The sequence below is a fragment of the Mumia quercus genome, from assembly GCF_025506335.1.
Classification (GTDB): Bacteria; Actinomycetota; Actinomycetes; order Propionibacteriales; family Nocardioidaceae; genus Mumia; species Mumia quercus.
This window is the reverse complement of sequence record NZ_JANZYO010000004.1, coordinates 277,985-389,380: the sequence shown is the minus strand read 5'-3', so window position 1 is coordinate 389,380 and position 111,396 is coordinate 277,985. Positions and strand designations below refer to the sequence as shown.

At 71.0% G+C, this 111,396-nt stretch carries 116 protein-coding genes (2 of these 116 only partly in view); 55 read left to right on the top strand and 61 right to left on the bottom strand.

Going from position 1 to position 111,396, the window contains the following annotated elements; all coding sequences use genetic code 11:
* The 4 genes from recF to dnaA form a co-directional block, all read right to left on the bottom strand.
* On the bottom strand, positions 1–44 hold the 5' portion of the coding sequence (gene recF / locus NYZ95_RS11230; RefSeq protein ID WP_262851359.1) for a DNA replication/repair protein RecF. Its footprint begins 1,099 nt before the window's first position; only the first 44 of its 1,143 coding nucleotides appear in the window; it begins with the start codon at positions 42–44; its stop codon lies beyond the left edge, outside the window.
* 8 nt (positions 45–52) lie between these two features.
* Positions 53–928, bottom strand: a complete 876-nt coding sequence (gnd, locus tag NYZ95_RS11225) for a phosphogluconate dehydrogenase (NAD(+)-dependent, decarboxylating) (RefSeq protein ID WP_262851358.1) — start codon at positions 926–928, stop codon at positions 53–55.
* 51 nt (positions 929–979) lie between these two features.
* A complete protein-coding gene (dnaN, locus tag NYZ95_RS11220; RefSeq protein ID WP_262851357.1) occupies positions 980–2,122 on the bottom strand; it encodes a DNA polymerase III subunit beta in 1,143 nt (380 codons plus the stop codon).
* A 448-nt stretch (positions 2,123–2,570) separates the two neighbouring features.
* Positions 2,571–4,118, bottom strand: coding sequence for a chromosomal replication initiator protein DnaA (gene dnaA, locus NYZ95_RS11215; protein ID WP_262851356.1), 1,548 nt, complete (start codon positions 4,116–4,118; stop codon positions 2,571–2,573).
* Between the two features lie 463 nt (positions 4,119–4,581).
* Between dnaA and rpmH the strand changes: the two genes are divergently transcribed.
* From rpmH to NYZ95_RS11175, 8 genes are all read left to right on the top strand, one after another.
* Positions 4,582–4,719, top strand: coding sequence for a 50S ribosomal protein L34 (rpmH, locus tag NYZ95_RS11210; RefSeq protein WP_182397207.1), 138 nt, complete (start codon positions 4,582–4,584; stop codon positions 4,717–4,719).
* A gap of 17 nt (positions 4,720–4,736) precedes the next feature.
* Entirely contained in the window at positions 4,737–5,093 is a 357-nt protein-coding gene (gene rnpA, locus NYZ95_RS11205; protein ID WP_262851355.1) for a ribonuclease P protein component, read from the top strand.
* A gap of 1 nt (position 5,094) precedes the next feature.
* Positions 5,095–5,352: a membrane protein insertion efficiency factor YidD gene (gene yidD / locus NYZ95_RS11200; protein ID WP_262851354.1), complete on the top strand. Its 258-nt coding sequence runs from the start codon at positions 5,095–5,097 to the stop codon at positions 5,350–5,352.
* Positions 5,352–6,380 carry a membrane protein insertase YidC gene (gene yidC, locus NYZ95_RS11195; protein ID WP_262851353.1) on the top strand — a complete coding sequence of 343 codons (1,029 nt, stop codon included), beginning with the start codon at positions 5,352–5,354 and terminating at the stop codon, positions 6,378–6,380. Before yidD ends, yidC begins: the two co-directional genes overlap by 1 nt.
* Positions 6,373–6,948 (top strand): Jag family protein, encoded by a 576-nt coding sequence (locus NYZ95_RS11190; RefSeq protein WP_443677478.1) that lies wholly within the window; start codon positions 6,373–6,375, stop codon positions 6,946–6,948. Before yidC ends, NYZ95_RS11190 begins: the two co-directional genes overlap by 8 nt.
* Positions 6,949–6,957: 9 nt before the next feature.
* Positions 6,958–7,590 (top strand): 16S rRNA (guanine(527)-N(7))-methyltransferase RsmG, encoded by a 633-nt coding sequence (gene rsmG / locus NYZ95_RS11185; protein ID WP_262851352.1) that lies wholly within the window; start codon positions 6,958–6,960, stop codon positions 7,588–7,590.
* 149 nt (positions 7,591–7,739) lie between these two features.
* On the top strand, positions 7,740–8,708 hold the full coding sequence (locus NYZ95_RS11180; protein ID WP_308212235.1) for a ParA family protein: 969 nt from the start codon (positions 7,740–7,742) through the stop codon (positions 8,706–8,708).
* Entirely contained in the window at positions 8,705–9,751 is a 1,047-nt protein-coding gene (locus tag NYZ95_RS11175) for a ParB/RepB/Spo0J family partition protein (RefSeq protein ID WP_262851351.1), read from the top strand. Before NYZ95_RS11180 ends, NYZ95_RS11175 begins: the two co-directional genes overlap by 4 nt.
* Positions 9,752–9,907: 156 nt before the next feature.
* Here the strand turns inward: NYZ95_RS11175 and trxA are convergent, their stop codons facing one another.
* The 5 genes from trxA to NYZ95_RS11150 form a co-directional block, all read right to left on the bottom strand.
* The gene (trxA, locus tag NYZ95_RS11170; RefSeq protein ID WP_308212234.1) at positions 9,908–10,234 is read right to left on the bottom strand and encodes a thioredoxin; all 327 of its coding nucleotides are present in this window, start codon (positions 10,232–10,234) and stop codon (positions 9,908–9,910) included.
* A 90-nt stretch (positions 10,235–10,324) separates the two neighbouring features.
* Complete coding sequence (gene trxB / locus NYZ95_RS11165; protein WP_262851350.1) at positions 10,325–11,278, bottom strand: thioredoxin-disulfide reductase; 954 nt, start codon at positions 11,276–11,278, stop codon at positions 10,325–10,327.
* Positions 11,279–11,372: 94 nt separating this feature from the next.
* Positions 11,373–12,953, bottom strand: a complete 1,581-nt coding sequence (locus NYZ95_RS11160) for a protein kinase family protein (RefSeq protein ID WP_262851349.1) — start codon at positions 12,951–12,953, stop codon at positions 11,373–11,375.
* A gap of 46 nt (positions 12,954–12,999) precedes the next feature.
* Positions 13,000–14,799: a murein biosynthesis integral membrane protein MurJ gene (gene murJ, locus NYZ95_RS11155; RefSeq protein WP_262851348.1), complete on the bottom strand. Its 1,800-nt coding sequence runs from the start codon at positions 14,797–14,799 to the stop codon at positions 13,000–13,002.
* Entirely contained in the window at positions 14,796–17,051 is a 2,256-nt protein-coding gene (locus NYZ95_RS11150; protein ID WP_262851347.1) for a DUF6049 family protein, read from the bottom strand. The genes murJ and NYZ95_RS11150 overlap by 4 nt, the downstream gene beginning before the upstream one ends.
* A gap of 75 nt (positions 17,052–17,126) precedes the next feature.
* Between NYZ95_RS11150 and NYZ95_RS11145 the strand changes: the two genes are divergently transcribed.
* Positions 17,127–18,578, top strand: coding sequence for a CCA tRNA nucleotidyltransferase (locus NYZ95_RS11145; protein WP_262851346.1), 1,452 nt, complete (start codon positions 17,127–17,129; stop codon positions 18,576–18,578).
* A 3-nt stretch (positions 18,579–18,581) separates the two neighbouring features.
* Here NYZ95_RS11145 and NYZ95_RS11140 read toward each other — a convergent pair whose 3' ends face one another.
* A complete protein-coding gene (locus NYZ95_RS11140) occupies positions 18,582–19,199 on the bottom strand; it encodes a putative glycolipid-binding domain-containing protein (protein WP_262851345.1) in 618 nt (205 codons plus the stop codon).
* Positions 19,200–19,286: 87 nt separating this feature from the next.
* Here NYZ95_RS11140 and NYZ95_RS20415 point away from each other — a divergent pair, with 87 nt between their 5' ends.
* Positions 19,287–20,093, top strand: a complete 807-nt coding sequence (locus NYZ95_RS20415; protein ID WP_262851344.1) for a M15 family metallopeptidase — start codon at positions 19,287–19,289, stop codon at positions 20,091–20,093.
* Positions 20,094–20,099: 6 nt separating this feature from the next.
* On the opposite strand, the gene NYZ95_RS11130 is transcribed toward NYZ95_RS20415, so the two are convergent.
* From NYZ95_RS11130 to NYZ95_RS11120, 3 genes are all read right to left on the bottom strand, one after another.
* A complete protein-coding gene (locus tag NYZ95_RS11130; protein WP_262851343.1) occupies positions 20,100–21,230 on the bottom strand; it encodes an MFS transporter in 1,131 nt (376 codons plus the stop codon).
* 87 nt (positions 21,231–21,317) lie between these two features.
* Positions 21,318–22,409 carry an inositol-3-phosphate synthase gene (locus NYZ95_RS11125; RefSeq protein WP_262851342.1) on the bottom strand — a complete coding sequence of 364 codons (1,092 nt, stop codon included), beginning with the start codon at positions 22,407–22,409 and terminating at the stop codon, positions 21,318–21,320.
* A gap of 72 nt (positions 22,410–22,481) precedes the next feature.
* A complete protein-coding gene (locus NYZ95_RS11120; protein WP_262851341.1) occupies positions 22,482–23,060 on the bottom strand; it encodes a PadR family transcriptional regulator in 579 nt (192 codons plus the stop codon).
* A gap of 239 nt (positions 23,061–23,299) precedes the next feature.
* Here NYZ95_RS11120 and NYZ95_RS11115 point away from each other — a divergent pair, with 239 nt between their 5' ends.
* Entirely contained in the window at positions 23,300–25,597 is a 2,298-nt protein-coding gene (locus tag NYZ95_RS11115) for a transglycosylase domain-containing protein (RefSeq protein ID WP_262851340.1), read from the top strand.
* Between the two features lie 2 nt (positions 25,598–25,599).
* Complete coding sequence (locus tag NYZ95_RS11110; protein WP_262851339.1) at positions 25,600–26,979, top strand: glycosyltransferase family protein; 1,380 nt, start codon at positions 25,600–25,602, stop codon at positions 26,977–26,979.
* Here NYZ95_RS11110 and NYZ95_RS11105 read toward each other — a convergent pair.
* Positions 26,914–27,864 carry a helix-turn-helix transcriptional regulator gene (locus tag NYZ95_RS11105; RefSeq protein ID WP_262851338.1) on the bottom strand — a complete coding sequence of 317 codons (951 nt, stop codon included), beginning with the start codon at positions 27,862–27,864 and terminating at the stop codon, positions 26,914–26,916. The two genes, NYZ95_RS11110 and NYZ95_RS11105, sit on opposite strands and share 66 nt — an antisense overlap.
* Positions 27,865–27,925: 61 nt before the next feature.
* Here NYZ95_RS11105 and NYZ95_RS11100 point away from each other — a divergent pair, with 61 nt between their 5' ends.
* Positions 27,926–29,062, top strand: coding sequence for an epoxide hydrolase family protein (locus NYZ95_RS11100; RefSeq protein ID WP_262851337.1), 1,137 nt, complete (start codon positions 27,926–27,928; stop codon positions 29,060–29,062).
* Between the two features lie 159 nt (positions 29,063–29,221).
* Here NYZ95_RS11100 and NYZ95_RS11095 read toward each other — a convergent pair whose 3' ends face one another.
* From NYZ95_RS11095 to NYZ95_RS11080, 4 genes are all read right to left on the bottom strand, one after another.
* Positions 29,222–30,286 (bottom strand): alanine racemase, encoded by a 1,065-nt coding sequence (locus NYZ95_RS11095; RefSeq protein WP_262851336.1) that lies wholly within the window; start codon positions 30,284–30,286, stop codon positions 29,222–29,224.
* A gap of 26 nt (positions 30,287–30,312) precedes the next feature.
* Complete coding sequence (locus tag NYZ95_RS11090; protein ID WP_262851335.1) at positions 30,313–31,455, bottom strand: lipid II:glycine glycyltransferase FemX; 1,143 nt, start codon at positions 31,453–31,455, stop codon at positions 30,313–30,315.
* Positions 31,456–31,519: 64 nt separating this feature from the next.
* Entirely contained in the window at positions 31,520–32,017 is a 498-nt protein-coding gene (locus NYZ95_RS11085) for an HNH endonuclease (protein WP_279307653.1), read from the bottom strand.
* 96 nt (positions 32,018–32,113) lie between these two features.
* Positions 32,114–33,097, bottom strand: a complete 984-nt coding sequence (locus NYZ95_RS11080; protein ID WP_262851333.1) for a pirin family protein — start codon at positions 33,095–33,097, stop codon at positions 32,114–32,116.
* Between the two features lie 122 nt (positions 33,098–33,219).
* Between NYZ95_RS11080 and NYZ95_RS11075 the strand changes: the two genes are divergently transcribed.
* A complete protein-coding gene (locus NYZ95_RS11075) occupies positions 33,220–34,008 on the top strand; it encodes an ABC transporter ATP-binding protein (RefSeq protein ID WP_262851332.1) in 789 nt (262 codons plus the stop codon).
* Positions 34,008–36,539 carry an ABC transporter permease gene (locus tag NYZ95_RS11070; protein WP_262851331.1) on the top strand — a complete coding sequence of 844 codons (2,532 nt, stop codon included), beginning with the start codon at positions 34,008–34,010 and terminating at the stop codon, positions 36,537–36,539. The genes NYZ95_RS11075 and NYZ95_RS11070 overlap by 1 nt, the downstream gene beginning before the upstream one ends.
* Positions 36,540–36,831: 292 nt before the next feature.
* Here NYZ95_RS11070 and NYZ95_RS11065 read toward each other — a convergent pair whose 3' ends face one another.
* Positions 36,832–37,905: a type IV toxin-antitoxin system AbiEi family antitoxin domain-containing protein gene (locus NYZ95_RS11065; RefSeq protein WP_262851330.1), complete on the bottom strand. Its 1,074-nt coding sequence runs from the start codon at positions 37,903–37,905 to the stop codon at positions 36,832–36,834.
* 227 nt (positions 37,906–38,132) lie between these two features.
* The gene (locus tag NYZ95_RS11060) at positions 38,133–38,840 is read right to left on the bottom strand and encodes a ZIP family metal transporter (RefSeq protein ID WP_262851329.1); all 708 of its coding nucleotides are present in this window, start codon (positions 38,838–38,840) and stop codon (positions 38,133–38,135) included.
* A 186-nt stretch (positions 38,841–39,026) separates the two neighbouring features.
* Between NYZ95_RS11060 and rpsF the strand changes: the two genes are divergently transcribed.
* From rpsF to NYZ95_RS11030, 6 genes are all read left to right on the top strand, one after another.
* The gene (rpsF, locus tag NYZ95_RS11055; RefSeq protein ID WP_262851328.1) at positions 39,027–39,314 is read left to right on the top strand and encodes a 30S ribosomal protein S6; all 288 of its coding nucleotides are present in this window, start codon (positions 39,027–39,029) and stop codon (positions 39,312–39,314) included.
* 132 nt (positions 39,315–39,446) lie between these two features.
* Positions 39,447–39,989, top strand: a complete 543-nt coding sequence (locus tag NYZ95_RS11050; protein WP_262851327.1) for a single-stranded DNA-binding protein — start codon at positions 39,447–39,449, stop codon at positions 39,987–39,989.
* A gap of 95 nt (positions 39,990–40,084) precedes the next feature.
* Complete coding sequence (gene rpsR, locus NYZ95_RS11045) at positions 40,085–40,324, top strand: 30S ribosomal protein S18 (RefSeq protein WP_139085704.1); 240 nt, start codon at positions 40,085–40,087, stop codon at positions 40,322–40,324.
* Between the two features lie 21 nt (positions 40,325–40,345).
* The gene (gene rplI / locus NYZ95_RS11040) at positions 40,346–40,789 is read left to right on the top strand and encodes a 50S ribosomal protein L9 (protein ID WP_262851326.1); all 444 of its coding nucleotides are present in this window, start codon (positions 40,346–40,348) and stop codon (positions 40,787–40,789) included.
* A gap of 129 nt (positions 40,790–40,918) precedes the next feature.
* Positions 40,919–42,538: a sensor histidine kinase gene (locus tag NYZ95_RS11035; RefSeq protein WP_262851325.1), complete on the top strand. Its 1,620-nt coding sequence runs from the start codon at positions 40,919–40,921 to the stop codon at positions 42,536–42,538.
* Complete coding sequence (locus NYZ95_RS11030) at positions 42,535–43,197, top strand: response regulator (RefSeq protein WP_262851324.1); 663 nt, start codon at positions 42,535–42,537, stop codon at positions 43,195–43,197. Before NYZ95_RS11035 ends, NYZ95_RS11030 begins: the two co-directional genes overlap by 4 nt.
* Positions 43,198–43,204: 7 nt before the next feature.
* Here the strand turns inward: NYZ95_RS11030 and NYZ95_RS11025 are convergent, their stop codons facing one another.
* The gene (locus tag NYZ95_RS11025) at positions 43,205–44,098 is read right to left on the bottom strand and encodes a universal stress protein (RefSeq protein ID WP_262851323.1); all 894 of its coding nucleotides are present in this window, start codon (positions 44,096–44,098) and stop codon (positions 43,205–43,207) included.
* A 5-nt stretch (positions 44,099–44,103) separates the two neighbouring features.
* Positions 44,104–44,562 (bottom strand): pyridoxamine 5'-phosphate oxidase family protein, encoded by a 459-nt coding sequence (locus NYZ95_RS11020; RefSeq protein WP_262851322.1) that lies wholly within the window; start codon positions 44,560–44,562, stop codon positions 44,104–44,106.
* Between the two features lie 165 nt (positions 44,563–44,727).
* Here NYZ95_RS11020 and NYZ95_RS11015 point away from each other — a divergent pair, with 165 nt between their 5' ends.
* Positions 44,728–45,291, top strand: coding sequence for a DoxX family membrane protein (locus NYZ95_RS11015; RefSeq protein ID WP_262851321.1), 564 nt, complete (start codon positions 44,728–44,730; stop codon positions 45,289–45,291).
* 56 nt (positions 45,292–45,347) lie between these two features.
* Here NYZ95_RS11015 and NYZ95_RS11010 read toward each other — a convergent pair whose 3' ends face one another.
* Entirely contained in the window at positions 45,348–46,430 is a 1,083-nt protein-coding gene (locus NYZ95_RS11010; protein ID WP_262851320.1) for a carboxylate-amine ligase, read from the bottom strand.
* Positions 46,427–47,413 (bottom strand): TIGR03557 family F420-dependent LLM class oxidoreductase, encoded by a 987-nt coding sequence (locus NYZ95_RS11005; RefSeq protein ID WP_262851319.1) that lies wholly within the window; start codon positions 47,411–47,413, stop codon positions 46,427–46,429. The genes NYZ95_RS11010 and NYZ95_RS11005 overlap by 4 nt, the downstream gene beginning before the upstream one ends.
* Positions 47,414–47,515: 102 nt before the next feature.
* Between NYZ95_RS11005 and ku the strand changes: the two genes are divergently transcribed.
* Complete coding sequence (gene ku / locus NYZ95_RS11000; RefSeq protein WP_262851318.1) at positions 47,516–48,448, top strand: non-homologous end joining protein Ku; 933 nt, start codon at positions 47,516–47,518, stop codon at positions 48,446–48,448.
* 3 nt (positions 48,449–48,451) lie between these two features.
* On the opposite strand, the gene NYZ95_RS10995 is transcribed toward ku, so the two are convergent.
* Positions 48,452–48,829 (bottom strand): hypothetical protein, encoded by a 378-nt coding sequence (locus NYZ95_RS10995; RefSeq protein ID WP_262851317.1) that lies wholly within the window; start codon positions 48,827–48,829, stop codon positions 48,452–48,454.
* 175 nt (positions 48,830–49,004) lie between these two features.
* Between NYZ95_RS10995 and NYZ95_RS10990 the strand changes: the two genes are divergently transcribed.
* A complete protein-coding gene (locus NYZ95_RS10990) occupies positions 49,005–49,211 on the top strand; it encodes a hypothetical protein (protein ID WP_262851316.1) in 207 nt (68 codons plus the stop codon).
* A 60-nt stretch (positions 49,212–49,271) separates the two neighbouring features.
* On the opposite strand, the gene NYZ95_RS10985 is transcribed toward NYZ95_RS10990, so the two are convergent.
* From NYZ95_RS10985 to NYZ95_RS10965, 5 genes are read right to left on the bottom strand one after another with little or no spacing between them, the layout of a single operon-like run.
* Complete coding sequence (locus NYZ95_RS10985) at positions 49,272–50,585, bottom strand: MATE family efflux transporter (protein ID WP_262851315.1); 1,314 nt, start codon at positions 50,583–50,585, stop codon at positions 49,272–49,274.
* Entirely contained in the window at positions 50,582–51,856 is a 1,275-nt protein-coding gene (locus NYZ95_RS10980) for an MFS transporter (protein ID WP_262851314.1), read from the bottom strand. The genes NYZ95_RS10985 and NYZ95_RS10980 overlap by 4 nt, the downstream gene beginning before the upstream one ends.
* 10 nt (positions 51,857–51,866) lie before the next feature.
* Entirely contained in the window at positions 51,867–52,352 is a 486-nt protein-coding gene (locus tag NYZ95_RS10975; RefSeq protein WP_262851313.1) for a MarR family winged helix-turn-helix transcriptional regulator, read from the bottom strand.
* A 14-nt stretch (positions 52,353–52,366) separates the two neighbouring features.
* Positions 52,367–53,956, bottom strand: coding sequence for an ABC transporter permease (locus NYZ95_RS10970; protein ID WP_262851312.1), 1,590 nt, complete (start codon positions 53,954–53,956; stop codon positions 52,367–52,369).
* Positions 53,953–54,882: an ABC transporter ATP-binding protein gene (locus tag NYZ95_RS10965; protein WP_262851311.1), complete on the bottom strand. Its 930-nt coding sequence runs from the start codon at positions 54,880–54,882 to the stop codon at positions 53,953–53,955. Before NYZ95_RS10965 ends, NYZ95_RS10970 begins: the two co-directional genes overlap by 4 nt.
* Before the next feature lie 82 nt (positions 54,883–54,964).
* On the opposite strand from NYZ95_RS10965, the gene NYZ95_RS10960 reads away from it, so the two are divergent.
* Together NYZ95_RS10960 and dnaB are read left to right on the top strand one after the other, a co-directional pair.
* Entirely contained in the window at positions 54,965–55,441 is a 477-nt protein-coding gene (locus tag NYZ95_RS10960; RefSeq protein ID WP_262851310.1) for a GbsR/MarR family transcriptional regulator, read from the top strand.
* A 441-nt stretch (positions 55,442–55,882) separates the two neighbouring features.
* A complete protein-coding gene (gene dnaB, locus NYZ95_RS10955; protein ID WP_279307649.1) occupies positions 55,883–57,256 on the top strand; it encodes a replicative DNA helicase in 1,374 nt (457 codons plus the stop codon).
* A 105-nt stretch (positions 57,257–57,361) separates the two neighbouring features.
* Here the strand turns inward: dnaB and NYZ95_RS10950 are convergent, their stop codons facing one another.
* From NYZ95_RS10950 to NYZ95_RS10935, 4 genes are all read right to left on the bottom strand, one after another.
* On the bottom strand, positions 57,362–57,688 hold the full coding sequence (locus tag NYZ95_RS10950; RefSeq protein ID WP_262851309.1) for a hypothetical protein: 327 nt from the start codon (positions 57,686–57,688) through the stop codon (positions 57,362–57,364).
* A gap of 24 nt (positions 57,689–57,712) precedes the next feature.
* Complete coding sequence (locus NYZ95_RS10945) at positions 57,713–57,985, bottom strand: hypothetical protein (protein WP_262851308.1); 273 nt, start codon at positions 57,983–57,985, stop codon at positions 57,713–57,715.
* A gap of 86 nt (positions 57,986–58,071) precedes the next feature.
* Positions 58,072–58,476, bottom strand: a complete 405-nt coding sequence (gene arr / locus NYZ95_RS10940; protein ID WP_262851307.1) for an NAD(+)--rifampin ADP-ribosyltransferase — start codon at positions 58,474–58,476, stop codon at positions 58,072–58,074.
* A complete protein-coding gene (locus tag NYZ95_RS10935) occupies positions 58,476–59,381 on the bottom strand; it encodes a sigma-70 family RNA polymerase sigma factor (RefSeq protein WP_262851306.1) in 906 nt (301 codons plus the stop codon). The genes arr and NYZ95_RS10935 overlap by 1 nt, the downstream gene beginning before the upstream one ends.
* Before the next feature lie 84 nt (positions 59,382–59,465).
* Between NYZ95_RS10935 and NYZ95_RS10930 the strand changes: the two genes are divergently transcribed.
* Entirely contained in the window at positions 59,466–59,846 is a 381-nt protein-coding gene (locus NYZ95_RS10930; protein WP_262851305.1) for a DoxX family protein, read from the top strand.
* Positions 59,847–59,850: 4 nt separating this feature from the next.
* Here NYZ95_RS10930 and NYZ95_RS10925 read toward each other — a convergent pair whose 3' ends face one another.
* Positions 59,851–60,702 carry a DUF4437 domain-containing protein gene (locus NYZ95_RS10925; RefSeq protein WP_262851304.1) on the bottom strand — a complete coding sequence of 284 codons (852 nt, stop codon included), beginning with the start codon at positions 60,700–60,702 and terminating at the stop codon, positions 59,851–59,853.
* 99 nt (positions 60,703–60,801) lie between these two features.
* On the opposite strand from NYZ95_RS10925, the gene NYZ95_RS10920 reads away from it, so the two are divergent.
* The 5 genes from NYZ95_RS10920 to NYZ95_RS10900 all read left to right on the top strand — a co-directional run bounded on the left by NYZ95_RS10920 (position 60,802) and on the right by NYZ95_RS10900 (position 63,947).
* Positions 60,802–61,350, top strand: a complete 549-nt coding sequence (locus tag NYZ95_RS10920; RefSeq protein WP_262851303.1) for a TetR/AcrR family transcriptional regulator — start codon at positions 60,802–60,804, stop codon at positions 61,348–61,350.
* A gap of 84 nt (positions 61,351–61,434) precedes the next feature.
* Complete coding sequence (locus NYZ95_RS10915; RefSeq protein ID WP_262851302.1) at positions 61,435–61,890, top strand: iron chaperone; 456 nt, start codon at positions 61,435–61,437, stop codon at positions 61,888–61,890.
* A gap of 61 nt (positions 61,891–61,951) precedes the next feature.
* The gene (locus tag NYZ95_RS10910; RefSeq protein ID WP_262851301.1) at positions 61,952–62,413 is read left to right on the top strand and encodes a VOC family protein; all 462 of its coding nucleotides are present in this window, start codon (positions 61,952–61,954) and stop codon (positions 62,411–62,413) included.
* A 21-nt stretch (positions 62,414–62,434) separates the two neighbouring features.
* Positions 62,435–62,806 carry a hypothetical protein gene (locus NYZ95_RS10905; protein ID WP_262851300.1) on the top strand — a complete coding sequence of 124 codons (372 nt, stop codon included), beginning with the start codon at positions 62,435–62,437 and terminating at the stop codon, positions 62,804–62,806.
* A gap of 19 nt (positions 62,807–62,825) precedes the next feature.
* On the top strand, positions 62,826–63,947 hold the full coding sequence (locus tag NYZ95_RS10900; protein WP_262851299.1) for an alanine racemase: 1,122 nt from the start codon (positions 62,826–62,828) through the stop codon (positions 63,945–63,947).
* On the opposite strand, the gene NYZ95_RS10895 is transcribed toward NYZ95_RS10900, so the two are convergent.
* Entirely contained in the window at positions 63,944–64,957 is a 1,014-nt protein-coding gene (locus NYZ95_RS10895) for a DUF389 domain-containing protein (RefSeq protein WP_262851298.1), read from the bottom strand. The genes NYZ95_RS10900 and NYZ95_RS10895 overlap by 4 nt on opposite strands.
* On the opposite strand from NYZ95_RS10895, the gene NYZ95_RS10890 reads away from it, so the two are divergent.
* The gene (locus tag NYZ95_RS10890; RefSeq protein ID WP_262851297.1) at positions 64,956–65,810 is read left to right on the top strand and encodes a CHAD domain-containing protein; all 855 of its coding nucleotides are present in this window, start codon (positions 64,956–64,958) and stop codon (positions 65,808–65,810) included. The genes NYZ95_RS10895 and NYZ95_RS10890 overlap by 2 nt on opposite strands.
* Here NYZ95_RS10890 and NYZ95_RS10885 read toward each other — a convergent pair.
* Positions 65,798–67,210 (bottom strand): MFS transporter, encoded by a 1,413-nt coding sequence (locus NYZ95_RS10885; protein WP_262851296.1) that lies wholly within the window; start codon positions 67,208–67,210, stop codon positions 65,798–65,800. The two genes, NYZ95_RS10890 and NYZ95_RS10885, sit on opposite strands and share 13 nt — an antisense overlap.
* A gap of 133 nt (positions 67,211–67,343) precedes the next feature.
* Here NYZ95_RS10885 and NYZ95_RS10880 point away from each other — a divergent pair, with 133 nt between their 5' ends.
* Positions 67,344–67,739, top strand: a complete 396-nt coding sequence (locus NYZ95_RS10880; protein WP_262851295.1) for a winged helix-turn-helix transcriptional regulator — start codon at positions 67,344–67,346, stop codon at positions 67,737–67,739.
* Between the two features lie 119 nt (positions 67,740–67,858).
* A complete protein-coding gene (locus NYZ95_RS10875) occupies positions 67,859–69,469 on the top strand; it encodes a carboxylesterase/lipase family protein (RefSeq protein WP_262851294.1) in 1,611 nt (536 codons plus the stop codon).
* Here NYZ95_RS10875 and NYZ95_RS10870 read toward each other — a convergent pair.
* A complete protein-coding gene (locus NYZ95_RS10870) occupies positions 69,462–70,040 on the bottom strand; it encodes a QsdR family transcriptional regulator (protein ID WP_262851293.1) in 579 nt (192 codons plus the stop codon). The genes NYZ95_RS10875 and NYZ95_RS10870 overlap by 8 nt on opposite strands.
* Before the next feature lie 79 nt (positions 70,041–70,119).
* Here NYZ95_RS10870 and NYZ95_RS10865 point away from each other — a divergent pair, with 79 nt between their 5' ends.
* Both NYZ95_RS10865 and NYZ95_RS10860 read left to right on the top strand, forming a co-directional pair.
* Positions 70,120–70,908 carry a TspO-related membrane protein gene (locus NYZ95_RS10865; protein WP_262851292.1) on the top strand — a complete coding sequence of 263 codons (789 nt, stop codon included), beginning with the start codon at positions 70,120–70,122 and terminating at the stop codon, positions 70,906–70,908.
* A 9-nt stretch (positions 70,909–70,917) separates the two neighbouring features.
* A complete protein-coding gene (locus NYZ95_RS10860; protein WP_262851291.1) occupies positions 70,918–71,505 on the top strand; it encodes a TetR/AcrR family transcriptional regulator in 588 nt (195 codons plus the stop codon).
* 12 nt (positions 71,506–71,517) lie between these two features.
* Here NYZ95_RS10860 and NYZ95_RS10855 read toward each other — a convergent pair whose 3' ends face one another.
* On the bottom strand, positions 71,518–71,985 hold the full coding sequence (locus NYZ95_RS10855) for an acyl-CoA thioesterase (RefSeq protein WP_262851290.1): 468 nt from the start codon (positions 71,983–71,985) through the stop codon (positions 71,518–71,520).
* A gap of 222 nt (positions 71,986–72,207) precedes the next feature.
* On the opposite strand from NYZ95_RS10855, the gene NYZ95_RS10850 reads away from it, so the two are divergent.
* Complete coding sequence (locus NYZ95_RS10850) at positions 72,208–72,879, top strand: 4a-hydroxytetrahydrobiopterin dehydratase (protein WP_262851289.1); 672 nt, start codon at positions 72,208–72,210, stop codon at positions 72,877–72,879.
* 19 nt (positions 72,880–72,898) lie between these two features.
* Complete coding sequence (locus tag NYZ95_RS10845) at positions 72,899–73,261, top strand: DUF4180 domain-containing protein (protein ID WP_262851288.1); 363 nt, start codon at positions 72,899–72,901, stop codon at positions 73,259–73,261.
* Positions 73,262–73,280: 19 nt separating this feature from the next.
* Here the strand turns inward: NYZ95_RS10845 and NYZ95_RS10840 are convergent, their stop codons facing one another.
* Positions 73,281–74,126, bottom strand: coding sequence for an alpha/beta hydrolase (locus NYZ95_RS10840; RefSeq protein ID WP_262851287.1), 846 nt, complete (start codon positions 74,124–74,126; stop codon positions 73,281–73,283).
* Between the two features lie 250 nt (positions 74,127–74,376).
* Between NYZ95_RS10840 and NYZ95_RS10835 the strand changes: the two genes are divergently transcribed.
* The 3 genes from NYZ95_RS10835 to NYZ95_RS10825 all read left to right on the top strand — a co-directional run bounded on the left by NYZ95_RS10835 (position 74,377) and on the right by NYZ95_RS10825 (position 77,657).
* Positions 74,377–75,015, top strand: coding sequence for a TetR/AcrR family transcriptional regulator (locus tag NYZ95_RS10835; protein ID WP_262851286.1), 639 nt, complete (start codon positions 74,377–74,379; stop codon positions 75,013–75,015).
* Positions 75,016–75,024: 9 nt separating this feature from the next.
* Complete coding sequence (locus NYZ95_RS10830; protein WP_262851285.1) at positions 75,025–75,456, top strand: DoxX family protein; 432 nt, start codon at positions 75,025–75,027, stop codon at positions 75,454–75,456.
* A 71-nt stretch (positions 75,457–75,527) separates the two neighbouring features.
* On the top strand, positions 75,528–77,657 hold the full coding sequence (locus NYZ95_RS10825; RefSeq protein ID WP_262851284.1) for a M1 family metallopeptidase: 2,130 nt from the start codon (positions 75,528–75,530) through the stop codon (positions 77,655–77,657).
* Here the strand turns inward: NYZ95_RS10825 and NYZ95_RS10820 are convergent.
* Complete coding sequence (locus tag NYZ95_RS10820) at positions 77,636–78,118, bottom strand: YqeB family protein (protein WP_262851283.1); 483 nt, start codon at positions 78,116–78,118, stop codon at positions 77,636–77,638. The two genes, NYZ95_RS10825 and NYZ95_RS10820, sit on opposite strands and share 22 nt — an antisense overlap.
* A 92-nt stretch (positions 78,119–78,210) precedes the next feature.
* On the opposite strand from NYZ95_RS10820, the gene NYZ95_RS10815 reads away from it, so the two are divergent.
* The gene (locus NYZ95_RS10815) at positions 78,211–79,089 is read left to right on the top strand and encodes a M15 family metallopeptidase (protein WP_262851282.1); all 879 of its coding nucleotides are present in this window, start codon (positions 78,211–78,213) and stop codon (positions 79,087–79,089) included.
* Between the two features lie 33 nt (positions 79,090–79,122).
* On the opposite strand, the gene NYZ95_RS10810 is transcribed toward NYZ95_RS10815, so the two are convergent.
* Both NYZ95_RS10810 and NYZ95_RS10805 read right to left on the bottom strand, forming a co-directional pair.
* Positions 79,123–80,385, bottom strand: a complete 1,263-nt coding sequence (locus tag NYZ95_RS10810; RefSeq protein WP_262851281.1) for a fibronectin type III domain-containing protein — start codon at positions 80,383–80,385, stop codon at positions 79,123–79,125.
* An 82-nt stretch (positions 80,386–80,467) separates the two neighbouring features.
* On the bottom strand, positions 80,468–81,559 hold the full coding sequence (locus NYZ95_RS10805; protein WP_262851280.1) for an ATP-binding protein: 1,092 nt from the start codon (positions 81,557–81,559) through the stop codon (positions 80,468–80,470).
* Positions 81,560–81,617: 58 nt separating this feature from the next.
* Here NYZ95_RS10805 and NYZ95_RS10800 point away from each other — a divergent pair, with 58 nt between their 5' ends.
* Entirely contained in the window at positions 81,618–82,127 is a 510-nt protein-coding gene (locus tag NYZ95_RS10800) for an SRPBCC domain-containing protein (RefSeq protein WP_262851279.1), read from the top strand.
* Between the two features lie 9 nt (positions 82,128–82,136).
* Here NYZ95_RS10800 and NYZ95_RS10795 read toward each other — a convergent pair whose 3' ends face one another.
* Positions 82,137–82,883 (bottom strand): metallophosphoesterase family protein, encoded by a 747-nt coding sequence (locus NYZ95_RS10795; protein ID WP_262851278.1) that lies wholly within the window; start codon positions 82,881–82,883, stop codon positions 82,137–82,139.
* 28 nt (positions 82,884–82,911) lie between these two features.
* Here NYZ95_RS10795 and NYZ95_RS10790 point away from each other — a divergent pair, with 28 nt between their 5' ends.
* Positions 82,912–83,817 (top strand): CAP domain-containing protein, encoded by a 906-nt coding sequence (locus NYZ95_RS10790; RefSeq protein WP_262851277.1) that lies wholly within the window; start codon positions 82,912–82,914, stop codon positions 83,815–83,817.
* 17 nt (positions 83,818–83,834) lie between these two features.
* Here NYZ95_RS10790 and NYZ95_RS10785 read toward each other — a convergent pair whose 3' ends face one another.
* Entirely contained in the window at positions 83,835–84,416 is a 582-nt protein-coding gene (locus NYZ95_RS10785; protein ID WP_262851276.1) for a TetR/AcrR family transcriptional regulator, read from the bottom strand.
* A 78-nt stretch (positions 84,417–84,494) separates the two neighbouring features.
* Between NYZ95_RS10785 and NYZ95_RS10780 the strand changes: the two genes are divergently transcribed.
* Positions 84,495–85,070 carry a dihydrofolate reductase family protein gene (locus tag NYZ95_RS10780; protein ID WP_262851275.1) on the top strand — a complete coding sequence of 192 codons (576 nt, stop codon included), beginning with the start codon at positions 84,495–84,497 and terminating at the stop codon, positions 85,068–85,070.
* Here the strand turns inward: NYZ95_RS10780 and NYZ95_RS10775 are convergent.
* Entirely contained in the window at positions 85,051–85,686 is a 636-nt protein-coding gene (locus tag NYZ95_RS10775; RefSeq protein ID WP_262851274.1) for a sigma-70 family RNA polymerase sigma factor, read from the bottom strand. The genes NYZ95_RS10780 and NYZ95_RS10775 overlap by 20 nt on opposite strands.
* A complete protein-coding gene (locus tag NYZ95_RS10770) occupies positions 85,683–86,072 on the bottom strand; it encodes a cupin domain-containing protein (protein WP_262851273.1) in 390 nt (129 codons plus the stop codon). Before NYZ95_RS10770 ends, NYZ95_RS10775 begins: the two co-directional genes overlap by 4 nt.
* Before the next feature lie 140 nt (positions 86,073–86,212).
* Between NYZ95_RS10770 and NYZ95_RS10765 the strand changes: the two genes are divergently transcribed.
* On the top strand, positions 86,213–88,930 hold the full coding sequence (locus NYZ95_RS10765) for an ATP-binding protein (protein ID WP_262851272.1): 2,718 nt from the start codon (positions 86,213–86,215) through the stop codon (positions 88,928–88,930).
* 4 nt (positions 88,931–88,934) lie between these two features.
* On the opposite strand, the gene NYZ95_RS10760 is transcribed toward NYZ95_RS10765, so the two are convergent.
* Positions 88,935–90,140: a thiolase family protein gene (locus tag NYZ95_RS10760; protein ID WP_262851271.1), complete on the bottom strand. Its 1,206-nt coding sequence runs from the start codon at positions 90,138–90,140 to the stop codon at positions 88,935–88,937.
* A gap of 98 nt (positions 90,141–90,238) precedes the next feature.
* Here NYZ95_RS10760 and NYZ95_RS10755 point away from each other — a divergent pair, with 98 nt between their 5' ends.
* A complete protein-coding gene (locus tag NYZ95_RS10755) occupies positions 90,239–90,712 on the top strand; it encodes a winged helix-turn-helix transcriptional regulator (protein WP_262851270.1) in 474 nt (157 codons plus the stop codon).
* Between the two features lie 9 nt (positions 90,713–90,721).
* Entirely contained in the window at positions 90,722–91,486 is a 765-nt protein-coding gene (locus tag NYZ95_RS10750; protein WP_262851269.1) for a VOC family protein, read from the top strand.
* Positions 91,487–91,567: 81 nt separating this feature from the next.
* Here the strand turns inward: NYZ95_RS10750 and NYZ95_RS10745 are convergent, their stop codons facing one another.
* On the bottom strand, positions 91,568–92,674 hold the full coding sequence (locus NYZ95_RS10745; RefSeq protein ID WP_262851268.1) for a fatty acid desaturase family protein: 1,107 nt from the start codon (positions 92,672–92,674) through the stop codon (positions 91,568–91,570).
* Between the two features lie 239 nt (positions 92,675–92,913).
* Complete coding sequence (locus NYZ95_RS10740) at positions 92,914–93,447, bottom strand: GNAT family N-acetyltransferase (protein WP_262851267.1); 534 nt, start codon at positions 93,445–93,447, stop codon at positions 92,914–92,916.
* Between the two features lie 59 nt (positions 93,448–93,506).
* On the opposite strand from NYZ95_RS10740, the gene NYZ95_RS10735 reads away from it, so the two are divergent.
* Both NYZ95_RS10735 and NYZ95_RS10730 read left to right on the top strand, forming a co-directional pair.
* On the top strand, positions 93,507–94,196 hold the full coding sequence (locus NYZ95_RS10735; protein WP_262851266.1) for an alpha/beta fold hydrolase: 690 nt from the start codon (positions 93,507–93,509) through the stop codon (positions 94,194–94,196).
* 17 nt (positions 94,197–94,213) lie between these two features.
* A complete protein-coding gene (locus tag NYZ95_RS10730; protein WP_262851265.1) occupies positions 94,214–95,452 on the top strand; it encodes a putative protein N(5)-glutamine methyltransferase in 1,239 nt (412 codons plus the stop codon).
* On the opposite strand, the gene NYZ95_RS10725 is transcribed toward NYZ95_RS10730, so the two are convergent.
* Positions 95,437–96,033: a DUF1707 SHOCT-like domain-containing protein gene (locus NYZ95_RS10725; RefSeq protein WP_262851264.1), complete on the bottom strand. Its 597-nt coding sequence runs from the start codon at positions 96,031–96,033 to the stop codon at positions 95,437–95,439. The genes NYZ95_RS10730 and NYZ95_RS10725 overlap by 16 nt on opposite strands.
* A gap of 39 nt (positions 96,034–96,072) precedes the next feature.
* On the opposite strand from NYZ95_RS10725, the gene NYZ95_RS10720 reads away from it, so the two are divergent.
* A complete protein-coding gene (locus NYZ95_RS10720; RefSeq protein ID WP_262851263.1) occupies positions 96,073–96,582 on the top strand; it encodes an NUDIX hydrolase in 510 nt (169 codons plus the stop codon).
* A gap of 15 nt (positions 96,583–96,597) precedes the next feature.
* Here NYZ95_RS10720 and NYZ95_RS10715 read toward each other — a convergent pair whose 3' ends face one another.
* Positions 96,598–97,539: an AraC family transcriptional regulator gene (locus tag NYZ95_RS10715; protein ID WP_262851262.1), complete on the bottom strand. Its 942-nt coding sequence runs from the start codon at positions 97,537–97,539 to the stop codon at positions 96,598–96,600.
* A 121-nt stretch (positions 97,540–97,660) separates the two neighbouring features.
* Here NYZ95_RS10715 and NYZ95_RS10710 point away from each other — a divergent pair, with 121 nt between their 5' ends.
* Positions 97,661–98,491: an SDR family oxidoreductase gene (locus NYZ95_RS10710; protein WP_262851261.1), complete on the top strand. Its 831-nt coding sequence runs from the start codon at positions 97,661–97,663 to the stop codon at positions 98,489–98,491.
* 90 nt (positions 98,492–98,581) lie between these two features.
* Here NYZ95_RS10710 and NYZ95_RS10705 read toward each other — a convergent pair whose 3' ends face one another.
* The 6 genes from NYZ95_RS10705 to NYZ95_RS10680 form a co-directional block, all read right to left on the bottom strand.
* Positions 98,582–101,683 carry a M14 family metallopeptidase gene (locus NYZ95_RS10705; RefSeq protein WP_262851260.1) on the bottom strand — a complete coding sequence of 1,034 codons (3,102 nt, stop codon included), beginning with the start codon at positions 101,681–101,683 and terminating at the stop codon, positions 98,582–98,584.
* Between the two features lie 93 nt (positions 101,684–101,776).
* Positions 101,777–102,433: a response regulator transcription factor gene (locus NYZ95_RS10700; RefSeq protein ID WP_262851259.1), complete on the bottom strand. Its 657-nt coding sequence runs from the start codon at positions 102,431–102,433 to the stop codon at positions 101,777–101,779.
* On the bottom strand, positions 102,430–103,572 hold the full coding sequence (locus NYZ95_RS10695) for a sensor histidine kinase (RefSeq protein ID WP_262851258.1): 1,143 nt from the start codon (positions 103,570–103,572) through the stop codon (positions 102,430–102,432). Before NYZ95_RS10695 ends, NYZ95_RS10700 begins: the two co-directional genes overlap by 4 nt.
* Positions 103,569–104,729: a hypothetical protein gene (locus tag NYZ95_RS10690; protein ID WP_262851257.1), complete on the bottom strand. Its 1,161-nt coding sequence runs from the start codon at positions 104,727–104,729 to the stop codon at positions 103,569–103,571. Before NYZ95_RS10690 ends, NYZ95_RS10695 begins: the two co-directional genes overlap by 4 nt.
* A gap of 103 nt (positions 104,730–104,832) precedes the next feature.
* Complete coding sequence (locus NYZ95_RS10685) at positions 104,833–106,188, bottom strand: FtsX-like permease family protein (protein WP_262851256.1); 1,356 nt, start codon at positions 106,186–106,188, stop codon at positions 104,833–104,835.
* A complete protein-coding gene (locus NYZ95_RS10680) occupies positions 106,185–106,883 on the bottom strand; it encodes an ABC transporter ATP-binding protein (protein ID WP_262851255.1) in 699 nt (232 codons plus the stop codon). Before NYZ95_RS10680 ends, NYZ95_RS10685 begins: the two co-directional genes overlap by 4 nt.
* Positions 106,884–106,987: 104 nt before the next feature.
* On the opposite strand from NYZ95_RS10680, the gene NYZ95_RS10675 reads away from it, so the two are divergent.
* Positions 106,988–107,653, top strand: coding sequence for a hypothetical protein (locus tag NYZ95_RS10675; RefSeq protein WP_262851254.1), 666 nt, complete (start codon positions 106,988–106,990; stop codon positions 107,651–107,653).
* 13 nt (positions 107,654–107,666) lie between these two features.
* Here the strand turns inward: NYZ95_RS10675 and NYZ95_RS10670 are convergent, their stop codons facing one another.
* The 3 genes from NYZ95_RS10670 to NYZ95_RS10660 all read right to left on the bottom strand — a co-directional run bounded on the left by NYZ95_RS10670 (position 107,667) and on the right by NYZ95_RS10660 (position 110,828).
* Positions 107,667–109,334: an ABC-F family ATP-binding cassette domain-containing protein gene (locus tag NYZ95_RS10670; RefSeq protein WP_262851253.1), complete on the bottom strand. Its 1,668-nt coding sequence runs from the start codon at positions 109,332–109,334 to the stop codon at positions 107,667–107,669.
* 130 nt (positions 109,335–109,464) lie between these two features.
* Complete coding sequence (locus tag NYZ95_RS10665) at positions 109,465–110,088, bottom strand: DUF1707 SHOCT-like domain-containing protein (RefSeq protein WP_262851252.1); 624 nt, start codon at positions 110,086–110,088, stop codon at positions 109,465–109,467.
* 35 nt (positions 110,089–110,123) lie between these two features.
* Complete coding sequence (locus tag NYZ95_RS10660) at positions 110,124–110,828, bottom strand: GAP family protein (RefSeq protein ID WP_262851251.1); 705 nt, start codon at positions 110,826–110,828, stop codon at positions 110,124–110,126.
* 126 nt (positions 110,829–110,954) lie between these two features.
* Here NYZ95_RS10660 and NYZ95_RS10655 point away from each other — a divergent pair, with 126 nt between their 5' ends.
* Positions 110,955–111,396, top strand: the 5' portion of a protein-coding gene (locus NYZ95_RS10655) for a hypothetical protein (RefSeq protein WP_262851250.1). Its footprint extends 278 nt past the window's final position; only the first 442 of its 720 coding nucleotides appear in the window; its start codon is at positions 110,955–110,957; its stop codon lies off the right edge, out of view.

The following is a 111,396-nucleotide window of genomic DNA, read 5'->3' as shown; positions in this document are numbered from 1 at the left end:
GCGTACGAACGGAAGTCGTGCAGGGAGAGATGGGTGACGTGCACGCCTGCGGCTACTCCGGCTTCACCGCGTGGCCGCCGAACTGGTTGCGCATCGCCGCGATCGCCTTCATCGCCGGGGAGTCCTCCTGGCGCGAGACGAACCGGGCGAACAGCGACGCGGAGATCGCCGGGACCGGGACCGCGTTGTCGATCGCCGCCTCGACCGTCCACCGGCCCTCGCCGGAGTCCTCGGCGTAGCCGCGGATGCGCGACAGACCCGGGTCCTCCTGGAGCGCCTTGACCATGAGGTCGAGGAGCCACGAGCGGACGACCGTCCCCTCGCGCCACGACGCGAACACCTCGGTCACGTCGTCGACGAGGTCGACCTTGTCGAGGAGCTCGTAGCCCTCGGCGTAGGCCTGCATCATCGCGTACTCGATGCCGTTGTGGACCATCTTGGAGAAGTGCCCTGCGCCCACGCCACCGGCACGGACGTAGCCGCTGTCGGGACCGGGACGCAGCGCGTCGAACGCGGGCGTCACCTTGGCGATGTCGTCGGGGGCGCCGCCAACCATCAAGGCGTACCCCTCCTCGAGGCCCCAGACTCCGCCGCTGACACCGCAGTCGACGAAGCCGATGCCCTTCTCCGCCAGCTCGCCGGCGTGCCGGAGGTCGTCGGTCCACCGCGAGTTGCCGCCGTCGACCACGACGTCGCCCGGCGACAGCAGGTCGCGCAGCTGGGCGACCGTCTCGTGCGTCGGCGCACCGGCGGGCACCATGACCCACACCACGCGGGGCACGGGGAGCGCCTCGACCAGGGCCCCGAGCGACGAGACGTCGGCGAGCTCGGGGTTGCGGTCGTAGCCGACGACGTTGATGCCGGCGCGACGCAGGCGCTCGCGCATGTTGCCGCCCATCTTGCCGAGGCCGATCAGTCCGATGTCCATGGCACTCCTTGGAGTCGTGGGGGCAGGAACGGGAGCAGGCGTGAACCCGGGTCAGCCCGGGAGGCGCATCGGCATGATGAGGTAGCGGAACGACGTGTCGGGCTCGCCGCCGAGCTCCTGCACCCCTGCCAGGGTCGCGGGCCGGCTCGCCTGCGTGAAGGACAGGTGGACGACCGGGTCGGTCATGACCTGGAGGCCTTCGAGGAGGAACGTCGGGTTGAACCCCACGACGATCTCGTCGCCCTCGACCTGGGCCTGCAGGGTCTCCTGTGCCTGAGCGTCGTCACCGCTGCCCGACTCGAGGAGCACCTGGCCGTCGGAGAACGTCAGCCGCACCGGCGTGTTGCGCTCGGCGACCAGCGAGACGCGGCGGACCGCGTCGATCAGCTCCTGGCGGCCGACGAACGCCACGGTCTGCGCGTTGGCGGCGAACAGCTGCCGGACCTTCGGGAACTCGCCCTCGAGCATGCGGGTCGTCGTACGCCGGGTGCCGCTGCTCGTGGATCCCTCGAAGCCGATGAGGCCGGGGCCCTGGTCGCCGGTGGCGATCGCCATGGTGAGCTCGCCGCCGGACGTGAACGACTTCGCGATCTCCGAGAGCGAGCGCGCAGGCACCACGGCCGTCGCCGACGTGTCGGGGTTCTCGGGGAACCACGAGAGCTCGCGCAGGCTCGCCCGGAAGCGGTCCGTGGCGAGGAGCGAGATGGTGGAGCCGTCGAGCTCGATGCGGACGCCGGTGAGGAGCTGCAGCACGTCGTCGCGGCCGGCCGCGGCGACCGCCTGGGCGACCGCGGTCGCGAAGGCGTCCGAGCTCACCGTCCCTGAGGCGGTCGGCATCGCCGGGAGCTGCGGGTAGTCCTCGACGGGCATGGTCTGGAGGCTGAACCGGCTGCTGCCGCACACCAGCGACACCTTGGTGCCGTCGACGGAGACGTCGACGGGCCGAGACGGGAGGGACTTGCAGATGTCGGCGAGGAGCCTGCCCGAGACGAGCGCGCGACCCTCGTCGGCGACGTCGGCGTCGACGGTCGAACGCGCCGAGGTCTCGTAGTCGAAGCCCGACAGGGCGATGCCGCCGTCGGTGCTCTCGACCATGAGGCCGGCGAGCACGGGGACGGTCGGACGCGTCGGCAGGCTCCGGGCCGTCCAGGCGACTGCGTCGGCCAAGGCGTCGCGGTCGATGCGGAACTTCACAGCGATGTGCCTCCGGACGGGTGGGGCCGGCCACGACTGGGGCCGGTGAATGACATGTTTCCTGGAATCCTGCCACGGCTTCGGCCGGAGCGACCAGTCAGGGAGGTTGTCATTCGTCGTCCCCAGGTTTGGCCTGTGGACGACTTCGGACGAACGAGTGGATCTTGTAGTTCTCACCTCAGTAGTAGGGGCTGTTGATTCGGTGGACAACTTTGGTTGTTGCAGGTCAGAGCGCAAATCACCATGTTCACGCGGTGTGGATGGAGCCCTTGTGGTCTGTGCGGGGCAGTGGAGGAACGCCACTTCCTCCACCGGTCGTGCACGAAGCTCACGGGGTCCTGTGGATGAACTGGGGCTGTTATCCCCAGGGGTTTCCCCAGATGTGGGTAGTCAGGAATCACAAGAAAGGGGCGGTACGACGGATGTCGTACCGCCCCTCGGAGCGTGTTCAGCCGACCTGACGGGCCTGCTGCTTGATCCTGTTGGTGAGCTCCGTGACGTGGTTGTAGACCGTGCGCCGCTCCGCCATGAGGGTCCGGATCTTGCGGTCGGCGTGCATCACGGTGGTGTGGTCGCGGCCGCCGAAGTGCTGCCCGATCTTGGGGAGCGAGAGCTCGGTGAGCTCGCGGCAGAGGTACATCGCGATCTGGCGGGCCTGCACCAGACCTCGCGAGCGGCTGGCGCCGCAGATCTCCTCGATGGAGTACTCGAGGTAGGACGCGGTCTGGGCGATGATCAGGCCGGCCGTGATCTCCGGCTCCCCGCCCTCGGGGATGAGGTCCTTCAGGACGATCTCGGCGAGCGGGAGGTCGACCGCCTGGTGGTTGAGGCTGGCGAAGGCGGTGGCGCGGATGAGCGCACCCTCGAGCTCGCGGATGTTGGTCTGGATCCGGCTGGCGATGAACTCGAGGACCTCGGGCGGCACGGTGAGCTTCTCGATCTCGGCCTTCTTGCTGAGGATCGCGATCCGTGTCTCGAGGTCGGGCGGCTGGACGTCGGTCGTCAGTCCCCACTCGAACCGGCTACGAAGCCTGTCCTCGAGGGACTCGAGCCCGCGCGGTGGCCGGTCGGAGGTGATGACGATCTGCTTGTTGGAGCCGTGGAGCGTGTTGAAGGTGTGGAAGAACTCTTCTTGCGTCTGGATCTTGCCCTCGAGGAACTGGATGTCGTCGATGAGCAGGACGTCGGTGTCACGGTAGCGCCGCTGCAGGGCCGGCATCCGGTCGTCGCGGATCGCGTTGATGAAGTCGTTCGTGAACTCCTCGGTGCTCACGTAGCGCACCCGCGCGTTGGCGTACAGGCTGCGCACGTAGTGACCGATCGCGTGCAAGAGGTGCGTCTTGCCGAGGCCTGACTCGCCGTAGATCATCAGCGGGTTGTACGCGCGACCCGGCGCCTCGGCCACGGCGACGGCCGCGGCGTGCGCGAACCGGTTGGACGAGCCGATGACGAAGTTCTCGAAGTGGTAGCGCGGGTTGAGGCGGGTCTCGGCGGCGCGGACGTGGTGCGGCGGCCGGGCGCGGCTCGTGGTGGGCACGAACGCAGGCGACGCGTCGAAGCTCACGGGCGCGCTGTCGTCCTGGTAGGCGGCGGTGGTCGCGGGATCAGCGGGCTCCGAGGGGAGAGACGCAGAGTCGTTCGTCGACTGAGCCACTTCTCGATTTGTCGACAAATCGATGTCTTCCTGGGCCTGCGGTTCCTGGCTCGACGCAGGCAGGACGTTCGGGTCGACCGTCACGGCGATGCGGATCGGCCGGCCGAAGGAGTCCGAGAGCGCCTGCTCGAGCTGGGGCCGGAGGCGGACCTCCATCTGCGTCCGCGTGAAGTCGTTCGGCACCCCCACGAGGAGGGTGCTCTCGTGCAGCGTGATCGGCACGGAGCTCGTCACCCACGCTCGGGTGGTGACCGGGAGGATCTCGGTGATGGCGTTCCACCGCCGGTGGAGCGTTGCGCTGTCGATCACCTCCGAGGAAGGCATCGGCTGGTCGTCGCTCATGTTGGCCCCAATCTCCGGCTCCCTGTGCGGAAGGCACGTCCACATCGTTATCCACAATCTGTGGACTTACCGCTCCCCGTGACGAGATCCCCGCGATATCAGTGATCGTGCGACCTCGCGCACGACGGGCTCGGCCTGTGGATATCGTGGTATCCCGGGGACGCTAACAGTACAAATGGTCAGCGGCAACCGATTGTCCACAGGCCTCGGAGCCGTCCGCAACCTGGGGCTCGCGGCGTGGGCTCTGGACGTGTGAGGCGTCACGGGTGTAAGGCCGGTTTGACCACCTGAGGAGCGACCACGTACCGTTGAGAGGTCGAGGGTTCTCGACACCTGCCGCATGCCTACGTACGGGCCGCTTTCGCGCGCGTACGCAGGCGGGCGGTGGCCGTCGAGCCAGAGACCGCCCAGTACCCGATGACCGTGATCCTTTGCGGTCCGAGACACGATGGGGAGCACTCCCGTGACGAAGCGCACCTTCCAGCCGAACAACCGCCGCCGCGCCCGCAAGCACGGCTTCCGCCTGCGTATGCGCACCCGCGCCGGCCGCGCGATCCTCGGCGATCGTCGTCGCAAGGGCCGCGCACGCCTGTCGGCCTGAGCCGTGCTGGCCGTGCGGTGCTGAGCGCAGCCCATCGCCTGCGCACGAGCGACGACATCCGGACCACCATCAGGCGGGGACGCCGTGCGGGATCCCGCACCGTCCTCGCCCATGGTCGTTTGAGGGCCCGTTCGTCGGAAGACGCGACTCGGGTGGCGTTCGTCGTGGGCAAGCAGGTCGGGAACGCCGTCACGCGCAACACGGTCAAGCGGCGCCTGCGGGCCTTGATGGCCTCACGTCTGAGCGCGCTGCCTGGTGGATCCGACGTCGTGCTGCGCGCGCTCCCGCCCGCGGCACGGCGTTCGAGTGTCGAGCTCGGGCACGATCTCGACCTGGTCCTCGAGCGTCTGAGTCAGACGAGGACTCCTTCCTGACATGAAGTTCCTCCTCATCGCCCTCCTGAAGGCGTACCGGTTTGCGATCAGCCCGTTGTACGGGCAGGTGTGCCGCTACTACCCCTCGTGCTCGGCCTACGCGCTCGGCGCGGTCGAGGAGCACGGAGCGCTCCGAGGAAGCTGGATGGCAGTACGACGTATCGGCCGGTGCCACCCGTGGGCCGCCGGCGGCTACGACCCCGTTCCCCCCCGATCCGCAGCAGGCGGATCCTCCCCGACTCCACCGCGAGGGGTTTGATGTTCGACGCGATCGGCAACTTCTTCGACACCATCATGCAGCCGCTGTACTACGTGGTCTCGGCGATCATGGTGGCGTGGCACTGGGTGTTCACCAAGCTGGGGCTCGACCCTGACTCCGGCTGGACGTGGGCGCTCTCGATCATCGGTCTGACGATCACGATCCGGATGCTGCTCATCCCGCTCTTCGTCAAGCAGATCAAAGCCAGCCGCAACATGCAGCTGCTGCAGCCCAAGATCCGCGAGCTCCAGAAGAAGTACGGGCACGACCGCGAGCGCATGGCCCAGGAGCAGATGAAGCTGTTCCGCGAGGCGAACACCAACCCGTTCGCGTCGTGCCTGCCGCTGATCTTGCAGATGCCGATCTTCTTCGCGCTCTTCCGGGTGATCGATCACGCCGCCCGGGGCAACGCGTACGGCGTGCTCACCGACGCGCAGGCGGAGTCGATCCAGAACGCCACCTTCCTCGGCGTCCAGATCGCGAGCCGGTTCACCGACGACAACATGCACGTCAAGGTCGTGACGGCGATCCTCGTCATCTTGATGACGGCCACGACGTTCCTCACGCAGCGCCAGCTGATGATGAAGAACATGCCGAAGGACGCCCTGTCCGGCCCGTACGCGCAGCAGCAGAAGCTCCTCCTCTACGTGCTCCCGTTCGTCTTCGCCATCGGCGGTATCGCGTTCCCCGTCGGCGTCCTGCTGTACTGGACGACGTCGAACGCGTGGACCATGGGGCAGCAGTTCTACGTCATCCGCAACAACCCGGCACCGGGAACCCCGGCGTTCGAGGCGAAGCGCGAGCGTGACAAGAAGCGCGGCAAGCTGAAGGAGGAGCCGGCGCCCGAGGTCACCGAGACCCCCACGCCCACTCCTCGCCGCCAGCAGCCGAAGAAGCAGACGCGGGAGCAGCGCAAGAAGGGTTCCGCTCCCCGCGGGCAGCAGAACCAGTCCGCAGGCCCTGACTCATCGACGAACGACAACTCCTCGGACTCCGCGTCCGGAGAGGGAGGTGGAAGCGGTGACTGAGACGTCACACGACACGAACGCCCCGGCCTCGGACCCGGACGGCGACGCGACTGTCGACGCCCTGAGTGAGGCGGAGACGAGCAACGAGAGCGCGGCCTCGCGCAGCAAGCGCATCGAGCGCCTCGAGAACGAGGGTGACATCGCCGCGGACTTCCTCGAGGAGCTCCTCGACATCGCCGACCTCGACGGCGACCTGGACATGGACGTCGAGGGCAACCGCGCCGCGGTGTCTCTCGTCGGTGGCGACCTGGGGATGCTGGTCGGCCGCGACGGTGAGGTCCTCGAGGCGCTCCAAGAGCTCACTCGTCTCGCTGTCTACCGCGAGACTGGTGAGCGCAGCCGCTTGATGCTGGACGTCGACGGCTTCCGTGCACGCCGGCGGGACGTCCTCACCCGGCTCGCTGAGGAGAGCATCGCGAAGGTCCGCGAGTCTGGCGAAGAGCTTCGCCTCGACCCGATGTCGCCGTTCGAGCGCAAGGTCGTTCACGACGCTGTCGCGGCGGCCGGGCTCACGAGCGAGTCCGAGGGCCAGGAGCCTCACCGCCGCGTCGTCATCCTTCCTGACTGATCCCTGCTGATGGATGTTTCACGTGAAACATCGCCCCCACCCGAGGCGGCCGCCATCTTCGGCGGCCGCCTCGATGTGGCTCGGCGGTATGCAGATCTTCTGGCGACAGAAGGGGTGGTCCGAGGGCTGATCGGCCCGCGCGAGGTCCCGCGGATCTGGACGCGTCACCTCATCAACTGCGCTCTCCCCGCAGCTGGCCTGCCGACCGGCATCTCGGTCGCAGATGTGGGAAGCGGCGCGGGTCTGCCGGGCTTGGTCTGGGCGATCGCGCGGCCGGACGTCCGTCTGACCCTCATCGAACCCTTGCTCCGCCGCACCACGTTCCTGTCGGAGGCGGTCGACCAGCTCGGACTGTCCAACGTGGAGGTCGCGAGAGGCCGTGCGGAGGAGGTTGCAGGGGAGTACGACGTCGTGACCTCGCGCGCGGTGGCCTCCCTCGGCAAGCTCGCCCGGTGGTCGCTGCCGCTGGTGCGCAGCGGCGGACAGATGTGGGCGATCAAAGGATCGTCCGCTGAAGAGGAGATTGCTGAGTCACTCGCCGCTATCCGCGCGGCGGGTGGGACAAACCCACGCGTGGCGTCGTACGGTGAGGGAGTCGTCGAGACGCCTACGACCATCGTCATCATCGACAAGGCGGGTTGAATGCCAGTCCTCCACATTGCCCACGGTCTTGGCTATCCGTGGCTTTCCCCCAAGACGGATCCGCTCCCCGAGGATGTCGTGAAGACACCGGTCGGGTGGCAGCGACCGCCGGTTTCACGTGAAACAAAGACCCCTGAGGAGATGGCTGCGTGAGCGAGCCCTTCGTACCCCCGACAGTTCCGCGTGCTTCCGACCTCGCGCACTCCGGAGACGTCCTCGCCGACACGCCACTCGCGCGCGAGGTGGCCGACTCCCTCCAGCGTCAGCAGAACGTGGAGTCGGCCGAGCCGATGCCGCGTCCGGCGAGCACCCGCGTGATGATCGTGGCGAACCAGAAGGGCGGGGTGGGCAAGACGACGACCACCGTCAACATCGCCGCGGCAATGGCGACGCACGGCCTGCGGGTGCTGGTGATCGATCTGGATCCGCAGGGCAACGCCTCCACGGCACTCAACGTCGAGCACAGCGCTGACACGCCGGGCGTCTACGAGGTCCTCGTCGACGGTCAGAAGATCGACGAGCTGGTCCAGCCTTGCCCGGACGTGGAGAACCTCGACGTACTGCCGGCCTCCATCGCGCTCGCGGGCGCGGAGATCGAGCTGGTGCCGATGGTGGCTCGTGAGACGCGTCTACGCCGGGCCCTTGACGAGTTCCTGGAGCGGAACGCCCAGGCGGATCGGCCTTACGACTACGTGTTCGTCGACTGCCCGCCGTCGTTGGGACTGCTCACGGTGAACGCGCTCGCCGCAGCGCGCGAGGTGATGATCCCGATCCAGTGCGAGTACTACGCGCTCGAGGGTCTGTCGCAGCTCATCAAGACCGTGGACATGGTCCAGGACCAGCTCAACCCGTCGTTGAACCTGAGCACGATCCTCCTGACGATGTACGACGCCCGGACGCGCCTGAGCGCGGGGGTCGCGGACGAGGTCCGGTCGTACTTCTCCGACCGGGTGCTCAAGACGGCGATCCCGCGGTCGGTGCGCATCTCGGAGGCGCCGAGCTACCAGCAGACCGTCATCACCTACGACGCCAGCTCGCCGGGCTCGTTGTCCTACCTCGAGGCAGCACGTGAGATCGCCGAAGCGGCGACGATGAAGGAGACGGAGAGTCAGTCATGAGCCAGCGTCGTGGACTCGGCCGCGGTCTGGGTGCCTTGATCCCCACCGCGCCCGCGGAGGTTTCACGTGAAACCGCGAAGGTCGAGCAGGGGAGCGAGGGCAAGGAGGCACCGGCGCAGCCCGCAGTGCAGCCCGCAGCACAGGCGAACGCGGGAGGCGTGACGACGGAGCCCACGACCTCCGCCACCGACGACGGACTCCGGCCCGTCGAGGGAGCACGGTTCGCCGAGATCCCCGTAGGCCAGGTCTCCCCGAACCCACGCCAGCCGCGCGAGGTCTTCGACGAGGAGGCGATGGCCGAGCTGGTCCACTCCATTCGCGAGGTGGGGCTGCTCCAGCCGATCGTCGTACGCACCGTGGGCAAGGATGCCTACGAGCTCGTCATGGGCGAACGCCGGTGGCGCGCCTCCAAGGAGGCAGGCCTCGAGACGATCCCGTCGATCGTCCGCGACACCTCAGACGAGGACCTCCTTCGGGACGCCCTCCTCGAAAACCTGCACCGGTCGCAGCTGAACCCGCTCGAAGAGGCGGCGGCATACCAACAGCTCCTTGACGACTTCGGTTGCACCCACGACGAGCTCGCGACCCGCATCGGGCGTTCGCGGCCGCAGATCAGCAACACGCTTCGTCTGCTCCGCCTGACGCCGGCGGTCCAGCGTCGCGTGGCCGCGGGCGTGCTGAGCGCGGGGCACGCGCGCGCCCTGGTCTCGGTCGTCGACAGCGCGCGTCAGGACCAGCTCGCTCAGCGTGTGGTGGCCGAAGGCCTGTCCGTCCGTGCGCTCGAGGAGATCGTCGCGATGGGTGACGACCTGGCGGAGAAGCCGGAGCGTCGTCAGCGCCCCCGCCGAATCGTCGCCCCTCGCCTGACCGACCTTGCTGACCGTCTCGCCGATCGCTTCGACACCAGGGTGAAGGTCGACCTGGGGAAGACCAAGGGCAAGATCACCGTCGAGTTCGCCTCGATCGACGACCTCGAGCGCATCGTGACCTTGATGGATCCGGCGAAGCAGCAGGCAGCCGAGGACGAAGACCGCTCCGCCTAGACGATGGACATAGCGACAAATCAATTTGTCGACAAATCGTTTAACCGCTGAATCGCAGGATCGAGGACAAAGCCGAAGGGCCCGACACCGGTATGGATGGTGTCGGGCCCTTCGGCTTCTGCGAGGTCGTCGGTCGAGCCGACGAGGGGTGCCGGCTCAGCCGACGAACGCGTCGAGCTCCTTGAGCAGGACGCTCTTGGGCTTGGCGCCGACGATCGACTGGACGATCTCGCCGTTCTGGTAGACGTTCAGCGTGGGGATGGACGTCACGCGGTACGACGCAGGCGTCTGCGGGTTCTCGTCGACGTTCATCTTGACGATCGTGATCTTGTCGCCGTGCTCAGCGGCGATCTCCTCGAGGATCGGGGAGACCTGGCGGCACGGACCGCACCACTCCGCCCAGAAGTCGACGAGCACGGGCTTCTCGGAGCCCAGCACGGTGGTCGGGAACTCGGCGTCGGTGACGGCCTGGATGTTTCCCACGGTTGCTTCCCTTCGGGTTGTCGGACGGCGGGTCGATACGTGTGTGGGGTGGAACGCCCCCAGGATCGAGTCGATTCCCGGGGGCGTGTCTCACGCGGTCGCGAGCGCCGCGTGCTCAAGATCGGCGATGTAGCGCTCGGCGTCGAGAGCAGCGGAGCAGCCGGTCCCGGCCGCCGTGATCGCCTGCCGGTACGTGTGGTCGACGAGGTCGCCGGAGGCGAAGACGCCGGGGACGTTCGTCCGCGTCGATCCTGGCTGGACGAGCACGTAGCCCTCGGCGTCGAGCTCGACCTGGCCGGTCAGCAGCTCCGAGCGGGGATCGTGGCCGATCGCGATGAACAGTCCGGTCGCCGGGACGAAGCGCTCCTCGCCGGTCACCGTGTCCTCGAGGACGACGCCCTCGAGCGACAGCTCGCCTCGGATCTCCTTGACGGCAGAGTTCCAGGCGAACTCGATCTTGTCGTTCTTGAAGGCGCGCTCCTGCATGATCTTGCTGGCGCGCAGCTCGTCACGGCGGTGGACCAGCGTGACCTTGTCCGCGAAGCGGGTGAGGAAGGTCGCCTCCTCGACGGCGGAGTCGCCGCCACCGACGACGATGATCTCCTGCTTGCGGAAGAAGAAGCCGTCACAGGTCGCGCACCAGCTGACGCCGCGACCGGAGAGCCGGTCCTCGCCGTCGATGCCGAGCTTGCGGTAGCCGGAACCCATCGCGAGGATCACCGTGCGGGCGTGGTGCTCGCCGGTAGCCGTACGGACGATCTTCACGTCACCCGTCAGGTCCACCTCGACGACGTCGTCGGCGACCAGCTCCGCGCCGAAGCGCTCGGCCTGCTGGCGCATGTTGTCCATGAGCGCGGGACCCTCGATGCCCTCGGGGAAACCGGGGAAGTTCTCGACGTCGGTCGTGTTCATCAGGGCGCCACCAGCGGTGACGGACCCCTCGAAGACGAGCGGGGCGAGGTTCGCGCGAGCCGTGTACACCGCCGCGGTGTAGCCCGCGGGGCCCGACCCGATGATGATCACGTTGCGTACGTCAGTGGACATGCTCCGCCTATCGGTCTGCTGTTCGTGCGGCGTCGACCGCACTCCACACAACGCATCCTAGGCCGGGGGCATTCCGGGTCCGCGACGGACGTGCTCACTCCAGGCCACGCACCGTGACCTCGGACACCACGCCCTGGAAGATGTCGTTCTCGCGCTCGGGGAGGCGTGTCAGCCAGAGCAGCAGGTAGCGGGTCTTCACGGGTTGGGAGAACGACACGGAGGCGCCCGTCGGGGCGTCGGCGTACCCGCCGACGCGTTCCATCTGGCTGACCTCGGTCGGAGGCTGGTTGCGACCCGGCGCGGCGTACACGCGGAACGAGGTCGGGGCGGCCCCGAACAGCACCTGCATCGCGGTCACGTCCCGCGGGCGCCCCAGGTCGAGGAGGAGCCCGACGCCGTCCTTGAGCCCGCCGAGGTCGTTGCGGCGGTAGTACTCCATCGTGATCCACGACGTCGAGGGATCGCCGTCGGTCGCGAACTCGACCGTATTCGGGCTCTCCTGCCCGTCGCCGTCCGGCGGGGGATCGAAGGCCTCGACGCTCTTGATGCCGAGGTCGACGACCGCGCGGCTCGCCTCCGCCGGAGGCTCCGTGGCCCGGGTTGTCGGGTCGCTCGGGGCAGAGACGCGCCCGAGGATGAAGGTGAGCACCGCCGCGAGGACGACGATCACCGCGAGGGCGATCCAGATCAGACCACGCTCACCCTTCGTGGAACGGACGACCTTCGAGATGCCGCGCTCGATCGGCGTCGGAGGCGGTGGGGCCAGCGCGGCGGGCCGCGGCTTCGGCGGGTTGACGGCCGGGGGCGGCTCGCCCGCGCCCGTACGGACGGGGTCGTGCCGGAAGAGGTCGGGCGACGAACCGGGGGTCACGTCCGGGTCGAGAGGCTCCTCCTCGCCGGTGATCGCCAGCTCGAGGGCGACGTCGCGCGCCGTACGGAGCGGGGGCCGGTGGTGGCGGGGAGGGCGCCCGAGGATCCGGTCGCAGATCGTGTCGACGTCGTGGGAGACACCGGCCCTGACCTGCCGAGGACGGAGGATGCGTCCGTGCTCGCGCGGGGCCGGAGCGAGCAGCTCGTCGCCACCGGGGTAGCGACCGGTGAGGCAGGCGTACAGGATCTTGCCCAGTGCCTCGACGTCGAGCTGCTCGGCGTAGCCGACGTCTGCGTCGTCGACGTCGTGGTGGGCCGACCGCAGCGCGTGGTCCGTGGCGAGCCCGATGATGCGGATGCCGCCGTTCTCCTTGAGCAGCACCGTCGCCGGCCGCAGGTGGCGGTGGTAGACGCCCGCGTCGTGGGCGTGCGCGAACGCGTCGGCGAGCTCGAGCGCGACGGTCGTCGAGCGCGCGTTGGTCAGCGTGGACGGACCGAGGACGTGGTCGAGGGAGACGGCACGCGCCCACTCGCGTACGAGGTAGGTGTGCCCGTGGTCGTCCTCGACGATGTCGAGGACCCGCAGGAACCGCGGGTCGGAGACTGCGGTCGACCGCCCGGCGGCCAGCACGAACGCGGTCGCGCGACGGTCGTCGGCACGCAGCGCCTGGATGCCGACGTTACGGTCGAGGACGGTGTCGTAGGCCTTCCAGGTGACGGCACCGCCCGACTCCTTGATCAGGTCGTCGAGGCGGTAGCGACCCGAGAGCAGGGTCCCGGAGCTCAGTGCCGCAGTCTGGTCCACGCTTCATGCTATCGAGGTCCGCGGCGGCGCCGGCACCACCGCGCGCTCAACGACGCAGAACCGTCTTCACGACCGACGTCACCTCGCCGATCCGCAGCAGCCAGGCGGCGACGAGATAGGTCGCCGCGCCGAGTCCGCCGAACAGGACGAGGGCCAGCAGGGCGTCGAGCTTGCCGTCGCCGTCGATCCCGAGGGGGCCGGCGAGCAGTGCGGCCGACCCGAGGATCGCCCCGCCCGCCAGCAGGCACGCGAAGACCAGGCGCAGCAGGAACCCGATGGCGCTCCAGTCGACGACGGTGCCGATCCGACGCGACAGGACGGTGATCGCCAGCAGCGAGCCGACGAGGTACGCGGCGCCGTAGGCCAGGGCGAGCACCGACGAGATCGCGTTCGGCTCGACCTGGGAGGCGAGGGTGATCGCCAGGCCGATGTTGACGGTGGCCAGGACGATCTGCAGGAAGAACGGTGTCCGGGTGTCCTCGAGGGCGTAGAACCCGCGCAGGCTCATGTAGTGCAGCGAGAAGAAGATGATCGCCGGCGCGAACGCCGCGATCGTCACCGAGACGGTCTCTGTCCGGCCCGCCATGGCGCCCCACGACGCCACGACGGTGCCGAGCGGCCCCGACAACGCGAAGACCGCGACCGCGATCGGGGCGATCAGCGCGAGGACGAGCCGGATGTTGTTGCGGATCTCCGCGCGCATCCGGGCGAAGTCGCCCTCCGCGGCCAGCCGCGAGATCAACGGCATGGTCGCGGTGACCAGAGAGACGGTGATGACACCGTGCGGGACCTGGGTGATGAGGAACGCGCTGGCGTACACCGTCGTCCCGGCCGGATCCGGGTCGCCGTTGGCGACCGCGAGCAGACCCGCGCTCGTCCCGATGCGGGTGATGACGACGAACATCACCTGGTTGACGAGGATGAAGGCAAGCGTCCACGCGCCGAGCTTGAGCGTGTGGCCGAGCCCGACGCCTCGGAAGTCGAACCGCGGGCGGTAGCGGAATCCGGCTGCCCTCAGGTACGGCACGAGGATCAGCGCCTGGACGGCGATGCCGACGGTCGAACCGACGCCGAGGAGCAGCTCCTGACCGCCGGTGAACCCGTCGGAGCCGTTGCTGCCGCCGTAGACGACCAGGTACGTGCCGAGGACGGCGCACGAGATCACGTTGTTGGCGATCGGCGCCCACATCATCGGCCCGAACCGACCGCGCGAGTTGAGGATCTGGCCGACGAGCACGAAGGCGCCGTAGAAGAAGATCTGCGGCAGGCAGTAGCGCATCAGCGCGTACGCCGACGAGAGCGCGTCCTCGTTGCCGGGGTCGAAGAGCCTGCTGTCGAAGACGAGCCTGACCAGCAGCGGTGCGAGCACGACCAGGACGACGGTGGCGATCCCGAGGACGAGGAGTCCCAGCGTGACGATGCGTTGCGCGTACGCCTCGCCGCCGTCCGCGTCGTACTTCATCGCGCGGACCAGCTGAGGGACGAGGACGACGTTGAAGATGCCGCCGGCCAGCAGGATGTAGAGCGCGTTGGGGATCGTGTTCGCGCCCGTGAAGATGTCGGCGTTCAGGCTGCTGCCGATGGCCGCGAAGATCAGCGCTGAGCGGACAAAACCCGACAGACGAGACACGATCGTGCCGGCCGCCATGAGGACGCTCGCCGAGAGCAGTCCCGTCGACGTCCGCCGCTCGGCCTCAGCGACGGCTTCGCTGGTCTGCGTCACCTCCTCGACCGCGTCGGCCTCCGTGGCGAGGAAGGGAGCCTCTTCCGCGGTCGCCGCCTCCGCGGGGGCGGGGCCGGGCTGGGCCGAACGGCGTTCGCGCCGGGAGAGCCGGTGCTTGCTCATGCGCCCGCCTCGCCGGACTCGACGGCTTCGCGCGCACGGGCTTCGTCGTTCACGTCGTCGTTCTCTTCTTCCTCGTCGTGGAGCGTCTCGACCTTGCGGCCCGTGATCACCCGGCGGACCACGGCGAACACGACGAGCAGCAGCGTGAGTCCCAGGAAGAGCCAGATCACGCGACCCACCACGCTCGAGCGGACGGTGAAGCGTGCCGGCTCGCTGAGCTCGCTGCCGCTCACGGTGACGAGCGCGGCCGTGAACGTCGTCGTCGTCGCCTGACCCACGTCGGCCGAGACGGTGATCGTGACGCTCTGTCGTGCCGAGATCTGCTGCGGCTCGATGTCGGCGATGCGTGAGCTCGAGTCGTCCGCGGTGAACCGGACGCCGACCGTGACCGGGGTCGACAGGCTGTTGGTGATCGTGATCGGGAACCGGCCCGACGAGCCGGAGAGCGTGACGAAAGACGAGGCCGACACGCTCACCCGGTCGAGGATCCGTTCGACCGCGTCCGCCTGCGCCTCGGCGTGCTGGACGCCTCGGGTGCGCGCGGCACGCCACTCCTGCGACGCCGCCAGCGACGCGCTCTGCGCGTAGAAGATGTCGCGCCCCTCGTCGTCGCCGAGCAGCTCGCTGACGACGCGCCCGCCGTCGACGATCCGTGCTGCCGCCTCGACCTGCTCGGCCGTGATCGGGCGCTGGTTAGCCCGCGGGGGCAGCGCGATGCGGCCGGTCCAGCGGCGCGCCTTCGCGAGGACGGCGTCGGCGGTCACCGGGCGTACCCAGGGGGCGTCGAACACGTCGTGGAACTGGGCGCGAGCCCACTCGTTGCCCGGGTCGAACGTGGCCGACGGGAGCACCACGATCCTGCGCGCGCCACCCCCGGTGAGGCCGAGCGCCGCGCGCGAGGCGATGCGCTGGCGCAGGGCGAGCGCCGGGCTCGTGGCCGACGAGTCCGCCTGGAGCCCGGGGTCGACGACCACGACGTCCATCGGGGCGCCGCGGACCTCGGCGCGCAGCCCTGTCCCGTCGGCGGGGGTCCACTCGGGCAGCACCTCGGGGGACAGGACCGCGATCTCGGTCCCGAGCTGGCGCGAGCCTGCGAGCCTGCCGGCGTTGGTGATCCCGTTGGGGGGCCACAGGACCGTCCGTGCGCTCAGCCCGAACTGCGCGAGCGTCGCCTCGGTCGCCGTCTTGGCCGCCTCGACCACGGTTGCGCCGGCCTCTCCGGCGCTGCGTCGGGTGATCGCGAACGCGTCGGGTCGCCCGTACGGCACGGCCCACACCGGATGGGTCTTGGCGTAGGCCACGAGGTCGGTGAGGAACGTCGCGACGCGTGCGCGCGCATCGCTGGGCTCGGTCGGCGCCTCGTCGGGGTCGGCCTCGTCGGGGTCGGCAGGCGCCGGCGTCGGCTCACCCTCGGGGACGAAGGTGGCGGTGCCCCCGGGTCCGCCCTGGCGGTTGGGGCCGTAGGAGTCGGCAGCGATGTCACGCAGCGCGTCGAGCAGGGCCGGGTCGAGCAGCACCGTGGACGGCGACGACTCGTCAGAACGGGCGAGGTCGAGCAGGCGCCTGAGGCGACCGCCGGGCGACACGGACTGGACGAGGCCCGTGGTGTCGGCGTAGCGGTTGCGGTCGTCGCGCTGCACCGGTGCGATGAACGGCCAGACGATCGACACCTGCGCGGTCTTGGAGGGTTTCTTCCCGACGAAGGGGATGCTCGTGTAGCCACGCCCCACGGCGTCCGGCGAGCGGTTGCCGTCGGGCCCGGTGGCCAGCACGTGGACGCCGACGGGATAGACGCCCTCGGTCGTCACCCGCAGCTGGGAGAACGGCACCTGGAGCTGGAAGGTCGTCGTGTCGCCAGGGGCCAGGTCACCGGCAGCCACCACGGCGCCACCCGTGGTGAACCGGGTCCCGGTGACCTCCGCGGAGGGGTTCGCGAGTGCCTCGTCCAGAGCGGCGGCGTCGCCGAGCGGTACGGCCGGCATCACGAGGTGGACGCGCAGGCGGCTCCATGCCTGGGACGACGGGTTGGTGACGCGGCCGCTGATCGTCAGCGTGTCACCCTTGCTCAGCGTCGCCGGTGACAACGCGTCGATCGCGACGGCAAGGCGGTCGGCGTCCGCGGCGCGGGCGGGCGCGACGGACGGGGGCGCCGCCAGCAGCGCCGCCATCAGGGCGACCAGCGCGGTCGCCAGCAGCCCCCGTACGGCGCCGCGGTGCGCGGGACGGGAGGAGCGGACTTCGGCGCGTGTCATCGGGGCAATGCTAGAGCGAGCGGTCGAATCGGCGGACCCAGCCACGGTCGAGGCCGCCCCGTAGAGTGGTGGGTCATGGCCACCGCGTCCCCTTCCCCCGCCCTGCACGATCCCGGGGCAGCACTCGCCGACCGACTCGACGCGGCGCCCGAGGTGCTCGAGCTCGCCCGTCGTTTCGGTGACGCCGGCCACACGCTGGCCCTCGTCGGCGGCCCTGTGCGCGACGCCGTCCTCGGCCGACCGACCCACGACTGGGACGTGACCACGTCCGCCCGTCCCGACGACAGCGAGCGCATCCTCGACGCCTGGGCCGACGCGACGTGGGACGTCGGCCGCGACTACGGCACCATCGCCGCACGCAAGGGCGACCTGCAGATCGAGGTCACCACCTATCGCAGCGAGGAGTACGACGCGTCCTCGCGCAAGCCGCAGGTCTCGTACGGCGACTCGCTCGAGGGTGACCTCTCTCGCCGCGACTTCACGGTGAACGCCATGGCGTACCTCCTGGACTCGGCGACCTTCGTCGACCCTTTCGGAGGGCTCGCCGACCTCGACGCAGGCCTTCTCCGGACGCCGGTGTCGCCGACCCAGTCGTTCGACGACGACCCGCTGCGGATGATGCGGGCGGCCCGCTTCGTCGCGCAGCTGGGCTTCACCCCGGTGGAGGAGGTCGTCGCCGCCATGACCGCCATGGCCGAGCGCATCACCATCGTGTCGGCCGAGCGCGTCCGCGACGAGCTCGACAAGACCCTGCTCGCCGACCACCCGCGCGCGGGTCTCACGCTGCTGGTCGACACCGGGATCGCGGCGTACGTGCTTCCTGAGCTCCCCGCGCTGCGCCTCGAGCGCGACGAGCACCACCGCCACAAGGACGTGTACGACCACTCGCTCACCGTCCTCGAGCAGGCGATCGCGCTCGAGGACCGCCTCCCCGACGGTGGGCCCGACCTGGTCATCCGTCTCGCGGCGCTGCTGCACGACATCGGCAAGCCGAAGACGCGCCGCTTCGCCGACGACGGGACGGTCACGTTCCACCACCACGACGTCGTCGGGGCCAAGCTCGCCCGCAAGCGGCTGCGCGCGCTGCGCTACTCCAACGACGTCGTCGACGAGGTCACCAAGCTCGTCGAGCTGCACCTGCGCTTCCACGGGTACGGCACCGGCGAGTGGACCGACTCGGCCGTACGCCGCTACGTCCGCGACGCCGGCGACCAGCTCGCGCGGCTGCACGTCCTCACCCGTGCGGACTCCACGACCCGCAACCGGCGCAAGGCCGAGCGCCTCCAACGGACGTACGACGACCTCGAGCGACGCATCGCGGTCCTGGCCGAGGCCGAGGAGCTGGAGAAGATCCGCCCCGACCTCGACGGCAACGCGATCATGAGCATCCTGGGCATCGGACCCGGCAAGGTGGTCGGAGAGGCGTACCGGTTCCTCATGGACCTGCGCCTCGACCGCGGTCCGCTCGGTGAGGACGCGGCGCGCGAGGCGCTTCTCGCCTGGTGGGCCGCGCGCGACGACGGGTAGGCGTCAGCCGAGCGTGGCCCGGTACGCCAGCTCCGGGTAGTCGATGACGACGCCGTCCCGGTCGACCGTCAGCTCACCGACGAAGTCGCGGCTCGCGCTCGCGTACCGGACGACGGCGTGCCCGGCGTCGTCGGAGTACGGCGCGACCGCCTGGTAGAGCTGGTCGCTGCGGATCACCTGCAGCGACGGCACGTCCACCCAGGCCATCACGTGCGGGATCGGCGGGCCGGGCGGCGAGGTCACCAGGTCGTGACGCAGGATCGGCATCGTGTTCGTGACCGGGCACAGCGCGATGTCGCAGTCCAGCGCCTCCGCGACAGACTCGGGGTCGACGAGGCCGGGGGCTCCGGCAGGTCCACCTTCTCCGTGCCCCGCGGCGAACGCCGCCCATCCGTCGTCCTCGCGGACGAGGGCGAGGGTGCGCGACCATCCGGCGCCGAGCACGCTCACATCGAGTCGGCGCGTCACCCAGTCGTCGCCGGTGGTCAACGACCACGCGGCCACGTAGGACGGGGCCCGGGAGGTCCCGTGGGCGCTGAGTCGGCGCCCTTCCCGCACGAGTGTCGCCGCCTCGACCCGCTCGGGGTCGTCGGCGGCTCCGGTCCAGGTCACGTTCCTCACGGTTCGACCGTCCACGTCAAGACCATGGCACTTCCAGGTGGCGCCTCGCTAGTCTGACGTGCGCGGGGGACGCGTGAAAGGACCACGGTGGCCGGACGGCATGCTGCTCCGAGCCGTGCCGAGCCTGCGACCCCGCACGCCGGCACGGACGTCGCCGTGCCTACGACACCGGCGAGGGGGCGCCGCGCCGAGCGGCGTACGAGACCACCGCGCCGCAAGGCGTTCCGTCGGGTACGCCGCCTAGGTGTGCTGGTGCTCGCCGTCGCGGTCGCTGTGCCGGCCGTGCGTCACGTGCTCGACGAGCGCGAGCGCGCCGCGCACGAGGCTGCGGTGGCCCGTACGATCGCTGCCGAGGTCGACAAGCGCACCACTCACGAGCAGACGGTGGTCCGCACGAGCCGCGGGATGTCCCAGGCCGGTCGTGCGGTCGCCGACCGGATGCTGATCTTGTCGTCGTGCGCGTCGACCGGAGCGCAGCCTTCGGGTCCCAACGGACGGCTCCCGTCCTCCGCGTTGTGCACGGTGCCTCCGTCCAGCGTCCAGCTGCGTGCCGATGCCGCCGAGGCTTGGGCGAGTCTGCAGGAGGCGTTCAAGGAGGCGCTCGGACGGTACCCGTGCGTCAACAACGGCTATCGCAGCTACGCGCAGCAGGCCAAGATGCACGCCGGCAACCCCGGGATGGTCGCACCACCCGGCACCAGCAACCACGGGCTGGGGCTTGCGCTCGACCTGTGCACGAACAGCGACGGGCGCGCCGGCACGAGTGCGTGGGCGTGGATGGACGCGCACGCCTCGGACTACGGGTGGGACATCCCGTACTGGGCGCGGCCGGGCGGCTCGCGACCGGAGCCCTGGCACTGGGAGTACGTGGCCTCCGGCGACCGCGTGTCCTGAGCGCCCTCACGTCAGGAGCAGAGCCGCCACGGCCGCGCCGGCGACGTACGTGACGTTGTTGAGGACGTCGTACAGGAGGAAGACCCTGCCGAGGTACGCCTCGTCGACGCCGCGCTGCACGATGGTGTCCGTACGTACCTTCCAGACCTGGTGGACGACGCCGAACGCGAAGGCCGCGACGAACCACGCCGTCACCGGGGCGTCGATCCCGAGCGCGGCCGCCACGACGAGGACCAGCCCGCACCCTCCCACCACCGCGGCCCACCGGTCGAGCCCGAGCGTCCGCGCGAGCAACGGTGTGCTGACGGCGCCCAGCGCGAAGCCCGCGGCGACACCGACGGCGGTCACGGCTGCCTCCGCGTCGTCGCCACGGCCGGCGGTCGCGGCGAACGCCAGCAGGGTGAACGCCCCGTAGGCGACCCGCAGCGTGCCGAAGGTGAGCAGGGCGCTGCTCGCTGCGACGTGCCGGCGCAGGTGGTCGAGGGCGTCGCCGAGGTCGTGCAGGACGTCGCGGGGGTACGGGGGGCGGGTGCCCACGTCGGGGCCGAGCTGCGGTGAGGTGAACCCACGCGCGACGAGGGAGGCTGTGACGCTGAGGAGCATGGCGGCGGCCAGCACGACGGGGGAGCCGAGGCCGGAGGCCAGCAGGAGCGCGCCCGCGCCGAGCCCGCCGGCATGCGCCGTCGCCCCGAGGGTCGGGCCCGCGGTGTTGGCGTCCACGAGCCGGTCGGCCGGCACCACGTACGGGACGCTCGCCGACAGGCACGCGAGCAGCAGCCGGGCGAAGCCCAGCGCCACGAGGACCAGGACGTACACGGGCCATCCGGCGCGCTCGGCCGACAGCCACGCGTCGACGGCGACGGTGGCCATGACCCCCGCCCGTACGGCCTGGGCCGTGACGAGGACGTTGCGGCGCAGCCACCGGTCGAGCACGAGGGCGACGAACGGGGCGAGCACGCTGAACGGCAGCAGCACGAGAGCGAGCACGAGCACGAAGCGGCCCGGCGAGCGCTGCGCCTCCGGCGAGAGCAGCACGAGCCACGCCAGGCCCGCCTGGAAGAGCCCGTCGGCTGCCTGGCTCGCGACGCGGACGAGGAGGAGCCTCGCGAAAGCGGGGTTTCTCAGGCGGGTGCGCACGGCGGTCACTCTCGGAGCAGGGTCGGGTCTGGACACGCCGAACGGCGCGGACCCCGACCAGGGGGTCCGCGCCGTTCGTGGCGTGGGTCAGCGCTCTTCGGTGCCCTGGATGAAGGCCTCGAGCTTCGCGCGACCGAGGTCGTCGGGGCGCTGCACCGGCGGGGACTTCATCAGGTACGACGACGCCGAGATCAGCGCGCCGCCGATGCCGCGGTCCTTGGCGATCTTGGCCGCCCGGATCGCGTCGATGATGATGCCGGCGGAGTTCGGGGAGTCCCAGACCTCGAGCTTGTACTCCAGGCTGAGGGGGACGTCGCCGAACGCGCGGCCCTCGAGGCGCACGTACGCCCACTTGCGGTCGTCGAGCCACTGGACGTAGTCCGAAGGGCCGATGTGGACGTTCTTGTCCTCGATCTTGCCGGCGAGCGGGCCGTTGAGGTTCGAGGTCACGGCCTGCGTCTTGGAGACCTTCTTGGACTCCAGACGGTCACGCTCGAGCATGTTCTTGAAGTCCATGTTGCCGCCGACGTTGAGCTGGTACGTGCGGTCCAGCGTCACACCGCGGTCCTCGAACAGCTTGGCCATCACGCGGTGGGTGATGGTCGCGCCGACCTGGCTCTTGATGTCGTCACCGATGATCGGGACGCCGGCGTCCTCGAACTTCTTCGCCCACTCGGGGTCGGAGGCGATGAAGACCGGCAGGGCGTTGACGAAGGCGACGCCCGCGTCGATCGCGCACTGCGCGTAGAACTTGTCGGCCTCCTCCGAGCCCACGGGGAGGTACGAGACCAGCACGTCGGCCTGCGTGTCCTTGAGGACCTGGACGACGTCGACCGGGTCGGCGTCGGACTGGTCGATGGTCTCGAGGTAGTACTTGCCGAGCCCGTCGAGGGTGTGGCCCCGCTGGACGGTCACGCCGGTCGGCGGGATGTCGCAGATCTTGATGGTGTTGTTCTCGCTGGCGCGGGTGGCCTCGGCGAGGTCGAACCCGACCTTCTTGGCATCGACGTCGAACGCGGCGACGAACTCGATGTCCTTGACGTGGTAGTCACCGAACTGCACGTGCATGAGGCCAGGAACGGTGCCCTCTGGATCAGCGTCCTTGTAGTACTCGACGCCCTGGATCAGCGACGTGGCGCAGTTGCCGACGCCCACGATCGCTACGCGTACCGAACCCATGGGGTCCTCCTCCTTGGGGGCCGGTGGCCCCCGCTCGTCCTAGCCACCGTTGTCCGGCGGCGATGTCTTCGATCACGCCTGGTCGCGCGGCTCGCCCGGCTTCTGGCCGGAGCGCTCCGCATCGATCAGACCCGTCAGCCAGCGCACCTCGCGCTCGACTGACTCGAGGCCGTGGCGCTGCAGCTCCAACGTGTAGGCGTCTAGCCGTTCACGGTTGCGTTGTGCCGTGCTGCGTACGCGTTCGAGCCGCTCCTCGAGGCGACTCCTTCGTCCCTCGAGGATGCGCACACGAGTGCGGGAATCGGTGCGCGAGAAGAACGCGAAGTGGATGCCGAAGCTCTCGTCCTCCCACGACGACGGGCCCGGCGCCGACAGCAGCTCGCTGAAGTGCTCCTTGCCCTCCGCCGTGAGGCGGTAGACGATCTTGCCTCTGCGCCCGCGTGCCGTCACAGCCGTCTCGGCAGGGTCGTCGGCCACGATGTAGCCCTTCTTGCCGAGCGCCTTCAGGCAGGGGTAGAGCGTGCCGTACGACAGCACGCGCGACCACCCGAGCAGCGCGTTGAGCTCTTTGCGCAGCTCGTACCCGTGCATCGGGGTGTCGTGGAGCAGCCCGAGCACGGCGAACTCGAGTGCGGCACCGCGCCTGGCCATGTCGACCCCCTCCACGTCCTTCGTCGGCAGCCACTCGTGACTGCCGATGAGATATATCGTTGCGATACATCGAACCAGATGTCAACGCGCTTGCCGGACACGGGGTCCCCGCGTGGGGGTTTTGGTTCGTCCTCGAAGTTCGGCACACTTGCCCGATGGGCCGTGCCTCGGCACGTCCTCCGGCCTGCCCTGGGAAGGGTCAGGCGTTCCCCCGGCAGCAATCCAGAGGAGTACGACGCGTGGCGAACCAGTCGCACGGCGGACCCGTGAACCCCCGCTCGAGGAGGGCTGAGCCCGCCTCCCGGGCCGGCGCCCGGTCTCGTAAGGCCACGAAGCCCCGCAGGGGCGGCGACGGCGAAGACGAGAAGCCTCGCAAGCCACTCTGGCGGCGACTGGTCAAGTGGGGTCTCATCACCGGCGTCGTGATGTTCGTCCTCGGGATCGCGGGCCTCTTCTTCGCCTACCGCGCGGTGTCCATCCCCGACGCGAACGCCGAGTTCCTCACCCAGACGACGCGGGTCTACTACTCCGACGGCAAGCACAAGATCGGCGACTTCCAGACTCAGAACCGGACCTCGATCGGCTTCGACGAGATGCCGCAGACGATCAAGGACGCGGTCATCGCCGCCGAGGACCGCAGCTTCTACACGAACCAGGGTCTCGACTTCAAGGGCATCGCCCGCGCCCTGCGCGACAACGCCACCACGAGCGGCACCTCCGGCGGCTCGACGATCACGCAGCAGTACGTGAAGGTGCTCTACCTCACGCAGGACCGCACCTGGAGCCGCAAGGCCAAGGAGGCGATCCTCTCGATCAAGGTCCACAACCAGATGTCGAAGGAGGAGATCCTCGAGGGCTACCTCAACACGATCTACTTCGGCAACGGTGCGTACGGGATCGAGGCTGCGTCCCAGACCTACTTCGGCCACAAGGCCGCGAAGCTCACCGCCCCGCAGGCGGCGATGCTCTCCTCGGTGATCAACAACCCGAGCGCCTTCGACCCGTACGACGAGAGCGACCAGGAACGCCTCATGGGTCGCTACACCTACGTCATCGACGGCATGCGCAAGGCGGGCAACATCACCGAGGAGGAGTTCGCGAAGTACTCCGCGAAGCTGCCGAAGGTCCAGAAGCAGCGCCAGTCCAACCGCTTCGGCGGTGCCAAGGGCTACCTCCTGCGCCTGACCGAGCAGCAGCTGCGCAAGGAAGGCTTCGACGACTCGCAGATCAACGGCGGCGGGCTCAAGGTCGTCACGACGTTCGACTACGAGGCCCAGAAGGCCGCCGTCGAGACGGTCAAGGAGATGAAGCCGGACGGCCTCAAGGAGCTGAACGTCGCGCTGTCGGCGGTCGACCCCGAGACCGGTGCGGTGCGGGCCATGTACGGCGGCGCCAACTACCTCAAGAGCCAGCTGAACTGGGCGACGCTCGGGTCGCAGCCGGGCTCGTCGTTCAAGCCGTTCGCCGTCGCGGCCGCGCTGAGCGACGGCTACGGCCTCAAGACGCAGCTGAACGGCTCCTCGCCGTTGCGGCTCAAGGGCGGCGCCGAGATCGAGAACCAGGGCGACTCGGGGGGCCGGTCGTTCGGCCCCGTCTCCTTGGAGTACGCGACGCAGGAGTCGGTCAACACCGCCTTCGTCGACCTCACGTACGACCTGATGGACGACGGCGGCGAGAAGACCCTCGAGGCCGCCCGTCGTGCCGGTCTCTCCGCGACCTCCGTCAAGCGGTACGACCCGAGCGTCGCCGTCGTGTCGCTCGGCTACGCGCCGGTGCCGAACGTCGAGATGGCCGCGGCGTACGCGACCTTCGCCAACCAGGGCAAGCAGAACGACTGGTACATCATCGAGCGCGTCCGTGACCGGGCCGGCGAGGACCTGCACAAGCACACGGTCCGCTCCAAGGAGGCCTTCTCGAAGGCAGTCGCCGCCGACGTCACCAAGGCGCTCCAGGACGTCGTACGTTCGGGCAGCGGCACCAACGCCAGCACCATGTGCCCGACCGCCGGCAAGACCGGCACCGCGACGTTCCAGAAGGTCGAGGACGGCAAGGAGGTCGGCAGCCCGCACGTCTCCAGCTCGTGGTTCGTCGGCTACACGCCCCGGTTGTCGACAGCGGTCATGTACGTCCGCGGCAAGAACGGCAACGAGGCGCTCAACGGCTACATGCCGACGTTCTACGGTGGGCAGTACCCCGCGAAGACGTTCAGCAGCTTCATGAACAAGGTCCTCGACGGCGGCGACTGCGGCGAGTTCCCGCCGCCGGCCAACATCAAGTCGACCAAGGGCAAGACGTTCGTCCCGAAGCCGACCGAGACCAAGGAGACGAAGCGGCCGGACGAGGGTCGCCCCGACCGCCCGTCGCGTCCGAGCCGGCCGAACCGTCCGTCGTTCCCGACGGAGCCGACGCAGCCGACCGAGCCGACGGATCCGGAGCCGACGCCGACCCGCCCGACGCGCCCGACGTTCCCGACCGAGCCAGGACCGACGGAGCCCACCGAGGAGACCGACGGCCCGGGCAACGGCTGGGGTCCCTGACGATGGCGGGGCCGGTGGGGGACCGGGCCCGACCCAGTCCGTGGTGGACACCGGTCCGCATCCTCTTGGCGACGGCGGCGATCGTCGCCACGCTCGGGCTCGTCGTCAAAGCTCCGTGCGCCGTCGACGCCGGTGACCGCTGGTTCAGCGAGAAGCCGGTCGACGGCGGCGCCTCGTACGCGCGGCTGTGCGCCAGCGAGCTCCCGTCGGAGTACGCGACGACTGGTCTCGCCGAGGCGGTCACCCCCTGGTCCGACGCGGACGGACGGTGGCCGGTCAACGCCGTCTCCTTGCCCGTCGGGGCGCTCCAGTCCGCGACGGCGGCGGTCGTCCACGCCGTCGGGGGAGCCGACCTGGATGCGCGCGCGGCGCGTGACGCGACAGCGGTCGAGCACGACCGCGCGGTCCACCGCGAGGCCGTCGCGTACACCGGGCTGGTCGCGCTCGGGAGTCTCCTGCTCCTGCTTCTCGCACTCCTGGCCCTCGCCCGCGCCTCGCTCGCCTCGAACGCGCTGCGCCCGTGGCCGGCCTGGGCGCGGCCGGTCGCGGCGCTCATGCCGTTGGCGGCCTCGCCCTTGGTGGTGCTCCTCATCGGTGTCGGCTGGGACCTCGTCGGCGTCGCGCTCGTCGCTGCAGGGCTGGCGGCCTGGACCGCAGGGCGGGCACGCGTCGCCGGCGTGGTGCTCGGCGTCGCCGTGCTCACGGCGTGGTGGCCGGCAACCGTTCTCGTCGCCCTTGCCGCCACGGCGTTGGTACGGCACGGCGCCGCCGTGGGGCGCCTCGTCGCCTCCGCGGGGCTCACGCTCGCGTTCGGCGGCGTCGCGGCGCTGGCGGTCGCGACGGGCGACGCGGTCACCGAGCCCGTACGCCGGTGGCTCGCGCACGAGGGCGGCACGGGCTCGCTCTGGGCGGTCATGGCCGAGCTCGGCCTCGACGTGCCGTCCAAGGTCGTCGTGCCGACGGTGATCGGCCTGTGGGCGTTCGTGGCCTCGGTGACGTTCCTCTACGCGGCGCGTTCGGCCGACGTGACGCAGACGGCACGCTACGCGTTCGTCCTGCTCGCGGCGCTGCTGCTGACCGGCACGACGTACGCGCCGGGCTACGCGCTGTGGCTCCTGCCGTTGGCGGTGCTCGCCCACCCGGTGTGGCGCGACCTGCTGTGGTGGCAGGCGGCGGAGGTCTTCCTCGTCGTCGCGACCTGGTGGCACCTCGGCGACGTCACCAAGCCTCCGGGAGACGGCGCCGACGTCGTGTACGTGGTGGCGATCGCGCTGCACGTGGTGGCGACGGTGTGGCTCGCGGCCCGGATGCAGCTCTCAGCCGCCCGCCGCCCCGTACCGGCGCCCGAGCAGCCGTACGTGGTCGACCAGCTCGGGCGGTGACTCGACGCGGAAGTCGAGGCCGAGCATCCCGACGTACACGGCGAGGATCTCGATGCTGTCGGCGCCGGTGACCAGCACGCACGTCGACTCGTCGACCGCCTCCACCACCCCGACGGCGTCGTTGATGCGCGCGCGCACCTCCTCGGCGGGCGCGAGGACGGTGACGCGGGCATGGACCGACCACCCCGCCGACGCGATCTCGCGGACGACGAACGTCGTGTAGTCCTCGACGGCCATGGGTCGGGGTGTGAAGCGCGGCTGGGGCATCGGGCTGATCTCCGCCCAGTCCACGCGCAGCGCGCGCCAGTCTCCGGTCGCCACCTCGCGTGCGACGAGGTACCAGCGGCGCTGCCAGGTGATCAGACGGTACGGCTCGACGTCGAGGCGCGCGCCGTCGTACGTGAGACGCAGACGCTCGGTGTCACGGACCGCGTCGACGATGCGCGCGAGCGTCTCGGGCGCGATCTCGGGGTCCTCCACGTTGCTGTCGGTGTTGACCGGGCCGGCGCCGACGGTCTGGGCGATCGCCTCGACGCGGCGCCGGAGGCGGTGCGGGAGGACCTGCTCCAGCTTCGTGAGGGCGCTCGCTGCGCTCTCCTCCACGCCGGCGATCCCGTGGACCGCGCGCAGCCCGATCGCCACGGCGACCGCCTCCGGGTCGTCGAGCAGCAGAGGTGGGAGCTTGGCGCCCGGTCCGAGCCGGTAGCCGCCCGCCGGGCCTCGTACCCCGTCGATCGGGTAGCCGAGGTCGCGCAGGCGCTCGACGTCGTTGCGGATGGTGCGGGCGGTGACCTGGAGCCGCTCGGCCAGCTCGGAGCCCGCCCAGCCGGGCCGGGACTGGAGGAGGCCGAGCAGGGCGAGCAGTCGTGCCGACGTGTCCAACATTCTTCAGATCATCGCAGAGATGAGGAACGGTCCGTGCCGGAATGCTTCCTACAGTCTTTCCATGAGCGCACACGAGAGCACCAGCATCCGCCCCTTCCGCATCGAGGTCCCGCAGGCCGACCTGGACGACCTCGACGCCCGCCTCGCCCGTACGCGCCTTCCCGCCGCCGCTCCTGGTGACGACTGGACGTACGGCGTGCCGAACTCGTACCTCGGCGAGGTCGTCGAGCACTGGCGCCACGGCTTCGACTGGCGCGAGGTCGAGGCGCGGCTCAACGCGTACGACCAGTTCGTCACCGAGATCGACGGGCAGACGATCCACTTCCTGCACGTGCGGTCGGCCGAGAACGACGCGACGCCACTCCTCCTCGCACACTCCTACCCGGGTTCGGTGATCGACTTCCTCGACATGATCGACCCGCTCGTCGACCCTGTCGCGCACGGTGGCCGCGCGGAGGACGCCTTCGATGTCGTGGTGCCGTCGATGCCGGGCTTCGGTTTCAGCATCCCGGTCGTCGACCGCGGGTGGACGATGGCGCGGGTGGCGCAGGCGTACGACACGCTCATGCGGCGGCTGGGCTACGAGTCGTACGGCTCGCACGGCAGTGACGGCGGCGCGATGGTCTCGCGCGAGCTCGGGCTGAGGGAGCCGGAGGGCTTCCTCGGGATGCACGTCCTGCAGCTGTTCTCGTTCCCGACGGGCGCGCCCGGCGAGATGGACGGGTTCGGGCCGAAGGAGTTCGCGGCGCTGGAGCACCTCCAGTGGTTCCAGTCGGTCGGCGGCTACAACGCGATCAACGCGTCGCGGCCGCAGACCGTCGCCGTCGGGGTCTCGGACTCGCCCGTCGGGCAGCTGGCGTGGAACGAGCTGTTCCAGTCGTTCGGCAACGGGACGAGCCTGCTGACGACCGACCAGATCCTCGCCGAGGTGACGCTGGAGTGGCTGACGAACACGTCGGCGACGGCCGGCCGCTACCACTACGAGGAGGCCCGCCGCGACGTGGAGCCGCAGGTCAACCACGCCCGTACGGGGGTCGCGGTCTTCGCCGACGACTTCAAGACGATCAGGGCGTTCGCCGACCGCGACAACGACAACATCGTCCACTGGAGCGAGTTCGCCGAGGGCGGTCACTACGCGATGCTCGAGAAGCCGCAGGAGCTCGTCGCCGACCTCCGTACGTTCTTCGCCACCAGCTGACCCCGCCCGTTCGCTTGGCGGAGTTTGCCACGCCAGCGTGGCGGACGCTGGTTGGCGCGGGAGGCTCGCCGCGCCAACCGGAGGCGCCCACGCCAGCGTGGCAAACCCCACGTACGGCGGGGGCCGGCGAACCGGGTGCGGCGAGGACGCGGGTACGGGCTAGGGGAGGTCGACCGCGTCGAAGGTCGTGGTCGTCATGCGCACCTCGAGCTCGACCTCCTCGCCGACCTCCGGCACCGCGACGCCGGAGGGGAGCAGGATCATGCTCGCCTGCATGTGCGGAGGCTCGACGAACCACCGCTGCTTGCCTCCCACGACGAAGGGCGACAGCGCGAGCCCGGCCGCGCCGAGCCCGCCCTTCGCGACCGAGGTGGCGCGCTGCTTGAGCGTCGTCGCCGCGGTCGGTGCCTCCAGCCCGATGCCGTGGGCGGTGCCGCCCGACACGATCAGGACGGTGCCGCCCACGGGCAGCGGGCGCTGGCGGTAGCCGATCCGCTCGCCACGCTCGACGACGTGCGAGTCCAGGACCAGCCCCGTCACCCGGAACGCGCCGCGGTCGCCCAGCCACAGGGCGGTGCCGACGCGGGGGCGTACGGACAGGCCGGGCCGGCGCTCGGCCAGCGCGCGGACCTCGCGGTCGGACAGGTGCGAGACGGTGAACAGCGGGGTGCCGGCGACGGCCGGTGCGAGCTTCGACGCCTCGAACGCCGCGGCCCAGCGGTCGGCCTCGGCGAGGTTGTCGTCGGAGAGCGGGAGGTGGATCGAGAAGCCGATCAGGCGGAGCCGCCCGAGCGCGTCGGCAGCGGCGGTGAGGGCATGCCGGTCGACGCCGTGGCGGGCCATCGCCGTCTCGCCCTCGATGAGGATGCGCGTCCCTTCGGGTGCCTCGTCGCGCAGTGCGGCGAGGTCCTCGATCCGGCTGACCGTGTGGACGACGCGCGGGTCGTACATGCGCTCCGGGCGCACAGAGTCCGCCCAGAACGGGCGCCACGGGGTGAGCACGTGGATGTCACCGCCGAACCGCGGGAGGACGTCCATCAGCTCGGCGTACGTGCCGACGGCGACGGTGTCGACCTCGAGCCAGTCCGCACGGCGGGCGAGGGTGCGGTTGCCGAACCCGTACCCGTTGCCCTTGATGACCGGGATGAGGCCTTCGTACAGCTCTGCGGTGCCGCGCAGGTGCGCCCGCCAGCGCTCGCCGTCGACGTGGAGCGTGAGTGTCATGGTCAGCCTTCCTCGAGACGGTGAAGTCAGCGTCGCTTCATGTACTGCTGGAACGCCACGTAGAGCAGGCGGTTGATGGGCAGGTCCCACTCGCCCGCGTACTCGACCGCAAGACCGCCGGTGCCCACCTTGAACTGGATCAAGCCGACGTGGCTGTCCTCGGGGTCGAGCGTGTCGGTGATCCCGCGCATGTCGTACACGCTGCAGCCGGCAGCCATCGCGTCGCGGATCATCTGCCACTGGATGGCGTTCGACCCGCGGACCTCCCGCTTCGCCGTGGTCGAGGCGCCGTACGAGTACCAGGCGTGCCGCCCCACCTTCACGAGCGTGGTCGCGGCGACCAGGTCACCCTCGTGGTGCGCGAGGTAGAGCCGCATGCGGTCGGGGTCCTCGCCGTTGAGCGCTTCCCACATCTTCTGGAAGTACGGCAGCGGCCGCGGCGTGAAGTGGTCGCGCTCCGCGGTCTCGGCGTAGACGGCGTGGAAGGCCGGCAGGTCGTCCGCACCGCCGAGGGTCACCTCGACGCCGGACTTCTCGGCCTTCTTGATGTTGCGGCGCCAGAGCTGGTTCATGCCGCGCAGCACGGCTTCCTCGGTCCGCGGGGTGCCGTCGTCGTCGACCAGCGGCACCCAGAAGTTGTACTTGGGCTGCCCGGCTCCGAACCCGCCCTCGCCGACCTGCTCGCGCCAGCCGAGCCGGTGCAGCTCCGCGGTCACGGCGATCGCGCGGCCGTTGGACGTGGTCGCCGGTGCGTCACCGAGCGTGCGGAGCGCGGGGTCGGCGACGGCCTTCTTCACCGTCGCGGCGTCCCAGGCGCGCAGGACCACCGGCGGGCCCATGCGGACGCCGAACGCGCCCGCGGCCGTGAGGTGGGCGATCATCGGGTCGAGCCAGGCCGAGAGCCCGCCGGGCTTGTCGACGATCGACGTGAAGTCGATGCTCGGTCCCTCGGGGAGGTACGCGAGGTACTTCGCGACCTTCGGCAGCTTGCGGTAGAGCACCAGGCCCGCACCGACCATCTGCGGCCCGTCGAACCAGCCGATCGACTCGCCTCTCCACTCCGACTTCACCGCCGCCCAGGCAGGAGTCTGGAGAAAGCTCGCGGAGGGGAGTGACTTCAGGTACGCCAGGTGGTCGGCGCTGCTGATCGTACGGACGGTGAGAGACACGGCCCCGAGGCTACCGGAGCGCGTCGGCACGACCTCGGCGCGGCGAGCGGGCACCGGCTTCAGGTCAGCGCACCGTCAGCGGAGACCGACGCGGAACGGCGGGGGTGACCAGCAGGGTCATCCCCGCCTCCGTCGGCGTACGGTCGCCCTTGCGGTGGTTGCACCGCAGGCAGGCGGCGACGGAGTTCTCCCAGGTGAGCAGGCCGCCGCGCGAGCGGGGAAGGATGTGGTCGACCGTCTCGGCCGGACCACCGCAGTAGCCGCAGCGCTCGTCGCGCGCCTTCACGGCCGCCTTGGTGCAGAGCGGGTCCCGACCGTGCAGCCAGCGCATCACGACGTAGCGCACCAGCCGCAGCACCTTCGGGACCGGGAACGGGCCGAAACGGTCCTCGGGGTGCGCCTCCTCGACCACGGCGACCTCGCGTACGAGCATCCGGATCGCGTGCCGGAGCGACACCCTCTGCAACGGCTCGTAGCTCGCGTTGAGCACGAGGACGGTGCGGCGGTGGCGCGTGCGTACGACGTGGTGGGTCACCACCACGGGCTCGGCGACAGCTGTCATGGTCACCGCCTCTCTGGCCGCACTCGTCCAGTCCGCGTGCGATCAGCCTAGCGCCCGCATCGTAGGCGAGTCGCCCTCTCGCGTGCGCGCCGTCGCTCAGCGTGGCGGTTGCTTGCGCGGCTTGAGGCGCGTGTGCGGCAGCTCGGGCGCCGGGAGGACGACCCCGCCCCAGGCGTCGGGGAACGGTCCGTACGCGTCGCCGTCGGCCGCACCGTGGACCTGCGCCTGCCACTCCTCGCGGAACCGGACGATCTCGTCGTGGTCGCGGCCGAGGAAGTTCCACCACATGACGATCTCCTCCTCCAGCGGCTCGCCGCCGATGAGGACCACGCGCCCCTCGCTCTCGCCCGTGCGCAGGACGAGCGTCGTCGCGCCGACGGGCCGATACGCGAGCGCCGCCGGGGCGACGGTCGTCCCGTCCACGTCCACGGGCCCGAGGTCCACGAGCACCCCGTGCTCGTACGAGGGGTCGACCGCGAACCGCACCTCGGCGCCGGCCGGGAGCACGATCTCGGCGGCGACGAGCGGCGTGTAGGTGGTGACCGGCGAGGAGGATCCGGCGAACGAGCCGACGAACGTACGGACGGTCGCGGGCCCGTGCGCGACGGCCTCCGTGACGTGGTGCTCGAACGCGCGACCCGTGAAGCGGGCGGAGTCCGGCAGCGCCGTCCACAGCTGGACGCCCTGCAGGAGGGTGGTCTCGGGGGTGGAGTACTCCGAGTGGGCGATCCCGCGCCCGGCGGTCATCAGGTTGACCTCCCCGGGCCGTACGCGCTGGACGGACCCGACCGTGTCGGCGTGGTCGACCTCGCCGGAGAACAGCCAGGTCACGGTCTGCAGTCCGGTGTGCGGGTGTCCGGGCACGACCATGCCGCCGGTCTCTCGGACGTCGTCGGGGCCGTAGTGGTCCACGAAGCACCAGGCGCCGATCAGGGAGCGGAGTCGCTGCGGCAACGTCCGGCGTACCGTCATCGCGCGCGGGCCGCCGAGCGGGACCAGCCGCGGCTCCAGCACTTCGGGCGCTCCGCCGCCTCGGGGCGGGCACGTGATCTCCTGCGGGTCGCGCTCGAGGTCGCTCATGCCACCAGTATCAGGGTGATCCCCCATGCCCCGGGGCGTTCGCCAGGGGCAAAACCGATGTCGCCCTGTCCCCGCATGGGCCTAGCGTGGACACGACACCCGCCCTGATCAGGAGTTGCTCCATGCCCGACGCCGTGCCCACCTCCCGTACCGTCGCCGCCCGCGCGGTGGATCTTCACAAGACCTACGGCAAGCAAGAGGCGGAGGTGCGTGCCCTCGACGGTGTGAGCATCGACGTGTACGCAGGGGAGTTCACCGCCGTGATGGGGCCGTCGGGCTCCGGCAAGTCGACACTCATGCACCTGCTCGCGGCGCTCGACACCGCGACCAGCGGCACCGTCTTCATCGGCGACACCGAGCTGTCCACGCTCAACGACAAGCAGCTGACAAAGCTGCGCCGTGACGACGTCGGCTTCGTCTTCCAGGCGTTCAACCTGGTGCCGACCCTGACGGCCAAGGAGAACATCCTGCTCCCGCTGTCGATCGCTGGGCGCAAGCCCGACGAGGCCTGGTACGACGAGGTGATCGACACCGTCGGTCTGCGTGACCGCCTCGACCACCGGCCCAACGAGATGTCCGGCGGGCAGCAGCAGCGGGTCGCGTGCGCCCGCGCGCTCGTCGGCCGGCCGACGATCGTCTTCGCCGACGAGCCCACCGGCAACCTCGACTCCACCTCCGGTGCCGAGGTCCTGAAGTTCCTCCAGCACAGCGTCCGCGAGCTCGGCCAGACCATCGTGATGGTGACCCACGACCCGGTCGCGGCGTCGTACACCGACCGTGTGGTGTTCCTCGCCGACGGCAAGGTCGTCGACGAGATGCGCGACCCGAGGCCGGACACGATCCTCGAGCGGATGGCACGCATCCAGGTCCGCGCCCTCGAGACCGTCGCGCCCGAGGGTGGGGCCGCCTGATGCTGCGGGTGACCCTGCGCAACCTGCTGGCGCGCAAGGTGCGCCTGCTGATGAGCGCCTTCGCGATCGTCCTCGGCATCGCGTTCGTGGCGGGCACGCTCATCTTCACCGACACGATGAGCAAGTCCTTCGACGGCATTGTCAAGGGATCGACCCCTGACGTCGTCGTACGCCCGGCCGGGCTCGGCGGCTGGGAGGACGGGACCGGCGGCGACACCCGTACGGTCTCGGCCAAGGTGGTCGACGAGCTGCGCGAGCTGCCGGGCGCCGCTCGCGTCGACGGCACGGTGTCGAGCCAGGGCCTGACCCTGGTCGGCAGCGACGGCAAGCTCGTGACCGGGTTCGGTCCGCCGACGCTGTCGTTCAACTACGACGACGCCCCCGCGATGACGGGGGAGCCCGCCGTCGTGATCTCAGAGGGGCGTCCGCCGACGGCTGCCGGTGAGGTGGCGATCGATGCCGACAGCGCCGAGAAGGGCGGGTACGAGATCGGCGACACCGTCCGGCTCGTCTCCAGCGGCGACCAGCCGCAGCTCGACGTCGAGCTCGTCGGCCTCGCGCAGTTCGGCGGCGGCTCGATGGCCGGCGCGTCGTTGGTGCTGTTCGACACCTCGTACGCCCAAGAGCTCTTCCTCGACGGCGAGGACGCCTTCAACCAGGTGTCGCTGACGACCCAGGACGACGTCACGCAGCAGGAGCTCGCGTACGAGGCCAGCAAGGTGCTGCCCGACGGGTTCGAGGCCGTCACCGGCGACGCGGCGGCGGCGGAGGCCGAGGACACGATCGGGGAGATCCTCGGGTTCCTCACGACGATCCTGCTCGTGTTCGCCGCGATCGCGATCATCGTCGGCACCTTCCTCATCGTGAACACCTTCTCGATCCTCGTCGCGCAGCGCAGCCGCGAGCTCGCGCTGCTGCGCGCCCTCGGGGCGTCGCGGCGCCAGGTCAGCCGCTCGGTGCTGCTGGAGGCGCTGGTCGTCGGGCTCGTCGGGTCGACGCTCGGCGTCCTGCTCGGCATCCTGCTGGCGTTCGGCCTGTCCGCGCTGTTCCGTACGTTCGGGCTCGACGTCAGCGACACCCCGCTCGTGATCGCCCCGCGTACGTGGGTGGTTGGCTACGTGGTGGGTGTGCTCGTGACGCTGGTCGCGGCGTACCTTCCGGCGCGCCGGGCGTCGCGGGTCGCGCCGGTGGCCGCGATGCGCGACGACGTGGCGCTCCCCGAGTCGTCGATGCGGATGCGCATGCTCTTCGGAGCGATCCTCGTCGTGATCGGTGCCGGCCTGGTCTGGCTGGGCCTGGGCGGTGTCGACAGCGGCGCCTGGTACGTCGGCGGCGGAGCGTTCGCGATCCTCCTCGGCGTCTCGCTGATGAGTCCGCTCCTCAGCCACCCCGTGCTCATCGCGCTCGGCGGGCTCTACCGTCCGTTCGGCATGGTCGGCCGGATGGCCACCCAGAACGCCCTGCGCAACCCTCGTCGTACGGCGGCGACCGCGTCCGCGCTGATGATCGGCCTGACGCTGGTGACGACCATGAGCATCCTCGGGTCGTCGGTCAACAAGTCTGTCGACGTCAGCGTCAAGGAGGAGTTCACGACCGACTTCCTGCTCACGAACCCTGTCGGGGCTCCGTTCTCGCCGACCATCGCCGAGGACATCCGTGAGATCGACGGGGTCGGCGACGTCGTCGAGGCACAGTTCGTGCCGACGCGGCTCGACGGCTCGTGGGCGGGGGTGACGGCCACCGATCCCGGTGCGCTCTTCTCGATGTTCGAGCTGGACGCCAGCGTCGACACGATCGGCGCCGGCGAGGTAGCCGTTCGGGAGGACACACTGGAGGACCGCGGCCTCGAGGTCGGGGACACGCTGACGTTCAGCACGCAGTCCGGTGACCACGACCTGCGGATCGTCGGGACGTTCCCCGCGTCCAACGTGGTCTCGGAGTACGTGACGAGCTTCGACTTCGTCGACCAGGTGAGCATGGCTCGTCAGGACTCGTTCGTGGCCGTCGATGCGGCTCAGGGCGTGACGGGCGCCGACATCGAGCAGCCCGTACGCGACGTGGTGGCCGACATCCCGACCGTCGTGGTGCAGACCCAGGACGAGTTCATCGAGTCCCAGCGCGACCAGATCAACGGCATCCTCATGCTGATCAACGCGCTGCTCGGTCTCGCGATCATCATCGCGGCGCTCGGCATCGTCAACACGCTCGCGCTCAGCGTGATCGAGCGCACGCGTGAGGTCGGGCTGCTGCGGGCGGTCGGCATGAGCCGGCGTCAGCTGCGCCGGATGGTGCGGCTCGAGGCGGTCGCGATCGCGGTGCTCGGAGCCGTGCTCGGCATCGCGATGGGGCTGGTGTTCGGCGTGGTGCTGCAGCGCGTCCTGCAGGACGAAGGCATCACCGAGCTGTCGATCCCGTACGGGACGCTGCTCGTCTACGTCCTGATCGCGGCGGTGGTCGGCGTCCTCGCCGCGCTCTTCCCGGCGCTGCGGGCCTCGCGCCTCAACGTCCTGAGGGCGATCGCCACGGAGTGACCGACGCGGGCGGGGCGTCCCCGGCCGCCCCGCCGGCCGCCCCGCGCCTGCTCCGCCCGCGCCGCTCCGCGCCTGCTCCGCCCGCCCGCCCGCGCCGCTCCGCTCCGCGGTTTGCCACGCCAGCGTGGCGACCTTCGTGCCTCCCTCGCGGGGCTTCGTGGTTTGCCACGCCAGCGTGGTGCGTTCCGATTGGCGCGGCATGCTTGCCGCGCCAACCACGGTTTGCCACGCCAGCGTGGCAAACCCCGCGCGCCGAGAGCGCCGCTGCGGAACCACGGCGGGTGGTCCGGTCTCAGCCGGCGGTGAGCGACTCGAGTCGACGCGTGGCGGCGAGCACCTCTGCCGACACGACGCTCTGATCGAGGGCGGCGGGGTCGACGACGGGAATCTCGATGCGGCTCTTCCCGTACAACCGAACCGACTGCTCCAGAGTCGCCGCAATTCGACGTGCGGTCGACGCTGAGCGAGAGCCGTCCAGGTCCACCCATCCCCACCGTGCCGCCCCCATGGCGTAACTGCGGAGCGCATCCTCACGCAGCTTCTCGTCGTACAACGCGCGACGCGGCTCGGCCGCGTCGCCCAGGGCGTACTTCACCGCCCCGTCGAACTCCCCGAACGTTCGGTGCTGGAGCCACAGGAAGTCGACGCGCGCGAGCGTCCCGTCCGGAAGCCGGACCCAGACCTGGAGCTCCGGCACGGGCAGCTTGTGACGGGCGAACAGATAGAGCGAGCGCGACTCGCCCACGGTCTCGCAGCGCCCGTCCGCGATCGTGACAGCGATACGCGCGAGGCTGGTGCTCGGCCACGAGCCGAAGCGGTCGTCCAGCAGCGTGACGACCTGCTCGCGGGTCGTTCCGCTGAGACGCATGCCCTCTGACAGCAGGACCACCCCCGCCTCGACATCGCGGCGCAGCGTCGGCAGAGTCGTGGTCTCGATCGAGGCTCGGAGCGGCTCGGTCACCGGCAATCCGTCGACGACGATGACGTCTTCGTCGCGCACGGTCCCATGGTGGAAACGGACGCCGGCCTCGATGCGCCCGCGCGTGCCTCCGCGCCGGGTCACGTCCACCTCGTCGTTGGTGACACGGAACGTGCCGAAGCGGTGGACCGCGCACGACGAGCGGTGGCTCGCGACGTACTCCGGACCGAGCTTGTCGAGGACGGCCCTCACGTTGACCCGGTATCGGTCGTCGCCCTCCAGCCGGTCGTACGTCGCTGCTGGCGCGTACGTCCCGTGGCGGACCTTGCGAAGGAGGCCGGCACGGACGGCCTTGGCGATGCCGAAGTCGCTCGAGCCGAGCGAGCGCAGCTGCCCGCGCGTCACGTACCCGCCCTGGCTCTCGGCGAGAGCGGTCACATCGTCCATGGGTCCACCGTCGTCGATCTCGCGCCGCGACGAGGGCGGGCGTGCGATCACTGTGGACCGTTGTCGGCCTGTGGACGGCCCTCCATCGCGGGCGTCACAAGGTTTGCCACGCCAACGTGGCGAGTTCCGATTGGCGTGGCAGGCTTGCCGCGCCAACCAGGGTTTCCCACGCTGGCGTGGCAAACCGCGGGAGCGGGAGCGGACGCGAGGTGGCGGGGGCGCGGCGGTCAGGAGAAGGCGGAGAGACCGGCGGCGACGGCGAACCCGAGCACGGCCGCGAGGCCGGCCTTCTCGTGGATCTTCTCCTGGGCCTCGGGGATCATCGCGCCGACCAGCATGACGAGCAGCGCGCCGGCGGCGAAGCCGTCGATCCCGCCGATGAAACGGTCGGCGATGACCTGCGCCGCGAGGTAGCCGGCGACCGTGCCGAGCAGGCAGACGACAGACACCGCGGCCCAGAGGCCGAGGACGCGACGCGAGGGCGACCCCGCCTCGCGCATGTCCGATGCCGAACCGATCGCCTCCGGCAGGTTCGAGACGAAGATGGCGACGAGGAGCGCCACGCTCACCCCACCGGACTTGGCGATCCCGATGCCCAGCGCAGCCTGCTCCGGGATGCCGTCGAGGAACGCTCCGAGCGCGAGCGGCAGCCCGGCGGCGCCCTCGCGCGTACGCCCGCCGATCCGCTCGACCCAGCGGTCGGCGACGTAGAACACGCAGGCCCCGAACGCGAGCCCGAGCGCGAGCGCGACCGCACCCCCGACCTCGAACCCGTCAGGGAACAGCTCGAACGAGATGCTGGCCAGGAGCGCGCCTGCCCCGAAGCCCAGCACGGTCCCGACGAGGCCGTCGCTCCACCGGCGCGCGACCCCGAGGACCGCTCCTATCATCAACGACGACGCCGCGACCGCGCCCCAGAGCCAGACCGTGCCCACCCCGTGATCATGCGCGCCCCCGGAGCGGACAGCGATTTGGGACGCCGTGAGGGGGCCCGATAGACTGAGTCGGTTGCCTGGCCACCGCCGGCCCATGCCGGAGTCACGGTGCCCGGGCAGCGCGATGCAGAGCCCTCCTGTCACGGAAGGACCGTGACCGTACAGACCGAAGGAGGTGGAGTTGCCTTGCGTCACTACGAAGTCATGGTGATCCTCGATCCCGACCTCGACGAGCGCACGGTGGCCCCGAGCCTGGACACGTACCTCAACGTGGTGCGTCAGGACGGTGGCACCGTCGACAACGTCGACATCTGGGGCAAGCGTCGTCTTGCCTACGAGATCAACAAGCGGTCCGAGGGGATCTACGCCGTGGTCGACCTGACCGCGACGCCCGCGACCGTCAAGGAGCTCGACCGTCAGCTCACGCTGAACGAGTCCGTCATGCGTACGAAGGTCATCCGGCCCGAGAAGTGACGGACGACGACACGTCGTCCCCTGTACGGGCGTCCGTGGTTTTCCACGGGGCGTCGCAAGGGGTCGCTTGTGTCGGACTCTTGATGTTGACTGCTAGCCAGCAGACATCCCGCGACCCGTTGGAGTAGAGACATGGCAGGCGAGACCGTCATCACCGTCGTCGGCAACCTCGTGGACGAGCCCGAGCTGCGGTTCACGCCGTCCGGCGCGGCCGTCGCGAACTTCCGCATCGCCTCGACGCCGCGTACGTTCGACCGGCAGAGCGGCGAGTGGCGCGACGGAGACACGCTGTTCCTCGGGTGCGCCGTGTGGCGGCAGGCCGCGGAGAACGTGGCCGAGTCCCTCCAGAAGGGCATGCGCGTGATCGTGCAGGGGCGCCTCAAGTCGCGCCAGTACGAGACGCGTGAGGGCGAGAAGCGCACCGTGTTCGAGATCGACGTCGACGAGGTCGGTCCGAGCCTGCGCAGCGCCACCGCGAAGGTCACCAAGGCCTCCCGCTCTGGCGGTGGGGGCGGTGGCTACCAGCAAGGTGGCGGCCAGCAGGGCGGGTTCGGTGGGGGCCAGCAGGCCGCCCCGGCCAACGACCCGTGGTCCTCGCCTGCTCCGCAGGGTGGCAGCGCTGGCAATGACCCGTGGGCCTCTCCGGCCGGCTCGAGCGACGAGCCGCCGTTCTGAGCCTGCGCGTCTGAACGACAACCGAAGGCGATCGATGATCGCCGCGTCATTCCGACCCGTGCTGCGGGTCGGGCTCACCGGAAGGGAGCACCACAATGGCTGCCAAGCCCGTTGTTCGTAAGCCGAAGAAGAAGAGCAATCCGCTCAAGGCTGCGAAGATCACGTACATCGACTACAAGGACACCACCCTGCTGCGGAAGTTCATCTCCGACCGCGGCAAGATCCGCGCTCGCCGCGTCACGGGTGTGTCCGTCCAGGAGCAGCGCAAGATCGCGACCGCGATCAAGAACGCCCGTGAGATGGCGCTGCTTCCCTACACCTCGACCGGTCGCTGATCGAAGGGGAAGGGACTAATCATGAAGCTCATCCTCACCCACGAGGTCACCGGTCTCGGTGCCCCCGGCGACATCGTCGAGGTCAAGGACGGCTACGGCCGTAACTACCTGCTGCCTCGCAAGTACGCGATCCGTTGGACGCGTGGCGCCGGCCGTCAGGTGGAGTCGATCAAGAAGGCGCGCGACGCCCGGGCGATCCACGACCTCGACGACGCCAACGCCCTCAAGCAGAAGCTCGAGTCCAACGCCGTCAAGGTGAAGGTCCGCGCTGGTGAAGAGGGTCGCCTGTTCGGTGCGGTCACCGTGTCCGACATCGCTTCCGCGCTCGAGGGCGCAGGCGCCGACGTCGACAAGCGACGCATCGAGATCGGCAACCCGATCAAGGCCCTCGGGTCGTACGACGTGCAGGTGCGCGTCCACCCCGAGGTGACCGCCAAGGTCACGATCAACGTGGTCGCTGCCTGATCCAGGCCGCCCGCGAGTCGCGAGGACCCGTCGCCCTTCTCCCAGGGCGGCGGGTCCTTTCGTCGTTCCCTGGCCACACGCCGGGGATTGGCCCCTAGAATCAGGGCGAGCACGAGCGGAGGACACGGGGTGACGAGGCGAGCCGAGGGTGCAGGAGACGCCGCCGACCGTCTGCGGCTGCTGCTCGACGCCAACCGGACGCTGGTCGAGGAGCTCGACCTCCCGGAGGTCCTGCGTCGCATCGTGAGGGTCGCGATCGACCTCGTCGGGGCGCGGTACGGCGCGATCGGCGTGTTCGACGACGACGGTCAGCTCGAGGTCTTCATCCACGCGGGCATCGACGAGGAGACGGCGGCACGGATCGGTCACCTGCCCCGCGGACGTGGGCTGCTCGGCGACCTCCTCGACGGTGGTCCCGCGGTCCGCCTCGACGACGTGACGACCCACCCGCACTACACAGGCTTCCCGCCCGAGCACCCGCCGATGCAGTCGTTCCTCGGTCTCGGCCTCGAGGTGCGCGGCCGGGTCTACGGCAACCTCTACCTCACCGACAGCGGGCGCGGGGCGTTCAGCGAGGAGGACGCCGAGCTCGCGCGTGCGCTGGGAGAGACCGCGGGCGTGGCGATCGCGAACGCCCGCCTGTACGACGAGAGCCGCCGGCGGGAGGCGTGGTCGTCGGCGTCCGCGGAGGTGACCCGCGAGCTCCTGTCTCCCGACGGCGTCGACGCGCTGGACCTGGTGGCCGTCCGGGTCCAGGAGATCACGCGGGCGTCGCTCGTCGCCGTGCTCCTGCCCTCCGACGGCGGCACCTACACGGTGGCCCGCGCGGCCGGGGCGTACGGCCAGGACCTGGTCGGCGTACGGACGGCGGCGAACGAGAAGCCGGCCCCGGTCGAGCCGACGACCGGCCCCGTCGCGCAGGTGTGCGGTCCGCTGGGCCTGGACCTGCCGGACATCGCGGCCTCGCAGGCGTTGCTCGTGCCGCTGGTCGACGCCGACGACCCACGCGGCCTCCTGCTGGTGCTGCGTGACGGCCCGCCGCGCTTCGACGACACCGACCTCTCGCTCGCGGAGGCGTTCGCCGGGCAGGCTGCCCTGGCGCTCGGCAAGCGCGACGTCCGACGCGCGCACGAGGCGATGCTCGTCCTGGAGGATCGCGACCGCATCGCCCGCGACCTCCACGACCACGTGATCCAGCGCCTGTTCGCCAGCGGGCTCACCCTCCAGAGCGTCCACGCCACCATCCCCGACGGGCCCCCGCGCGACCGGCTCGCGGCTCAGGTCGCGGAGATGGACGAGACGATCCGGCAGATCCGCCGCACCATCTTCGAGCTCCACGACACCGACCCCGGACAGGGCGGCGTACGGCGCAGGCTCCGCCGGATCGCCTCCGCGCCCGGCGACGGGGGACCAGCGGTCACGCTCCAGATCGACGGCCCGGTAGACCTCGCGCTCGACGACGCGCTCGCCGACGACGTCATCGCCGTGGCGCGCGAAGGCGTCTCGAACGCGCGAAGGCACGCCCACGCCGGACGCATCGAGCTGCGCTGCGTGGTGCGTGGTGGGGAGGTCGTCGTCACGGTCAGCGACGACGGGCAGGGCATCCCGGAGGGCGCTGCGCGTCGTGGGCTCGACAACCTCGTACGGCGTGCCGACGCACGCTCGGGCTCGTGCCACGTGACGAGCGGGCCCGGTGGGACGACGTTGCGGTGGCGGTCGCCGCTGCCCGACGAAGGAGGCGACGCATGATCCGGGTCTTCGTGGTCGACGACCATGAGATCGTCCGGAGGGGGGTCGCCGACCTCCTTGAGACCGCTGACGACATCCGCGTCGTCGGAGAGGCTGCGGACGTCGCGCAGGCGCTCGCGCGCATCCCGTCGGTCGCACCCGACGTCGCGGTCCTCGACGTACGGTTGCCCGATGGCAGCGGGATCGACGTCTGTCGCGAGCTCCAGGACTCGCTGCCCGCCACGCGTACGCTGATGCTCACCTCGTACGACGACGACGAGGCTGTCTACGCGGCGATCCTCGCGGGTGCTTCGGGCTACCTGCTCAAGGAGGTCCTGGGGTCGCGGCTCATCGAGTCGGTGCGTGAGGTGGCGGCGGGCCGGTCGCTGCTCGACCCGCAGGTGGTCGCCCAGCTCATGCGTCGCCTGCGCGACCGGGAGTCACCTCAGCGCGACCCGAGGCTCGACGGGCTGACCGAGCGCGAGCGGGAGGTGCTGATGCTGATCACGGACGGGCTCAGCAACCGGGAGATCGGCGAGCGGCTCTTCGTCGCCGAGAAGACGGTGAAGAACTACGTCACCAACGTGTTGGCGAAGCTCGGCATGCAGCGGCGGACCCAGGCGGCCGTGTTCGGCGCCGAGGTCCGCCGTACGGAGGGTGACGAGCAGCGTCACCCCTGACGGGCGCTCAGTAGACCGGCCCCACCGGTGCCTGCATCGCGCGTGGACGCGGGTGGTACGCGAGGTCGATCTCGTCGTGCGGGACCGTCACGACCGGGCAGGTCGTCTGGGCGAGCACGGCCTTGGCGACCGAGCGCGTCCACGGCAGGCGCCGCCCGGTCGTGCGGTGACGGCCGAGGACGAGAAGCCGTGCGCCCTGCGTCGCGTCCGCGCACGCCGCCGGAGCCGTCGCCTCGACCGTCCGCGTCGTCACCTCGACTTCTGGGTAGTCCTCCCGCCACCCGGCGATCGTCTCGCCGACGGCGCGGCGTCCCTGCTCGAAGCCGCCTCGGGCGGTGGCGTGGAGGACGACGAGGTCGGCGCCTGCGCGGCGCGCGGTGGCGAACGCGAACGTCAACGCACCGTGCGACGGGGAGTCCGCGTCGATGGCCACCACGACCGGGCCGCGCTTCGACGGCTCGGTGTCGCACGGGACGACCATGACCGGGCAGCTGGCACGGGTGGCGATGCGCGAGCTGGTGCTCCCGGTGAGCAACCGGTCGGCGACGCCGGCGTCGCGCCGGACCACGACGAGGAGCGACGACTCCTTCGAGACCGACTCGAGCGCGACCGGCGCCGAGCCGAGGACCGGCCGGACCGTCACCCGGAGGTCGGGAGCGAGGTAGCGGGCGCGCATCGCTGCCCGTTCGAGCACCTCGGTCGCCTCTTCACGCGCGGCCTTGACCTCGTACGGAGTGAATGTGGCGCCCTCGAACGGCAGCGCTGAGGCGTGGACGAGCGCCAGCGGCACGTCGAGCATCCTCGCCTGGGCGATCCCGTAGCGCAGGCCCGTCTCCGTTCTCGAGGGGCTGGAGTCGATCCCGACGGTGACGGGGTGCGGTGCTCGTACGGTCGTGCCCATCGTTCTCACCTCTCCTGGGTGGTGGGGGTTCCGTGGACGACGACCCCGGAGACGCTCTCCGGAGTCAGTCGCAAGGTGTGCTCGCGCCAGCCGTCGGCCCAGGGACGGACCGAGGACGCCGTCCACACCGACGCGATCTCGTACGGGTCGGCGACGGCAGCCAGCGAGCCGGTCAGCAAGACGGTCCATCCCGACCTGGTGGCGGAGTCGACTTCCTCCACCTCGAACGTCACCCGGCCGTCGCGCTGGAGCGCGAGCTCGGAGTACGGGGAGGTGCGGAGGTAGACCCGCTGGTCACGGGTGGCGTACGCGACCGGGTAGACGCGGATCGCGTCGTCGGTGAGGAATGCGATGCGGCCGAGTTCCGCGCGGGCGACACGGCGCCAGCACTCCGGCTCGGTGAGCATCTCGGTGGCGGGGACCCAGTCCCAGGCGGCGGGGTTGGTTCGCGGCCCTGCACCCATCGTCCTCGCCCCCTCCGGCGCTCGCGTCTACCTCCTCAGCGTGCGGCGCGACCAGGGCCGGCGACCAGTGACCAAGGTCCCGGAAGGTGGGGACCCTCGGCACTGACCGTGCCCTGCCGCCGAGCTCGACGATGGAGGTGTCAGAAACGATCCAGGGAGGACACCATGAGCGCCACCATCGGAGCCGGTCTCGCCGGCCGCACCAAGGTCTTCGCCGCACGCGACGAGGAGCACGCCGTCACTTCGAGCGCCGTCGCCAGGGGCCTGGCCGCGATGCGCATCGGCTTCGGGCTCACCTTCCTGTGGGCCTTCGTCGACAAGCTGTTCGGACTCGGGTACGCGACGCCGAGCGAAGCGTCGTGGATCAACGGCGGGAGCCCGACCGAGGGTTACCTGTCCAACGCACCGACCGGTCCGTTCGCGGGCTTCTACCACGCTCTCGCCGGCCAGTGGTGGGTCGACGTGCTGTTCATGGCGGGTCTGCTAGCGGTGGGGGTGACCCTGACCCTCGGCATCGGCATCCGTCTCGGCGCCGCCGTCGGCGTCCTGCTCTACGTGATGATGTGGACGGTCGCCCTTCCGCCGGCGAACAACCCCGTCCTCGACGAGCACCTGCTCGGTGCACTCGGCGTCCTGGTGGTCGGACTCGCCCTCGCTGGCGACACCTGGGGACTCGGACGCTGGTGGGGCTCGCTGGAGCTGGTGCAGAAGTACCCCGCTCTCCGGTGACCCGGAGTCGAACGTCTCGGGAAGAGAGGCCGCCCGGTTACGCACCGGGCGGCCTTTCACGTGTCCGGGTCGGTACGCCGGGCGAGGTCGGCGACCACGGTCCGCAGGTCGCCCTCGGAGGCAGCACGGCGCTGGTGGTCGGCGCCGCTGCCCTCGCGCAGGATCCGGGCGGTGCCCTCGTGGACCCTGTCGAGGTCGCCGGCGTCGATCAGGGCGTCGCGGACGTGCCGGACCAGGCCGGCGACGACGTCCGACGCGGGCTGCTGCGTCCGGGTGGCCGGGTCGAACAGCATGTCCGTCACGCCGTACCGGGCGGCTTGCCAGCGCGCCCCGCGCAAGAGCTCGACCCGCCAGACCTCGAGCGGCCGCCCTGCCTTCCACGCCTGCGCCTCGGTCTCCACGAGCGCGCGGATGAGGGCAGCGAGCGCGAGCGCGTCGCGCAGGTCGGTGCAGACGTCGGCGACCCGCACCTCGACCGTCGGGAATGCGCGGGCACGGCGGACGTCGAAGTAGATCATGCCCTCGTCGAGCGCGGCACCGGACTCGATGAGCGCGGCGACCGCGCGTCGGTAGGTGGCGGCGTCGCCGAACGGCTCGACCGGACCCGCAGTCGGCCACTCGGTCCAGCGACGCGACCGCCAGCTCGCGTGCCCGGAGTCCTTGCCCGCCTCGTACGGGGAGTTGGAGGCGAGCGCGATCAGCGTCGGCAACCACGGGCGTACGCGGTCGATCACGGCGACGGCCTCCTCGTCCTCGGCGACGTGGACGTGGACGTGCATGCCGCAGACGGCGGCCGTACGGCCGATCGCCCCGAACTCCGACGCCATCTCCTCGTATCGCCGTTTGGGAGTGATCTGCGACGGCGCGCTCGGCAGCGGTGCCGTCCCCGAGGCGATGAGCGCGGCGCCCGCAGCGTGTGCCGCGGCCACGGCGTCGCGCCGGGCCTGGGTCAGGTCGGCTGCCAGGTCGTCGAGCTGCTCGTGGGGCTCGGTCATCGTCTCGACCTGCTCGAGGAACAGCTCGTGCTCGATCGAGGACTCGCCGTCGTGCCGTTGCACCGCGCGCTGTGCGACGGCGATGGTCTCTCCTGTCGACGGGTCGACGAGGAGCATCTCCTCCTCGATCCCGAGCGTCCTCATACGGCGGCGATCTCGTCGAGGCGGGGACGCAGCGTGGTCTGGACGTGGGAGAAGAACGCGTCCATCTCGTCCGGCGGGCCCGCGTTCATCAGGACGAGGTGGTCGAAGCCGGCGTCGAGGAACCGGCTGGCGACCTCGACGTGCCGCTCGACGTCCGGGCCACAGCCGAACGCCTCACGCATGTCGTCGACGCGGACGTGGGCCGTCGCGGCCTCGAAGTTGATCGGGTTCGGCAGCTCCGACTGGACTTTCCAGCCGGCGACGCCGAAGCGCATCGTCCGGTGGGCCGCCTCGGCGGCGGCGACCGGGTCCGCGGAGTAGGCGAGCGGGACCTCGGCGTAGCGGGGACCCGTGCCGCCTGCCGACGTGTAGGCTTCGACCAGCTCGTCGCGCGGCTCGGTGGCGAACAGGCCGTCGCCCAGCTCGGCCGCGAGCCGTGCGGCGTCGTCGCCTCCCGCAGCCACGACGAGGCGCGGCGGGACGTCGGGCAGGTCGAACACCCGCGCGTCGTCGAGGTCGAAGTAGGTGCCGGAGTACGAGTGGTAGCCCCCGGTGAACAGCAGCCTGATGATCTCGAGGGCCTCGGTGAGCATCTCGTGCCGCACGGACACCGACGGCCAGCCGATCCCGACGACGTGCTCGTTGAGGCGCTCGCCGGAGCCGACACCCAGGGTGAAGCGCCCGTCGCTGAGCACGCCGGTGGTCGCGGCCATCTGCGCCACGATCGCCGGGTGGTATCGGATGATCGGGCACGTCACGCCCGTCGCGAGACCGAGGGTGGTCGTCCGTGCGGCGATGGCGGCGAGCATCGAGAACGCGAAGCCCGAGTGCTGCTGGGAGTACAGCCAAGGGTGGTAGTGGTCGCTCACCTCGACGAAGTCGAAACCAGCAGCCTCTGCGGCGACCGCCTGCTCGACGATCTCCTTCGGCGGGAACCCCTCCGCCATGAGCTTGAACCCGATCCTTAACCTGTTGGTCGCCATGGTTAGACCCTGCGCGACGCGGCTCGGAACGGCAATCGGACGCCATTCACGTTGACAGCGCCGCCCAGGGACGGTTCGCTTGGCCCTCGAGGGGGTGTGAAGATGCGCGCGATGTGGAAGGGCTCGATCTCGTTCGGCCTGGTCAGCATCCCGGTGAAGATGTATGGCGCGACGTCGACCCACGACATCTCGTTCCGCCAGGTCAGGCGCACCGACGGGTCGCGGGTCAAGTACAAGCGGGTCGCCGAGGCCGACGGTGAGGTCGTCGAGTACTCCGACATCGCCAAGGGGTACGAGCTCCCCGACGGCCGGATGGTCGTCTTGACCGACGAGGACATGGAGCAGCTGCCGCTGCCGACCAAGAAGACCGTCGAGGTGCTGGAGTTCGTCCCTCTCGACCAGGTCGACCCGATCTTCTACAACAAGAGCTATTACCTCGAGCCGGACACGAACGCGGGCCTCAAGCCGTACCTCCTCCTCCGCGAGGCGCTGGAGTCCTCCGAGATGGTCGCGGTGGTCAAGGTGACGATCGGGACACGCGAGCAGATGGCGACGATCCGCGTACGCGAGGGCGTCCTCACGATGAGCACGCTGCTGTGGTCCGACGAGATCCGCAAGCCCGAGTTCGGCTTCCTCGGCGAGGACCTGGAGCTGCGCCCGCAAGAGGTCAAGATGGCGCAGTCGCTGGTCGCGAGCATGGAGAGCGACTTCGATCCCGACGAGTTCAGCGACGAGTACGAGAAGGCGCTCGACGAGCTCGTCGAGGCCAAGCTCGAGGGCAACGAGGTCGTCTCGCCCGCGGTCGGTGAGGGCGCGGAGGAGAAGGACAACGTCGTCGACCTGATGTCCGCGCTCCAGGCGTCGATCGACCGCGCGAAGAAGGGCGAGAGCCCCAGCGAGGACGAGCCGGAGGAGAAGCCCGCCAAGAAGACGGCGGCCAAGAAGACGGCGAAGAAGGCCCCCGCGAAGAAGACCGCCAAGAAGTCGGCGGCGAAGAAGGGGACGACGAAGAAGGCGGCGAAGAAGGCGTCCTGAGGATCAGAGGGACGACACGATGGCCCAGGTGCCGAACGCTGTCGGACCGAGGATCACCGCGAGCGCCAGGGTCCCCACCAGCCAACGCCATGCCGGCGGAAGCGGGCGACCTGTTCCGTGAGGTATCGCTGCCCAGAGCAGGGCCAGCACGACGAACGTCACGGCGAGCACGACCGGCACCGCGTACACCCACAACAGTCCGAGGAGCAGGATGCCGTCGTTCGGTGCCAGAACGCATCCGAAACCGAGGCCTTCGCACTGACCAGACGAGTTGTGCTCCGGCAGGAGCAGATTGCCGCCGAGGACGAGGAACGCCGGGGCTAGGACGTACCCGACGATGATGACACCGAGCCATCGCCCCCACCACGTCCCTGCGCGCACGTCTCAGTGTCGGACGTGCACAGGTCAGTGCGGTCCTTTGGTGTCATCTCCTGGCACCAAAGGACCGCGCTGACGATGTGAGCACGACACGCCGAGGCACCTCGACGGTCTTGTCGGACCACGCGCGCACACTGGGTCGTGAAGGAACACCCGACCCCGGAAGACGAGGTGCTCGATGTCGGAGCTGGTGACGATCTGCGTCGACTGCGGCACGGAGTTCTCCGAAGCCGACGGCTGGGGCGATCGTTGCGCGATGTGCTGCGTCGTCCTCGAGGACCACGGTGCCGGCGGCCACGCCGCGTACGTGCTCGGCTGCTTCCTGTGCGACGACGAGGGCGCCGACCTGCGTCGTGCTCTCCGTGAGGACTATCAGGCGGCCTGACCCCGGGCGCGCCGGCGCGCAGTACCCTCGCGCGCCGACGCGCGACCGGGCAGGCAGCGCTCACGGAGTCCCGACGACGAGCCAGCGATCCGTCCGCTCGCGGAGCACGAGCGTGACCATCCGCGCCAGCATGAATCCTGCATAGGCGATCCACAACCACGTCAACCCGGCGTCCAGCAGCCACACGGCCAGCGCGAGCGGGGCGTACGCGACGAGCGTGATCACGCCCGCCCACGCGAGGTACGTGCCGTCGCCGGCCCCGATCAGCACCCCGTCCAGCACGAACACGACGCCCGAGATCGGCTGGGTCAGCGCGACGACGACCAGCGCCCCGACCAGGAGATGACGCACGGCCTCGTCCGAGGTGAACAGGCCGGGCAGCCAGGGCACGGAGACGAGCAGCAGCACGGCCGCGACCACCCCCGAGGCGACGCCCCAGCCGATCATCCGTCGGGTGGTCGAGCGGGTGCCCTCGACGTCACCGGCACCGAGCGAGCGACCGGTGAGCGTCTGCCCGGCGATCGCGATCGCGTCCAGCGCGAACGCGAGGATCGACACGATCGTGACCGCGACCTGGTGCGCGGCGAGCGCCGCGGACCCCTGGGTGGTGGCGACCACGGTGGCGATCAGGAGGGCGGCGCGCAGGGTGAGCGTACGGACGACGAGCGCGACGCCGGCGCGCGCGGACTCGCGGATCCCAGTGCGGTCGGGGCGTACGGGGGCGCGTTCGCGTCGCACCGCCCGGACCACCACGTACCCGAGGAAGAGCCCGGAGCCAAGCTGCGCCACGGTGGTCCCGATGGCCGCGCCGCGGATGCCCATGTCCAGCCCGTAGACGAGCACGAGGTTGAGGACCACGTTGGCGAGGTTCGCGACGATGACGGTGTAGAGCGGCGTCTTGAGGTCCTGCATCCCTCGGAGCACGCCCGTGGCCGCGAGCACCAGGAGCATCGCGGGGATGCCGGGTGCGGCCCAGACGAGGTACGTGACGGCCTGGTCGCCGACCGCGTCCGACGGACCGAACGCGCCCACGATCAGCGCCGCGCCCGCGCCCGCGAGAACAGCGGCCAGCGCACCGAGGAGCACCGCGAGCCAGAGGCCGCTCATCCCCGCCGCCATCGCGCCTCGGACGTCGTCAGCGCCGAGGTGGCGGCTGACCGACGCCGTGGTGCCGTACGCGAGGAACACGCAGAGCCCGACGAAGGTCTGGAGGACGGTCGAGGCGATCGCGAGGCCCGCGAGCGGGTCGGTGCCGAGGTGGCCGATGATCGCGGTGTCGGCAGCCAGCATCAGCGGCTCCGAGACGAGGGCGGCGAACGCGGGGACGGCGATGCGGAAGATCTCGCGGTCGCGCGCGTCCAGGGCCAGCCTCACGTGCTCAAGTCTCGCTCAGCGGACCGCGACCTGGACGGCGGGGCGACGGGTGCGGCGCGACGCTGGATGCCGGGTCGGGTGAGCGTCACCAGCCCGGCTGCGGTGCAGGCGAGCGCGGACACCGCGAGCACCACGGCGGGCTCGGTCACGTTGAGCGCCAGGGCGCCGACCGCCGCGCCGAGCGGTGCGGCGGTCGCGAGCAGGGCGCGCTGCGTCCCGAACAGGCGCCCGTGCCGTTCTGGCGGCGTCCACTGCTGCAGCGCCGTCGCTTCGATCGCTGCGTACGGGCCCCACACGGCTCCTGACACCAGCATCAGGGCGGCAGCGGCGGGGACGCTGTCGAGCAGGACGAGCGGAAGCGTGACCAGTCCCCACACGGCCGCCCCGACGGCGTTGACGACACCGGGGCGCCACCGGGACAGGCGTGGGGCCAGGACCACCGTCGCGAGCGCGCCGATGCCGAAGGCGGTCCACACCACCCCGTATGCGTCCGCCTCGCCGCCGAGGTCGTCTCGGACGAACGACGGGAGCGCAGGCTCGAACGGCCCGTACGCGGCGTAGTACGCGACTGACAGAGCGACCAGCGCCTTGACGCCGGGGACGCGCCACGGCGAGCTGCCCGTCTTCGGGGCCGGCGACGCGGTGCCCGCGGAGTCTGCCCTGGCCCGGTGGTCTTGCCCATCGCCGCGGGGGAGGAGCACGGCGATGGCCGCCACGCCCAGCATCAGTGCTGCCGGGACGGCCATGGTGGCGCTGACCCCGAACGCGGTGAGCGCCGCGCCCAGGAACGCCGCGGCCAGCACGAGCGGCAGCTGGTCGCCGAGGGCGAGGAGGGCGTTGGCGCGGGCGCGAAGGTGCGGCGGCTCGTAACGGACGACGAGCGTGCGCGCCCCCGCGTACGACAAGGGCTGGGTGATCCCTGCGAGCGCAGTCAGCAGGATGACGAGGCGCAGCTCGAGCGACCCGTCGCGCGCGCTGAGCGCCAGGACGCCGAGCACCGCCGTACGGACGACGCCGTCGACCAGGATCATCGCCCGTGGACCGAACCGGTCGACCGCGCGGCCGCCGACGACGCCCCCCACCAGGAGCGGGAGCCGCGTCGCGAGGATCAGCAGCGCGGTCTGGGCGCCGGACCACCCCTGCGGCTCCGCCAGCCACAGCAGCGCGAAGACGAGGAAGACGTCCGCGCTCGACGAGAGCATCCACGCTCCCGCGGCGGCCCGCATGGCCGGACGGAGGCGCGTACGGGCGGCGGTGCGTGCCGGGTCCACAGCGTGTCCGTCAGTCCGTCACGGAGGCGTCGACGGGACACGCGGGCTCGCATCGCGGCCACGTGCACGTACGGCACGCGCGGTCGGCGTCCGCGCGTACGCGGGGGACCCGGAGCAGTGCCTTCGACAGCAACGTCACCAGTGCCTCGCGCTCCTCGCCGTCGAGGCCGGCGACCGCGTCGGCCATCGCGTCGTCACGCGCCCGGTCCCAGGCGGCGAGGCGTCGTCGTCCGGCCGGCGTCACCGTGAGACCGACCTGGCGCCCCTCGCGCTGTCGCCGGACCAGCCCGAGGCGCTCGAGCCGGTCGACGAGACGGACGGTGCCGGACTGGGTGAGAGCGATGCGGGTGCGCAACCAGTCGGAGGTCGCCCCGGGATGGGTGGCGACGAGCGTCAGCGCCTCGAGGTCACGCATGCCGAGGCCGGCGGGCAGTCCGGCGGCAAGCCGATCGGCCGCGGCGAGGACGGACGCCGCCCAGACGTTCGAGGAATGCATGCCTCATTCATAGATCAGGTCTGCAGGTCGCGCCTCCCGAAACCGGCGAAGCCGACGGCCAGCAGGACGGCGGCGATCGCGGTGAGCCAGGCGAGCGGCGCCCACGCGACGTCCTCGAGGGGGACGAGGGCGGGGTGCGTGAACGGCGAGAGGTTCATGATCCAGTCCGGGAACTTCAGGAGCGGCCCGAAGAACATCACGACCGCCGCGAACCCGACGCCGAGCCACCCCAGTGACGCGCGGCGCGGGACGAGGCCCACGAGGACGACGGTGAGCCCGATGATCACCCAGATCGCGGGTGCGTACGTGAGCCCGGCCCAGGTGAGCTGCCCCATGCGGTCGTACGAGCCCGACACCACCCCGTACATCCAACCCGTCGCGGCGCCCGCGACGGCGATGGCGGCGGTGGTGGCGAGGAGCGCGAGCACGACGTGGCTCGCGAGGAAGCTGCGGCGGCGCAGGGCGGTCGCGAGCAGCGGCTCCGCACGACCCGAGGACTCCTCGGCCCGGGCGCGGAGCGTCACCGCCACCCCGAACGCCGCGGTGATGATCGCGAGCATGAGCATCGCGCTCCCGTAGAACCCGTCGACCAAGGTCTCGCCCGAGGTCTGACCGCCCGTCAGGGGGTCGGAGAAGTTGCCTTCGCCGACCAGGTCCCCGACGTCGTCGCCGATCGTGCCGTACGCGGCTCCGCCGAACGCAAGCCCGACCCACCAGCCGATCACGGTCGGACGCTGCAGCCGCCACGCCAGCTCGTACGCGCCGCCGCGCCAGTCCCGGGTCGCAGGACCACGCCGGGGGGCGACGAGGCCCGCCCCGAAGTCGCGGCGCACGTGGAGCGCCCGGGCGACGGCGAGGAGGACGGCCGTCGCACCGAGGAGCAGCAGCGCCGGCCACCACCGTTCGTCCGCGTACGCGCGCATCTGCTGGCCCCAGCCGATCGGGGAGAGCCACGTCAGGGCGTTCTCGCCGACGTCACCCGCAGCGCGCAGCGCGTACGCGACGCCGATGGCCGCGCCGCTCATGCCCCAGGCGCCACGTGTCGTGCTGCTGACCTGCGTGAAGACCAGCGCGAGAGCCATGAACACCATGCCGGTGAAACCGCACGCGCACCCCAGCGCCCACGAGCCCTCGACCGGCAGCCCGCAGGCGATGAGCGAGACGGCGATCGCGACGATCAGGGCGACGTTCGCCGCGGTGGTGACGAGGACGGCCGCGGCGTTGGTGGCCGCGCGCCCGACGACACCGGCGCGGATGAGCTCGTCGGCGCCGTTCTCCTCCCCGGCCCGGGTCTGGCGCACGATCAGGAAGGTGCTCATCAGGCCGGCCAGGATCGCGCCGAAAGCCGACGTCTGCCACGCGGTCTGGCCGCCGATGGTGTTGAGCGCGTACTCGGGTCCCGCGATCGCGATGATCGCGGCGTTGCCCGAGAGGCTCGCGGCGAGCTGGTCGAGGTCGGCCTGCGTCGGGTAGGTGGCCTCCAGCGCGAGCGCCTGGATCGGATAGAGCGCGGTGATGCCGAGGATCCACCAGACGAGTGCCAGCCGCGAGCGACGCAGCGCGAACCGCACCAGGGTGCCGGTGCCTGCGTAGCTGTCTCTCACGACGCCTGCTCCGCAGCGGGCTCGCTCGCCTCGACCGGCTCGTCGCCGTAGTGGCGAAGGAACATCTCCTCCAGCGTCGGTGGCGCACTGGTGAGCCCGGTGATGCCGAAGTCGCCGAGCCGCGCCAGTACGTCGCCGATGAGGTGGGTGTCCACGTCGAAACGCGCGCGGGTCCCGCCGTCGTCGATGACGAGGTCGTGGATGCCGGCGCTCTGCGTCAGCCCGTCGATGGGGCGCTCGGTCGAGACGTCGATCGAGGTACGCGTGAGGTGGCGCATCTCCTCGAGCGTCCCGGACTCGACCGTCCGGCCCTCGCGGATGATCGTGACCCGGTCGCACAACGCCTCGACCTCGCTCAGGATGTGGCTGGAGAGCAAGATCGTGCGTCCCTCCGCACGCACCTCGTCGACCGTCTCGCGGAACACCTCCTCCATCAACGGGTCGAGGCCCGAGGTCGGCTCGTCGAGGAGGAGCAGCTCGGCGTCCGACGCGAGACCGGCGACCAGCGCGACCTTCTGCCGGTTGCCCTTCGAGTACGTGCGTCCGCGTTTGGTGGGGTCGAGCTGGAAGCGTTCGAGCAGGTCGTCGCGCCGCGTGCGGTCGACACCGCCGCGCAGACGGGCGAGGAGGTCGATGACCTCGCCGCCGGAGAGGTTGGGCCACAGCGTCACGTCGCCCGGGACGTACGCGAGCCGGCGGTGCAGGGCGGTGGCGTCCGTCCAGGGGTCGGCGTCGAGGAGCCGGACGGTGCCGGAGTCCTTGCGCAGGAGCCCGAGGAGGACGCGGATGGTCGTGGACTTGCCCGAGCCGTTGGGGCCGAGGAAGCCGTGGACCTCACCGGTAGTCACCGTGAGGTCGAGCCCGTCGAGGGCGTGCGTGGTCCCGAAGCTCTTACGGAGCCCGGCGATCTCGATCGCGTGAGTCACGTTCTCGACGCTACAGATGATTCAGAAGTATGTGAAGTATGATCGGCGCCGGATCGGGGACCGTGGGGAGGGAGGTGAGAGCGTGGCGGGCGAAGCCCTGGACGACTTTGTGGACCGGTTCTCGGCGATCCTTCGCGACTCCGGGCTGCCGCCGATGCCGGCGCGGACCTTCGCGTACGTCCTCGGGCTGGGGCGGCGCAGCTACACCGCGGCCGAGCTCGCGGACGCCACCGGGGCGAGCCCGGCGGCCATCTCCGGTGCGGTGAACTACCTGATCGGCGTGGGCATGCTCGAGCGCCGTCGGGGGAGCGACCGCCGGCACCACTACGAGCTCCCGCCGGGGGACCCCTGGGCCTCGATGATCGCGCGGCGCCAGGCGATCCTCGTGCGGTGGTACGAGAGCCTCGGGCAGGCGGCGCAGGACCTCGGCGACCAGCAGGAGGACCACGGTGAACCGCTGCAGCTCGGCGCTCGGTTCTTCGCCTTCATGGCGCAGGAGTTACCCGGCATGCTCGCCCGCTGGGAGTCCTTCCGGGACGGGAGCAGCGGCCAACCGTAAGTGGCTTTCCGCATGTGTGCAACTCCGGAAGACACGCCCGTCAGCGAGTTTGGATCCACACACGGGGGACATCGTTTCCCCAGGTCAGCCCACAGGTGTGGAGAACCGCACGACATAATCCACACAGATACGCACAGCCTGTGCACATGTATCCCCCCGGTTATCCACACGAAAGCTGTGGTGATCCACAAGGGGTGTGCATCCACCGCTGCACGCAACTGGCAACCGGCCACGCGATGCGCGTAGTTTTCTTCTCGTTCGACGGAGGTTTTCTCAAGGCTCCCGGGGCGGGTCCGGGTGGCGGTCGAAGCTTCGTCGGTGCTCCCCCGTACGCTCGAAAGTGAATGACAGCCCTGTGATTCACGGCGTGCCGTCGCGGGGTGGTCGGGGTTCGCAGTCGGGGTCGAGCGTGGAGGAGTGGCGCGGGTGAGCGTTGCCGAGCTGGGGTCGGTGCCGGAGCCGCCGGACGACTACGAGTACGGCGGCAGCCAGGTCGACCGGACCCCACCGCAAGACATCAACGCGGAGCAGTCGGTGCTCGGCGCGATGATGCTCTCCAAGGACGCGATCGCCGATGTCCTCGAGTCCGTCAAGTCCGTCGACTTCTACCGGCCGGCGCACGAGGAGATCTTCGACGCGATCCTCGACCTGTACGGGCGCGGTGAGCCGGCAGACGCGGTGACGGTGTCGGCCGCGCTCCAGCGGCGGGGCGAGCTTGCGAAGATCGGCGGCGCCCCGTACCTGCACACGCTCGTCGCGAACGTGCCGATCGCGGCCAACGCCTCGTACTACGCCGACATCGTCCGCGAGAAGGCGATCCTGCGGCGGCTGATCTCGGCCGGCACCAAGATCGCCCAGCTCGGCTACGCCGGCGAGGGCGAGATCGACGACATCGTCGACACCGCGCAGAGCGAGGTCTTCGGAGTCACCGAGCAGCGGACGTCGGAGGACTACTCGGTCCTCAACGACCTCATGGAGGCGACGTTCGACGAGCTCGAGGCGATCGCCGCGCGCGACGGCCAGATGGCGGGCGTGCCGACGGGGTTCGCCGACCTCGACCGGCTGACCAACGGGTTCCACCCCGGTCAGATGATCGTCGTCGCCGCCCGACCCGGTGTCGGCAAGTCGACGCTCGGCCTCGACGTGTGCCGCTCGGCCGCCATCAAGCACGGCCTGACCACGGCCATCTTCTCCTTGGAGATGAGCCGCATCGAGATCACGATGCGTCTGCTGTCGGCCGAGGCACGCGTCGGTCTGCACGAGATGCGGTCCGGCTCGCTCAGCGACGACCAGTGGGCCAAGCTCGCCCGCCGGATGGGCGAGGTGTCGAGCGCTCCGATGTTCATCGACGACTCGCCCAACATGACGATGATGGAGATCCGTGCGAAGGCCCGTCGCCTGAAGCAGCGGCACGACCTCAAGATGATCGTCATCGACTACCTCCAGCTGATGACGTCAGGCAAGAAGGTCGAGAACCGTCAGGTCGAGGTCTCGGAGTTCTCGCGTCAGATCAAGCTGCTCGCCAAGGAGCTCGAGGTCCCGATCATCGCGATCAGCCAGCTCAACCGTGGCTCGGAGCAGCGCACCGACAAGCGGCCGATGCTGTCCGACCTCCGTGAGTCGGGCTCGATCGAGCAGGACGCCGACATCGTGGTGCTCCTGCACCGCCCGGACATGTACGAGCAGGAGTCCGAGCGCCTCGGCGAGGCGGACTTCATCGTCGCGAAGAACCGCTCCGGCCAGCCCGGCACGGCGACCGTCACGTTCCAGGGCCACTACTCGCGGTTCATCGACATGCCGAAGGAGTTCGGCTGAGCCGGCGTCCGTCCCCTCCTTCTTCCCCGCCAGCCTCGACTCCATGGCGGGAAACGCAGAACCCGAGCGCCACAACCGTCCGGAAGGGTCACCGCGGTGCGGCTCCTAGCGACGAAGGCGCGACGCTACGTACTCGAGCAGGACTGACGTGAGCGCGACGGCGCTGGTGAGGATCAGCAGCACGCCGTACACGAGCGTCCAGGAGAGGTACGGCACGAAGGTGTCCTCGTTCCTGACCGACGGGTCCCATGGGCCGAACCACCAGACGCCCACAGCCGCCGCCGCGAGGACCATCGCGGCGGTCGCTGCACCGAACACCTTGCGGATCGGCCTCGGAAGGGCCGTCTGCATCGCTGCCGCGACTCCCAGCGGAATGCTCAAGACGATGACGAGGGGCAACAGTCCGAAGAAGAGGGATCCGCTCGCCGACACCCGGCTGATCCTTGCAGACCGGTATCACCCGGGTCCGTCGGGATGCGTGAGGTCGTACGCGCGCGACAGCTTCTGCGGCACGACCATCCGCCAGGCGTCCACGACGAGCTCCCGTGCCTCGGTCGCGTCCAGGGCGCCGAGCTGCGACCGCGCCCAGCTGAAGCGCAGGTCCGACTCGGCCGGCAGCGAGAACTTGCCCGGGTCGCTGGCGACGAGCGCCGCTCGCTCCTCCTTGGGATAGGCGAACTCCATGACCGTCTCGTCGGGCGAGAACGCCACGTACACGATCTGCTTCACCCGGAACTTGAGTCGCCCCCGGACGTACACCTCTTACGAGCGCTCCAGCTCTGACCCCAGGGGCCGGACGTCGTCGATCGTCGCCATCAGTCGTTGATCGCCTCGACGCCCTGACGCTCGAGCTCGGCGAGGCTGTCGCGCATGTGCTGGAGCTGGTCGGCCGTGTGCGGCTCCCAGTCCGTGACCTCGCCGGTGACACGAAGCGGGTCGCGGGTGCGGTACGACCTCGTCGGGTTCCCAGGGAACCGCTTGTCGGTGAGGTTGGGATCGTCCTCGAACGGCCCCGTCGGCTCGACCTCGTAGATGCGACCCGGGCCGTCGCCGACCGCCAGCTCGGCGCCCCAAGTGGCAGCATCGAGGGTGGCCGTGAAGTAGAGGAAGTTCGCCGTCCGCCGCTCTCCGTAGTTGGAGCGGTAGCCGGCCTCGAGCAGGTCTCCGGGCTGAAGCGGCACCTTCGTGCCGTGGAAGAAGGGTCCAGGGTCGACGGTCATCAGTGTCCTCTCGCGGTCGGGGAGCCGGGCAGGTCGACGGCGGCCAGCCGCTCGGGGTCGGTGACCGACCGCATCGCGACGATCCTCCCCTCGGCGACCGTGCACGCCATGACGCTGACCGGGCGGCCGGACGGCCTCCAGACCACTATCCCGGCCTCGCCGTCCACCCGCACCGGATGTGCCACCGCCTCGACGTGGGAGACGCCCCTGCGCGCCTTGTCGACGACGGCGTCGACACCTTCCTTGACGATCACGCCGCGGGCCGTCTCGATCCGCCAGGTCACGTCCGGGTGGAGCACGCGCAGCAGCGCCTCGAAGTCGCCGCTGCGCGCTGCGGCGAGGAAGGCGTCGACCACCTCGCGTTGCCGGCGCCGCTCGGCGACCGCGGGTGCGGCTCCGCGGACCTTCCTCCGCGCACGGCTCGCCAGCATCTTCGTCGCGTCCGAGGAGCGGTCGAGGATGCGCGCGACCTCGGCGTACGGCACCGCGAACACGTCGTGCAGCACCAGGGCGAGACGCTCGGCGGGGAGGAGCGTGTCGAGGACGACGGTCATCGCCGCCCCGACCGCGTCGGCGAGGACGGCATCGTCCTCCGGCGTCGGTGCGTCGTCGGTGACGTGGAGGCGCAGCGGCGCGTCCGCGTCCCCGTACGAGGTCTCGGGGCGGTTCTTGCGTGCGCGCAGCACGTCGAGGCAGATCCGGCTGACCACCGTGGTGAGCCATCCCCGCACGTTGTCGATCGCGCCAGGATCCTGCCGTTGCAGCCGCAGCCACGCCTCCTGGACAGCATCCTCGGCGTCCGCGCGGGTGCCGAGCATCCGGGTGGCGAGGGAGAGGAGGCGACCGCGCTCCTCCTCGAAGACTGCGGTCGTCCCTCGCTCCAGGTGCGAGTCCGTCGTCCCCATCGTGTTACCTCCTGCGGTCGCCGGCCGTCATGAAGGAGACGACACCGCACGAGAAAACGTGACAACACAAGGAAGGGGATCCCCATGGACCTCGCACTCTGGATCGTCGCGGGGCTGCTCGCGCTGATCTTCTTGGTGGCCGGCGCGAACAAGCTGTTCATCCCGTACGAGAAGCTCCGCCGGGCGCCGGGAGCCGGCTGGGTCGGTGACTTCAGCCCGCGCTTCGTGAAGACCCTCGGTCTGCTCGAGATCCTCGGGGCGATCGGCCTGATCCTCCCGGCGGCGCTCGACATCGTGCCGGTGCTGGTCCCGCTGGCCGCCGTCGGCGTCGGGACGATCATGGTCGGTGCCGTGGCCGTCACCGTCCGCCGCAAGGAGCGTGCCCACGCCGTGCTCGACCTGGTCTACCTCTCGTTGGCCGTCTTCGTCGCGTGGGGACGCTTCGGGCCCGAGTCTTTCGTCTGAGGGCTCAGGCCAGCTTCGGGTCCCAAGGGCCCGTCCTGGCCGACCGTACGGGGAGGGTGGACGGGATCGGCGCCTGCGTCTCGGGGTCGTAGTTCTCTGCCGTCCCGCCCCAGTCGATCCACGTGTCGGTCGAGTAGAGGTTCACGAGGACGCCGTCGCACCGCAGGATCCAGACGGTGTCCTCGAGGGTCTCGTAGTGACCGTGCTTGATCCATGCGGGACGGAACGCGTACGTGCCGGCGGTGGAGTCGCCGTGGATCGACGCCGTCCTGCCCTCGAGGGTGAAGAACTCCTCGAAGACCGGGTGGTGGGGGAGTCGCGGCTCGGTCCAGCCCTTCGGGGCCTTGATCAGGCGCGTGTAGAAGTCGGTCTCCTTGTCGTGGTGGAGCATCTTGATGTAGAGCGGCTTGAGCGGACCCGGGGTGCGCTCGATCGTCGAGGTCCACTCGAGGTCGGCCGGGTTCGTGAGCGTGACGTCGCCGCGCGCGTCGGTCGTACGCTCGCCGCCGAGGTCGAACGTGCTCGGGCCGTACTCGCGCCAGTGCAGCAGACGGGAGCCTGCGGCGACCTTCAGCTCCGCCATCGGCACGCCCTTGGGGACGTGGAGGTACTCCCAGGCGCCCATGGTCTGGCCGTCGTACTCCATCGAGCCCTCGACGACGAAGAACTCGGTGTCGGCGTGCGGCACGCCCGCCCCGCGGCTCCAGTCGGTGGCGAACGACAGCATGAGCGAGGACGAGCCGTCCTCCTCGTCGACGGAGAACCGCTGCTCCAGCACCTCGCCGTGGCCGCCGGGGAGCTCGGCAGGGTGCCAGACGTAGTCGGCCTCGTAAATCATCTCGACATGGGGACGCATGTCGACCTCCTCAGGTTCTCGATACATTCTGTATCGGTAATGTGGTGAGGCAGACGGTAGCGACTCGCGTAATCCGATGCAAGATGTATCGTTAATTTCGTGAGCAGAGTTGGCCGCCCCGTGGGACCCGCTGCCGAGACCGCCGTTGTGGTGCTGACCGCTGCCCTCGACCTTCTCCTCGCCGAGGGGGGTTCGGCGCTGACGGCGCAACGGCTCCACCAGGTCACTGGTGTCTCCCGCTCGACCATCTACCGCCACTGGCCGACGCCGACCGACGTCCTCGCTGCGCTCATCGATGTCGCGCCGGGTGCAGAGCGGACGCTGACGGGGGACGTGGTGCGTGACGTCCACGCCGAGGTCGACGCCCTCTGCGACCGTCTTCGTGACAAGCCGGTCGGCGCGTTCCTCCAGGCGCTCGTCGCGGTGGCCGCGAGCGACCCCGCGGCAGTGGCGCTGCGTCAGCGCTACCTCGACGACCTGGTCGCGCCGTTCCGCCACGCGCTCAAGGGGGCCGAGCTGACGCGCCAAGAGAGCGAGGACGCGGTCGCGGCGATCGTGTCGCCTCTGCTGGTCGACGCGCTGCTCCTCGACCGGCCCGCCGCCCGCGCGAGGGCCCACCGTGCGGTCGACCTCTACCTCGCGCCGTGATCGATCACGAATCGAGAAGCACGGCCTCGGCGGCTCGGGAATCGTAGGGGGCACACAGCACGCCACACGACCGAGGAGCCCACGATGGCCACGAAGAACACCGAGACGACCAGCACCGCCCCCGGCTTCACCGACGAGGAGCGCGCCGCGATGAAGGAGCGCGCCGAGGAGCTCAAGGCCGAGGGGCGCGGAGGCAAGAAGAAGGCCGACAACCTCAAGGACGTGCTCTCCAAGATCGCCGACATGCCCGACTCCGACCGCGTGATGGCCGAGCGGATCCACGCGATCGTCACCCGCGTCGCCCCTCAGCTCAACGCGAAGACCTGGTACGGCATGCCGGCCTACACCGACGACAAGGGCAAGGTCGTGGTGTTCTTCAAGGCGGCGGACAAGTTCGACAGCCGCTACGCGACGCTGGGTTTCGAGGAGGCGGCGAAGATCGACGAAGGCAGCATGTGGCCGACGTCGTACGGGCTGAACGAGATCACGGACGCCGACGCCAAGACGATCGAGGAGCTCGTCAAGCGCGCGGCAGGCTGATCGGCGATGACGCGGTGCATTGCGGACGCTCTCTGTCCGCAAGCGGTGGGACAGTGACGAGATGAGCCGACACGTACAAGTCACCTTCGACGCACACGACCCCAGGACGTTGTCGACCTTCTGGCGCGACGTCCTGGGGTACGTCCACCCCGGCCCTCCCGGTGTCGAGCTGCCCGAGGGCGCCGACCCGCTCGCCGCGTGGGACGACTTCCTCGCGCAGATCGGTGTCCCGGAGGCCGCCCGCAACTCCCGCTCCGCGATCGAGGACCCGGACGGGGACGGCCCACGGCTGTTCTTCCAGCAGGTTCCCGAGGACAAGGTCGCCAAGAACCGCGTCCACCTCGACGTCCGGGCCGCCCCGGGACTGCAGGGTGAAGAGCGGATGGCGGCGCTGGAGGCGGAGTGCGAGCGCCTCGTCGCGCTGGGGGCCACCAGGATCGAGCGACACGACCCGGAGCCTCCGATGGGCGCCGGTCACCTCGTCATGGAGGACCCGGAAGGCAACGTGTTCTGCCTGGACTGACGTCCCCGATAGCCTGCGTCCGTGCTCGCCGCCTGGATCGTCGTCGCTGTCCTCGCTCTTCTCGCCGCCTTCCAGCTCGCACTCGCGTGCGGTGCGCCGTGGGGCGCCTTCGCCTGGGGAGGGCAGGCGCGCGTGCTGCCCGCGTCGCTCCGGGTGGGGAGCGCACTCTCGATCGTGCTGTACGCCGCGTTCGCCGTCGTCGTGCTCGACCGATCAGGTGAGATCGACGCGCTCGCCGACGGGGTCGCCTCCGTCGGAGCGTGGGTCGTGTTCGTCTTCGCTGTCCTCAGCGTGGTCGTCAACGCGCTTTCGCGCAGCAGGCCCGAGCGCTACACGATGACACCGACCTGCGTGGTGCTGGCGGTGGCGACGTTCTTCGTCGCGACGAGCTGAGCCGCCCTAGGGTGAGGTCATGAGTGACAGCGTCGTGGCTGACGAGCGGTGGTCCGCCGACCGGTGGCAGGACATCGCGACGCCGTTCCTCGCCGTCGACCTCCCGACGCTGCGGCGCAACGTCGCCCGCGCGCAGGCGCTCTGCGACGACGGCGGCGTGCGGCTGCGCCCGCACGTCAAGACCCACAAGATCCCCGAGGTCGCGCGCCTGCAGGTCGACGCCGGTGCCCGCGGGCTGACGCTCGCGACGGTGGGCGAGGCGGAGTGCTTCGCCGATGTCGGCTTCGACGACCTCTTCATCGCCTACCCCGTCCTCGCCACCCCCGACGTCGGGACTCGTGTGCAGCGGCTGCTCGAGACGGCCGACGTCATCCTCGGCGTCGACTCCCGTGATGGAGTCGACGCCCTCGTACGCCACGGGCTCGCCACTCATCCCCGACTGTCGGTGCTGGTCGAGGTCGAGTGCGGGCTGCGCCGGACGGGGGTCGCGCCGGAGGAGGCGGGCACGCTCGCGGCGTACGCCGCCGAGCACGGGCTCACCGTCGGCGGTGTCTTCACGTTCCCGGGCCAGGCGTACGCCGTGGGGGCGGGCAAGCCCGCCGCCGAGGACGAGGCACGTGCTTTGTCGCGTGCCGCCGAGGCGTTCACGGCCGTCGGCCTGCCCTGCCCGGTCCGCAGCGGCGGCGCCACCCCGTCGTACGAGGCCACCGACACGACGGTCGTCACCGAGACCCGCCCCGGCGTGTACGCCTTCCAGGACGCGCAGCAGGTCGCCCTCGGCACTGCGGCGACCTCCGACGTCGCGCTGGCCGTCGTCACCACCGTCGTGAGCACACCGGCACCGGACCGTCTTGTCCTCGACGCCGGCTCCAAGGTGCTCGCTGCGGACCGGCCGGCGTACGTCGACGGGCACGGGATGCTCCTGGGCGTCCCCGGCGCGCGGGTCGACCGGATCTGGGAGCACCACGGCGTGGTCGACGTCAGTGGCGTCGACCCCTCGGACGTCCCTCGGACAGGCGATCGCGTCGCCGTGCTGCCGAACCACGCCTGCACCGCGATCAACCTGGCCGACCGTGTGCACGTCCGCGACGGTGACGAGCGGGGGACCTGGTCGGTCGCCGCGCGCGGCATGAACGGCTAGGGCCGCGCTCTGCGTCCCATCAGCCGTGCTCGGTGGTGAGAGACTCTCGCCCACACGCTCTGCTGCAGCGCCAGCGTGATCCAGCCTGCGAGCGCCATCCCCGAGATGTTGACGAGGAGCTGGAGCGTGCTGCCCCAGACCTCGTCCCAGTGGGCGAAGGCGAGCCCCAGGGCGACGTTGCCGGCGGCGGGGATCGTCGTCACCGAGATGAAGACGCCCGACAGTCCTCCGATGCGGGCCGAGGTCAGTGAGAGGACGCCGGCGGAGGCGGCGATCACCGCGACGACGAACGACCACCGGTCCGGTGTGTAGATGAACGCGGTGTCCGAGCGCGGCTCGGCCAGGAGGTCAGACGTGATCCATCCCGCCAGGCGCGCCACCAGGACGAGACACGTGGTGAGCAGGATCGCCACGACGAATCCCGCCACGAGGGTACGGGTCGCAAGCGCGAGCAGCTGGTAGCGGCGACGCACCAGGGCGACGCCCAGCGCGGCGATCGCGCCGAACTCCGGCCCGAGCACCATCGCACCGATCACGAGGATCATCGAGTCCACGACGATCGCGATCGAGGCCAGGAGCGTCGCGAGGACCATGAACGACATGTAGGTCCAGTTGGCCTCGGAGTCCTCGTACGCCCGCTGGGTGACCTCCGCCCACACGACGGCGTCGGCACTGCTGCCGGGGGTGCGCGCGTCGGCCTCGTAGCCGGCCTGGGACAGCCACGTCTCGACAGGGACGACCTGGACGGTCCCTCGTCGATGGACACCGAGCTCCCGCAGACGGTCGACGATCTCGTTGGCTCCCTCGCGGGCGACGTCCGCCTCGACGACGTCGCCGACCGGCTTGACGGCAGCGCCGCGGAGGACGACGACGCTGCTGACCGACACGTCGGCGTCGAGCAGGCCGGCCACGTCGTCGGTCAGGTCCGACGGCGTGACGATGCGGAGATGCAGCACGTGCGCAGTCTTGCGCATGCCGCTGCCGCCTGCGGGGGAGTACGGTCCCTTCATGAGCGAGGGTGCGGTCCGGCCCCTGGATGCCGGTGAGGCGGTGGTCGAGAGCCTGCGCGCGGTCGCTGACCAGCTCGACGCCACGCTCGGACCTGCGCTGCTCGACCGGCCGGACGGTGTCCATGCCCACCGCAAGGCGGTGCGCCGGCTGCGGAGCACGCTCGCGGCGTACCGCCCGTTCTTCGACGACGACACCGTCCGCCGGCTCCACCACGCCTATCGCGAGTGGGGACGCGAGCTCGGGGAGGCGCGGGACCTTGAGGTCCGGATCGCGGTCGCCGAGCGCTTCGTCGACTCCGACGATCCCGCTGGGGCGCAGCTGCTCGACGAGCTCCGCGCAGCGTACGACGCTGCCCACCGGGGCGTCGCACGCCGCGGTGTCACCAAGGCGGCGCAGGAGCGACGCCACGAGCTGGCGGTGTTCCTCGAGGCACCGCCCCGCACTCCCAAGGCGGGTCGGCGTACGAAGCGCGGGTTGCGGCGCCGGATCGCCAAGGAGGGGGACCGCGTGCTGGCGCGCGCCGAGGTCGCGACTGCGTCGCCGGACGACGAGGAGGCGGTGCACGAGCTGCGCAAGGCGGCGCGGCGGCTGCGCTACGCGGTCGAGTCGGTGACGCGCCCACCGGTCGGGGTCTTCGGGGCGAAGGCCGAGGCGGTCGCGTCCGGTGCGGAGCGGATCCACGACATCCTCGGTGACGTCCGGGACACCCTCGCGTTCGCGCGGACGTACGACGGTGCCGGTGCAGACGACGCGACCCCCGCCGTACGGGCGCGGGCGGAGGCGGCCGAGAAGCTGGACGAGGTCTCGGCCGCCGTCGACGACTTGCGGCAGGCGCTCGCTCAGTTCCGCTGAAGGGCGCCGCCCCTGCGCCGTGCCCATGCCGTGGTGCCGATGACGACGGCGAGCGCGGCGGCCGCCGTCGGGACGACCAGCGCGCGTCGGTAGTCCGCGAGCGTCGCCTCCTCGGCGCTTCCTCCGACCAGGACGATCGTCACGGCCGACAGCCCGAGAGCCGCACCGAACTGGAAGGCCGTGTAGACGATCCCGCCTGCGATGCCGTGCTCGGACTCGTCGAGGCCTTCGGTGGCGGCGGCGGTGAGCGGCCCGTACGCGAAGGCGAACGCGAGCGAGACCAGCAGGAGGGTCGGGAGCAGGTCGACGTAGACCCAGTCGTCGTCGAGGCGGAGGGTCAGGGCGAACGCGGCGGTCGCGCTGGCGAACCCGGCGGTCATCACCGCGGCGTTGCCCAACCGTGCCACCAGGAGGGGCGTCAGCAGCGGGGCGATCACCATGTCCGCCCCCATGATCGCGAACGTCAGACCCGTCTCCAGGGCGCTCCAGCCGCGGAGGTCCTGGAGGTAGAGCGTCACGAGCAGCTGGAACCCGAAGAACGCGCCCATGAAGAGCAGGCCCGCAGTGCTGCTGGAGAGCAGCATGCCGTCGCGGAGGATGCTCAGACGCACCAGGGGCGCGGGGGAGCGGCGCTCCCACGCGACGAAGGCGACGAGCAGGACCGCAGCACCAGCCATCGCGAGCACGGCCGGGCCGGTGTGGCCCTCGCCGAGGTTCACGATCCCGAGCACGGTCGCCACCATCGCCGCGGTCACGGCCACCGCTCCCACGACGTCGAACCCCTCGGCGGGCGCGGTGCGCGGCTGGTCGGGACGGATCAGGGCGCGTCCGGCGAGGAGCAGGAGGAGGCCGAGGACGACAGGCGCGAAGAAGACCCACCGCCAGCTCACGGTCGTGAGGAGGCCGCCGACGACCATCCCGAGGCTGAAGCCGCCCGCACCGACCGCCCCGTAGACGACGAGCGCGCGGTTGCGCAGCGGTCCCTCCGGGAAGGTCGAGGTCACGATGCTGAACCCGGCCGGCGTCATGAATCCCGCGGAGACCCCGGTGACGAAGCGAGCGACCACGAGCACCCACCCGGCGTCGGCGAGGCCGCCGACACCGGAGAAGGCGACGAAGACGGCGAGTCCGACCAGGAAGACGCGGCGCCGCCCGAAGAGGTCGGCCGAGCGTCCGCCGAGCAGCATGAATCCGCCGTAGCCCAGGACGTACGCGCTGATGATCCAGTGCGCCGACCCGGCCTGGAGGTCGAGGTCGGCGGCGATCGCCGGGACGGCGACGTTGAGCATCGCGATGTCGATGCCTTCGAGGAAGAGGGCCCCGCAGAGGACGAGAAGCAGCGCCCACGCGCGCCGCGTCATCCGCTGGGGGCGTGAGTCGAGGGCAGGTGTGGCGGTCACGAGCGGCTCCTGGTGACGAAAGGGATCCTGGTTACTTCTTGTAACTGGAGCCAGTCTCAGCGAGGATGGCCGCATGGCGGAAGTACGCACTTCGACGTCACCAGGTTCTCTGGAAGTGACCGAGCCTTCTCACGTGAGCGACGACGACGCTCGCTGGGCAGCGTTCCAGTGGGACGCCCGTGAGAACTGCGAGGTCCGCCAGATCCTCGACCGGATCGCCGACAAGTGGTCGCTCCTCGTCGTCTCCCTCCTCGAGGAGCGGACGATGCGCTTCAACGAGCTGCGCCGCGAGATCGACGGGATCAGCCAGCGGATGCTGACGGTGACGCTGCGCAACCTCGAGCGTGACGGTCTCGTCTGCCGCACCGTGTACGCCGAGGTCCCTCCCCGCGTGGAGTACTGTCTCTCGCCGCTGGGCCGCACCCTCCTCGGGACGATCCAGTCGCTGGTGCGGTGGACGGAGGAGCACCAGGAGGAGATCGTCGAGGCTCGCGCGGAGTTCGACCGCGCGCAGCAACGCACGGGATAGCGCCCGCACTGGGACGCGGTCTCACGTTGACCGCGCACCCTGGCGCCCTTCGGCAAGGGATGGCTAGCGTCGCAACGCGGCCGAGGTGAGAGCGGCGCATCCGACCCCCAGGAGCCCCCGTGCACGTTCTTCACCGACGCCGTGTTCTTCGCCGCCCGCTCCGGGTGGCGTGCGCGCTCGCCGTCGCCGTCGTGGCCGCGAGCCTGGCGGGTCCCGCCGACGCGAGCTCCCCGAGCCCGCGCACGGACCTCGTCGTCCGCACAGTCGACGGTGCCGTCAGGGGGGAGGCGCATCCCGGGTTCCGTACGTTCGAGGGCATTCCGTACGCGGCCCCGCCGGTGGGTGAGCGTCGCTTCCGAGCCCCGGTGCCACCGACGCCGTGGCGCGGTGTCCGGGACGCGACCGTGCCGGGTCCTCAGTGCGCCCAGCTGTCGAACGGGACCGGCAACCCGACGACCTTCGGCGAGGACTGCCTGACCCTCAACGTCACCACACCGGCCGGTCGATCGGCACGACGTGCCGGCCTGCCGGTGATGGTGTGGATCCACGGCGGGTCGTTCCTCACCGGCGCGGGCAGCAGCTACGACGCGTCCCGCCTGGCGGTGGACGGCGACGTCGTGGTCGTCACGGTGAACTACCGCTTGGGCGCGCTCGGCTTCCTCGCCCACCCAGGTCTGAGCGCAGAGGACCGACGACGCGGGTCCGGCAATGCCGGGATCCTCGACCAGCAGGCGGCCCTGCGGTGGGTGCAGCAGAACGCCCGGGCGTTCGGAGGCAACCCGCGCAACGTCACCGTCTTCGGTGAGTCGGCCGGCAGCGCCTCGGTGTGCGCGCACCTCGCGTCGCCGCAGGCACGCGGCCTGTTCCGCCGCGCGATCGCCCAGAGCTACTCGTGCGCGAGCGACCTGACGGTACGCGCGGTGGCGGAGGAGTCGGGTGAGGAGGTCGCTCGGGAGGTCGGGTGCGCGGACGCGAGCGACGTGCCGGCGTGCCTGCGCGAGGTCGACGCGGAGACGCTGCTTCGCGCCTGGCCCGGTGGTGGCCCGGTCGTCGGCGATGGGATCCTCCCGCAGCAGCCCGGCGCGGCGCTGCGCGACGGGACCGCTCACCGGGTCGACCTCATCCACGGCAACACCCTCGACGAGAACCGCCTGTTCGTGCCGCTCCAGTACGGCACCTCTCTGACCGCCGCGCAGTACCCCGCGACGCTCGGGGCGATCTTCGGCCCGGCCGCACCTGCGGTGCTCGCGCGCTATCCCGCAGAGGCGTACCCGTCACCGATCATCGCCCTCGCCACCGTGTTCAGCGATGCCGGCTCGCCGCTGTCGACCTGCACGCACGTGCGTGCGTACGACCTCGCGAGCGAACGTCGAGGGGTCCGCGTCTACGCGTACCAGTTCCAGGACCGGACCGCCGACCCGCTCATCCCGCTCCTCGCGGGTCAGGACGGTGCCGCGCACGCGACCGAGCTGCCGTTCCTCTTCCCGGGGCTCTTCGGCGACGGGCTGACACCGGAGCAGGAGGAGCTGTCCGACGCGATGGTGGCGTACTGGACGAGCTTCGCGGCGACGGGGAGGCCGCACGGACGCGGGCTCCCGCGCTGGCCGGCGTACGAGGGGCCCGGTGACGTGCTGGCCCTCGATCTGCCCGGCAGCGGCGGGATCGCGACCGAGGACGTCGCCGAGGCGAGCCGCTGCGGGTTCTGGGCGACTCTCGGCTCCGTCAGGTGAGCAGCAGCGAGCGCTGAAGGTCGGCGGCGAGGTCGAGATCGGGTTCGCGGCCGGCGAGAAGGTCGGCGTGGATCATCGACTCGCCGATCCTGACGAACAGGTACGCCAGCCGCTCGACGTCGGCGGTCGGTCGGATCTCGCCGCACGCGAGCGCGTCGCCCAAGACCTGTTGCCAGGCCGCGACGATGCGCAGGTGGACGCCGGCGGTCGGCATGAAGAGCACGCGGAAGGCCGTCTCGGGGTCGGCGGCGACGAACGTCCGCAGCGGGACGAAGTCGATGACGGCGCGGTTCATGATCTTCGCGGCGTCGACGAGACGATCCACGCCTGGAGCCGTCCCGCGCTCACGTGCTCGCCCGAGTGAGGCGGCGATCGTCGGTCGCGCGAACGACACGAGGACGTCCCCGAGCAGCCGGTCCCTGCTGCCGACGACGCGGTAGAGCGTCGCTCGGCCGACCGCCAGCTCGTCGGCGAGAGACTGCATGTCGAGCGGCCGGCCGTCGAGGAACCAGCGGCGGGCAGCCACCATCGCGTCGCCTGGCGCGAGCACGCGGGTGGACATGGCGGACATGTCACCACGCGCGGCGAGCGCCCGCAAGACCTGCGTCGCGGGCTGTGGACCCTGGCTTCCCCCGGTAGCGTGAGAAGGGATGACGACCTCCACGACGAGCAGAACCCCAACCCGTCCCTCGCCCGCCCTCGCCTGGGTCGCGCTCGCCGCGGCCGTGGTGCAGGTGGTGACCCCGGCCGTCCAAGCCCTGGGTGACCTGGGAGCGCCGCCGAGCAGTCAGGGCGACGACCTCCTCATCACCCCTTCCGGCTACACGTTCTCGATCTGGAGCCTGATCTACCTCCTGACGCTCGCGTACGGGGTGGCGGTGGTCGTCAAGCGTTCGACCGGGACCGTCGCCTCAGCCCGGCTCCTCGGGGACCTGGCGCTCCTGTACCTCGGCGCGTCGCTGTGGATCGTCGCCTCCGCGCTCGAGTGGTCGTGGGTGACGGCCGTGATCCTCCTGGTGATGGTGGTGATCGCGGTCGACGCCGCGCACGTCGCGGCGGCGAGCCCGCCCGAGGCCGGCTCGCCGGCCTGGCTGACGCTTCTCGCCCGGGTCACCACCGGCCTGTACGCGGGCTGGGTGACGGCCGCAGGTGGACTCAACGTCTGCTCGGCGCTGGTGGCCGACGGTGACCTCGACGGCTCCGAGGTCGGGTGGCAGATCTGGGCGATCGCCGTGATCGCCCTCCTCGCGGTCGGGTTCAGCGTGCTGATCGGCGGTTCGTGGGCGTACGCGGCCGCGCTGGCGTGGGCCCTGGTCGGCGCGATGGTGGCCGTCCGTGACACCTCGGACGCCCTGGTGCTGACCGCGGCCGTGTCCGCCGTCGTGATCGTGTCGGTGAACGCCTTCCTGCTCCTGCGCGGCCAACGGCGCCGAACCTAGACTCGGTCGATGACCACCAGGACCGACGGACGACGGGCGCGCGGCGACGCGACACGCAGGAAGGTGGCCCGTGAGGCCGCCGACGCCGCGACGCTCCATGGCCTCGAGTCGCTGTCCGTCGGCGGCCTGGCCACCGCCACCGGGCTGAGCAAGAGCGGCATCCTCACCGTCTTCACCAACCGGGAGTCGATCCAGCTCGCCGCCATCTCCGAGGCCCGCCGGGTCTTCGTCGCCGAGGTGGTCGCGCCGGTGTGGTCGGCACAGCCCGGTGCGCCGCGGCTGCGTGCGCTCGTCGAGAGCTGGGCGGCGTACGCGCGTCGGCGGGTGTTCCCTGGCGGGTGCTTCCTGGTCACGTCGGCGGCGGAGTACGGCGCGCAGGTCGGGCCCGTGGCCGATGCGGTCCGTGCCCTCAAGCAGGAGTGGCTCGACCTCCTCGCCTCGGAGGCCGAGGAGGCCGGCGGCGACGGACGCACGGTCGCGTTCCAGCTCGACGCGTTCCTCGCCGCCGGCATCACGCGCTTCGTCCTCTTCGACGCAGACGCCGAGCTCGCGCTCGCTCTCTCGTGCGCACTCGAGGTGATCGCGGGCCTCGACTGACGGGCGCCGGGCTCAGGCCGTCGGGCGCTTGACGTGATCGGCCAGCAACGGTGCGGCGTACGTCCACTGCTCGTCGGTCAACGGCGTCGGCCGCAGCGTCGCGGGGTCGAGGTTCACCAGGCGGCGCGACCCTTCGGCGTGCAGGGTGGTGTGGTCGGTGGACAGGATCCGGAAGCGGTAGTTCACGCTTGTGCGGCCTGCCTCGTCCACCCACAGGTGGACGGCGACGTCACCGGTCGCGGTGATGGGCTGGTGGAAGGTCAGGTGGACCTCGCGGATCGCCTGGACGGACCTCGTCGGGTCGAGGACCCAGCCGGCGTCGGTCCAGAAGTCGATGACGGCGTGGTCGAACAACCGCGCGTACTCGACGTGGTTGAGCATCCCGAAGCCGTCGAGGTCGTCGAGGTAGACGCGGACGGGCACGACCACCCCGTACGACGGCTCGTCCAGGGCAGCGTTCTTCTCGTTCGTAAGTGTCATGCGGCAAACAATACGACCGATCGGTCGTATTGTCGACGGTTCAGCCGATCACCCCTGTCCGGAGGGCTGCCGTTCGGGGCGTCGGTGCAGGTCGTCTCGGCGTCCTGGGCCGACCAGCCTCGTCGCGGCCCTCGTCGTCGGCGTGGGCATCGCCTCGAGGTTCTTCCGCTGGGAGTGACGCACGCGGGTGACAGCACGGCCTGCTCGCGCAAGCATGGGGCGATGACGACGCAGACGTTGACCGGCCCGCAGATCGCAGACGAGCGCCTCGATGGGTGGGCGAACCTCATCGGTGGCCTCCAGACCCGGATCCGCACCCCCGACTTCGCGACCGGGCTGGCGCTCGTGAACGCCATCGGGGCCGCCGCCGAGGAGATGGGCCACCATCCTGACCTCGACCTTCGCTACACCCACGTCGACGTCCGGCTCGCGAGCCACGACGCCGGCGGCATCACCGAGCGCGACGTCCGGCTCGCGCGGACGATCAGCGGGCTCGTAGCTGACGCCGCCGCCGGCTCCGACGTCTCCATGGAGTGCGCGACCGTCTCGCGGCTCGAGCTCGCGCTCGACACCCCGTCGTACGAGCAGGTGCTGCCTTTCTGGCGGGCCGCGCTCGCGATGGAGGACGACGCGGCTCGCGAAGCCGGCAACGAGGTCAGCGACGCGTACGGGACGCTGCCGACGATCTGGTTCCAGCCGTCCAGCAGCGACGAGCCACGGCAGCGCTGGCACCTCGACGTGTGGATCGAGCCTTCGCAGGTCCAGCCGAGGATCGACGCCGCGGTCGCTGCGGGTGGGACGCTCGTCAGCGACTCCGAAGCGCCCAGCTTCTGGGTCCTCGCCGACCCCGAGGGCAACAAGGTCTGCTTCTGCACGTGGCAGGACCGAGGCTGAGACCGAGTACGGTCTGGACATGCGCACCGCCGAGCACCACGACGTCCGCGTCCTTTTCGTCGACCCCGACGGTCCCCAGATCGCGTCCACCCAGGACGCGCTCGACCTCGTCGGTGAGGCGTTCGGGTGCGAGGCGGAGCTGGTGGCGGTGCCGGCGTCGCGGCTGTCACCGGAGTTCTTCCGACTCCGCTCGGGACTGCTGGGCGAGGTCACGCAGAAGCTTGTGAACTACCGGCTGCGGCTGGCGGTGGTCGGTGACGTCACCGACCACGTGGCCGCCAGCGATGCGTTCCGCGACTACGTCCGTGAGGCGAACCGCGGGTTGCACACGTGGTTCGTCGAGGACGAGGCTGCGCTGGTCGAGCGGCTCGCCTCCGCCTGAGCCTCTCCCCGAGCGGCGCTCAGCTGCTGGACGTCGCTCCCGGAGTGCTCCGCGCGTGGGCCAGCGCCCACTCGAGCGCACGGTCGGCGACGGCCTCCCACCCTGGTGCGGCGCACGTCCAGTGGTCGCGACCCTCGAGCTCTTCGTACTCCGTGAGCGAGGCCGAGCCCTCGTAGTGCTTCGCGTTCGACCGGTTCACCGACGGCGGCATGATGTGGTCCTCGCTGCCGGCGAGGAAGAGCAGCGGGGCGCGGTCGTCGTTGTCGTAGTCGACCCAGGTCTCCTGGTGGCCCGGCTTGAGGTTCGCGAAGAGCCCGTACGCCCAGATCCAGCTCCCCGGCGCCGGGATGGCGTAGCGCTCCCACACCCGGTCGGACTCGTCCCGGGGGAGCGTGTTGGTGAAGGCGTAGTGGAACTCCTCGGGGGTGAAGCCCACGGCCTTGTGCCGGTTGGCGGGGTTCTTCAGCGCCGGGAAGAGCGACTTCACCTGAGACAGCGGGGTGACGTGGACACCTTCGGTCGGGGCCGAGTCGATGACGACACCTGCGCACCCGAGGCCGCGGGCCAGGAGCAGCTGCGTCAGCGTGCCGCCGAAGGAGTGCCCCATGATGATCGGCGGCGCGTCGAGCGCCTCCACCACCGAGGCCAGGTGGTCGACCGTCTCGGGGACGGTGAGGTTCGCGATCACGTCGGGGTTCTCGCGCAGCGCCTCGACCTCGATCTCGAAGCCGGGGTAGCCGGGAGTCAGGACGGTGTAGCCCTGGGCGCCGTAGTAGTCCACCCACCCTTCCCAGCTCCGCGGGGTCATCCAGAGCCCGTGGACGAGGACGATCGTGTCGGGCGTCGGTGCGGGTGCGTCGCTCATCGGGACACCTCTCGGTTCGGCCGTCGACTCCTCAGGATGACCCGAACATGGCGCCCCGTGGTGGCCGTTGCACGGGGAAAAACTAGAGAGGCCCGGTGCCGCCCCCGCCGACGCCGAGCCTCTCTGTCACAGGCCGCGAACCGATGACGGACTAAGCACACCAGAAATCTTGACACCTGACAAGAATTTTGTAGCCATTCGTCCAAAAAAGTTGTAACGGCTCACGCCGGGCGCCCGTACGATGACAGAGATGAGCGTCACCGAGGGCCCGAGAGGTCGACACCGCGCACGCGCCGAGCGTGCGGCCGTCGACAAGTTCGAGCGCCGTCGCAGCGAGATCGCCGACTCCGCGCTCGTCACCCTCGCGGCCAACGGCTACGCCAACACCGGCTTGCGAGACATCGCTCAGAACTCCGACTTCTCCCACGGCGTCGTCCACTACTACTTCAGCGACAAGCTCGACCTGATGCAGCACTGCATCCGGCAGTACAAACAGGACTGCGTGAGGCAGTACGACGGCATCCTCGAGAGCGCCACGACACCCGACGAGCTGCGCGAGGGCTTCGCCGTCGCGATGGCGGCAACGCTCCGCGAGGAGAGCACCCTCCACCGCATGTGGTACGACCTGCGCAACCAGAGCATGTTCACGACCGAGCTCGTGGAGGTCATCAAGGAGATCGACCTCCTGCTCGAGCAGATGATCTGGCGGGTGGTCACGCGGTACGCCGAGCTGGCCGAGAGCTCGCCGCTCGTCGAGCCCACGGTCGCGTACTCGCTGTACGACGGGCTCTTCCTGCGGGCGCTCATCGACTTCCTCGCCGGGGACCGTGAAGCGCTCGCGTTCCTGCGGCGCGAGTGCGCAGCGCTCCTCCCGCGCCTGTGCCCGTAGGTTGGCACGATGAGTGACGATGGCACGACGGCGCCGACGGTGTCGGCACCCCGCACGATCGGGAGGCTCGCGCTCGGCGCCTTCCTGCTCTTCGCCGGGATCAGCCACCTGACGTTCGCGCGTCGCGAGTTCCTTGCGCAGGTCCCCGACTGGGTCCCGCTCGACGGGGACACGGTGGTGATCGCTTCAGGCTTCGTCGAGATCGGCCTGGGAGGCGCGCTGCTCGGGCTCCCCGGCAAGCGCGTGGCTGTGGGGTGGCTCACCGCCGCGTTCTTCGTGGCGGTCTTCCCCGGCAACATCTCGCAGTACGTGACGCACACCGACGCCTTCGGCCTCGACACCGACCGCGCGCGGGCGATCCGGCTGCTGTTCCAGCCGCTCCTCGTGCTGTGGGCGCTGTGGGCGACGGCCGCATGGCGCGACCGTCCGCGGCGCCGCTGACCCGGCCCGGTTGCCGGCGTCGGCACCCAGGCGCACAGTGAGAGACGACCTGGATCCTCTGGAGGTTCCCCATGCGTCGTCCTGCCCTCGTCCTCGTCTCCTCGCTCTGCGGTGTCGCGCTCGCAGCCGCCGTGCTCGCCGCTCCGGCAGACGCCCGCCCGGGCCCGCGCCCGCACTTCACCCCCGGCGCGGCCGGCATCGGTGACCCGTACTTCCCGACCGACGGCAACGGCGGGTACGACGCCCGGCACTACGCGCTCGACGTCCGGTACGACCCGGCGACCGACCGGTTGACGGGCACGGCACGGATCCGGGCCACGGCGACGCAGAACTTGTCACGGTTCAACCTCGACCTCGACGGACTGACCGTGCGCTCGGTGCGCGTCGACGGCAGGCGCGCGTCCTGGCGCCACCGCGACGGCGAGCTCACCGTGATCCCGGCGCGCGGGCTGCGCAAGCGGACCTCGTTCACGACGGAGGTCACGTACGGCGGGGTGCCGCAGACCTTGGAGGACGGCTCAGGGTTCATCCACACCGACGACGGCGCACTGGTCGTCGGCCAGCCTCACGTGGCCGACACCTGGTACCCCGTCAACGACCACCCGAGCGACAAGGCGTCGTACTCGTTCCGCGTCACCGTGCCGAAGGGCCTCGAGGCCGTCGCGAACGGCGTCCCGCGCGGGCACCGTACGCACAAGGGCTGGACGACGTGGGCGTGGGAGGCGCGCGAGCCGATGGCCTCGTACCTCACGACGGCCACGATCGGAGAGTTCAGGCTCAAGGACTACCGGTACGACGGCATCCGGATGGTCGAGGCGATCGACCCGAAGCTGTACGTGCCGGTGCAACCACATACGGGCGACCGGTACGCGATCTCGCAGGCCACCGGCGACGCAGCGTCGTACAAGCGGCTGAGCCGCACGATCGACGTCCCCGCGGGTGGCGGGGAGCTGGGCTTCTGGGTGGATCGTGCGACCGAGTCCGACTGGGACTTCCTCTTCGTCGAGGCGCGGACGCCGGGTCAGGACGACTGGACCACGCTCCCCGACCTCGGAGGTGCCACCAGCACCAGCACCGGCGACTCGTGCCCGTACTGGCTGGGCCTGCACCCGTTCCTCAGGCACTACCAGAGCGTCGACGCCGAGGGTGCCTGCACGCCGACCGGCACGAGCGGGACGTGGAACGCCGCCACGGGGAGCTCGGACGGGTACGAGCAGTGGCGCGTCGACCTGGGCGCGTGGGCCGACGGCCCGGTCGAGGTCGCGATCACGTACGCCAGCGACGACCTCGTGCAGGCCCGCGGCGTCTTCGTCGACGACGTCACCACCCCGACGGGGGCAGGAAGCACGTCCTTCGAGGACGACGGCGACACCCTCGACGGCTGGGCGGTGACGGGCGCCCCGGCCGGAAGCGCCCCGAACCCGAACGACTGGATCGCCGGCACGCCCGACGACGGGCCGGCGACGCTCGGCGAGAAGGCGGAGGCCGCGTTCACGAAGCATCCGCAGATCCTCGACTTCCTGCAGGCCAGCTTCGGCGACTACCCGTTCTCGGCGTCGGGTGGTCTCGTGGACGCGTTCGCAGGGCTGGGGTTCGCGCTGGAGAACCAGACGCGTCCGATCTACGCGCAGGAGTGGTTCGGTGGCTCCGACGAGACCGCCGAGGGCGTGATCGTGCACGAGCTGGCGCACCAGTGGTACGGCGACAGCCTGGCGATGGAGCGATGGAGCGACATCTGGCTCAACGAGGGCTTCGCCTCGTACGCGGAGTGGCTGTGGTGGGAGGACAAGGGGGTCGCCACCGCGCAGGAGATCTTCGACTCCACGTACGGCTCGCACCCCGCCGACGACCCGTTCTGGGACGTCGTCATCGGCGACCCGGGACCGGAGAACCTGTTCGCGGGGCCCGTGTACGACCGGGGCGCGATGACGCTGCACCAGCTGCGGCTCGCGGTGGGTGACGACGACTTCTTCGCGATCCTGCGCGGGTGGGCGGCACGATACGAGGGTCGCAACGTGACGACACCACAGTTCATCGCCTACGCCGAGCGGGTGTCGGGCCAGCAGCTCGACGCGCTGTTCGACACCTGGCTCTTCACCGCCGAACGGCCCGTCGTCCCCGGCGCACTGGCGCGCCGCGCCCCGGCGGCGGACCTCCCGCCGCTGGTCGGGGCGCGAGGTCAGAGGCCTTCCCACGGGTAGCCGTGCCGCGTGAACGCCTCGGCGACCTGGTCGCGTCCTGCCTCGACCTCGTGCTCGAAGAGGCGTCGTCCGTCGGTCCCGTCGATGACCACCTTCTTGCCGTCCCGGTAGACGGCGACGACGTGGTCGCGCGCGATCCGGCGGCGGTCCTCACCGTGGTGGACGACGACCGCATCGTCGCCGACCTCGAGGCGGTACTCGTCGGCAAGGATGAGGACGGCGGCGACCACGCCCACCACCAGCCCGATGGCCGGCCGCGCCACCCACGCCCACGGCTGGTCGAACGAGCCGATCCACTCCAGCGGACCCTTGAAGGGGACCACCGGCACGTCGGCGAGCCAGGCCGCCAGCAGCGGTGCGAGGAGGAAGAGCACCAGGCCACCTGCGCCGAAGAGGACCGCGGTCGCGATCTTGTCGCCTCGTGTGTAGCCCAGCACCGTGGTGGGGGTTTCGACGCTCACGGGCCGACTCTAGGGCGGCAGGACGAGGGAGGCATCCGCCTTTGGTCTCGCACGACGCGACCGAAGGCGGAGGTCGACCTAGACTCGAGGAGATGGGGTCTCGTACTGGCATCGTCGCGGCGGTCCTCGCCGCGGTCGTGGTGAGCGGCTGCGGGGGCGGAGGAGACGACCGCCCGGACGACGCGACGTCGGCGCCCGAGACGACCGAGACGACCGACCCGCCCTCTCCGGCACCTGCGAGCCCGACGGTGGTCCCGGAGCCAGGCACCGTCCCGCCGAACTGGCTCGGCACCCGGGAGCTGCCACGTACGGACGCCGGCTACGCGGAGGCCCAGCCGACACCTCCCGAGCTGCGCAACCGCCGCTTCACACTCCCGGACTCGTTGCCTGCGCTGCCGGGGGACGGGTTCGCCAGCCGCGTCGCCGATCCTGCGCCGGCCCGCGTGATCGCCCGCTCGACGTGGAAGCGGGGATGTCCCGTGGGGCGGCGCGACCTCGCGTGGGTGCGGCTGACGTTCTGGGGCTTCGACGGCGCCCGGCACACGGGCGAGCTGTTGGTGAACGGACGCGCGGTCAAGGACCTGGTCGAGGCGTTCCGGCGTCTGTACGAGGCCCGCTTCCCCCTCGAGGAGATGCGGATCCCGAAGGCTGGCGAGGCGAAGGCCGCCCCCACCGGGGACGGAAACAACACCGTGGCGTTCGCGTGCCGTCCGACCCGCGGCGCGACGACGTACTCCGAGCACGCGTACGGTCTCGCCGTCGACATCAACCCGTTCCAGAACCCGTACGTGAAGGGCGACGTCGTCCTCCCCGAGCTCGCCTCGGCGTACGTCGACCGCGGCAACGTCCGGCCGGGGATGATCACCGCCGACGGTCCCGTGGTCCGGGCGTTCACGGCGATCGGGTGGGGCTGGGGCGGAGCCTGGAAGAACCTGAAGGACTACCAGCACTTCAGCGAGAGCGGGCGCTGACCACCGCGCCCGCTCTCGCCAGTGGGGGTCGGTCTACTTCCGGACTCGGAACGTCGCCTTGGCGTTCTTGCCGTAGCCCTTGCTGTTCTTCGCCTTGACGTACACCGTGAGCTTGCCCTTGCGCAGCTTGGCCCGCTTGATCTTGTACGACCGCTTGCTCGCGCCGACGTTCTTCCTCAGGAGGACCTTGTTGCCCTTCTTGACCACCAGCCGGTAGCCGGTGATCTTCGCGCCTCCCTTGTTCGATGGCGGCCGCCACGAGACCTTGCGCGTCTTCGCACGTGCCGTGCCCGAGACCTTCAGCGCGCGCGGCTTGCTCGGGACCTTCACGGCGGGCTTCGGCGGGGCGAAGAGCGGTGCGAACGACGAGACGTCGTGCCCGTCGTAGTCAGCCACGACGACCGTCCCGTCGGGCGCGACCGCCACACCCGCGGGCGACGTCAGGGCTGCGGCCGCTCCACCGAGGACCTTGATCGGCGCGACGTTGCCGTTCGCGTGTGCGGCGAAGACCTTCACGTCGCGGGCCCGGTGGTCGGCGACGTACACACGTCCGGACGCGTCGAGCGCGACGTCGGTCGCGAACTGGATCTGCGTCTGCGACCCCTTGATCACGCGCGCAGGTGCCGCGTTGCCGGTGGCGCCGGGAGCGAACGCGACCACGGAGTCACCGTCGCCGTTGGCGACCCAGAGACGGTTCGCCGCGTCGACTGCGAGGCCACGGGCGTTGCTGAGGTGTGTGCTCTTGATCGTGCGCTCGGCCGCAGGCGTGCCGGTTGCCGATCGCGAGAACACCTTGATCGTGTCGGCCTCGTTCGAGACGTTCACCTTGTCGTTCTTGTCGATCGCGACGCCGAACGGGACGAAGCCGGGATCGAACCTCGAGGCGGGAGCGACGTTGCCGGTGGCGGTCGCTCGGAACGAGAGGACGCGGTTGCCGGCGGGCGCCGAGGAGGCGCTCGTGACCCACGTGAAGCCGGCACTGTCCGCCGCGACGGTCCGTGGCGACGAGACCAGCGAGGTGGCGCCGGCGATCCGCCGCTTCGGTGGCACGTCACCGTCGGCGTTGAGGTCGAAGACGAGGATCGACGAGGCCCCGAAGTTGCTGACGTGGATCTGACCACCGCGGACGTACATGCCTAACGGCTGTCGGAGCTGGGTGTGGGTCGGGCCCTGGATCGTGCGGACGGGGGCGACGTTGACGTCGTCGGCCGCGGCGCTCGGTCCGCTCGCAGCCAGTGTGCCTGCGACGAGTGCGGTGCCGGCCAGAGTGCCGGTCACGCGGATGCTGAGGTTCATTCACTCTCCCTTCGCGGTCCAGCATCAAGGCCGCGAGGGTCACCGGACGGGGAATTGGAAGTCTCCTCGGAGGACTTGCTCGTCAGAGCGGCACGCGTACGTCCGACCCGCCCTCGTAGGTGAGCCGGCTGGCCATCTGGACGACGGCCGGCGCCGTGATGAACCCACCGGCGAACAACGCCTGTCCCTGGACGAACGAGCCCGTCCTCGACAGGAGCTCGTGCGGGGCGTACCCGAAGGACTGACCGAGCTCGTCGAGGTCGCGCGGCGACGACATCTTCATCAGCGCGAGGTTGTCGCACTGCGAGAGCGCGTTGGGATGGATCTTCGAGGGGCGCTGCGTGGAGAGGAGCAACCAGAGTCCGTACTTGCGTCCCTCGGCCGCGATCTGCACGATGCGCTCGGTGAGGGCCACCTCGACCGGGAGGACGGGCTCGGCAGAACAGAGGTTGTGCGCCTCGTCGATGACGATCAGCACAGGTTTGCGGCTCTCGCGGTTCGCCCAGAGATGGTCGAGGATGGCGAGCGCGGCGACCTTCGACTCGTCGGGCGTCTTGAAGCCGCCGAGGTCGAGCACGGTCGCCCGGGGGCGTTCGTCGATGACGGTCTGGGTCGAGTCGCCGCCCCACGCCCAGACGTCCCACTCGAGCACCCCGAGGTTCTCCAGCCGCAGGAGGAGCCTGCGCATGCCGGGGTCGTCGGACTCCCTCAAGCGGTGCACGAACGTGGACCGGTCGAACGTCTCCGGTCCGGACTCGGCCTCGAGGTGGAGGAGGAGGTTGTACTCCTCGGCGTCCCGGAGCGGGTCGAGGCGCAAGATCGCGGCGCGCGAGCGCAGGCTCAGGTCGACGAACTTCACCGTGAGCTGCTCGGCGCCGTTCTTGCGGGGACGGAAGACGCGAGGGCGCACCGCCGCGAGGCGCTCTGCGACGTCGGGCGCGGTCTCCTCACGCACGTCCCCGAGCCGGACGAAGTCGGCGTTCGGGTCCATGACGAGCAGCGGCAGCTGGGTCTGCAGGAGGATCTGCTCGAGGACGACCCCGAGCGCGTACGTCTTGCCCGAGCCGCTCTGGCCGCACCAGAACGTGTGGCGGTTGAACCGGGTCGGGTCGAGGGTGGCGGGGGGCCCGTCCACCGAGTCGACGAGGTGACCGATCGACAGCTCGTTGTCCATGCGCCTGACCGTAGTGGTGAGCGGCCCTCCCTGCCCGGGAGATGTGCCAGGCTGGAGCATGAGCATCGTGGCGACAGGCAGACGTGAGACGCGAGACGGCGTCGACCACCTCGTGATCGAGCGCGACTTCGCGGCTCCGGTCGAGGAGGTGTGGGCGGCGGTGACAGAGCCCGAGCGGCTCTCCCGCTGGATCGGGACCTGGACGGGCGACCCCGCGAGCGGCGCCGTCGAGTTCCGGATGACCGCCGAGGGGGAGGACGTGCCGGTGGAGAAGTACGGGATCGAGGTGTGCGAGCCGCCCCGACGTCTCGTGACCCGCGCTGATTCACCCGACGCCACAGGGGAGGACTGGGTCCTCACCCTCGACCTCGCCGACCACGAGGAGGGGACGCGTCTGACGTTCGCGCAGGCGATGGCGGACGCGGAGACCGCGGCGAGCCTCGGCCCGGGCTGGGAGTACTACCTCGACAGGCTCGTCGCTGCCGAGACCGGAGCCGACGTGGCAGCCGTGGACTTCGAGGCGTACCTGGCCGACCAGCAGGACCACTACCGCCGCCTCTTCGCCTGAACGGTCGCGTCAGCGACCGTCGCGAGGGCCGAAGGCGACGAGCGCGTCGACGTCGCCGTTGCGGGACCTGACGTACTCGTCGGCCCACGCCGCGCGGTCGGGGTACGTCGAGCGCGCGACGATCTCCGCGACCACGGCGTCGACGTCGACCGCCGTGTGGCGGAGTGAGACCTGCCCGTCGCGCAGCAGCACCCACGCGCCGCCGGACCGGCCGTACGGCATCCCGATGCTGCCGGGGTTGACGACGAGCCGGCGGTCGACGAGGCGTACGAAGGGCATGTGGGTGTGCCCGCACACCACCGTCCGTACGACGTCGGGAAGGTCGGCGAACACCTCCGCCCACCGTGCCATCCGCGTGTCGACGAGCACGACCTCGTCGTCGTCGCGCGGGGTGCCGTGGCAGAAGACGACCGGCCCGAATCCCTCCACGTCGAGGGTGACCGGGTGGGGCAGCGACGCGAGCAGCGCGACCTGGTCGTGGCGCAGCTGCGCGCCTGCCCAGCGTGTTTCGGCGTGAGGCGAGTCGCCGCCGCGTGCGACGTCGACGAGCTCCCGGTCGGCGTTGCCACGGACGAGCACGCATCGTTCACCGAGCGACGTGAGCCGGTCCAGCACCTCGACCGGCATCGGCCCCGCGGCGTGGTCGCCGGTGATGACGACCAGGTCTGCCGTCGCGACGTCAGGCTCGTCGAGGACCGCGTCGAGGACGGGGAGGACTCCGTGGATGTCGGACAGGACCGCGACGGACGTGACCATCTCGTGACCGTACCGCTAGTCTCGCCGGGTGATCGCAGCGAACGGACGACCCCGCACCCGTCTGACCGCGAGCCCGAAGGCCCTCGTGCTGGCACTCGCCTCGGCGCTCGTCGCCGTCTCCGCGGCGATGCTCGTGTCGGCCCCGGCCGCCTCAGCATCCCCCGCGGACACGATCACCGACCTCGCCAACGAGGCGCGCTCCGCGGCGGGCAAGGCGCCGCTCGCGCGGAACGCGAACCTCGACGCCGTCGCCCGTGCATGGGCGCGCCGGATGGCCGCCGACGGCCGGCTCTGGCACAACCCTGACCTCGCCAACCAGATCCCGTCCGGCTGGCGGCGGGTCGGCGAGAACGTCGCGCAGGGCTATCGGACGGGTGCGCAGATGCACTCGGGCTGGATGGGCTCGTCGGGTCATCGCGCCAACATCCTGGGGGACTTCACCGACATCGGGGTGGCGTTCCTCGAGTCGGGCGGGACAACGTGGGGCGTCCAGGTGTTCGCGAGCTATCCGAACGGCTCCGGTGCGCGTCCCGCTCCTGCGCCGACGGCGACGAGGACCACCGAGCCGTCCCGGTCGAAGCCGTCGGCGACTGCGACCGTACGGAAGCCGGCGAGCACCCCGCGTACGCCCGCCGCGAGCCGTACTCCGAAGCCCTCGCCGACGACGGCGACCCCGACCCCGACGCGTACGACCACGCCGACTCCGACGCCGACCGCGACCGCCAGTCAGACCGACGACGCAGTCGCAGGCGTGACCGGTGACGGGCCCGGCGACGACGCGGTGACCGAGGTCGCGGCAGACACGGCACCGGGCCGCGCGGTCGATCCGCTTGTCGTCGCGGCCGTGGGTGTCGCTGCGCTGCTGGCTGCCGCCGTGGCGTTCGCCGGTCTCCGCCGGCGCGCGCTCTCGCGCACCGCCCGCCACCGCGGCTGACGAGACGGACTGCGGCGTCAGCGAGGCGGGACGAGGGCGACGACCAGGTCGCGGACCAGCTGCCGGAGCCCGTCCTCGTCGCGGTCGACGACCCCTGGCAGGGTGAGGTGCTCGAGAAGCAGCCCGCTCATCGCGAGGTAGAGCAGGAGCGCGTTCGTGGCGTCACCAGGGAAGCCGCCCTCGACGTGCGCAGAGGTGATCTCCTGCAGGTTGGCGCGGTAGCGCGCGGTGAACGCCTCCTGCAGCTCCGGGTCCCGGGCGGCCTCGATGCGGAGCTCGAACATCGCCAGGTAGCCGGCGCGGTCGGCGCGCGCCCGGTCGACGATGTCCTGCATCAGGACGACCTCGAGCTCGCGTGACGGCTCCCCGGACAGCCGCTCTGCCACCACCTCCGGGTCGGGCGCCAGGCGTACGAAGACATGGTCGCTGAGCGCGCGCAGCAGCGCGTCGCGGTTGGCGAAGTAGTTGGACGTGGTGCCCGTCGGGACGCCGGCCTCCTTGTCGACGGCCCGGAAGGTGAGCCCGCGGGCCCCCAGGTGCGCGATCACCTCGATACCGGCGTCGAGCAGGGCCGTACGGCGTCCGGGGTTGCTGACCATGGAGAGCATCCTGCCGTGGACGACCGCGATTAACAACTACGGTTGACGTACTTCATCTGTCGTGGTTGAGTCCTGGCCATGCGAGAGATGACCTACTACATCGGCATGACCCTCGACGGCTTCATCGCCGGACCCGGCGACGAGGTCGACTTCCTCCCGGTCTCCGACGACCACACGCAGCACATGAAGGACCGCTACCCGGAGGTGCTCCCGACCCACGCGCGGCAGGCGATGGGTGTCGCCGACGCGCCCCACCGCCACTTCGACACCGTGGTCATGGGGCGCCGCACGTACGACCCTGCCCTCGAGGTGGGCATCACCAATCCGTACGCGCACCTGCGGACGGTCGTGTTCAGCCGGTCGCTGGGCGAGTCTGCGGACCCCAAGGTCGAGGTCACTGCTGCCGATCCCGTGACGCGGGTCCGCGCGCTCAAGGCCGAGGAGTCGCCCTACGGGATCTACCTCGCCGGGGGTGGCGTGCTCGCGGGCGCCCTGCTCGACGAGATCGACCGGATGGTCGTCAAGAAGTACCCCGTCGTCGCCGGAGCCGGCATCCCGGCGTTCACGGCCGACTTCCGGCCGACCCAGCTGGCGCTCGAGGAGGTGAGCACGTTCGACAGCGGCTGCGCCGTCCTCACCTACGCACGGCGCTGAGTGCGTCGGTGCGCAGCAGGGCGACCAGCGCGTCGACGTCGTACGCCACGAAGGCGGCGACGTACCGCTCCACCTGCGGCGCGGCTGCGAGGGCGACCTTGGCGCCGGTCTCTGCCTCCCGCAGCGTCGCCCGCGCCCGCTGCAGCGCGCTGTTGACCGACACCGTCGAGGTGCCGAGGAGAGCAGCGACCTCGGCGGCGCGCCACCGCAGCACGTCACGCAGCACCAGCACCGCGCGCTGACGGGGCGGGAGGACCCGTACGGCGGTGGCGAAGGCGTCGCGTACCGCCTCGCGCTGCTCCGACACCTCCGCCGGGTCGGGCGCGACGAGCGCGACGGTCGGGTGCGCCGCGTGCTCGGCCGCGTGGGGGTCGCGTGGCTCGGGCCGGCGGCGCCGGGACCCGGACGCGTCGTGGCAGACGTTCGTCGCGATCCGGTAGAGCCACGACCGTACGGAGGCGCGTCCCTCGAACGTGTCACCGCTGCGCCACGCGCGGATGAGCGTCTCCTGCACCGCGTCGTCCGCCTCCGACTCCGAGCCGAGTCGACGGGCGCAGTAGCCCTTGAGCTCGCCGCGGTAGCGTTCCATCTCGTGCGCCACGGTCGCCGTGCTCATCCGACGCTCTCCGGCTCGAACGCGACGGCCAGCTCGGCGGCACGCGCGTCCTCGAGGAACTCCTGCTCGATCCGCGGGGACGCGTGGATGCACAGCATGCGCAGGGTCTGCGGACCGACGGCGCGGAACGCGTGCGGGGTCCCCGGACCCACGACGACCACGTCGCCCGGCTCGCCGTACGTCTCGCCGTCGGCGGTGCGGATGTGCGCGGTGCCGGCGAGAACGACCCACGTCTCGGAGTACGGGTGGACGTGCGCGTCAGGGCCCTTCCCTGGCGCGTTCTCGACGTGGAAGAACGAGACGCCGGACCCGTACGCCGCTCCTTCGAAGCGTGCGGTGCGGCTGCCCGGGATTCGCAGGTCGGCTTCCTTCGCGACGATCAGCATGGAGTGCTCCTTCGGAGGTCTTCGGCGTGGTCGATGACTCGATCGTCGGCGGGGAGGGCGGTGACGCGGATCCGTGCTGAGCACGGATCTGCCACGGAATCGGCACGGGTCGTACCCCGACATGGCGGCATACTGAGCGCGTGCCCGACCTCCCTCTCGACGCCGTGTCGCCCCGCGAGCGCGACGTCTTGAGCGCCGTCGCCGAGCACCTGACCAACGCGGAGATCGCGCGCCGCCTGCACCTGTCGGTCCGGACGGTCGAGAGCCACGTCTCGTCGCTCCTGCGCAAGCTGGGGGCTCGCGACCGTCGTGAGCTCGCGGTGCTGGCGGCCGGGACGGCGGCGCGCTCCGACGCGCTCGGCGACCCCTCCGGCCTCGTCGGACTCCCGCGGCCACGCACCTCCCTCGTCGGTCGTACGTCCGAGGTCGAGGCGGTCGCCCGGCTGGTCGCCGAGAGTCGTCTCACAACCGTCCTCGGCCCGGGCGGTGCGGGCAAGACCCGGGTGGTTGTCGGGGCGGCCGAGCGCGCATGGCCGTGGTTCGCCTCGGGCGGCGCCTACGTGGACCTCGTGCCCGTGGCGCCCGGCGGCGTGGACGTCGCGGTGGCCGCCGTCGTCGGTGTCGCCCAGCGGCCGCAGGTGAGCCTTGCCGATGCACTCGCCGCCGCCCTGCGGGGACGGACGCTGCTGGTCCTCGACAACGCCGAGCACGTGACGGACGACGTCGCCGATCTCGTCGTCCACCTGGTCGACGCACTGCCGGACCTGCGCGTGCTCGTCACCAGCCGCGAGCGGCTCGGTGTCCCCGGTGAGGTCGTCTTCCACCTCGGACCGCTGGTCGAGGACGAGGCGGCGGCGCTCTTCCGTGAGCGTTCGGCCGCTGCGGACCCGACCGTGGCGATCAGCCCGGACGTCGCGGCGAGGCTGGGCCGGCGGCTCGACGGCTCGCCCCTGGCGATCGAGCTCGCCGCGGCCCGGGTGGCCTCGATGGGGCTCGGTGGGGTCGAGGCCGGACTCGACGACGTCCTCCGGCTCCTGACGACGAGTCGGTCGGCGGACCGCCGTCACCGGTCGCTGCGCGCAGTGGTGGAGTGGAGCCACGCCGGTCTCACCGACGCCGAGCGCGCGGCGCTGCACACCGTGGCCGTGTTCGCCGGGGCCTTCGATCTCGACGCGGCGGCCGCCGTGCTGCCCGGGCAGGGTGGCGCGGGTGCCGCAGACCTGCTCGGCCGGCTCGCGGACAAGAGCCTTGTCCGCCGGGTGGTGGGCTCCGACGGCGCCGACCGCTGGTCGCTCCTCGTCGGCGTCCGCGAGCTTGCCCGCGAGCACCTCGACGCCTCAGACGACGCAGGGGCAACCCGCCAGCGGTACGGAGCGTGGGCGCGAGCGCGGGCGCGGGACCTCGTCGAGCGCCGCCCGTACGTCGCGGTGGACGGCTGGACGGCCGAGGTCGACGCGGTCATGGACGACCTGCGGACGCTGCTCCCGGGGCCTGGCTGCACAGTGACGCCCGACGCGGAGTCGCACCGGTTCGCCCGCGACGTCGCGACCCTCGCGTACGCGCGCGGGTTCGTCGCCGAGGCGGGCCGGCATCTCCGTACCGCTGCTGCGCTGGCGACCACCGGAGGGGACGCGGCCGCCGACCTCACCGACGCCGCCGCCTGCGTGCACCTGGTCTCCGACGCCCGGGAGGCCTACGCGCTCCTGCGTGAAGCGGCCGATCTCGCTCGTACGGACGCGCCCACGAAGGCCGCGGTCGCGCTGGCATCGGCCGTCACGGTGGCCGAGCGGTTCCGAGGGGCCGGCTTCCTCGACGACCCGGACGCGGCCACGCTGCGCGCGATGCTCGCCGAGGCGGAGGCGCTGACGGACGGCACAGACACCGTCGCTGCGCACCTCGCCACGGCACGGGCCTGGTCGTCTGGTGACGACCATCAGGTCGTGGAGCCGGCGGCGGCCGACGAGGCGGTCGCGAGCGCGAGGCAGGTGCGCGACCCGCTTCTTCTCAGCGCCGCGCTCGATGCGTCCTCCACCGCAGCGGCGCTGTCGGGTCGACCGGACCATTCGTTGCGCCTCTCCACCGAGCGCCTCACCCTGCTGAGCGACGCCGCTGCCGAGCGACACCCGCGCGGGACGATCGAGGTGGTCGACGCGCTGCGGGCGGTCGCCTCGTACGCGGTCGCGACCGGGCGACTCTCCGATGCCCTCGAGGCCACGCGTCGGGGCACCGAGAACCCCGCGCTCGAGCCGCACCCGTGCTGGGCCAAGGGAAGTGCGATCGCGCCGCTCGCGCTCGCCGGCGACTTCGACGCCGCCGAGGAGTGTGCGGTCGACGTCTGGGAGAACGTCGTCGCCACGCGGCGGTTCGCGAACGTCTCGCTCGCCGGCCCGCTGCTCGGTGCGGCGCTCGCGGCCGGCCTGAGGCAGGACGCCGCCGCGCACGACCTCTGGTGGGAGCGTGCTCGACAGGTCGCCGCGCCGACGCTGCTGGACCGCTCCCCGAACCTCGCGCCGTGGGCGGCGTTCGTCCGCGCCCGTGTCGCTCTCGCGACCGGCGGTGACCTGGAGGCGGCCTTCGTCGCGGTGTCCGCTCCGTTCGTCCCGGGCAGGTTCGACGGTTACGCGGCCGCGATGGCGGCCGAGCTCGCGGTCGTCCTGGGCTCGGCAGAGGCCGACGAGCTCCTCGCTCGTGCCGGGAGCTTCACGACGCACCATTCCTGGGTCGCGGCGGCGGTCCTGCGCGCCCGCGCGCGACGCGACGGCGACGCAGCCACGCGGGAAGAGGCCGTCCGGGCGTGGGACACCCTCGGCGCCGCGTACGAGCGGGACGTGACGGCGATGCTGCGCTCAGCAGGCTAGGCGCTCACAGCCGCTCGATGATCGTGGCGTTGGCCATCCCGCCGCCCTCGCACATCACCTGGAGGCCGTAACGTCCACCGCGCTGGTCGAGGACGGACAGCAGCGTCGTCATCAGGCGGGCGCCGCTGGCTCCGAGCGGATGGCCGATCGCCAGCGCGCCACCGTTGACGTTGACCTTCGCCGGGTCGGCCCCGGTCTCGGCCAGCCACGCGAGCACCACGCTCGAGAACGCCTCGTTGACCTCGAACGCCCCGATGTCGTCGATCGTCAGCCCGGCCTTCTCCAGCACCTTCGCGGTGGCGGGGATGATCCCCGTGAGCATCATCATCGGGTCGTCGCCCGTCACTGCGAACGCGTGCAGGCGGGCGCGCGGGGTGAGGCCGAGCCGGGCGGCGGCCTCCTCGCTGGTGACGAGCAGCGCCGCAGCGCCGTCGTTCACGGGGGAGGAGTTGCCGGCGGTGACCTTGAAGTCGAGGTCCGGGAAGCGCTCGACCCAGTAGTCGTCCTTGAACGCGAGCCGCAGGCCGGCCAGGGTGTCGACCGTGGTGCCCGGCCGTACCGTCTCGTCGTCGTAGATCTCGTGCACCGAGCCGTCGTCGCGGGTGACCTTCACCGGCGCGAGCTCGCGCGTGAACAGGCCATGGTCGTGCGCCTGCGCTGCGCGCTGGTGGCTCTGCGCCGAGAACTCGTCGAGCTGTGCGCGACTCAGTCCCCACCTCTGCGCGATCAGCTCGGCGCTGATGCCCTGCGGCACGAGCCCGGCGGGGTACCGCTCGGCGACCTGCGGGCCGGCGAAGTCGCGACCCAGGGTCTGGCTCCCGATCGGCACGCGGCTCATCGACTCGACCCCGGAGGCGATGACGACGTCGTACGCGCCGCTCATCACGCCCTGGGCGGCGAAATGCAGCGCCTGCTGGCTGCTGCCGCACTGCCGGTCGATGGTCACGCCCGGGACGGTCTCCGGGAAGCCGGCGGCCAGCAGAGCCCAGCGGGCGTTGTTGCCGCTCTGCTCGCCGACCTGCCCCACCGTGCCGCCGATGACGTCGTCGACGACGGCCGGGTCGATCCCGGTGCGTTCGACGAGGGTGCGCAGGACGTGGGCATGAAGGTCGACGGGGTGGACCGACGCGTACGCGCCGGTCGGCTTGCCCTTGGCCACCGGTGTGCGGACGGCGTCGACGATGACGGCGGTACGGAGCGACGTGGACATGCGGGCCCTCCTGGCCTGAGTTCAGTGATCTGTACCCAGGGACGCTAGCAGGCCTGAGTTCACTTGAACAGACCCAGAGGCGGTGCGAGGATGAGCGGGTGATCCTCCAAGGCGTGCTGAGCGACCGTGACGCGTGGAGCGCCGTCGGGCGTTGCTCCATCGAGAAGGCCGTCGCTGTCGTCGGCACGCGCACGGCGATGCTGGTGATGCGTGAGGCCTACTACGGGACGACGCGCTTCGACGACTTCGCTGAACGCGTCGGCATGACGAAGGCGGCGACCGCGGCGCGCCTGTCGGCGCTCGTCGACGCGGGCCTGCTCGAGCAGCGCGACTACCGCGAGGAGGGGCAGCGCACCCGCAAGGAGTACGTCCTGACCGAGGCGGGCACGGACCTGATGCCGGTGGTGTGGGCGCTGTTCCAGTGGGGGCGCAAGCACCTGCCGTCGGACACCGTCCTGGAGCTGGCGCACCACGGCTGCGGAGCCCCTGTCGACGTCGAGGTGCGCTGCGCCGAGGGGCACGAGGTCGGGCTCGACGACGTCGAGCTCCGCCTGCCCCGCCGGCAGGGTTGAATGGCGCGCATGCCCGTCTCGTTGCGTTGGATCACGGCCTACCTCGACCAGCCAGCGGCGAGCGCTGCCGACGCCTTGGCGTACTGGGAGGCGCTCACCGGCACTCGCGCCTCCACGCCCCGCGGCGAGCACGACGAGTTCCGCACGCTCGTCCCGCCGCACGGCGACGCCGCGCTCAGGTTCCAGGTCGTCGGGGACGGAGACCCGCGGCTGCACCTCGACCTCCACGTGGACGACGTGAAGGCGGCTGCGCTCGAGGCGCAGAGGCTAGGTGCGCAGGTCGTCGCGGAGCCCGAGTCGTACGTCGTGCTCGCCTCCCCGGGCGGGATGCCGTTCTGCCTCGTCCCGTACGAGGGCGAGCGTGAGGTTGCACTGCCGATGCGCGGGGCCGGCGGGCGCGCCAGCGCCGTCGACCAGGTCTCGCTCGACATCCCGCCGGCCGCGTACGTGCGGGAGTGCGCGTTCTGGGAGGGGCTCACCGGATGGACGCTGCGCGACGAGGACAGCCCCGAGTTCATGCGACTGCTGCGCCCCGCCGAGCTGCCGCTGGGCCTCCTGCTGCAGCGCCTCGACGACGCGCCGGTCGAGGGCGCCGTCTCCGCTCACCTCGACTTCGCCGCCGGCTGGGACGGTGCCGACGCCGAGGTTGCGCGTCATCTCGCGCTCGGCGCAGAGGAGCGGTGGCACTCCACGTGGTGGGTCACGCTGCGCGACCCGTACGGCCGGACGTACTGCATCACCCGCCGCAGCCCCGGCAAGCCGATGAGTTCCTGACGGTCCTCAGGTCGACCTCCCTATAAGGCATCAGCAAGGACCAGGCCGGCGAGCTGGTCACCGTCCACCTGGAGCAACGGCTCACCTGAGCTCGGCGCCTCCCGGTGCCCGCAGCTGCGCCGCGAGCGGGCAGTCGAACGGGTCCCGGGCGCGCAGCCCCACGTGGTTGAGGTAGTCGACGACGATCCCGTACGACTCCCGCAGGCCGACCTCGGTGTACGGGATCCCGGCCCGCTCGCAGTAGGCGCGAACGAGCGGCTGCGCCTTCTTCAGGTGCGGGCGCGCCATGCTCGGGAACAGGTGGTGCTCGATCTGGTAGTTCAGCCCACCCATCATCACGTCCGTCAGCGGACCACCGCGCACGTTGCGCGAGACGAGCACCTGGCGGCGCAGGAAGTCGAGGCGCATGTCGGACGGCACGATCGGCATGCCCTTGTGGTTCGGCGCGAAGGACATCCCGAGCAGGACGCCGAAGACCGCCATCTGCACGGCGAAGAAGGCGAGCGCCATGCCGAGCGGGAGGGCGACGAGCAGCACCACGACGTACCCGACGAGCCGCGTGAGGATCATCGCCAGCTCGAGGCGACGCCACGGCTGACGCGAGGTCTTGTCCATGGTGGATCGGACGCTCGCGTAGTGGAGGTTGAGTCCCTCGAGCGTGAGCAGCGGGAAGAAGAACCAGCCCTGGTGGTCGGCGAACCACCGCCCGAACGCCGTACGCCGCTGCTGCACGATCGCCGGAGTGAACGCAAGCGCGCCCGGCGCGATGTCGGGGTCGACCTCCTCCTGATTCGGGCCCTGGTGGTGCTTGTTGTGCTTGGCTCGCCACCAGCCGTAGCTCAGCCCGGCGAACGGGCCGGACAGCAGGCGAGCCGCCCACGCGTTCGCCGATCCCGAGGTGAAGATCTGACGGTGCGCGGCGTCGTGCCCGAGGAACCCGAACTGCGTGAGCACGGCGCCCATCGCCGCCGCCACGGCCAGCTGCCACCACGAGGCACCGAGGGCGAAGAACGCGATCCACAGACCGACGAACGCGCCGACCGCGAGGGCGATCTGCGTGAGGTACCAGCCGCGTCGGCGGCGCAGCAGCCCGCGCGCGCGGACCTCCTCGAGGAGCTTGGAGAATCGGCCGGTGTAGGAGTTGGAGTGGGGGGTCGAGGGAAGGGGGGCGATCTGGACGCTGCTCATGGAGGACTCGTTCCGTGAGATCGATGAGCACCACTTGTGCCCGTTCTTCGACGTTAGAAACGGAGAAGCGGCACGACGAGGGTGCTGGGGCCCGAACCACGGTGGTCCTAGCACCACCATCGGGGCAGATGTCTGGCTGACCGCCCGCATCAGCGCGAGCGAGCATGCCGACATGCTCAGGGCCCATCGTCGCAGGTGCCGGCGTCATCTGCGCGCTCGTGGTCGGCCGGAGGCCAGACTCAGGTCGACGACGGCTCCGGCAGGGGAGCAGAGTCGTCGCCCACCCATCGCTGCATCCACGCGACGTCGTGCCACGTGCCGTGCTTCCAGCCGATCCGGCGCAGCGTGCCGACCGGCTGGAAGCCGAGCGCGGAGTGCAGCCCGAGGCTGGCCGCGTTCGGCAGCGTGATCCCGGCCAGGAGCGTCCGGAACCCGCGGTCGGCAAGCCTCGGCAGCAGCGCCTCGTACAGGGCGCGGCCGGCTCCCGAACGCGGCGCGTGCTCACGGGTGAGGTAGACGCTGACCTCGCACGACCACGCGTACGCGGCGCGCGTCTTGAACTCGGTCCCGTACGCGTAGCCGGTCACCTCGCCGTCCTCGCACAGCACGAGCCAGGCGTGGCGCTCCTGAGCGGCGGCGATCCGCGAGGCCATGGCTGTCGCGCTCGGTGGCTCCGTCTCGAAGGTGATCGACGTGTCGCGGACGTACGGGGCGTAGATCGCCGCGCACGCGGCGCCGTCCTCGCTGGACGCGTCCCGGATCACGAAGGTCATGCACGCGACCGTACCTTGCGGGTCCGCGCGATTTGCGTGGGCAGATTACCGTCGGTCCCATGGTCGCCGACGGCGTGCACGCGCGCCTCCTCTCGGTCCAGGTCCCGCGCGCCCCGGTCGGCTCCGTGCTCGTGCTCCACGGCGGGGGCGGGCGCGACGACGGCGCGGCCGTCAGCCGCCTCCAGCCGTCCGTGCTGCGGATGGTCCCGGTCGCGTGGCGGCTGGCGAGGGTCGGACGCCGCAGGCTCGCGGTCTACCGCCTCCTCAACTCCCAGCGCGGTTGGGACGACGGCCTGAGCCCGCTCGACGACGTGAGGTGGGCGCTCGACCAGCTGCGCGAGCGCCACGGCGACCACCCGGTCGGGCTCGTCGGGCACTCTTTGGGTGGCCGCGCGGCGCTCCTCGCCGCCGGCGAGCCAGGGGTCGAGTCGGTCGTCGCGCTGGCCCCGTGGGTGTACGCGAACGACGGCGCACGGGTGGATCCCACCGGTCGTCGCATCCTCGTCGTCCACGGCACGGCGGACCGCGTCTCCAGCCTCGCCCGCACCGAGCGCGTCGTCGACACCCTCCGTCAGTCGGCCCGAACCGGCCTGGTGCTGGTGGCGGACGGCACCCACGGGATGCTCCGCCGGCGCGGTGAGTTCGAAGGACTCACTGCCGACTTCGTCGCCGCCACGATGCTCGACCGACCCGCCAGAGAGGCAGCCGTGCGCGACGTCCTCCGCGGTGCGTCTCGCGTCGCGGTCTGAGCTGAGAGGATCGGGAGATGGACGCCCCCGATCCCACCCTGGTCGCCCGGCTGCGCGCTGCGGGCTCGGTCTTCGCCGAGGAGGAGGCCCGCGTCCTGGCCGCGTCCGCCTCCACACCGGCGCAGCTCGAGGGGTGGACCCAGCGCCGCCTCGCCGGTGAGCCGCTCGAGCACGTCGTCGGGTGGGCGGAGTTCGGCGGGCTGAAGGTCGCGGTCGGACCGGGGGTCTTCGTGCCCCGCGCGCGGACGGAGGCGCTCGCGCGACGCGCGGCCGCGCTGGCGCCGGAGGGCGGGACGGTGCTCGACCTCTGCTGCGGCTCCGGGGCAGTGGGTGCGCTGGTCGCCGAGCTGCGTTCCGACGTACGCGTGGTGGCCGCCGACCTCGACCCCGCCGCGGTGGCGTGCGCGCGACGCAACATGCCTCCCGGTGACGTGTTCGAGGGTGCCCTGTTCGGTGCGCTTCCCGACGACCTGCGGGGACGCCTCGACGTGGTCGCGGTGAACGCCCCGTACGTCCCGACCGACGCGATCGCCTCGATGCCCCCTGAGGCTCGCGACCACGAGCCGCGGCTCGCGCTCGACGGGGGAGCCGACGGCGTCGACGTGCACCGACGAGTCGCGGCGCAGGCGCGCGACTGGCTCGCGCCGAGCGGTCGGCTGCTCCTCGAGGCGAGCACGTCCCAGGTCCCGTGGACGGCGCTCGCGCTCGCACGACACGGACTGCACCCGTACGTGGCCGACCACGACGAGGAGATCGGGACGGCGGTCGTCGCCGGTGTGCCCGTACGACACGACCTCGCGGTGGCGGAGCTGCCGCCGCTGGAGTTCGCGTTTTCCGGGCCGCTGCGCGACCGGCTCGCCGACCTCGTCGTCGCAGGGAAGAAGACCACGACGACGTCGCTGGTGGCAGAGCTGTTCGTGGGCCAAGGTCATGGCCCGGAGCCCAGCGAGGAGCCCGAGGGCATGCCCGCGGTGGGCGAGCGGTGGCGTGTCGTCGACTCCGCGGGCGCGACTCGCTGCGTGGTCGAGACGGTGGACCTCCGCATCGCGCCGCTGAGCGAGGTGGACCTGCGCCACGCGCTCGACGAGGGTGAGGGCGACGAGACGCTCGCGCAGTGGCGGGCGAGTCACGAGGGCTTCTGGAACAGCGCCGACATGCGGGCGTACCTGGGCGACGACGGCTTCCGCGTCGACGACGACACGCTCGTCGTGATGGAGCGGCTCCGGGTGCTGCCCGAAGGTCAGCCTTTGTCGTAGAAGCGGGCGTCGCGGGCGATCAGCGTCCCCATGCCGATGCCACCGGTGACGCGGATCAGCACGCCGTCGGGTGCCGGGTCGCCGCCGCGTCTGTTCTTCACCGCACCCCAGCCCGAGCGGAGGTCGTCGGTGTCGACCGCCCACCCCGGCGGCACGATCAGGACGAGGTTGCCGGCCCCGCCCCTGACCTCGATCTCGACCACGCGGTGCGGGCTCTTCGCCTCGCGGAAGTCGAGCTTCACGTTGCCCATCGCCGGCGCGGCCACGATCCGCGCAGGGACCTGCCAGGCGCCTCCGCGCCGGACGTCGCTCATCCCCGCCGTCAGGACGAGCTCGTCGGCGACCTGCGCAGGCACGGAGGGACCAGCCGCCGGCGACACCGGGAGAGGCCGGTCGGTCGGCAGGTCGGCGACCAGGACGTCCAGCTCGCGGAAGGTCTTCGCACCGTACGCGCGCTCGAGTCGGTCCTCGAGCTCCTCCATGTCGATCCGCCCTTCTCCGGCGGCGTCACGCAAGATCTCGGCGACCTGCTCACGGTCGGGGTCACCGGCACGCATGTCGCGGGGGTCGATGCGGTCCATGCCCGCCACCGTACCGGCGCGACCTCGTACCCTCGGAAGGTGGCGATCCCTCCGTACGTCTCCGCGCTCCGTACCCGCATCGGGACCGATCTGCTCTGGCTCCCCGGCGTGACGGCGGTGGTGCTCGACGCCGACGGCGAACGGATCCTGCTGGGGCGCCGTGCGGACACCGGAGAGTGGGCGCTGCTGAGCGGCATCCTCGACCCCGGCGAGGAGCCGGCTGCAGGGATCGTCCGTGAGGTCCGTGAGGAGACCGGTGTCGACGTCGTCGTCGAGGCTCTCGCGGCGGTGACTGTCACGGAGCAGGTGCGCTACCCCAACGGCGACCTCTCGCAGTACCTCGACCTGTGCTTCGTCTGCCGGCCAGCCGACGCCGAGGCGGCGCAGCGTGCGTACGCCGCCGACGACGAGTCGCTCGAGGTCGCGTGGTTCGACGTCGACGAGGTCCCCGACGCGTTCGCCGCGACCTCGGCCGTACGCCTGGACCGCACGCTCGACTTCATGCTCGCGCCCGCGCGAGGCCCGTGGTTCGGCCGCGGGGACGGGTGAGCCTGGTCCCTCCGCTCACGCGGCCCGCGTGCGCGCCCGGTGCTCGGTCGGGCTGACGCCGCGCTCGCGTGAGAAGGCCGCGCTGAGCGCGAACGGACTCGCGTAGCCGACCTCGCGGGCGATCGAGGAGAGCGTGCGGTCGGTCCGCTCGAGGAGATCGGCGGCGAGCGCGAGTCGCAGGCTCGTCAGGTAGGCCATCGGCGGCTCCCCGACGACCGCGGCGAACCGTCGCGCGAGCACGGCGCGAGAGACCCCCGCGCGGGTGGCGAGAGACCCGACGGTCCATGGCTCGGCGACCAGGCTGTGGAGCGCGGACAACGCGGGGCCGACGACGGGGTCGGCGGCGGCGCGATACCACCCCGGCGCGGACTCCTCCTGATCGGCGAGCCACGAGCGGACGGCCGCGAGCACGACCAGGTCCAGGAGCCGGTCGAGGAACACCTCCTGACCCGCGGCGTCGCGCTGCATCTCCGTGCAGAGCAGCGTCACGAGGTCGGAGCTCCAGTCGTCGCGACGCAGCACCACCACGGGCGGGAGGGCGCGCAGCAGTCGCTCGCTCACCGCCGACGCGCGCTCGTACGTCCCGGTGACGAGCATCGTCGCGCCGTCCGCGGCGTTGCCCCAGGTCCGCAGGCCGAGCAGCATCTCCTCCGACAGGGACCGTCCGGAGGCGTCGACGCAGTGCTGGCCCGGCTCGACGAAGACCTGGTGAGGCGTGTCGGGGAGGTCGGCCACCGTGTACGGGTCGGGGCCGCGCAGCAGAGCGAGGTCGCCCGGCTCGAGAAGCGTCGAGGGGCCTCCGTCCGGCACCACCCACGCCGAGCCCTCGGCGACCACGACGACCGACAGCGGCGCGCGGTCGCGGATGCGCAGCGACCAGGGCGGAGCGAAGACCGAGCGGAGCAGGAACGCGCCGTCGGCCCGTGGTCCGTCGAGGAGACCGCTGAGGATGTCCATCCCGCAAGACTACGTGAATAGAGACGCTCACGTATGGAACGCGTCGCTTGGACCATGGATCGTCTCGCATTCTCGCGGTGAGATGGAGTCCTCATCAGCCAGAAGACCTCAGGAGGAACCCATGTCCCGCACACTCGAAGGACCCGTCCTCGTCGTCGGCGGAGCCGGCAAGTCCGGCCGCCGCGTCACGGCCCGCCTCGATGCCCTCGGCGTCTCGGTCCGCCCCGTCTCCCGTACGACCCCGGTCCCGTTCGACTGGGGTGACACGTCGACGTGGGACGGCGCGCTCGACGGCATCGCGGCCGCCTACCTGTCGTACGCCCCCGACCTCGCCTTCCCCGGGGCGGCCGAGCAGGTGGCCGAGCTCGCAGGCCGGCTCGCCGATCGGGGGATCGAGCGCGTCGTGCTCCTCTCCGGCCGGGGTGAGGCCGGTGCCCGCGCGGCCGAGGTCGCGCTGCTGGACGCCGTCCCCACCGCACGGGTCGTCCGGTGCTCCTTCTTCACCCAGAACTTCACAGAGGGCGTCTTCGCCGAGGGTGTGGGCGCCGGCGAGCTCGCGTTGCCGGTCCCGACCGACGTGCCCGAGCCGTTCGTCGACCTCGAGGACGTCGCCGACATCGCCGTCGCCGCGCTGCGCGACGACGCGTACGCCGGGCAGGTGCTCGAGCTCACCGGACCGGAGGCGCTGACGTTCGCCGAGGCGTGCAAGACCTTGGGCGCCTCGCTCGGCCGCCCGGTGACGTTCCGCGCGATCACCGCCGAGCAGTTCATCGGTGACGTCGTGGCTGCAGGTGAGCCCGCCGAGCTCGCGTACGGGCTGGTGGAGCTGTTCGGCGAGGTCCTCGACGGCCGCAACGTCGCCACCACCGACACGGTCGCGCGCGTGCTCGGTCGACCCGCGACCACGCTCGCAGCCGCCGCCCGCCGCGACGGTGCACTGCTTGCCCACTGAGGGCGTCGTCTGAAAGACGAGACGGGCGGTGAGCCGGCCACCGAATAATCGGTACAGCCGACCCACCGCCCGTTCGCGCTGCGGAGCCGCCTACTCCAGCAGCGCGTCCAGGGACCTCCCGATGAGGTCGCTCCGCGCGTCGGCGTCGAGGCCCTCGAGCCCGAAGCCGAACAGCACCGACCGGTCGGTCATGACGGCAGCACCTTCGTCGACCGTCTGCTGCGCGCGCTCCCAGTCGTTCGGGTTGCCCGGCGACGTCTCCGGTGCACCCGGCACCGACCAGTCACCCAGGTCGGACTCGAACGACGTCTCGCTCGCCGTGGCCCCGTCGACCGTCACCTTCGCGTCGTCGATCCAGACGCCCAGGTTGGTCGTGGCCCAGTCGGTCGCGTAGACGATCGCCACCTCGACCTCCTGGCCGGCGTACGCCGAGAGGTCGGCCGACCAGTCCTGCCAGCCGGCGGAGTTGCCGCTGAACGCGTTCCACTCGCCCGTCGAGCCCGTCGGCTCGCAGGCTGCGTTCACGTAGTGCTGCAGCTGCGGGTGGATCTCCGTCGCCCAGCCAGAGACACAGCTGTCACCGGTGTCCTGGGTGGTGTTCGGCGTGCCTCCCACGTCCGGCAGCGTCGTCCAGTCGTCCGTCCCGACCGGCCGCACCTCGACGAACAGCGCGTCCCAGTGCTCCTCGACGTCGGCGCTGAACTTGAAGTCCAGCGAGCCCGACGTCGCGCCGGTCAGGTCGACGGTGGTCGCGAGCCGCTTGTACGACTGGTCGGCCGAGCCTGCGCTCATGAACCAGTCACCGGTGAACGGCGAGTACGGGTCGCCGAACCCGCGGGCCCAGCTGATCGGTGCGCTCGAGGCGAACTGCGGGAACTCCTCGGGCGGCAGGAACGACGACGTCGAGACGTACGCGCCGGTGTGGTCCTGGCTCTCGTCGAGCTGCGCGGCGAAGCCGTCGAACGGACCGTCCTCGTCACCGGAGAGCGGGAACGTCGTCCCGTCCTCGCGCGTGCCGCCGTCGTCCACGTACTGGTAGGAGCCCAGCCAGTACTGCAGGAAGTCGTTGCCCATCGGCAAGCACGGGTACGCGCCGGCCGTCGTGCACGAGCCGGCGGTCTCCTCCTCCGGCTGGTAGTAGTAGCTGCCGTCCGCGGCCTGCGCGTACAGCCCGTACTTGCCCGCGATCAGCACCCGGCCACCCTCGTTGAGGTAGTCGCGGACGCGGAGCTCGGTGTCGTAGCCCCACTTCGCGGCCGTCCCGGCGACCTGCCCGGGGTTGCGCGGGATGATGTCGTCGCCGGTCTCCCAGACCACCGCGTCGTAGTGCGAGAGCACCCCGAGGTCGTGCGGCGCCTTGCGGCCGTTCGCGTCGATGTCGTAGACGTCGGTCGAGTAGCCCGCGTCGGCCAGGGCCTCGGCGTACGCCTCGACGTACTTCGGCGCGGTGACGCCCTGTGCCGGCGAGAGCCCGGTGTAGTCCTCGGCGGCCAGGATCAGCACGTCACCGCCGATGTCGTCGGCCACCGTGTAGGAGAACGACTCCTTCGCGGTACGCAGAGGCTTCGTGTTGAGACCGGTGAAGATCACCTCGACCTTGTCGCCCGGCTTCTGCCCCTTCACGTCGGCGCGGTACTCGGCGTAGTGCAGGTCGTTCTCACCGCCGTAGCGGTCGCCGCCCTTCCACACCTTCATCGGCGTGATGCCGCGGATGCGCCCGTTGATCTTGTACGTCATCAGCAGGCCCTTGAGCTTGCGCTTGGCCGTGACCGCGACGGTCTGCTTCTTGCCGTACGAGGTCGTGAACGCGTCGGCGCGGATGTCCTTCGCCTTGAACCCGACGGACGACTTCGGGTCGTCGGGGTCTTGAGCCGACTCGGCGACGGAGAGCGCGAACGGGATGTTCTTCTCGAACTCGGCCTGGACGAGCTCCTCGTCGTCGGGGAACGCGAAGACGCTGGTGCACGCCGAGGGCTCCCACTCGTCGTCGGGGTCGGCCGCGCTGGCGGTGGCACAGGTGGCCATCTCCGGCGTGAAGGCCAGCGTGTCCTGGACCTCGTGGGTGTGGCCGTCGGTGTCACCGTTGGTGGTGTAGAGCTCGGCGGAGAGGTCGGGGTCGTAGCCCGGGACCGCCGGCTTGGCGTCGTTGCCGGCGAGGGCGACGTAGACCTCGTCGTCCGGCGTCGGCGTGTCCACCTGCCAGCCCGTGCCGTAGAGCAGCAGCTCGGCGGCCGAGTGGTAGTTGATGAAGAACTGGAAGCCGACCTTGTCGACGAGGTCGATCGTGGCGCGGGTCTCCGGCTCGGAGGCGGGCGACGGGCCGCGGTACGTCTCGCTGAACGTCTGCGGCGAGCTGCCCTCGTTGTCGTAGCCCCACTTGAAGGGGAAGTTGCGGTTCATGTCGACGCCGTCGCCCGTGGTGATCTGACCGTCACCGTTGTTGTCGCGCAGCGTCTTGCGCCACATCCGGTTGCCCTCGGTGAAGGTGAAGTCGTACCCGTCCGGGTTCTGCACCGGAAGGAACCACAGCTCGGTGGTGTCGAGGATCTTGGTGATCCGCCGGTCCTTCCCGTACTGCTCGAGGACGTAGTGCATGAGGCGCTGGACCATCTCCGGGGTGATCCACTCGCGCGCGTGCTGGGTGCCGCCGTAGAGGACGGCGGGCTTGCTGCCGTCCTTGCTCTTCGAGGCGTTCTTGCCGACCTTGACGGCGAGGATGTCCTGACCCTGGCCGGACTTGCCGGCCTTCACGAGCTTGGTGAGCTTCGGGTACGCGCGGGTGGTCGCGACCATGTCGTCGCGGATGCCGCCTGCCTCGCTGTAGGTCTGGAACACCTCGTACCCGGCGGCGGCCTGACGCGCCATCAGCGTGCTGGACTTGACGCCGTCGACCTCCTTGAGCTGGAGCGGCACGCCCTTCTCGCGGAGCTTGGCGGCCTCCTTGGTCGGCAGGACGACCTCGACCTTCGCCTTGCCGTCCTTGGCCGGGCCGAGCACGTCGTGACCCCGGTCGACGCCCGCCTCACCAAGGAGCTCGAGCTCCTGCGCGTCGACCGTCGCGGTGTAGACCTCGAGACTGCCTGGCGGTGCCCCGTCCGTCGGCGCCTTGGGAGGTGAGGCGGTCGCAGGGACCGCTCCCAGGAGCCCTCCGACAAGTGCGGCGGTGAACACGATCGCTGCAGGACGTCTCATGCTGTGCCTCCACGGGGCCAGTGCGTGTCTTGACCGACACGTATTGCCGAAAATGTTGCAGTGCGGGGGCACGGTGTCAACGGTTCTGTCAGATCACCTTCCCGTGCCACCGGCAGTGACCAAGCCCGTCTCGTACGCGATGACGACCGCCTGCGTACGGTCGCGAGCGCCGAGCTTGCCCAAGACGTTGGCCACGTGCGTGCGGACCGTCTCGACGCCGACCACGAGCGTCTCGGCGATCTCAGGATTGGACATTCCCCGCGCCACCAGGGCCAGCACCTCGGTCTCGCGCGGTGTCAACGCGGGTCCGTCGTACGACGCCCGGGAGCTGCGGCGCTGCAGCGCCATCCGGCGCACGGACTCGGGGAAGAGGAGGCTCTCTCCGGCGGCGACGGCACGGACCGCGGCCACGACCTCGTCGGCGTCGGCACGCTTCAGGAGGAAGCCGGAGGCGCCGGCACGCAGCGCGTCGAAGACGTGGTCGTCGCTCTCGAACGTCGTCACGACCAGCACCCGCGGTGCCCGCTCGAGTGCGAGCAGGAGCTCGGTCGCGCGGATCCCGTCGACGTCCGGCATCCGCACGTCCATGCAGACCACGTCGGGGGCGAGCGCGCGGGCGGCGGTGAGAGCGGCCGCACCGTCACCCGCCTCGCCGACCACCACGAGGTCGGGATCGCTCTCCAGGATCGCCCGCAGACCCCGTCGTACGAGGGGTTCGTCGTCGACCAGCAAGACGCGGATCGGACTCATAGCCCCTCCCGGGCGAGGGGGATGCGGGCGACGAGCACCCAGGTCACGGTGTCGGGCGCCCCGACCTCGAGGTCGCCGCCGAGCAGTGCGACCCGCTCGCGCAGACCGGCGAGACCGTGGCCCGTACGCGCGTGCCGGTCCGTGCCACGGCGTGGGGCGATCCCGTTGCGGACCTCGACGACGAGCTCGTGACCGACGCGGGTCGCGAGCGAGATCGGCGAGCCGTCACCGTGGCGGTACGCGTTGGTGAGCGCCTCCTGGACGATCCGGTACGCCTCGCGCGACACGAGGGGCGCCACGCCGGCGGGCTCGTCGAGGTCGGCACGGACGTCCGCACCCGCGGACCGGTACGACGCCACGAGCGCCGGCACGTCGGTGAGCCGCTGGTCGGGCGTACGCGCGGTGGGCTCGTCGCGCAGCATGCCGAGGGCGTGGTCGAGTTCCTCGAGCGCCTCCCGCGCGGTCGCGGCGATGATCTCCAGCGACTCCGCCGCGTGGTCGGGGTCGCGGTCCACGACGCGTCGGCCGGCGACCGCCTGCAGCGAGATCACGCTCAGCGCGTGCCCGATCCCGTCGTGCAGGTCTCGGGCGAGGAGGCGTTGACCATGCTCGCGCGCGATCCGCTGCTCGGCGACCGCGAGCCGGTCGGTGTCGGTCGGCCCGAGGCAGACCACCGCGAGCCGCGCGACGAGAGGGCCGAGGAGGACGACCACGGCGAGGATGCCGACGACCGCGACCGGCGCTGCGTACCAGGGCAGCTCGCTGGCCGCGAGGGGGACACCCACGACGAGGGCCGTCCCGACGAGTCCGCCGAGCACGACGTGCGCGAGCACGAACCACGTCGTCCGCCAGCGGTGTCGGCGTGGCTCGGCAGGGGCGTCGACCAGCTCCCCGTCGGGGACGAGGAGGATGCGGGCCGCCGCGACCTCGACGTCGCGCACGCCGGGGAAGAGCGAGGTGGCGACGAGCAGCGCGACCACCAGGAGCGCTCCGGCGACACCCACCACCGGGTTGGCGGTCGTGCGCCCGACCGCGGTGAGGCTGAGGCCGAGCATGCCGAACGCCAGGAACAGCGCCGCACCGATGAGGAGGAAGACCGTACGGAGCAGCGCCGTCCTGATCGCACCGGCTGTGCTCATGCCGCCATCCTGCCGGGTGTGAAGGCCGTACGCGGGGCGGGCGAGTCCTCCAGGCGCCGCCGCCGGACGTACCCCCAGACCGCGGCGGCCAGCGCCGGACCCCACAGCCAGAACGGGAGGAGCAGCAGCATCCACAGGGCGCCGGTGTCACCGTCGGCGGCCTGCTCGACCGACAGCAGCGCGATCGACGGTGCGGATGCGGTGAGGACGAAGGCGACCGCGTACCCGGGCACCGCGGCTGCCGCGACGGGGACGGCCCGACCACTCATGTACGGCATCCAGGCGGGGAACACCCGGCCCCACGGGCGGATCAGCCCCAGGGTCAGGACCGCACCGCCGAGCGCGGCCGCGCCGAGCATCAGCCCCCACAGCCGCATCGACGGGTCGAGGTCCTCCGGCCTGATCGGGCCGACGAACACGGCGTCCGGGAGGAGCCAGGTGGCGCGGACGGCGACGTACGGCAGCGGGCCGAGGACGGCGACCACGGTGGCGGCGGTCGTGAGCCGGTCGAGTCGCGCGGACGGGAGCCGCATCCGAGCGGTGAGCGGCGTGGCCGAGGAGAGCACTGCCGTCCACCACTGGACGGTCGCGAGCGCGAGGCCCGCGAGGATCCACGGACGTGCGCCCACACGGGCGAAGCCGCCGCCGAGCTCGCGGACCATCTCCGTGACCGCTGCGGGCGTGAGCGATCCCGAGGTGGCTCCCCACCACGCGACCAGGCCCGCCACCACGACAGCCGTCGCACGCGCGGCCGTCAAGCGGCGCAGGGCCGCGACGAGGAGTGCGATCGCCACGAAGGGGATCGTCATCGCGACCAGGTAGCCGGTGAAGGAGATCAGCTGGGTGTCCATGCACGCGAGCGCCAGCACGACCGTGACCGTCGCGGCGGGGACGAGGAGCCGCCGCCGGTGGGCCGGTGTGCGCACGACGACGTGCAGGGACAGGGCGACCGTGAGTCCGAGCAGTCCGGCGAGCAGCAACAGCGTCGCCGGAAGCGGGTCGGGGAGCAGAGCCAGGACGGAGACGCTTCCGGCGGTGTCACCGAAAGGGTCCGTGCTGGGCTCGACGAGCCACCAGGTGGCCAGTGCGGCCACGAGGGTCGAGGTGAGGGCGAGGACGAACGGTGTACGCGCGCGAGCGCCGAGGGCACGGAGCATGAGGACCTCCTGGAGCGGGTGCTGACTCCTTCAGCCTCGTCACGGCGTCCGCCGCAGGTCTCCTCCGTACGGGGGAGATCACGGCGTCGGCGGGGGAAGTCCGTCACGCCACCGCGCGGGCGACCCGACGTGACGCGCCGGCTCCGGCGAGGACAAGGGCCGTCGCGACCACCACGCACAGCAGGTACTGGACGACGACGGACGGTTGAGCCACCGGTTGCAGCCCGACGACCGGGATCATCACCATGAGTGCCGTGACCGTGGCGACGCCGACGCTCACGGCGAGGGGGACGACGGTCTCGCGCATCCGCGCACGGTCGAGGGTGCGGGAGTCGGTACCGGCCAGGGTGAGTGCTCGGTACTCGGCGTGCTGCTCGATCACCCTGCCCGCCTGCATGACCCCGGTGGACACCGCGGCGAGCACCCCGGAGATCGCCAGCGTGAGGAACCCGCCCGTCTTGAGGTCGGCGATGAACAGCGCCTCGTCCACCCGTCCGCTCTCGCCGGGGTCGAGGAGCGAGAAGGTGCTCGTCAGCCCGGCGATGAACGCCGCGAGCCCGATGCCGCCGACCGAGCGCCACGCCGACTTGGGGGAGTCTGCGATCCTGCGTCCCGCGAGAAGGGTCGGTACGGAACGCGCTGCAGCCGCAGTCATGCGTCCGACGATCCAGAGGACGAACGGTCCGACGACGTTGAGGGTCGCGAAGGTGAGGAGGAGCAGCACGACGAGGACGGTGAAGGCCACGCCGGCCGAGCCCCCGACGAGCTGAGGTGCGACCAGGAGAGCGCCGGCACCGCCGAGCGTCGAGAGGATCCGGACCGCCCGCATGCCCGGCGGCGTGACGCGGTTGGCGACCCCGAGCGGGGTGATGGCGACGCGGCGAAGGCTGGCGACCGCCGACAGCACGGCGACGACAAGGACGGCGACGACCACGCTGAGCAGGACGGGCACGCCGACCCAGAGCTCGGACATGTCGAAGGACCGCCCCTGGAAGCGCAGCCGAGCGACCGCAGGCACGAGGGCCGCGTACCCCACGAGTCCCAGCGCTGCGCCCAGCGCGGCCTGCGACGCGGCGTCGAGGACGGTGAGGCCGGCGACCTGGCTCCGGGTGGCACCGCACAGGCGCAGTGTCGCGAGACGGGCGTCGCGCCGTGCCGCCGCCATCCGCGCAGCCGCGGCGCCCAAGGTGACCAGCGGCACCAGGAGGAGGAGGGCGGCGATGCCGGCGAGGAAGGGGTACTGGATGGCGTACGGGGTCTGAGGGGCGTCCATCCCGGCCCGGATGCCGTCGGCCCCGCCGGCCCGGTCCCAGAAGGCGCCGACGCCGCCGACGACCACGAGGAGCACGGCGGTCGTCGCGGCGAACGCGGTGACGGCGAGGACGGCGGTGAGCCGTCGGGGGTCGGTGTCACCGGCGCTGCGTGCACGTAGCAGCGACCACAGGCGCAGCGTCGTCATCGCGCGGCCTCCGCGACGTACTCGCCGGTGACGCGACCGTCGCGCATCGTGACGGTGCGCGAGCAGTGCCGCGCCACCCCGGCGTCGTGGGTGACGACGACCAGCGCGGCCCCTGTGCTGCGCGTCGCCGACGTGAGGACCGACAGAACCTCCGCCCCCGTCGCCTGGTCGAGGGCGCCCGTCGGCTCGTCGGCGAACACCACGCCCGGCGCTCCGGCGAGCGCGCGAGCGATCGCGACCCGCTGCGCCTGACCACCGGACAGCTCGCCCGGGCGCCGGTTCTCCATCCCGGCCAGCCCGAGGTGGCCGAGCCACGCGGCAGCCGCGCGGGTCGCCTCTGCCCGCGACGTCCCGGCGAGCATCAGGGGGAGGGCCGCGTTCTCGACGGCCGGCAGCTCGGGGAGGAGCTGGCCGGACTGGAAGACGAAACCGAAGTCGCTGCGCCGCAACGCCGTACGACGGCGGTCCGACAGTGCCGCGAGGTCGGAGCCCTGCCAGGTCACCGACCCTGATGTCGGGCGGATCACGCCTGCGAGGCAGTGCAGCAGCGTGGTCTTGCCGGAGCCGCTGGGGCCCATGATCGCGAGAGACTCCCCGGGCGCGACGGTGAGGGAGACGCCCGCGAGCGCGTGCGTGGCGGTGGGACCTTCGCCATAGGTCTGGACGAGGTCGGTGGCGACGAGCGGAGCGTTCATGCCCGCCACACTAGGAATCGGGAAGTGCTTTTTCGTCGGTCTGAGGGACGGACGTGCCGAGCGCACGTCATACTCCGGTCGGAGGCGCGGACCGAGGAGGACGTGTGACGGACGGTGAGGCACTTGTCCGGGCGTACACGGCTGCCTGGCAGCATCGGCAGACGACCGGAGACGCCTCGTCGTGGGTGCTCCGGCGCGAGATCGACCGGGTGCTGACGGAGGACCGGCCGCTCGACGAGGCCACGCAGAAGATGGTGCGACTGCTGGTCCGGGCATGGGACCGCGGTATCCCGCCCGAGCGCCTGTGGCGACCACTGATGCGGGTGCAGGTCGTCGGGGTGTTCGCAATGTGGCGGATGCTCGCTCGGATGCTCCGGACGCCGAAGAAGCTCCGTCTCCCGTCAGGACTGCGCAAGGTGGGTGAGAGCCACGACGACGACACGGACCACGAGGTCGCCCTCCAATTCCACGACGAGGCGGGCACCCAGGCCGTGCTGGCGTGGGCGTGGACCCTCGCCCACGACCCCGCCGACCTCGACGACGACGACGAGGTGCCGGTGTGGCTCGACGTCACCGCCGGGACGGAGACGGCCGCCGTCATGCTCGGTGCGCGTCGGGCCGGGACGACGGTGGTTCCCGCCGGGACCGACGTAGCGCTGCGCAGGCTGGACACGCGCAGGCGCCGCTGCGTCCCTGATGGATGGCTCGACGTGCGCCGCCATCCGGACGGCCGTTTCGAGGTTGTCGAGCTGGTCGTCGAGCTGCCCTGAACGGACCGGAGGCTCACGCGGGCTGGAGCGCGAGCGTCTGCCCGTCCCACTGGCGACGCCACCACCGGTCGTGCGTGACGAGCACGACCGGGACGGAGCTGGACGTGAGCGCCTCCTGGAGCTCCTCGACCAGCGCAACCGACAGGTGGTTGGTGGGCTCGTCGAGGAGCAGCAGCTGCGGACGCTCGCTCACGACACGAGCCAGCGAGAGCCGTCGCTGCTGGCCGATCGACAGCTCGCCCACCGGCTTGTCGAGGTCGCGCGGGTGCAGCAGACCGGTCTTGCGCAGCGCGCCGCGCCACTCCTCGGCAGGACCCTCGCGGCCGTCGGCGAACACGGCCAGCGCGCTCGCGCCGGGGTCGGCGTACGAGTCCTCCTGCGGGAGGTAGCCGATCCGCAGCCGGCGCTGCCGTCGTACGGTGCCGGCGTCGGGCTCGAGGGCTCCGGCCAGGACCGCGAGCAGCGTCGACTTGCCGGCGCCGTTCGGGCCGACGACCAGCAGCCGGCTGTCGGCGGAGACGTCGAGCGCGTCGAGGCGAAGCCGGTCGGCCACCTCCACCCCGCGTACGGCGACCAGGACGCCGTCGGCAGGCGAGACCTCGGCGAGTCCGGCGAAGGCCCGCTTCTCCGGCGGCGGAGGCACGGGGTGCTCCTCGAGCTTCGCGAGGCGGTTCTCCGCGTCACGCACGCGGCGCGACACGGCCGCGTCCTTGCGCTCGCCGAGGAAGTGCCCGATGAACTTGTCGTTGTCGCGCGGAGGGCGGTAGCCCTGGTGACCGACCTGCCGGCTGCCGTTCTGGAGCACCGCCTTCGCCTCGGCGTGCGCGTCCTCCCACGCGGTCCGCGCCTGGGCCCAGCGCACACGCGCCGACGCCTTCGCCGCGAGGTACGCGGTGTAGTCGCCGGTGTAGCGCGCCGGACCGGTGGAGGTGAGCCCGTCGGGGTGCACGTGCAGCGACGGGTCCAGGTCGAGGATGCCGGTGCAGGTCGCGTCGAGGAAGGCGCGGTCGTGCGAGACCACCACCACGGCGCCGTGCTGCTCGGCGAGCGCCCGCTCCAGGTAGGACACCGCGGAGTCGTCGAGGTGGTTCGTCGGCTCGTCGAGCAGCATGAGGTCTGCCGACACGACGAGCGCGAGCGCGAGAGCCAGGCGCGAGCGCTGCCCACCCGACAGCGTCGCGAGGCGGCGGTCCTCGGCGACGTCGCCCAGGCCCAGCCCGGCGATCGCGCGCGCGGCGCGGGCGTCGGCGGACCAGCCGTCGCGTCGTTCGTACGCGTCGAGGACCTCCCCGTACGGCGCGAGCGCCCCCTCGTCGCCATCGGTCATCGCCTGCTCGAGCTCACGCATCCGCGCCTCGAGCACGCGGAAGTCGGCGAGCGCCGCGTCGACCGCGTCACGGAGCGTCCCGTCGTCCGGAAGGTCGGGGACCTGGCCGAGGTACGTCACGTGGGCTGGCCGCGTCACCGTTCCGTCGTCGGGCGCCTGGGTCCCGGCGAGGACGCGCAGGAGCGTCGACTTGCCGGCGCCGTTCTCGCCGACGAGCCCGAGGCGCTCGCCGGGCGAGGCGGTGAGGTCGACGGCGTCGAGCACCGTGCGCAACCCGTACGCGACGGTGATGCCGCGGGCGACCAGCGAGCGCGTGGTCGGGGCGGAGGTGGAAGCTGCGTGGGAAGAAGACACCGAAAGACCTCGTGGGGTCCGGAGGGGCTCGCCGGGCGGATGGCCTCGGACGCGAGCAGGGTCGGTGTCAGTTCTTCATCGCCCGTCCAGGATGTCACACGGGTCAACCGGTTTTCGGGACCGAAGGACGCTACTCCTTGCGAGAGACGGTGACGCCGCCCCAGAACGCCACCCCCTTGACCCGCAGGGTCGGCGCGTCGGGACGGACCTCGCTGTCGTCCCTCGGGCCGGAGAAGCCGCCCATGATGCCGATGCCCTCCATCACCACGCGGGTAGTAGGGGCGACGACGATCTCCGCGCCGCCCATCACCGCGTTGACCGTGATCGTCACCTCGGGTCCGCTGAAGCGCGCGCGGCGGGTGTCGAGGTGGGCACCTCCCATCACCGCGGTCACGGTGAGGTGCTGCGGGACGAGCCAGTCGCCGCGCCGCTCGTAGCCGCTCATGATCGCGACGCCGGTCTCGCTCTGCCGCCCGCCCCTCGGGTCGATGGCGTTGGTCCGCTGGGCAGGCTGCGTGGTGGGCGCGGGAGACACGGGCAACGGTGGCGCGTACGGAGGGGTCCCCGGCAGGTCCTCGACCAGCGGCGCGAGGTCGGCGAAGGTCTTCGCGGAGTACGCGGCGCCGAGGCGTTCGTCGAGCTCGTCGGTGTCGATGCGTCCCTCACCGGCGGCGGTCCGCAGCATCTCGGCCACCTGCTCGCGGTCGGCGTCGGAGACCCGCATCCGCGAGGCAGGGTCGTGGGGCTGCTCCATGGGCACAGGCTAGTCCGCCCGCAGATCGCGGGCGCTCATCCGGCCAGCCCGCCCAGCCCTTGGAGACCGATCAGCACGCCGACGATCCCGACCGTCCAGGCCGTCGCGGAGGCCGCGCTGCGCTCGGCCCAGGCGGCGAGCCGCTCCAGCGGCCGGTCCACCCACCGCGCAGCGAGGACGCGCAGCACCACCAGCACCAGCGCGGGTGCGATCATCACCAGGCAGTAGGCCGTCAGGGCCGTCACGGTGCTCGCCACGCCGAGGTCGGCGGCCGACAGCGCACCGATCGCGGCGAGGTACGGCACCATGCTGGCTGCCTCGAGCAGGCCCGCCACCAGGGCGAGCACCACGACGCCGCGGGTCGAGCCGAGGGCCGTCGAGATCCGGGCGTGCCACCGCCTGGCTGCGGCGTGCGGATCCTCGCCCCGCTTCGCCTTGGTCTTGGGGTCGATCCGGTAGCTCCACCACACGAGGGCGACGCCGACGACCACCGCGGCGACGGACACGGCAGGCGAGTCGAGGGCGTCCCCGAGCGCGACGAACGCGGCCCGGGCCCCGGCAGCGAGGACGAGCCCGAGCGCGAGGTAGAAGGCACCGATCGTCACCAGGTAGAGCACGACCTTCCCCACGCCCCTACGGCCGGTCGCGAGGAGGAGCCACATGGGAACGATCAGCGTGCCGATGCTGGTGCTGTCGACCAGCGCCAGCACGAGCAGGAGACCGGCGAGCGTGAGTGTCACCGCTCCAGCGTCGCCGCGCGGCTGCCGGCGCCGCATCCGTCCGACGTCCAGGGCCGCCTCCGCCTTTGGTAGGGGGAAGGTGGCCGACCGGCGGCGGAGGGCCCCCGGATGTGGGACTGTCGCACCATGCTCGTAGCGGTGCTCTGGGGTGCGGTCGCCTCGTCGTCCTTCCTGATCGGTGGCCTGCTGGCGGTCGTCCGTCACCCGCGTCCCGCGTGGGTGGCCCTGGGCGCTGGTTTCGGTGCTGGAGCGCTGATCGGCGCGGTCGCGTACGAGCTGGTGGACGAGGCCGGGGCGCACGCCGGCCGCCCGTTCTTCGTCGCCGGAGGCCTGTTCGCGGGGGCGGTGCTCGCGGGCAGCGTGCTCGCCGGGCGTGGCGGCCTCCGCCAGGCGATGGCTGACTCCGCCACCGGCCCTCCTCCGGTGCAGCACCGGTTCGCGACGCTGCTGCTCGCGGTGGCCTCGGAGGTCGTGGTCATCGTCGGCGCGCTGCACGGGCACGGCGTGAGCCTCGCGGTGATCGTCGCCGTGTTCCTCTGCGGCATCCCCGAGGGTGCCGTCGCCACCG

Coding starts and splice junctions, on each gene's coding strand:
- gnd (WP_262851358.1), bottom strand. CDS start 928: ATGGACATCGGACTGATCGGCCTCGGCAAGATGGGCGGCAACATGCGC.
- dnaA (WP_262851356.1), bottom strand. CDS start 4,118: ATGAGCGACGACCAGCCGATGCCTTCCTCGGAGGTGATCGACAGCGCA.
- yidD (WP_262851354.1), top strand. CDS start 5,095: ATGAAGTTCCTCCTCATCGCCCTCCTGAAGGCGTACCGGTTTGCGATC.
- yidC (WP_262851353.1), top strand. CDS start 5,352: ATGTTCGACGCGATCGGCAACTTCTTCGACACCATCATGCAGCCGCTG.
- rsmG (WP_262851352.1), top strand. CDS start 6,958: ATGGATGTTTCACGTGAAACATCGCCCCCACCCGAGGCGGCCGCCATC.
- NYZ95_RS11175 (WP_262851351.1), top strand. CDS start 8,705: ATGAGCCAGCGTCGTGGACTCGGCCGCGGTCTGGGTGCCTTGATCCCC.
- trxB (WP_262851350.1), bottom strand. CDS start 11,278: ATGTCCACTGACGTACGCAACGTGATCATCATCGGGTCGGGCCCCGCG.
- murJ (WP_262851348.1), bottom strand. CDS start 14,799: ATGAGCAAGCACCGGCTCTCCCGGCGCGAACGCCGTTCGGCCCAGCCC.
- NYZ95_RS11150 (WP_262851347.1), bottom strand. CDS start 17,051: ATGACACGCGCCGAAGTCCGCTCCTCCCGTCCCGCGCACCGCGGCGCC.
- NYZ95_RS11145 (WP_262851346.1), top strand. CDS start 17,127: ATGGCCACCGCGTCCCCTTCCCCCGCCCTGCACGATCCCGGGGCAGCA.
- NYZ95_RS11125 (WP_262851342.1), bottom strand. CDS start 22,409: ATGGGTTCGGTACGCGTAGCGATCGTGGGCGTCGGCAACTGCGCCACG.
- NYZ95_RS11120 (WP_262851341.1), bottom strand. CDS start 23,060: ATGGCCAGGCGCGGTGCCGCACTCGAGTTCGCCGTGCTCGGGCTGCTC.
- NYZ95_RS11110 (WP_262851339.1), top strand. CDS start 25,600: ATGGCGGGGCCGGTGGGGGACCGGGCCCGACCCAGTCCGTGGTGGACA.
- NYZ95_RS11105 (WP_262851338.1), bottom strand. CDS start 27,864: ATGTTGGACACGTCGGCACGACTGCTCGCCCTGCTCGGCCTCCTCCAG.
- NYZ95_RS11100 (WP_262851337.1), top strand. CDS start 27,926: ATGAGCGCACACGAGAGCACCAGCATCCGCCCCTTCCGCATCGAGGTC.
- NYZ95_RS11095 (WP_262851336.1), bottom strand. CDS start 30,286: ATGACACTCACGCTCCACGTCGACGGCGAGCGCTGGCGGGCGCACCTG.
- NYZ95_RS11085 (WP_279307653.1), bottom strand. CDS start 32,017: ATGACAGCTGTCGCCGAGCCCGTGGTGGTGACCCACCACGTCGTACGC.
- NYZ95_RS11080 (WP_262851333.1), bottom strand. CDS start 33,097: ATGAGCGACCTCGAGCGCGACCCGCAGGAGATCACGTGCCCGCCCCGA.
- NYZ95_RS11075 (WP_262851332.1), top strand. CDS start 33,220: ATGCCCGACGCCGTGCCCACCTCCCGTACCGTCGCCGCCCGCGCGGTG.
- NYZ95_RS11070 (WP_262851331.1), top strand. CDS start 34,008: ATGCTGCGGGTGACCCTGCGCAACCTGCTGGCGCGCAAGGTGCGCCTG.
- NYZ95_RS11065 (WP_262851330.1), bottom strand. CDS start 37,905: ATGGACGATGTGACCGCTCTCGCCGAGAGCCAGGGCGGGTACGTGACG.
- NYZ95_RS11050 (WP_262851327.1), top strand. CDS start 39,447: ATGGCAGGCGAGACCGTCATCACCGTCGTCGGCAACCTCGTGGACGAG.
- rpsR (WP_139085704.1), top strand. CDS start 40,085: ATGGCTGCCAAGCCCGTTGTTCGTAAGCCGAAGAAGAAGAGCAATCCG.
- rplI (WP_262851326.1), top strand. CDS start 40,346: ATGAAGCTCATCCTCACCCACGAGGTCACCGGTCTCGGTGCCCCCGGC.
- NYZ95_RS11030 (WP_262851324.1), top strand. CDS start 42,535: ATGATCCGGGTCTTCGTGGTCGACGACCATGAGATCGTCCGGAGGGGG.
- NYZ95_RS11025 (WP_262851323.1), bottom strand. CDS start 44,098: ATGGGCACGACCGTACGAGCACCGCACCCCGTCACCGTCGGGATCGAC.
- NYZ95_RS11020 (WP_262851322.1), bottom strand. CDS start 44,562: ATGGGTGCAGGGCCGCGAACCAACCCCGCCGCCTGGGACTGGGTCCCC.
- NYZ95_RS11015 (WP_262851321.1), top strand. CDS start 44,728: ATGAGCGCCACCATCGGAGCCGGTCTCGCCGGCCGCACCAAGGTCTTC.
- NYZ95_RS11010 (WP_262851320.1), bottom strand. CDS start 46,430: ATGAGGACGCTCGGGATCGAGGAGGAGATGCTCCTCGTCGACCCGTCG.
- NYZ95_RS11005 (WP_262851319.1), bottom strand. CDS start 47,413: ATGGCGACCAACAGGTTAAGGATCGGGTTCAAGCTCATGGCGGAGGGG.
- ku (WP_262851318.1), top strand. CDS start 47,516: ATGCGCGCGATGTGGAAGGGCTCGATCTCGTTCGGCCTGGTCAGCATC.
- NYZ95_RS10990 (WP_262851316.1), top strand. CDS start 49,005: ATGTCGGAGCTGGTGACGATCTGCGTCGACTGCGGCACGGAGTTCTCC.
- NYZ95_RS10975 (WP_262851313.1), bottom strand. CDS start 52,352: ATGCATTCCTCGAACGTCTGGGCGGCGTCCGTCCTCGCCGCGGCCGAT.
- arr (WP_262851307.1), bottom strand. CDS start 58,476: ATGACCGTCGACCCTGGACCCTTCTTCCACGGCACGAAGGTGCCGCTT.
- NYZ95_RS10935 (WP_262851306.1), bottom strand. CDS start 59,381: ATGGGGACGACGGACTCGCACCTGGAGCGAGGGACGACCGCAGTCTTC.
- NYZ95_RS10930 (WP_262851305.1), top strand. CDS start 59,466: ATGGACCTCGCACTCTGGATCGTCGCGGGGCTGCTCGCGCTGATCTTC.
- NYZ95_RS10925 (WP_262851304.1), bottom strand. CDS start 60,702: ATGCGTCCCCATGTCGAGATGATTTACGAGGCCGACTACGTCTGGCAC.
- NYZ95_RS10915 (WP_262851302.1), top strand. CDS start 61,435: ATGGCCACGAAGAACACCGAGACGACCAGCACCGCCCCCGGCTTCACC.
- NYZ95_RS10910 (WP_262851301.1), top strand. CDS start 61,952: ATGAGCCGACACGTACAAGTCACCTTCGACGCACACGACCCCAGGACG.
- NYZ95_RS10900 (WP_262851299.1), top strand. CDS start 62,826: ATGAGTGACAGCGTCGTGGCTGACGAGCGGTGGTCCGCCGACCGGTGG.
- NYZ95_RS10890 (WP_262851297.1), top strand. CDS start 64,956: ATGAGCGAGGGTGCGGTCCGGCCCCTGGATGCCGGTGAGGCGGTGGTC.
- NYZ95_RS10895 (WP_262851298.1), bottom strand. CDS start 64,957: ATGAAGGGACCGTACTCCCCCGCAGGCGGCAGCGGCATGCGCAAGACT.
- NYZ95_RS10870 (WP_262851293.1), bottom strand. CDS start 70,040: ATGTCCGCCATGTCCACCCGCGTGCTCGCGCCAGGCGACGCGATGGTG.
- NYZ95_RS10865 (WP_262851292.1), top strand. CDS start 70,120: ATGACGACCTCCACGACGAGCAGAACCCCAACCCGTCCCTCGCCCGCC.
- NYZ95_RS10860 (WP_262851291.1), top strand. CDS start 70,918: ATGACCACCAGGACCGACGGACGACGGGCGCGCGGCGACGCGACACGC.
- NYZ95_RS10855 (WP_262851290.1), bottom strand. CDS start 71,985: ATGACACTTACGAACGAGAAGAACGCTGCCCTGGACGAGCCGTCGTAC.
- NYZ95_RS10850 (WP_262851289.1), top strand. CDS start 72,208: ATGACGACGCAGACGTTGACCGGCCCGCAGATCGCAGACGAGCGCCTC.
- NYZ95_RS10845 (WP_262851288.1), top strand. CDS start 72,899: ATGCGCACCGCCGAGCACCACGACGTCCGCGTCCTTTTCGTCGACCCC.
- NYZ95_RS10840 (WP_262851287.1), bottom strand. CDS start 74,126: ATGAGCGACGCACCCGCACCGACGCCCGACACGATCGTCCTCGTCCAC.
- NYZ95_RS10835 (WP_262851286.1), top strand. CDS start 74,377: ATGAGCGTCACCGAGGGCCCGAGAGGTCGACACCGCGCACGCGCCGAG.
- NYZ95_RS10830 (WP_262851285.1), top strand. CDS start 75,025: ATGAGTGACGATGGCACGACGGCGCCGACGGTGTCGGCACCCCGCACG.
- NYZ95_RS10825 (WP_262851284.1), top strand. CDS start 75,528: ATGCGTCGTCCTGCCCTCGTCCTCGTCTCCTCGCTCTGCGGTGTCGCG.
- NYZ95_RS10815 (WP_262851282.1), top strand. CDS start 78,211: ATGGGGTCTCGTACTGGCATCGTCGCGGCGGTCCTCGCCGCGGTCGTG.
- NYZ95_RS10810 (WP_262851281.1), bottom strand. CDS start 80,385: ATGAACCTCAGCATCCGCGTGACCGGCACTCTGGCCGGCACCGCACTC.
- NYZ95_RS10805 (WP_262851280.1), bottom strand. CDS start 81,559: ATGGACAACGAGCTGTCGATCGGTCACCTCGTCGACTCGGTGGACGGG.
- NYZ95_RS10800 (WP_262851279.1), top strand. CDS start 81,618: ATGAGCATCGTGGCGACAGGCAGACGTGAGACGCGAGACGGCGTCGAC.
- NYZ95_RS10795 (WP_262851278.1), bottom strand. CDS start 82,883: ATGGTCACGTCCGTCGCGGTCCTGTCCGACATCCACGGAGTCCTCCCC.
- NYZ95_RS10785 (WP_262851276.1), bottom strand. CDS start 84,416: ATGGTCAGCAACCCCGGACGCCGTACGGCCCTGCTCGACGCCGGTATC.
- NYZ95_RS10780 (WP_262851275.1), top strand. CDS start 84,495: ATGCGAGAGATGACCTACTACATCGGCATGACCCTCGACGGCTTCATC.
- NYZ95_RS10775 (WP_262851274.1), bottom strand. CDS start 85,686: ATGAGCACGGCGACCGTGGCGCACGAGATGGAACGCTACCGCGGCGAG.
- NYZ95_RS10770 (WP_262851273.1), bottom strand. CDS start 86,072: ATGCTGATCGTCGCGAAGGAAGCCGACCTGCGAATCCCGGGCAGCCGC.
- NYZ95_RS10760 (WP_262851271.1), bottom strand. CDS start 90,140: ATGTCCACGTCGCTCCGTACCGCCGTCATCGTCGACGCCGTCCGCACA.
- NYZ95_RS10750 (WP_262851269.1), top strand. CDS start 90,722: ATGCCCGTCTCGTTGCGTTGGATCACGGCCTACCTCGACCAGCCAGCG.
- NYZ95_RS10745 (WP_262851268.1), bottom strand. CDS start 92,674: ATGAGCAGCGTCCAGATCGCCCCCCTTCCCTCGACCCCCCACTCCAAC.
- NYZ95_RS10740 (WP_262851267.1), bottom strand. CDS start 93,447: ATGACCTTCGTGATCCGGGACGCGTCCAGCGAGGACGGCGCCGCGTGC.
- NYZ95_RS10735 (WP_262851266.1), top strand. CDS start 93,507: ATGGTCGCCGACGGCGTGCACGCGCGCCTCCTCTCGGTCCAGGTCCCG.
- NYZ95_RS10730 (WP_262851265.1), top strand. CDS start 94,214: ATGGACGCCCCCGATCCCACCCTGGTCGCCCGGCTGCGCGCTGCGGGC.
- NYZ95_RS10725 (WP_262851264.1), bottom strand. CDS start 96,033: ATGGACCGCATCGACCCCCGCGACATGCGTGCCGGTGACCCCGACCGT.
- NYZ95_RS10715 (WP_262851262.1), bottom strand. CDS start 97,539: ATGGACATCCTCAGCGGTCTCCTCGACGGACCACGGGCCGACGGCGCG.
- NYZ95_RS10710 (WP_262851261.1), top strand. CDS start 97,661: ATGTCCCGCACACTCGAAGGACCCGTCCTCGTCGTCGGCGGAGCCGGC.
- NYZ95_RS10705 (WP_262851260.1), bottom strand. CDS start 101,683: ATGAGACGTCCTGCAGCGATCGTGTTCACCGCCGCACTTGTCGGAGGG.
- NYZ95_RS10700 (WP_262851259.1), bottom strand. CDS start 102,433: ATGAGTCCGATCCGCGTCTTGCTGGTCGACGACGAACCCCTCGTACGA.
- NYZ95_RS10695 (WP_262851258.1), bottom strand. CDS start 103,572: ATGAGCACAGCCGGTGCGATCAGGACGGCGCTGCTCCGTACGGTCTTC.
- NYZ95_RS10690 (WP_262851257.1), bottom strand. CDS start 104,729: ATGCTCCGTGCCCTCGGCGCTCGCGCGCGTACACCGTTCGTCCTCGCC.
- NYZ95_RS10685 (WP_262851256.1), bottom strand. CDS start 106,188: ATGACGACGCTGCGCCTGTGGTCGCTGCTACGTGCACGCAGCGCCGGT.
- NYZ95_RS10680 (WP_262851255.1), bottom strand. CDS start 106,883: ATGAACGCTCCGCTCGTCGCCACCGACCTCGTCCAGACCTATGGCGAA.
- NYZ95_RS10665 (WP_262851252.1), bottom strand. CDS start 110,088: ATGGAGCAGCCCCACGACCCTGCCTCGCGGATGCGGGTCTCCGACGCC.